Consider the following 115,343-nt stretch of genomic DNA (forward strand, 5'->3'; position numbering starts at 1 on the left):
TTTTTTTGTAAGGCGGCTTTATTGGTGACATAATCATAACCGGCTCGTTTGAATTCTTTTGTCAGATCACGATCCTTTCGGACAAAATCGACAAGTCCTCCGCCAAGCATGACATCGACTGTATGCTGTTTCCCGATTTTCTCATCGAAGAAATCATCAGCGATGGCTGCAGTGTTTTTCCTAGACACATCGTGAGCGGCGTACGCAGCAGGCGTAGCATTTGTTAATTCAGATGTCACGACAAGACCCGTCGATTTTCCTTTTCGTTTGGCTTCTTCTAAAACGGTTTTTAGTTTTTTGCCGTTTTTGTTTACACCAATGGCATTGTTGTATGTCTTTTTACCAGTGGCCATGGCTGTACCAGCTGCTGCTGAATCGGTAATGTTACTTTTAGAGTCGTCAGGGTATGTTTTATGCATGCCAGTGAGGTAAGGGTCAAACGCTGTTTGCTTTGAAAGGTCACCGTTGTGTTTAAATGAGCGGTAAGTTGAAAGATAAGGTGTTCCCATGCCATCTCCAATCAGCACGATCACATTTTGCACGTCATTTTTCGGTTTCTTTTTAGCCTCAGCTTTGTCAGCTTGTCCAAATTCAATCCCTGAAAAAATGCCAATCGATAGCACAGATGCTGCTGCCACTGCAGCGATTTTCGTTTTCGAGCTTTTCAACACACTCATTCATTTTGCCTCCTCATTGTTTATGTATCGCTCTTACGTTTACAATGGTAGAGCAGAAGTGTGGATTCCTCTTTACAGCACCGTAAAGTTCACTTTAAAATTGTAAAGGTCCACTTTACATAGAATGAACCAAAAAGAGAAATGAATGTATCATTTATCCATGACAAGATGCGATTATTTTGTCATGATTGTGTAATAAAAATGAAATAAAAAGAACCCTAAAAAAAAATAAATTTTGCCGAATTAATAAGCATAATGTCGTAGGAAGTCAAGACTATTTCTTCTGGTATTTGATCCTTATAATAGGGAGTAGATAAAAATTCGGATCAGATAGATACATACAGGAGGAACAAATGAAAAAACAATTGATCACAGCTGCAAGTGCAGTTCTACTTGGGACGACATTATTTGCCGGCGCTGCCTCAGCACAATCAGTAAAAGTTCAAAAAGGTGACTCTCTTTCTGTTCTAGCGAAAAGATACAAAACAAGCGTGAGCAAAATTAAATCAGACAATAAGCTGAAATCTAACGTGATTTATGTTGGACAAACCTTAAAAGTGAATGGCACTTCTTCTAAAAAAGCAGTGAAGACATCAAAAACAACAACAAAAGTAAAAACGGCTTCAGCAACTGCCACTCATAAAGTTGTCAAAGGTGATACATTATCTAAGATTGGCAAAAAATACGGGATGACTGTGAAAGAGTTGAAATCGTTAAATAAACTTAAAACAGACCTCATTAAAATCGGGCAAAAGCTAAAGGTGAAAAAGACGTCTAAAGTAAAGGCGAAACCTGTGAAAGAAAAAACAGTCTCTACTTCTTCCTTAAACACGTCTAAGCTCATAGCAGATGCTAAAGCGCAAAACGGTACTCCATATAGATGGGGTGGAACGACACCGAAGGGCTTTGATTGCAGCGGATTTATGTGGTATATCATTAACAAACAAAAAAAGATTTCAAGACAAACAACTGAAGGTTTTTGGGGATCGATGAAAAGTGTATCCAAACCAAAGGCTGGAGATTTTGTCTTCTTTACAACGTATAAATCGGGTCCATCTCACATGGGTGTCTACCTTGGGAACAATAAGTTTATCCATGCTGCTTCTGACGGTGTAACGATCAGTGATATGACATCAAGCTATTGGAAGCCTATTTATCTTGGAGCGAAAACATTTGTAAACTAATTCATTTTAAGAGACTGCTATGAAGCAGTCTCTTTTTTCATATATCATTTGTGCCGCAGAAATGGTCTTTTTCTCATAGATCACTATCGGTCTAAAGGCTTTAAAATAACATAATTGTGACCCCGCTTTTAAAAAAAGGGTCTTATTTTTGTTGAATAATAAGTATATGAAAAAAATATAATCTTCCATGTTGTATCATAAATAGAGGGAGACAAACTATCAATTGAATAAGGATTGAAGAAAATCTAACCGTTTTATTGACAATATTTTCGTTGATATATAAGAATTTTCACTCTATTTTTTAAAAAAGTGTTTTCATTTTTTAATTTTCATATATAATAATTTTACGCCACCAATTTATTGCGCTAAATTTAATCAAAATATTCAGAAAATATTGTGAATTATATGAATGTGGCGTCTTTAGACTGATACTAAGTTTTGGGAGTGATGGTATGAGCAATTCGTTGTTTAGAAAAAAGAGCATTTCAGAGCTCATTGCGGCAACACAAGGGGAAAAAGCATTAAAAAAGGAATTGGGTTCATTTGATTTAACCATGCTGGGCATTGGAGCCATAATCGGGACAGGGATATTTGTTCTAACAGGTACAGGAGCCGTCACTGCGGGGCCAGGACTTGTGCTATCATTTGTCATCGCAGGTCTTGCTTGTTTGTTTGCAGCACTGTCATATGCGGAATTTGCTTCCACAGTGCCTGTGTCAGGGTCTGTGTATACATTTACGTACGCATCAATGGGGGAATTTCTAGCATTCATCATTGGCTGGGATTTAATATTAGAATATATGCTGGCTGCTAGTGCCGTTTCAGCGGGCTGGTCAGGCTATTTTGTGTCTTTTTTAAATGGGATAGGGATTCATATACCAGTTGAGTTAACAGCAGCACCAGGTGGTTTAAAGGGGCACGTGACATATTTTAATCTTCCAGCATTTATTATTTTAATGGTCATCACCTTCCTGCTGTACTTTGGTATTAAAGAATCAAAACGAGTAAATAACATCATGGTTATTATGAAAATTGCTGTGATTCTGCTCTTTATTTTAGTCGCTGTGAAATATGTAAAACCTGAAAACTGGACACCATTCGTTCCATTTGGGACATCAGGGGTCTTAAGTGCAGCAGCCCTAGTATTCTTTGCATTTATCGGGTTTGATGCAGTTGCTTCTGCGGCAGAGGAGACAAAAAATCCATCACGCAACCTGCCTAGAGGAATTATTACTTCTTTATTGATTTGTACGCTGCTTTATGTCGTTGTCAGTGCGATTATGACGGGCATCGTTCCTTTTATGAATTTTGAAGGAGTATCACATCCAGTGTCTCTCGTTTTACAAGTAGCCGGACAAAACTGGGTGGCTGGTATTGTGGATGTCGGAGCGATTCTAGGGATGACAACCGTGATGCTTGTCATGCTGTACGGCCAGACACGCGTGATGTTTGCTATGTCTCGTGATGGCTTGGTGCCAAAGGTATTATCAAAAGTTCATCCAAAGCATAAAACTCCTTACATCAATACATTGTTCTTCGGTACATTGTCAGCATTAATGGGTGGATTTATTCCACTTGATGAGCTGGCAAGTTTAGTGAACATCGGGACACTTTCAGCATTCATTTTGATTTCAGTGGCGGTCATTGTGATGAGAAAAACGCAGCCGGACTTACCAAGAGCTTTCAGATGCCCAGCAGTTCCGCTTATTCCGATCTTAGCTATTCTATCTTGCGGATTGCTCATTTATAAGCTTGGTGCAATCACCTTTGTACGTTTCTTAATCTGGCTTGCCATTGGGCTGGTTGTGTATTTCTTATATTCAAGAAAGCATTCAGAATTGAATAAAAAATAAATGAAAAAAGCCCGTGCTGCTTGGCATTAGTCAAGTAACACGGGCTTTTGCTTTTGAGTGCTGATTAAAAACCTAATTGAAGATCGACATCGATTGATACGATGGCATAGACACAAACAATGACAAAGATATTCAGTACGACACCGAGGAAACCTGGACCCGTACGGCCTTTTTTAATGAACAGTTCAATAATGCCAAATGGAACTGCGGCCATTGCAAAAGGAAGCATTTGAAAAGAATAAAATGTCACGTTGCTGATAATGGCGAGGTTTAGCATGAGCAGGGATAATATCGCTGTGCCGACAGAAATCCAGCCAAATACATTATGCTCTTTAAAAATTCTTACCAATTCCATAATTCCACCTCGCTCACTTTTGCCGTTTTAATGCGTTTTGTCTTTACAAATTTCTCAATCTCTTTTGAAGGCCCAGTGACCACAGAGCCATAAATCGTGACGCCATTTTGATCGATATAGCGTATACGATTAGACAGGTCAAGATCAGGTCTGCCAGAGATCGTTGTTGCCCATGTCGGGTGCTGATTAACATAAGCAAGGGCATCTTTGAATTGATCTACCTCAGTTTTTGATGTGTGCTGAAGCTCTTTTAAAAATTCAGAGTCCTTCCCAGGAAAGCCGATTGGCCGCTGATTTCCACTTAATGAATCCTCTGTTTTAATCGCATTCCACAGCACTTTCATATCGTATTTTTTAGCAAAGGAATAAACATCCTTTGGTGTGTAAGCTCTGTCATAGGATACATACACTTCACTTACTGTTCCTTCAGGAAGCTTGTCTAACGTAGTGAGTGTTTGTTTTTTTGAGGCATCTGCCTGCGCCGAAGGATGGGTAAAGAAACCCTCCGTTTCGCGTGCGCTGTCACCATAATAAGAGATGGTAGGCTGCTTTAATTTATCGAAAAACATCTCGATTTGTTCGCTGCCAATAGCTTCTGTTTTATTGCCAATTTGCTTTTGCAGCTTCAATTCGGTGTTCATCCCAAAAAGTTTGACCTGACCTTTTAAATCCTTCATATCAATGGCCACGTTTGGTTTGGTTAAAGCGACGGTGACAGCTGCTGTTTCCATGAAGTGATTGCCTTTGCTCTCGGCGCCGCCAACGCCGTAGTATAAATAACTTCCTAATGTACAAAGCGGTAAAATAATGAGTGTCGATATGACAGCAAGTACGGAAATACGTAAATATGACTTTCTTTTTCCGTATTGTAAAATGGCTTTTTGCTTCTCAGGACTGATGGAAAAATCTGTCCAATCTGAGTCGTTCAGTTCCTGGCTTAAGCGTTTTTCGTTTTCTTCAAGTTCTTCTTCAAACGCTATCATTTCTTCCTCATTCATCTCACCATTATTATATTGTTCCCATCGCTTGTTAAACTCTTCATTCATCATTAACACCTCTGTTGTAAAGTGCTTTTAGGCGCTGCCTTGCACGAAATAAAACACTTTTAAAATTTGCTTCAGTAATATTCATGACCTTGGATGCTTCCTTGTAATTTAGCTCTTTTAAATAATACAATGTCAACGCTTCCTTGTAGTTATCTGGAAGCTGCTCCAAATACATGGTGAGAACTTCCTTTATTTCAACCTGTTCAGCAGGGCTTTGTACAGACGTTTGTAAAAGACCGCCAATGAGGTCATCCGATATGGTCACTTCTTTTTTATGTTTCCTGACATAATCAATAAAAGCATTTCGTGCCACCTGAAATAACCAAGGTTTCACTTTGCTATGGTCGTAGGAATGAATATGTATATACGCACGCATAAAGGTTTCCTGCAATAAGTCTTCTGCCAAATGTTTGTCTTTTGTCATGGAGAGCAGAAACCTGTAAACATCGTTCATATACATTTGATAAATTTCATCGATCGTCACTGATTTTTCTCCCCTCTATGTTATACACGCATAAGAAAGGCATAAAGTTGCACGAAACTTCTCATTACCGTACATTACTCATTTCTTTCGCCGAATCAAAATCATTTCTCCTTATCATAGCGAAATTTGCATCATTTATAAAGTATTTTCAATAGAACAAATCAGGAAAAAACATCGAAAAACGACAAAATTGGACACAATTCCTATTCTATTCTCCCCTAAAACCTTGTGCTTGAATACAGTCAGAACGTTCATTTTAAACGAAAAAAATAGGGAGGATTGGACTGCGTACAAATTTTTAGTACCAGGTAATAAAAAATTTGTTATAATAGAGACAAATCCTTCATTCTTCAAACAAAGGAAGTGCACTATGTATAAATTTTCAGGCTATACCGTCAAATTATTATTTGGTCTCCGAGGTGGAATCAAAGTATATCAAAAAGAGAATCTGCCAACTGATCGGGGTTTTGTCATTGCTTGTACACATGAGGGTTTTGTGGATGTTCTTGCATTAGGCGCAGGAATTCTTCCGTTTGAGATCCACTACATGGCGAAAAAAGAATTGTTTGCAAATAAATGGATCGGTGGATTTTTAAAAAAGATTCATGCCTTTCCAGTTGATCGAGAGAATCCTGGGCCAAGCAGTATTAAAACGCCCATTAAATTATTAAAAGAGGGAAAGATCGTTGGGATTTTTCCAAGCGGCACACGTACTACAGAGGATGTTCCTTTAAAAAGAGGAGCGGTTACCATTGCGCAGCTCGGTAAAGCGCCAATTGTTCCAGCCGCATACAAAGGACCTTCAAATGCGAAAAGCCTTTTCAAAAAAGGGAAAATGCGCTTAATCATCGGTGAACCGATTGAGCTGTCTGAATTTGACCATCTGCCGCCAAAAGAAAGATTAGGTGCCATGACAGAAGTATTAAACACAAGAATCAAAGAGCTAGAAGCTCAATTAATGGAAAAGGCATAAGAAAAACGACCGCTTGCTTAGGCAAGGGTCGTTTCAGCGTGTAGACAAACCCTCGCATTCGGTGTCAGTCCTGCGTGCCGGTGCTCACGAATGCTCAATTCGCTCCGCTCCGGTACTCGTCCTTCCTAGACTTCAAAGGTTTTCTATCACGCTGAAAAAGAAGACAAAGGGCTAAAATAAAAATCATTTTAGCCCTTTGTCCACAATGTGAAACGCCCACTTGCTTAAGCAAGTGGGCGTTTTTTGTTACGAAGCGCCTTCTTCAGCTGCTTCTAATAATTGTTCATTTAACTTTTTTACTTCGATGTATGCCACATGGTGTCCATCGACTTCATTAATAATAAATTCATAGCCTTGTTCACGAATGGCGTCATTTTTCTCTACTTCATATTTCTGAGTAAGGAACCAGCCGCCGATTGTGTCGACCTCTTCATTATCAAGCTGTATACCTAATAGCAGGTTGACTTGATCAACAAGAACCTTGCCATCAAAGATGTAATGGTCTTCTCCAAGTTTACGCACTTCGTTGATTTCATCAATGTCGAACTCATCACGAATTTCACCAACGATTTCTTCAAGGATGTCTTCAACAGTGACAAGACCTGCTGTACCGCCATATTCATCTGATAAAATGGCCATGTGTACACGTTCACGCTGCATTTTGAGCAGTAAATCATGAACAGGAACCGTTTCAATCACGTGAATAATTGGATTTACAAACTTTTCGATCGTATCGCTTGTAGAGCACTCACCGCTAATGCAGGCAGTGAGAACCTCTTTAATGTTAAGAACACCGATAATGTTGTCTTTGTCGCCATCTTCAATTGGATAACGTGTATATTTCTCTACCTTTGTTACCTTCAGCATTTCCTCAATGGTAATATCATATGGGAAGCTGACAACTTCGGTACGAGGAATCATAATTTCTTTCGCCAGACGGTCATCAAATTCGAAAATTTTATTTACATATTTGAATTCAGACTGGTTAATCTCGCCGCTCTTATAGCTCTCTGATAAAATAATCCGCAATTCTTCCTCAGAGTGCGCCATGTCATGCTCAGATACTTGCTGAAGACCGAACGCTTTCGTTAACAAACGAGCAGATCCATTTAATACCCAAATGAACGGGAACATCACTTTGTAAAAGATCATCAGTGGTCTAGCAAAAAGAAGGGATACTTGCTCAGCCTTTTGAATGGCGAGTGTTTTCGGTGCAAGTTCTCCAACGACAACGTGTAAAAACGTCATGATACTAAACGCAATAATAAAAGTGACAATAGAACTAGCTGATTGAGGAATGGACAGCTCTGCAAAGAGCGGCGCAAGCATATGCGCAATTGTTTCTTCCCCTAACCAACCAATACCAAGGGCGGTAATGGTAATACCAAGCTGACAGGCTGATAGGTACTCATCAAGATGAGTCGTTACATGCTTGACAGCAACTGCTGTTTTATTACCTTCTGCGATTAACTGATCAATTCTTGAGCTTCTTAAGCGAATGATCGCAAACTCTGATGCAACGAAAAACGCGGTTAAAGCTATAAGTAAAGCGACTATGAGTAAATTAACTATGTCCAATTAAGGCCTTCGTTCTGACTTTGAGAACGAAGGTAACACCTCCTGTTTAGTAAAAATTTTAACTTAACAGCAGTAAAAATGATTGGACAGCCGTCATTTTTTCAGGAGTAAGCTGCTCTTTTAGTTTTTCACGTTGTTCTGGCTGAAGCTGCTTACAACGTGCCAAAATGCGGTCCATATGCTCATTCATCCGATCGATATCAGAGGTTAAATGGACAAGTTCATCATGATCTTCCTTTTGAGAAGGGAATTGTTCATCTAATCTGGATTTGATGTCAGAAAGAGCCAATCTCTGCTGTTTGCAAAGAACGATTAATTGTAATCGTTTTAAAGCATATTCATCGTAATAACGATAATTTGAGCAAGATCTAACAGGCGCAAGCAAACCTAGATTTGTATAATAATCTACAGTTCGTTTCGTCACCTGTGCAATCTGTGCTAGTTCACCAATACGATACTTTTTCTCAGCCCCATCTGAACATCTCCTCCTAACCGTCACGTTATAGTTTATGAAAATAGTTTAATATAATTCTAGTCTGAAACACAAGTTAATTGTTCATATTTCCTGCCAATAAGAAGAAACAGAGGAGGATTTCCCTCAATTTAGTCAGTCATGTCAAAAACAGCATGATGATACAGGAATTTTCAGATTATTTATGGTAAGATAAAATGAATACCGTTTCATATATATGTAGAGAGGCGGAATTTTACGTGAACCGGAGGTGGTTAAGTGGGGCCCTCAATGTAGTCTTATTTAATCAGTTAACCGTTTTGCAAAACATAACATCATCAATCAGGAGGTGACTCCTTGTTCTTCTAAGAAAGAGCAAGGTTAAATGGACGATATTGTTAATCTGAGTATAGTCGGTGTTTTGATTGCTTTAACAGCTTTCTTTGTTGCATCTGAATTTGCCATAGTAAAGGTGAGAAGTTCAAGAATTAATCAGCTTGTTGCCGAAGGGTCCAAAAAGGCCATCATGGCGAAAAAGGTGACATCAAGGCTAGATGAATATTTGTCAGCCTGTCAGCTCGGTATTACAGTGACATCCCTTGGTTTAGGGTGGATTGGTAAGCCGGCTGTGAAAGAACTTTTGGTTCGAGGTTTTGGTTTGACAAACATTCCTGATTCAGCAATCAGCCTGATCTCAGCAACACTTGCGTTCTCTATTATTACCTTTTTGCATGTAGTTGTAGGTGAGCTAGCACCAAAAACGCTTGCCATTCAAAAGGCGGAAAAAATGACGCTATGGCTGTCAGGCCCGCTGCATGCATTTTATATCCTTATGTTCCCTTTCATTTATGTGTTAAACGGATCAGCCCGTTTGCTAACTAAAATGATGGGCATCGATATGGGGTCTGAAAAAGAACATTCCCATTCTGAAGAGGAATTGAAGATTTTATTATCTGAGAGCTTAAAAAATGGGGAAATCAACCCATCAGAATATAATTATATGAACAAGATTTTCGATTTCGATAATCGAATTGCCAGAGAGATCATGATACCGCGGAGAGAAATTTGTGCGATTCCAGAAGATATGCCGTTAGATGATATCCTCGCCATCATGACGCAGGAAAAGTATACACGTTTCCCTGTTTTTTCAGGAGATAAAGACCATGTCATCGGCATGCTGAACAAAAAGCAGCTCTTTGCAGATCTTGTGTATCAAGGAGAAAAAGATCAACTGAAAATTCAAGATTATATATATCCAGTGATTGAGGTCATCGACACGATTCCTATTCAAGAGCTTCTCGTTAAGATGCAGCGTGATAGAATGCATATGGCGATCTTAACTGACGAATATGGCGGAACGTCTGGACTTGTCACAACGGAAGATATTTTAGAAGAGATTGTCGGAGATATTCGAGATGAATTCGATGAAGATGAGCAGCCAGTTATTCAAAAAAGAGCCGATCATCATTATGTTTTAGATGGCAAAGTGAGATTAGATGAAGTTCAAGATTTGATCGAGATCTCTTATCATGATGAGGAAATTGATACAATCGGCGGACTCATCTTAAAAGAGAATATTGATATCAGAGAAGGACAATCCGTCTATCTTGATGATATTCGAATGAAAGTGCTGGAAATGGATGGACGCTACGTTAAAAAGATCGATTTGAAAAAAGGCGTCACATCGCCAGAAAAAGGCAGCGCACGCACTGGGCTTAATATAAAGGAGCCGCTTTTAGTAAACGAAATGACCTTGAGCGAAAAATAAGCTCAAGGTTTTTTTTAGGTATTTAGTCTCTTTTGAACGAATATATGTTCGGTATATAATAAGAACAAACGTTCGATAGAGGGGGATGGACATGCTTTGGTATGAAACAGCAAGTATCACGGAGAAAAAAACCTCAATGAAACGAATTGAGTTTCATTTAAAGAATTTCAAAAATTATCAAGCAGCGATCTTAAATATCGAAAGGCAGCTTGAAAAAAGAAGCCCGCATCATCTCGACCACATGACTCGGAAAAAGTTAGAAGAACAAAAAAGTCAGTATGAACTCATCGTTGCTTGTATTGAAACGGCATTAAAAGAGTTGGACGAAATAGAGCAGCAGCTCATCGATTACAAATATTTTCGAGATTGGCGGATGGCAAAGTGTGCAATGGAAATTGGCTATAGTGAAAAAACACTCTTTTTGATGAAGCGCCAGCTCATGGATCAGCTGCTCATCAGCTTAGCCGCCATTACCAATATTTAAAAAAGATGCTGTCCTATTTGATAAAACGCAGCAAAGAGACATAAAGACCCGATGATTGTGACCAGCAAGTAGACAGCAAGAAGTCCAATTTGCCGCTCATGCAGCATGGACGCAGCTTCTACACTAAATGTAGAGAATGTTGTAAAACCACCGAAAAACCCAGTACCAATGATCATAAGCAGCGGATCATTGTCAGACACTGCACCTGTCAGTAAACCTAAACCGGCAGCGCCGAGTAAGTTGATGAGAATAATACTATACGGAAAACGAGTATGAAACTTGGTTTTCTGAATCGATTGACTGAGGAAAAAACGAAGGGCACTGCCCATCCCGCCGGCAACAGCTGTATAAAATACAATCATTTATCTGCTTCCTTTCGGCTGCTCATTTTGTTGAAAGAGGCGCTGAGCGGTGATCAGTCCCCATAAGGCAGCGCCCACTCCAGCAATCACTGAGAGTAGAATGTACATGATACTTGATGTGAACAGTCCATCCTGTAATAAGAGAACCGTTTCTTTAGAAAAAGTGGACATTGTCGTAAAACCACCGCAAAATCCTGTTCCGATCAAAGCAGCAAGATATTTTTTTCCTTTCCGAAACATAAAATATCCTGTTGAAAAGCCAAGAAACAGACTGCCTGTCATGTTTTCAATCAGTGTTGCATAGGGGAATGTCTGGCTGACAACGGATTGGCTAAGTTCATATCTGCAAAGGGTACCAACCAATCCACCGATAAATACGGCGAGATATGCTTTCATTTAATCATTTCTCCTTTAGAAAAAATGGCGGGTGATCCGTCACCACTCCATCAATGAGGTATGTTTTCATCCTGTCGGCTGTTTTTTGATCTTTCACTGTCCATATAAAGACATCCATTCCAAATGAGTGGATGCGGTCAATCCACCATCTGTTGATCATCGTTTTCTTCATATTAAGGCAATTCGCAAAGGAGCTGTACTCCGCTAATTTCCTTTTCGTCAGTTTAAAGGCAGAGGGTTTTATAATAAAAGCTGTTCGAAGAGAAGGGGCGTAAGCTTTGACTCTTTGAAGTGCATTGGCATCAAAAGATTGAACCATGATATGACGGGAATAGGCAAACCGGTTGATGATGTCGACAACTGCCTTTTCAATCCCAATCTGCCGTTTTGGATGCTTGATCTCAATCAGTATCCCGACACGATGAGTGTACCTTTCAAGAATTTCCTGTAAGGTGGGAATTCGTTCGTTGGCGTACTGTGAATCAAACCAGCTTCCTGCATCCAGTTTCTTCAGCCGATCAAGTGTATAACTTTTCACTAAGCCGCTTCCGTTAGTTGTTCGATTAACGGTATCATCATGGATGACGGCTACGTGCTGATCCATTGTCAGCTGGACGTCTAACTCAATATAATCCGCACCTTGCTGAACAGCTAAATCAAATGCGGCGATTGTATTTTCTGGGGCAGCGCTTGAAGACCCTCTATGCGCGATAATATACACATGCTCCAGCTCCTGACATAAGTTCTGGTCTTATCATATCAAATTTTTGCTGTTTTTCCTTCTTTACTATATGGAACGATGGAGAGCTGTATGTAATGGAACATGGCGTGTGGTGAGAAAGCATCGTGTATAAAAGGTGAAAAGTTGCAGGAATATCCCAAGCTCTTATTGAGTAAATCTGAACTACATCATTTTTTCTTCGATCATTTTTGTCCAAATCGTCAGCGTTCGTCAAAATATTAGTGCTTTCGTCATGTTGACTGAAAATTCTGATGTTTTATAATGATGAAAAGGAGGCGAGATGATTGGGTAAAGGGAGAATTAGAGTGGAAGAACGTATTAAGGCTGAAACGGATGCTGAAATGTTTAAAGCGACTCTCCTTGATCAGGCTCAGAAGAAAAAGTAGTTTGCTGCCCGTCGATATGTCTCTAGCCAAAATTTCATATTTGAACTTCATGCCTCGGGATCAGTCCCGAGGCTTTTTATGTAGAGGTCAGACATTTAAGAGAGGACATGAACGAAGGTTATATTATAAACTAGAGAGGATTGTTTTAAAGGAGAGAGACAGACATGTTTACACAAAAATGGATGGATACATATTTTACAGTAGATATTGCGATCCAAATTGGTATTAGCCTTTGTATTTTATTGCTTTTTTTATTGCTTCGGAAAGTATTTACGAAGTATTTATTTCAGCTTCTGTTTAGGCTGACGAATCGGTCTAAAACGGAGGTCATTAACCAAATTGTTGTGGCATTTGAAAAACCAGCCAGGCTGTTTTTCGTGGCACTTGGTTTATATTTTGCGTTAAGACAGGCACCATACTTTGAGCATCATATGGATATCATCATTAAATTGTATAGATCTTCTATTATATTAATGCTGACGTGGGGGCTTTGTAATTTAACCGCTGCATCTTCTTTCTTGTTTCAAAAGGTCAATTCGAAATTTGAATTAGATATGGATGATATTTTAGCACCATTTTTATCAAAGGTACTTCGTTTCATTATTATTGCACTGAGTATTAGCGTCATTGCACAAGAATTTAATTATGACGTAAATGGACTTGTGGCAGGGCTTGGTCTAGGTGGTCTAGCATTTGCGCTCGCTGCTCAGGATACAGTGGCTAACTTTTTTGGAGGGATAGTCATCATTACGGAGAAGCCTTTTACGATGGGCGACTTTGTGGAGACACCAAGTGTACTTGGGACTGTGGAGGACATTACATTTCGAAGCACAAGGTTTCGAACACCTGCTGAAGCCGTCGTGACCGTTCCGAATTCTACGCTTTCTAAGGAGCCAATCACAAACTGGACAAGAATGAATAAACGTCAGATTACGTTCTCTGTTCGCGTTTCCTACAATACACCAAAGGAAAATATTGATCAGTGTATTAAGCGTCTCAAACAGATGCTTCACGAGCATGATGGGGTGCATAAAGAGACGATTATGGTAAATCTCGATGTACTGGCAGACAGCTATTTGAACTTGTTTTTCAACTTTTACACTAATACGACAGCTTGGTCTGAAAACCTTGATATTAAGCAGGATATTAACTATCGCATCATAGATATTTTCCACGAGGAAGGCGTAGAATTTGCTTTCCCTGGTCAGGCCATTTATATGAAACAAAAAGGTGAGAAGCAGCTGGGTGAATAAAGGAGGAATGGTGCGTGGATCAAACAAAAGTGGAAGCACTAAGAGAGAAATTATCACAGGCTTCACATATCACAGTACTCTCAGGTGCAGGTATGAGTACAGAATCGGGTATTCCTGATTTTAGATCAACGGGTGGTCTGTGGACAGAAGATACTTCCCGCATGGAGGCGATGAGCCGGTCCTACTTTTTATCAAACCCTCATCAATTCTGGCCGAAATTTAAGGATTTGTTTCAAATGAAAATGAGTGGAGAATACGAACCAAATAGCGGGCATACCTTTTTAGCCAGCCTTGAGCAACAAGGGAAGCATGTGGATATTTTTACCCAAAATATTGACGGTCTTCATAAAAAGGCGGGAAGCCAGCATGTATATGAACTCCATGGCTCCATTCAAACGGCTACTTGTCCATCGTGCCACGCGGTATATGATCTGCCTTATTTATTAAAAGAAGAGGTGCCGGTCTGTCAAAAGGTTTCCTCAGACGGCAGTACGTGTGGACGTGTGCTAAAAACAGATGTTGTCCTATTTGGCGATATGGTCAAACATTTAGACCAAGTGGAGACATCACTTCAGAAAACGGACATGCTCCTCGTCATGGGGACTTCCCTGGAGGTAGCGCCAGCAAGATATATTCCAGAAGATGCAGCTCATGATCCTTCCATCTTCATGGTGATGATGAATTTGAGTGAAACAGAATTCGATCCGCTTTTTGATCTTGTCTTTCATGAGCGAATTGGCGATCTCGTGAAAGCTTTATAAATCATTAAAAAACCCGCATCCTAAAGGTGCGGGTTTTACTTTATTGCTGCAGCGGCTTCATTGTTTCATCAAGGACTTCAAATGTATAGCCCTTTGCCTTTAGCTGCGTGATTAAGCTGCTTAAGTATTTTGCCGTCGCCGGCTGATCATGCATTAAGATGATTTTTGGTTCTTTTGGATATTTTGTCTCCAGCACTTGCAGCTGATTTAATACCTCTGGTACATATTTTGAGCTTTTATATTTCCAGTCAAGACTGTCAATGGTCCAGTCCCAGTAGACAAAGCCTTTTTGTTTTAAACGTGCTTTTTGCTGATCGGTTAAATTTGGGGTGCTGCCATAAGGTGTTCTTACAAGATGGGTATACTCACCTGTGACAGAAGCCAAAATGCGCTGATCTTCCTTCATCTCGTTAACAGGAGAATCACTTTTTTGATAAAAGCGTTTCACATCATGGGTAATACCATGAAGCCCTAATTGATGACCTTCTTGATGGAGTCTTTTCACTGCTGCCGGGTGTTCTTTAATCTGCGGTCCGAGCATAAAGAATGTGGCTTTCACTTGATGCGCTTTTAGCACATCTAACAGCTGATTTGAAGTCGCTGATGGACCATCATCAAAGGTTAAAAAGATCGTTTGATCCGTTATATGTTTATTTGAATGGATCTTAAAATGTGCATCTAATGTTTTCCGAGAAGCATCTTTTGCTTTCATACTAGTACTTGTGTCCCTAAATTGACTGCTCGCAGACAATTTCGCCGGCTGATCTGCTGCCTGCATATTGGTTTTGGACATATCCCAAATAAAAAAGAGGATTAGTGTCAGGATGACAAAACCAATCGCCTTTGAGAGCAGCATTGTGTTTGAAGGTGTCTGTTTTTTTTTAACCCGTTGCATTACAATCGCTCCAATAAATCAAAAATTTGTGTCGAATCATGTAGGGGATTCTGTCTTATTTCGCTGTTTTTTGTCGTGTTTATATGGAGTAAGTATACAGGAAAAAAGAGCCTATGAATATAGAAGATGCTAAAAAATTGGAATCTTTTTGGTTATCAAACTATATTTGTTACAATAGAAGGTTATCCATTTCATACGATGTGAAATAATTCTGAATAATCATTGAAACGAACCCATTTATCCGCTAAGATAGCATCAGATTCAACCATTATTGCAAAGCGAAGGGGAGATTCCATATGAAAATATTGTACAATGGAGATTTCATTGAAAAAAAGGATGCACATGTTGATATTGAGGACAGAGGCTATCAATTTGGTGACGGAGTCTATGAGGTCATCCGTGTATACAATGGTACTTTGTTTACGTTAAAGGAACATACAGAGCGTCTGTTCAAGAGTGCAAAGGAAATTGGCATTCATCTGCAAGGTACAGTATCAGATATGGAAGAAAAGTTACAACAGCTCGTCGCTCACAATCAATTAACAGATGGCGGTGTGTATATTCAAGTCACGCGGGGTGTCGCCCCTCGTAAACATCAATATAGTGATTCTCTTACTCCTCAAATCACAGCATATACGTTCCAGGTGAAAAAGCCTGTTCAAGAGCAGAAAGCTGGGGCAAAGGCCATTTTATCTGAGGATCTTCGCTGGTTAAGGTGTGATATCAAAAGCTTAAATCTTTTATATAACATCATGGAAAAGCAGAAAGCATCTGAAGCTGGTGCGTTTGAAGCAATCCTTGTGAGAAACGGTTTTGTGACCGAGGGAACCTCCTCGAATGTATATGCCGTGATTGATGGCGTGATTCGTACTCATCCTGCAAACAATCTCATTTTAAACGGCATTACTCGTAGAAAGCTGCTGGAGGTATGTGAGGAAGAAGGATGTACGGTTGAAGAAACTCGTATAAGCAAAGAAGAACTGCTGCGCGCTCAGGAAATCTTCATCAGCTCGACGACAGCTGAAGTTATTCCGATTGTTGAAATAGATGGCGAGCCCGTAGGGGAAGGCGTTCCAGGAGAGCTGACAAAGCGCGTACAGGAAGGCTTCCAGCAAAAAATTAAACATGAAAGTGAAGCATCCATCTCTTCATAAATAAAAAAGGCTGTAAACCAATGTTTACAGCCTTTTATGATGCATTTATTTCACAATAAGCACAGGTATATCTGATTTTGCTGATAACTTTTCACTCACACTGCCAAACAGCATTTTTTTCAATCTGCTTTGGTCACGTGCTCCCATGACGATGAGGTCTGCTGATATTTCCTCCGCATATTCGATAATCGCTTCTGCTGGTTCTCCTTCTACAATTTCAATGGCAGCCTCAAACTGCTCCTCATTTAATAGCATTCGTGCTTCCGCAACGACCTCTTCTGTATGGTCTTCAAAAATCAAGGGACTTTGCTGTTCATCGTGAGGTACATATACAGGGGGAGTTTGAAGATCTGCCGTACCGCCGCCGATATAAGCTCCGCCAGTCATTGGGCGCGGTGCATCAAACACCTGTCTGTCTGTTTTGCCATCATGTGCATAGGTAACGGTCAGCTTGGCATGTAAGGTTTTAGCTAAAGCGATTGCCTTTTTTAATGCTTTCTTACTGTCTTCATGTCCATCAAACGCTACGACCATCCGATCAGCTTGAAACAATGTCCTCATTCCTTTCAAAAGGAGTCTTTACACTCATGGTATACCCGTTAATAGAAAAAGATACACATGAAGGAGATTGATTTTTGTTAGAAAATTTCATTTATTGAAAAATATTTATTGACAAAATGGTGACAGCCGCTATAAGATAAAAAAAGATTCAAGAGCCAAAAGGAGGAAATGTCATGTGCAACATTGGAAGAATGAAACCAAACTGCATGAATGGGTTGATTCACGTGACAATTACACCTTCATTGGTCATTGAAAAGGAACTCGTCTGTTCCAATTGATCGGATGAATCAAGGCGTATGTTGCGTATTTGTCAACATGCGCCTTTTTACATGACGAAAAGAGGCGTACCAGCCAGCTGGTGGCCTCTTTTTTGTTGAATTCATTTCGCATTTCGAAATAAAGGGATGAAAAACAACAAGTAAATGAAGAGGAGTGAAAGCATGTGAACATGCCAAAATCAAGAAAAATGACAAAAGCTCAAAAAACGAAACAAGGTGACTTGCAGGAAAATTTAGAAAGCGGCTAGCTTGAAAAGGAGAGACAAACATGTTTTCAGTATTTGCGAAATTAGGCTGGTTCTTTAAACAAGAGTGGAGGCGTTATACGATTGCTATTACGCTCCTGCTCATTGTGAATGTGCTTGAAATGCTGCCGCCAAGATACCTAGGCCAGGCAGTTGATGACATTCGTTCTGGTCAATTTACAACATCCAGTATTGTGTTTTATGTGACCATTTTTTGCTTACTAGGTGTCGTCGTCTATACACTTACATATTTTTGGATGTATCAGTTATTTGGCGGCGCAAATGTCATGGAGCGTGTGATGCGCGGGAAACTGATGCGCCACTTGCTTAAGATGACGCCTACCTTTTATGAAAAGAAAAAAACAGGCAACTTAATGGCACTAGGTACAAACGACTTGAATGCTGTGGCCTTAACGACAGGTTTTGGCGTTCTGACCTTGGTTGATTCCACTGCTTATATGCTGATGATCTTCTTTACGATGGGGCTGACGATTAGCTGGAAATTAACCTTAATGGCGATTATCCCTATGCCGCTGATGGCGCTCTTGATTGCGTTTTATGGAAGCAAAATCCATGAGCGCTTTACAGTCGCTCAAGATGCATTTGGTGATATGAACGATCGCGTTCTTGAATCAGTGGCAGGTGTCCGGGTCATTCGCTCTTTTGTGCAGGAGAAACAAGATGTCGAACGCTTTCGCGAAATGACAGATGATGTATTTCAAAAAAACATGCGAGTGGCGATCATTGATTCTTTGTTTGAGCCGACAGTGAAATTACTTGTGGGGATCAGCTACTTAATCGGAATCGGCTACGGAGCATACCTCGTGTTCCAAAGTGATTTAACCATTGGGGAGCTTGTTGCATTTAACGTCTATCTTGGCATGATGATCTGGCCAATGTTTGCGATCGGCGAATTGATTAATATTATGCAAAGAGGAAATGCGTCGTTAGACCGGTTAAATCATACACTCGGCTACAAGCCGGACGTAACAGATGCTGCTCAGCCGAAAACGTTACAAGAGCCTGGAGATATTGAGTTTGATCATGTGACATTCAGGTATCCAACTTCATCTAAAGATAATCTCATTGATGTGTCCTTTACCGTTCGAAAAGGACAGACGATTGGGATTACAGGCAAAACAGGAAGCGGTAAAACGACCATTGTCAAACAGCTTCTGCGCCAGTACCCGGCAGGTGATGGGCAAATCTTGCTATCAGGTGTTCCAATCCAAAACATTGAATTAGATCAGTTATTTCAATGGATCGGATATGTACCGCAGGATCATATACTTTTCTCAAAAAGCGTGGAACAGAATATGCGCTTTGGTCATCGTGACGCGAAACAAGATGAGTTAGCACAAGCAATCAAAGATGCTTATTTTGAAAAGGATTTACGCCTTTTGCCAGAGGGTCTAGAAACCATGGTTGGGGAAAAAGGTGTGGCGCTGTCAGGCGGACAAAAACAGCGAATATCCATTGCACGTGCTTTATTAATTGATCCAGACATTTTAATTCTGGATGACTCATTATCTGCGGTAGATGCAAAAACAGAAACCGCTATTTTAGAAAATCTAAGACAAAACCGTCATGGCAAAACGACGTTTATTACAACTCATCGCCTATCAGCTGTTGAACATGCGGATCTCATTCTTGTCATGGAAGAAGGACGCATTGTCCAAAAGGGCACCCACAACGAGCTCATCCAGCAGGATGGGTGGTACAAGGAACAATTTTTGCGTCAGCAGCTAACAAATCAGCTGGAAGGAGGGGATGAGGCATGACAACAGGAAGAAGACTCCTTGCCTACGCACTCCTATATAAGAAAGTATTGTCTGTTGCCTTAATCTTTCTAATGATTGCAGTTGGTGCTGAGCTGACAGGACCGTTTATTGGGAAGAAAATGATTGATGATCATATTTTAGGTGTAGAAAAACCGTATGTCGAGGTCAATGAAAAGACAGACAAAACCGTTTATTACCAGGGAAATAACTATATACGAAGCGATCGATTAAATAATGGAATGGATTCTGGAAAGCAAATCAATGTAGTGCAAGTCGGGTTCGGTTACTATTTTGTGAATGAGCCGATTCGTTTTGATGGAAACAGAAAAATATCGGGAGATCAGCTCACCATTGATAATGGAAACGAGCGTGAGACCTATGAGGTACAGCGTTTATCAAAAGAGGAGATTTTCGCTTTTTATCAGCCAGAAATCAGTGGTTTGGTGCAGCTTGTTCTATTTTATCTAGGACTGCTCATCGTTGCGATTTTCTTTCAGTATGGGCAGCATTATTTGCTCCAGAGGATTGCAAATCGAATTATTCAAAAAATGAGGGTAGACGTATTTGAGCACATCCAAACACTGCCGATCCGATATTTTGATAATTTACCGGCTGGAAAGGTTGTCGCGAGAATCACAAATGACACGGAAACCATTCGTGATTTATATGTAACAGTCCTTGCTAATTTCGTGACGAGTGCCATTTACATGATTGGGATTTACATTGCCATGTTTTTGTTAAATGTAAAGCTGGCACTCATTTGTTTGGTCGCAGTACCGATTATTTTCCTATGGTCGATGACTTACAGAAAGTTTGCATCAGTGTACAATCACCGCATTCGTTCGATCATCAGTGAAATTAATGCCAAGCTAAATGAAGCCATTCAAGGGATGACAATCATTCAAGCGTTTCGTCATGAAAAAGCGACGCAAGAGGAATTTGATGAGCTGAACAACAATCACTTTCGATATCAGCGAAAGATGCTGCATTTAAATTCACTTCTTTCACATAATTTGGTTAACCTGCTGCGAAATTTAGCATATGTGGCACTCATTTGGTATTTTGGCGGTGCTTCGTTAAGTGCGACAGGCATTGTGTCCATTGGTGTGCTCTATGCGTTTGTCGATTATTTAAATCGATTGTTTCAGCCGATTACAGGCATTGTGAATCAATTCTCTAGGTTAGAATTAGCAAGGGTTTCATCGGAGAGGGTTTTCCGATTACTAGATGAACCAGGAACAGAAGTGGAAGAGCCTGTTCAGAAGAAGCTGGAGGGACACGTTCAGTTCAAAGATGTCACCTTTGCTTATAATGAAGGGAAAAATGTCTTAAAGAACATTACGTTTGAAGCAAAGAAAGGTCAAACGGTTGCACTTGTGGGGCATACTGGTTCTGGGAAAAGCTCGATCATGAACTTGCTGCTGCGTTTTTATGACATTCAGCAAGGAGACATTCTCATAGATGGCGAAAGCATTTATGATCAGTCGCGCCAAACGCTGCGTAAACAAATGGGCATTGTGCTGCAAGACCCGTATTTATTTTCTGGAACAATTGCTTCCAATGTAAGCTTAGGAAATGAAGACATCAAAAGAGAAACCATTGAATCTTCATTAAAGCAAGTAGGTGCAGCAGAGTTATTGAAGCACCTGCCAGAAGGTTTTGATGAACCAGTCGTTGAAAAGGGAAGCACCCTTTCCTCAGGGGAACGTCAGTTGATTTCATTTGCGCGCGCATTGGCGTACGATCCAGCGATTTTAATTTTAGATGAAGCCACAGCCAACATTGATACAGAAACAGAAGCGATCATTCAGCGGGCACTTGATGTAGTCAAAGAAGGAAGGACGACTTTTGTGATTGCTCACCGATTATCCACTATTAAGAAAGCCGATATGATCTTGGTGTTAGAAAAAGGTGAAATCGTCGAGCGTGGCAGTCATGAACAACTCATGCAGCAAGAAGGGCTGTATGCACAAATGTATGAACTGCAAAAAGGTGCTGTTGCCAACAGCTGATGAATAGTAGAAAAAAGAGCCTCTTCCAATTGAATGAGGCTCTTTTCCTTTGCATGAAAAAGTCGGAGATTCTGTTCTCGACTTTTATTGATTATATTGTTTGGACAGGCTGCATCATCAATAAGCGATGCCGACGCGTTGATGTACAAACTCCTTCGAATTTAACTGCTGATATAAAAAGTGTGCGGTATCTTCAACTGAAATTTTCTTTCCATCTATAGGGAGAAAATCTTTCTCATAGCGATATGACCGTGTCACTTCTCCATTTGGTAAATAGGTTGGACAAATAATGGTCCAATCTAGATCAGTCGATTGAAGGATTTCAAACGCTTTCGCATGCTCTTTAGCTGCTCGGGAAGTGGTCCGTCTTGATTCATTTGTTTCAAAACGGTAGAGCTCCGGCTGCTTTCTTGCTTTTAAAATACCTGCTGTACCAATTGTAATAATTCTAGATGTATTTGTTTGCTTCATGGCTTGTACGATATGCTCCATTGAAACAGATAATGTATCGTCACCATCTGTTGATAGACAGCTCACAACAATATCTGCTCCTTTGATTGTCTCAAGCACATCTTCCCGATTTCTTGAATTGCCGGTGACTTGAAACATACCCGCAAGCATTTCTTCTCGGTTTGTTCGAATCAATGAACGAACCATGTAACGATCATCTACTTGAACGAAACGAAGAAATGCTTGTCCTACACGTCCATGAGCACCGAAAAGAGCTATTTTCATCTGTTCGATCCCTCCACTACATACTATAAGTGAAAAGGGCACAAAATGGTACAACTTTTATGTGATGCTTTTTTTATATAGATGAAAGGATCGAATACTATGAGCATATTCACATAATAGAGAGATACCTACAAATTGTAAAAGTTCAAAGTTCATACCAGAAATAATGTCCATGAAGATCCGCTCCTTTCTACTACATGATATGAGCTGAAAGGAGTTTGGTGAGGGATAAAAACAAAAAAAGAAGACACCATAAGAGGTGCCTTCTATGATCCAAATATGAAATTAAGCTTTTGTTCCGCCAAGATTTTGTTGAGCGAAAGACACAAGACGTTTTGTAATTTCTCCACCAACTGAACCGTTAGCACGAGATGTTGTTTCTGCTCCAAGGTTTACACCAAATTCAGAAGCGATTTCGTATTTCATTTGATCGATCGCTTGCTCTGCTCCAGGAACTAGTAATTGGTTTGAACTATTAGAATTTGCCATGATGTGATTCTCCTTTTTGTATATGATTTGTTTTTTTGGTTGGGTTTGCTGGAATCGCACCAGCGAAATGATCAAGTCATTTGCCACTTGGCGAAACCCAATGCAGTAACTGCTTTGTACTAAGTATTATGGTTATTTCCGAAAAAAACATACGAGAAAAGAACATGGTAAATGTTGTGTTAACACACAAAAAACCATCACCCAATGATGAGTGATGGCGCTGCTTGTATATCTTCTTATTCTGCTGAGCGGATGCGCAGCTCCGTATCCGCATCAAAGAAATGGGCTTTGTTCATATTAATCGCAAGAGGGATAGACTGTCCGGCTTGTACATCGGTACGAGAATCAACACGTGCAATAAACGATTGACCATCGATAGAAGAATAAAGCATCGTTTCTGCTCCCATTAATTCAGCTACTTCTACGTCAGCATTAATTTTTGTGCCTTCAGACGCCTCTATAAATACTGGTTCATCGTGAAAATCTTCTGGTCTGATGCCTAAAATGACATCCTTTCCAATATAGCCTTGGCTGCGTAATACTTTCATTTTTCCTTCTGGTACACGAATATGTGTTTTTCCAACCGCAATGGCACCGTCAGAGAGCTTTCCTGTGAAAAAGTTCATCGCAGGTGAGCCGATAAATCCACCTACAAACACATTCTCTGGGTTTTCATATACATCTTTCGGCGCTCCAACCTGTTGAATAAATCCATCTTTCATGACAACAAGGCGGGTTGCCATTGTCATGGCTTCAGTCTGATCATGTGTCACATAGATAAATGTCGTTTGCAGACGCTGATGAAGCTTAGAAATTTCAGCACGCATCTGAACACGGAGTTTTGCATCTAAATTAGAAAGCGGCTCATCCAAAAGAAAAACCTTTGCATCACGTACAATTGCTCTGCCAAGTGCAACACGCTGCCTTTGACCGCCAGACAGTGCTTTTGGTTTCCTGTCTAAATATTGCTCAAGCCCTAATATTTTAGCGGCATTTCGAACCCGCTCATCAATTTCTGCTTTCGGAAACTTCCGAAGCTTTAATCCAAAAGCCATATTATCGTACACATTCATATGAGGATATAATGCATAGTTTTGGAAAACCATTGCGATATCCCGGTCTTTCGGTGCTACATCATTCATCCGTTTTCCATCTAACAGAAAGTCTCCTTGTGATATTTCTTCTAGACCTGCAATCATGCGAAGGGTTGTTGATTTTCCGCAGCCTGATGGACCAACAAACACAATAAATTCTTTATCTTCTATATGTAGATTAAAGTTGTCTACTGCTGTTACCTTGTTATCGTACACTTTATAAATTTGATTCAGCATCATTTCAGCCATTAGCTGTCAGCCTCCCCAGTCCCTCTTTTTTGAAAGCGCTTTACTAGTAAATAAAGTGTATAAAATGAGGAAGAGTCTGTAAATGGACAACGTGCACAACATCCTATTTTCATTTTTGGGCAGGGTGCTCATGTCTTCGTTCTTTATGAAAGATCGAGTAGAATCATCATCAAATAAGCAGCTGATGCTTCTGGAAAATGTCGTATATCTAGACCAGTGCGCTCAATAAATTTATCAATTCGATATTGAAGACTGTTTCTGTGAACATATAACGCTTTTGCTGCCTTGGATGCGTTTAAATTACATTGCATATAGGTCATGAGAGTGCGATAAACATCCCGGTCAAAGACCGCTTCTTTAAAAGCATCTGAAATAGCGTGAGAGAGTGCAGATGCATCATAACAAATGAACGATGGCAGGCATTGATAAAATGTGGCAGCCCCTGATCTAAGCTTTTCTCGCTGCAGATGGCATAAAAAGAGCTGTTGTTCATTTAATAACCTCATCTGTAAATGGTCATTAGGCAAATGCAGCTGTCCTTGCATAAAGACTGAGTCTGTTAAAAAATCACTTGTAATAGCCAGAGACAAATCATTTAACTGATCTAATTGACTGTTTTCTGATGTGGCGTTTGGTTGAATCAACATAGCTGTTTCAGGGCCTGTCCATATGAAATGAGTATGTTCGAGGCTGTTATTCACAGCCTCTTTTATTTGCTGTCTTTGTTCTTCTTGATGGATCATTTGAAAATAATAAACACGGACGGGATGTTGGACAGTTAGTGGTTTGTTTTCAAAAAGATAGCTGAACCATTTTTGTTCATCCTCGGTCTGCGCTTTTTGAAATAGATCAATTGGTGTAAGAAAAGAGTTGAGAAGAAGTGTTTCTCTTTCTGAAAGCTCCGATTTGTTTACTCCAAATATTTCACCTTCGTCTGTTTGATACCAAAGAATTTGTTTGTCATGAGTAGGTGTGCTGATGATATGGTTTCCGTAAACAAGTTTTAATTTTTCTAACATGGCGGGGCTCCTTAAACAGTTTAATCATAGACATGGAACAGCATTAATTCGTGGATTTCTTCTTTTAAAGTAGGTTCAACTTCATGGGGCGGAAGCTGAGAGCCCCATTCAATGTCACCTGTTTTGTGGTAGATGCCTTCATAGTGCGCACCGTTGTGGAAAAAGGATATTTTCCAGCCTGGCAATTGTGCTTTCTTAAAAAGGGGTTTCCATTGAAAATGAGAAATCATATCATCATTGCCTCCTTGCTTTTATTGATGAAACAATAAACAAACACGACAACACGGAAACAACCTTGAACTTGATTTTATTGTATCTCATCTCATGAAAAGAGCATAGAAAAAGCATAGATTCAAGAGCACTGACATGTGACAAAAAAGCGTCAGTAGACGTTCGCGTGATCTGAAGTTGTGAGTGCCGTTTTTGAAAGGTAAGATGCGTAATCCATGATATTTTTCCCAATCATCCATTCTGATTTTTTCAAAGAGACGTGCTGGAAAATCTCTCGGCCAGGGCGAGAATTAGCTTCGAACATCCAAATTGCACCTGTTTGATCAATGCCTAAGTCAAAACCGATTTCACCAATATGCCCGGACATTTTTTTATCTATCACCTGGCTGAGCATGATGGCAGTATGAGAAAGCTGCTGTAAAATCTGCAAACGTTTCTTTTCTTCTGGAAAGACAGCATAAAGTGTTTTCACCGTTCCCCCGTGTAACTGGTGAGTCGTGATGGTATGATCTCCAGAAACCTTTGCTGCAGCTGCTGTGACTGTCCAATCACCTTCTTTATTTTTATTCGTATGAACTCTGAAATCCATCGGTTGATTGTCTATTTGAAGAAGCTCAATGCCTTGTTGTGCAATAAAATCATGAATTGCATGATCCTTTCGCAGTCTTTGAACAAACTGATCTATTGAATCATATGGAATGGACTTTCCAAAATTTGAGAATACAGTGATTCCGTCGTTTTTCTTCTTTAACTGATAAATCCCGTCTCCATGACTTCCGTTTGTCGGTTTTAAGTATATAACTTGATGCAGGTGGAGAAGTGTTTCAATTTTACTTAGAGCGTCCACGGGATCTAATTGTACAGAATGTGGGAGAAAGGACCATGTTTTTTCATCTGTTAATAGCTGTTCATGAATCTCCCATTTATTAAAAAAGTAAGGATTGAACCAAGGGATATCATAGTCTTGGGTGAGTTTTCGCTTCGTTTCTTGAATGAATGCCGACTGAGCAGCTTTTCTATTTGGAAGCCGGTCATAAATGACTGACGGAAGGGGAAGCTGTTTTTTAACCCATGAATCTTGCTGGTACAACAGTCCTTCTACAATTCCTTTTTCCCAATCAATCGAATGTGACCCAAAAAGATAGGCAAAACCAGGATGCTGCCTGAAAGAGTGCAGCAGTTTGGTAAAAAATTCTGATCTCGTTCCTAATGGCTGTGTACTTTGCTCAAAACCCGCAGTGAAAATGCCCATCAACGGCCCTATAAAAAGTGTATGGTCAATGATGATCACATCAGCTTTTGATTGGTAAGGAATCAGTAATCCTCTGTATAGATCTTCAGATAATAAAATTTTATTTGGATGCAGATGATAGGAAATGTTGAAGCCATCTACTAAACGGGACCCTAGAGCAAGAGAATAGATGGCATCTTTCTGTTTATAATGGACGGGAAGATGAATTGTTTTTTCACTTGTGAGGTGTGGGGCGATGATGCAGCGCTTTCTGTTCATAAGAAACCTCCTTCGGTTGAGACTTTATCGATTGCGCATGTTCAAGAATGATACGAATCAATTCGTGTTCCTTCTCAGGATAAACTTTTAAAAAAGCGGACCGCCCTGGCTTTGATCTGATATTTGATATGAAAAGTCTGCCTTCATTTGAATGAAGTAAGTCTACTGCGAATTCAAAGCAAGGAGAGTAAGTTTTATCTATATAAGCTGGGATTGATGCCTGAATGGATGCAATATCATCTAAAAGGAGCTCCTTGATGTGTGGCTGCAATGTATTTAGATAGTGTTCAAAGCCTATCACAGGAGCTGATTTTTGTGTATGACTTAAAAGACTATTTTCTGCAGGTGATTTTGTGTGAATTCCCATGCGTTTCCATTGATTTTGTGAATCTTTCATAAGGAAAATCTTGATTTCATTGAATAAAATTTCTTTTTGATCATTCGTGTTGAAAAATTGAAGGAAATACCGGCCTGCATATTTTTTGCACCAGCGCTCCAGCTCTGACGTACGAGAAAATGTAATGGTTTGATTGGAACTTAGCTGAACGGTAAATGTTGATTTGCCATCAAAGGAAATGAAGTAAGTAGATGCTGCATGCTGATGGGAGAGAGGCTGCATTCTACAATAACCGCCAGCCCCGCACTCCCTTACCATATTGATTAGGTCTGAGGGCTCTTTTAATATAAAGCAGCCAGGTAAATATGGCTGTAAAGCAGAGCGGAGACGGAGCTGCTCAAATAGCACCATTTTATTTGAAATGCCGGTATTCAAAAAATTTGTTTTTGGATATTTTTTTAGCCATTCCATGATGGGTTTTGCTTTTTTAGATTGTGCGTCATGCCGGTAAAGACATCGGTCATAAATCAAGTCGGGAATCGGAAATTGTGCGTCGGCAAACCCTTGGCCATTCATATATGTTTGGCCTTGTATCAAATTTGAAGCCGGCTTTAAATCAAATGGTGTAAAACGAACAACCACTAAACGATAAGAAGAGGCAGCTTTGGCGAGCTGCCGTGTGAATGCCTCTTCATACTGCGGAGAAAGGCTCACAATACCTAATGTTGTCATTAAAAAACACCTTCTTTTCAACTTCTTTTTTTTACCATCACAAAAACATTTTTTTATGATTTTACATAAAGCTTGCGCTCCTTTATCATTACGACAGATCGCTTGATCATATGTCTCGCTGCATGCTTCATTTGCTTGGGAACTTGACAACAACTATAATACGTATAGATCAAAACAATAAACCTCGGGTGTTGTTTGAAAGGTAGATGACGACTTTGAATATATTCACAACGTTTATCTTTATGATTGTTATCGGCGCAGTCATAGGAGCAGCGACAAACCATCTTGCAATTAAAATGCTTTTTCGGCCTTATAAGCCATATTACTTATTCGGAAAACAGCTTCCATTTACACCAGGGCTTATCCCTAAAAGAAGAGACGAAGTAGCCAAGCAGGTTGGTGTCATGGTTATGGAGCATTTGCTCACGCCAGAAGGTATTCAAAAGCGATTTGAATCATCGGATGCAAAGCAGGAGATCCTGCGTACAGTCCATCAATATATTGACAAAGGCGCAAATATGGAGATCACCGTATTCTCCCTGCTAGAAAAATTCGGCGTTACAGAGGCTGATGTCAAAGCAGATAGATGGCTCCATCAGTGGTCTGACCAGAAGCTCGCTTCATTGCTTGAAACATATAACGAGCAAACTTTATCTGAATTGCTCCCGGTAGAAGTGGAAACCAAAATATCATCAAAAATTCCAGATGCAGCAGATTATATTTTAAAGAGAGGCATTCATTATTTTGAAAGTGATGAAGGCAAAGCCAGGCTTGGCAATATGATTGATGATTTCTTAAAAGAACGGGGAATGCTTGGCAGTATGGTCCAAATGTTTCTAGGGAATTCAAGCTTAATTGACCGTGTGCATCCAGAAATTATCAAGTTCTTAAGGAATGCAGAAACAAAAAGATTTTTATCAGATTTACTTGTTCAAGAATGGGACAAGGTGAAGCTATTTTCTCTTCATGAGCTTGATGAAAAATGGAATGTGAAGGAACTTATTTTTAGTGTGAAAAATCAATTGCTTTCTCATTTCTCTACAAAGCTGATATTAGACAAACCAGTTGGAACATATGTCAGTGCTGTAGCGGATGACCTTAAAACACATTTTGCGCCAGTGTTGATTGATAAGGGGATCGAAGCGGCTTCAAATACTTTAGAGAGTCTGCTTGCAAAGCTGCAATTTGAAGATATCATTCGTGAACAAATTGAACTTTTCCCGCTTGAAAAAATGGAAGAGCTTGTAGTCAGCATCTCTAATAAGGAGCTGAAGATGATAACATTTCTAGGCGGTCTTTTAGGCGGGATGATTGGTGCTATACAGGCTGTTTTTGTGGCGCTATTCTAAGTCAAGCTATAGAAATTTTAATGAATTCATTGTATATATGTGAAACGAAAGCCATAGTTTGTTATAGTGGAGTGGTGTCCGCCGATCATATCGGTGATAACGGATAGAAAGGAGACATAACATGTCTGTAAATCTTTATGATGTTGCATATGACCTTGAAAAAGCATTGCGTCATAGCGAAGAATATTCAACTTTAAGAAATCTTTATGATGAGGTAAACGCGGATGAGTCCTCTAAAAGAATGTTTGAGAACTTCCGTGACATTCAAGTAAACCTTCAACAAAAACAAATGACTGGTCAAGAGATCACACAAGAAGAAGTGGAGCAAGCTCAAAAAACAGTTGCTCTTGTTCAGCAGCACGATAAAATCTCTCAGTTGATGGAAGCAGAACAACGTGTGAGTGTTCTTATCGGTGAATTAAATAAAATTATCATGAAGCCACTTGAAGAGCTTTATGGGAATCCAGAAGAAAACTAATGGAAAGGGCGATGTCATTCGCCCTTTTTTGTTTTATCTTTTCTCCTCAATATCTTTTAAAAAAAGGTTGTCGAAGCACATAAATTCTGCGATAATACTTATATTGAAAGTGCTTTCAAAAGGCGCTCTCAAGGGACAATTGGGTGCGTTTCACTTGGGATTTATGGCGGTGAGCCAAACGAGAGAGAAGCGCTTCTGGGAGAAACGCAAAGCATCATAAGGGGATCTGATATAAGCAATGCTTTGGTGTGTAAATGATAAGGGGATCATGGGGAGCTTCATCACTCCATTGTAACGCATCCAAACCATACATAAAAAAAAGCCTAGGGGTAGGCTTTTTTTATTTATCCATCTATTCATAACCTGGGGCTCTTTCAACTGCATGTTCTAAAGCACCAAGCTAGGGCATATCCTCATCGTAAGTACAGTCATCAAGAAGGGGGATGCCTCAGTGTCAAAAAAACTACTTGCACTCAATATAGATGGGACGTTACTTCGTTCCAATGGTAAAATCCATTCTGCTACAAAAGAAGCTGTGGAATATGTAAAGAAAAAAGGGGTTTACGTGACGATTGTCACCAACCGGCATTTTCGTTCCGCTCAAAAAATTGCCAAGGCGTTGAAGATTCCAACATCAACCCTTGTGACGCATAGTGGTGCATTTATCGCCGATAAACTCGATGAGCCGCTTCATGTGAAAAAATTAACGGAAGAAAAGACATTTAATCTTGTGCAAATCCTTGAAAGCTTCGATTGTAATGTCCGCTTGCTGCATGAAAAATTCTCGATCGGCAACCGGAAAAAAACGCAGTCTCAGCTGATGGGAAAGACGCTTATTCATCCGTCTGATCCAATTTTCTATCCCGTTCAATTTGTTGAATCGTTAAGTGATATGCTGATGGATGAACCAGTCAGTACTCCAGTGATTGAAGTATATTCGACTGCGGAGCTTCAGCCTGAGATTCACAGGACCATTCAACAAGCATTCCCATCTGTTGATCTTATTAGGATCAGTGATGAGAAAATGAATATTGTATGCAAAGGGGTTTCGAAGGAAGCGGGACTTTCTCTTTTAACCTCTGCACTCGGTTTTACTTTAGAAGATACGGTTGTCATTGGTCATGGAACAGATGACATTCCAATGCTTGAATTGGCTGGTTTAGGTGTTGCTATGGGAAATGCCCCCAATGATGTCAAGCGTAAAGCCGATTGGGTGACGCGCTCGCATGATGAACAGGGTGTGGCTTATATGATCAAGGAATACTTTAGAATGCAGCAAAGAGAAGGATTTTTGCATCAATTCGATATTAAGAGATAATACAGTGAAGGCCCTGTCAATCAAGAAATGACAGGGCCTTTGTCTGTTCCCTTCATTGCTTTTCCTACATGAATTTTCTAAAATGAAACAAGTTTGAAGATAAAGGTGATATGATGCGAATTTTAATTAAAGGGCTGTCAGATGAACGATTTCATCGCCCGCTTGTCAATATAGCCAATTTATTTGAAGAAGATAGTGAAGTGATGTTTGATCCAAGTGAGTTGGATGATGGTTTGGTCATGGTATTTAACTGGAAGGAAGAAAATGGCATGGTGGAAGCATCTGGTCATATCGATGGATCAGACATCACCAGTCGTTTTTCGCGGGATGTCCCAGAGAGCTTGAACGATAAGGAGCGCTGGAAACAAATCAAAAACACAGTGCTGTCTGTTTATTTACACTTGCTTCAGGAGCACACAGGAATGACACAAAAGTGGGGCATTCTCACAGGAATACGTCCTACGAAATTGCTTCATAAGATGCTGAGAGAAGGCATGTCAAAGGAAGATGCACATGCGGCATTAAAGCGTGATTACTTGATTCATGATGAAAAAATTAATTTGATGCAGGAGATTGTCGATCGTCAGCTTCAAGCCATTCCAGATCTGTATGACCTTCAGCAGGAAGTGAGTATTTATATTGGTATTCCTTTCTGCCCCACAAAATGTGCTTATTGCACGTTCCCTGCTTACGCCATTAAAGGACAAGCTGGCAGAGTGGGAACGTTTTTGTTTGGTCTGCATTATGAAATGCAAAAAATGGGCGCATGGCTAAAAGAACACGGGATCAAAGTGACGACCGTTTACTTTGGCGGAGGCACGCCAACGAGCATCACAGCGGAAGAAATGGATTTGCTGTATGAAGAAATGTACCGCTCGTTCCCTGATGTGAAGCATATACGGGAAGTGACTGTCGAAGCAGGGCGTCCTGATACGATTTCGCCTGATAAGCTAGAGGTGCTAAACCGCTACAATATTGACCGGATTAGCATTAACCCGCAATCGTATGAGAATGAAACACTAAAGGCTATTGGCCGGCATCATAGTGTCGAAGAAACGATTGAAAAGTATCACTTATCAAGACAGTACGGCATGAATAATATCAATATGGACTTAATCATTGGATTGCCGGGAGAAGGGCTCAAAGAATTTCAGCACTCCTTGCAGCAGACTGAAGAGCTCAAGCCTGAATCTTTAACCGTGCATACACTCTCCTTTAAAAGAGCATCTGAAATGACGCGCAATAAGGAGAAATACCAAGTAGCAGACCGAGAAGAAATCACACGTATGATGGATGAAGCGATCACTTGGACGAAAGCACATCATTATCACCCATATTATTTATATAGACAAAAAAATATTTTGGGGAATCTTGAAAATGTCGGGTATTCATTAGATGGACAGGAAAGTTTGTATAATATTATTATCATGGAAGAAGTACAGACAATCATTGGCATTGGATGCGGTGCAGCAAGTAAATTCATTGATCCACGATCAGGAAAAATTACGCAGTATGCCAATCCAAAAGATCCAAAATCGTATAATGACCGCTATGAACACTATACAGAAGAGAAAATTCAATTCCTTGAATCATTATTTGTTTCTCACGTTTAAACACTGCGATGACGCAGTGTTTTTTTCATTTGTAAAAGGGTATATAAGTGATAAAAAGTTAAAGCAGGTGTACATATGATAGATGTGATCGGAATTGGGATTGGGCCCGCCAATTTAGGGTTGGCCGCTTTGTTAGAGGAGTATGAGGATGTCTCATGCTGTTTTTTTGAACAAGAGTCTGAGTTTGCCTGGCATCCTGGTATGCTGATCAAAGGAACGGATTTGCAAGTTTCCTTTTTAGCAGACCTTGTCACAATGGCGAATCCAAGGAGCAGGTATACATTTTTAAATTATTTACATGAAGCAAATAGACTTCACCGGTTCTATACATTTGAACAGTTTGATATCCCGCGGAGAGAATTCAATGAGTATTTATCATGGGTGGCAGGAGAATTAGACAGCTGTCAGTTCGGGATGAAGGTAGAAGAAGTGACGGACTGCCAAGAAGGCTACCTTGTGAAAGTCAGACGGCTGAACGATGGATCGCTTTCTGAATATCGTGTAAAGCATGTCGTGTTAGGCACAGGAAGCAAACCAATGATTCCAGTCGATGTGCCTGAAGCAGCATACCCATATGTGACCCATAGCAGCCGTTATTTAGATCAGCAGAAAGCACTTCATGAAGCTGAGTCGGTGGCGGTAATCGGCTCAGGGCAGAGTGCAGCTGAAATTTTCTTAGACCTGCTTCAGCATCAAAAGAAAGGACAGCAGCTTTCATGGTTTACGCGTTCTAGTGAATTTAGAGAGCTGGAGACGGCAGAACTTGGCCAAGAGCTTTTTACACCAAAGTATGTCGAGTATTTTCATTCGCTTCCTTATGAAGAACGTATGAACACATTGCCCAGACTGACAGGATTAAGAAATGGCATCGATGCATCAACGCTTTCGCGCATTTATCAGGAGTTGTATCATCGCTCCGTTTCAGGTGAAGAGCCATCTGTGCTCATTCAGCCAATGACCGAGCTTGAAGCGATTCAAAGAGGAGAGCATCAGCCTTTGGAGCTGCATCTCAAGCAGTGGCAGTTGAAGAAAGAAAAAAGCATAACTGTAGATCACGCTGTATTGGCTACAGGATACACACCGAATATTCCTGAATGGTTTAGCGCATATGAACCTTTGATTGAATGGGAAAGTGATGAGCATTTTAAAGTGACAGACGACTTCAGGCTTGTGTTCAAAGACAAGCGTTCAAATCATTTCTTTACATTCACGAATCTTGATCATTCTCATGGAACAGCGGCGACCAATTTGAAACTATCGATTTACCGCAACCAGAAAGTCATTCGAACCATTCGCGGTGTCAAGGAAGCGCCAGTCAAGCAAGAAACTGCATTTCAGCAATTTGAATAAAACATAGAAAAGGGCCCAAGCATAGGGCCCTTTTTCATTAGATCGTCGTTTCTTTTTTTACTTTTGGTTTTTCAGGTTTCCATTTGAAGATTTTGTTTAGGATTTGATAGATTTTTTTAGATTCTTTCGTTACGAGCGGTCCTAAGATCGCAAGGATTAAGACATACAATGCAGCAAAGGGCTTCAAAGTAGCGGCAAGTCCGCCGGCAATGCCAAGCTCGGCAACAATGATTGAAAACTCTCCTCTCGATACGATGGTTAATCCAATATTAGAAGAGGCTTTATGAGAAAAGCCAGCTCTCCGTCCAGCGAACATTCCGGCAGTGAAGTTCCCAATTAAGGTAAGAATCACAGCGCCGATCGCAAGCCAGAAGGCATCACCCAATGTAAACGGATCGATACTGAGACCAAAGCTGAAAAAGAACATCGCTCCAAAGAAATCTCTAAACGGAACCACGAGATGCTCGATGCGGTCTGAGTGCTCTGTTTCTGAGAAAACAAGACCAAGTAAGAGAGCTCCAATAGCCTCTGCTACATGAATTGTTTCTGAAAAGCCAGCGACAAAGAACAAAGCGGCAAAAATCACAATGATGAACACTTCGTTCGAACGGATATCAAACAACTTATTTAATAGTTTTGGCAGCTTCCGCGCAATGATAAAGAAAAGCATCATATAACCAAAAGCAATTAAAATTGATAATAAGGCACCGCCAACAGTAGTGGCATCTCCAAGGACAAGACCTGATACGACGGATAAATAAACGGCAAGGAAAATATCCTCAAACATAATTATCCCTAGAATTAACTCTGTTTCAGGATTTGCCGTCCGTTTCAAATCGACAAGGACCTTGGCCACAATGGCGCTGGATGAAATGGTGATCACCCCTGCCATAATGAGAACCTCAAGGAATCCAAACCCTGTGATAAAACCGTAGAGCAGTCCTAAGCTGAAGTTGATCAAAATATAAATAGATCCGCCGACTGCAATAGATTTACCCGATTTAATGAGTTTTCCGACAGAGAACTCAAGTCCAAGATAGAAAAGAAGGAACAGGACGCCCATTCTGCCAAAAAACGAAATAATCTCCGTGCTTTCGATAAATTTCAAATCAATGATCCCGATAGTTGGAGCATGCGGCCCAACAATCATTCCGAGGACAATGAGAAAAGGGATGATAGAAAATTTAATTTTATTGGCGATTAAGCTGGCGATGGCGATAAGAATTAGCGCCGTCCCAACTTCAAAGACTAAATGATCCATTCATCACTCTCCCCCTCTAGAAAGAAAATCACGTACCAATCGCTTTAAGTGTTTTCTTTCGCCCGAAATGACCATCGTATCATTTGCTTGAATAATCGAATCGGCACCAGGGTTGAGTAATTTTTCATTTGTATGTTTAATGATCGCAATCACGGTGACTTCATAATTTTGTCTCACATCTAAATCACCGAGTGTATGTCCAACCGCTTTTGCACCTTTTTCCACTTTAAACCATTCAATGATCAAGTCGTTGAAGGCCATTTCAATGGTTTCTAGTGCCTGCGGTTTATACACCATACCGCCGATAATAGCAGCGATTTGCCGGGATTCAGCATCATCGAGTGAAATGGTAGACAGCACTTCATCTGGATCATCATCGTCAAAACGATAAATTTCCCGTCTGCCATCATCATGAATCACAATCGTCATCTTTTCTCTATTTCTCGTTTCAATTTCAAATTTCTTTCCGATCCCAGGAAGATCATTTTCTTTAATGTTCATTTTATCCCTCCGAATTTGATAGGCTGTGTTTTTCAAATAGTAAATGCGGATGAAATAAAATGAATCAGTAGAGGTAATTAGATTGATACATAACGGGGATCGCACACTTCATTTCCAAAAAACATAGATCAATGGACAATGCAGCTGATGGGGCAGGCTTTGGCAGAAAAGTCTTGGCATCCGCCCTTGATAATCTGTCCTTCAACAGAATGGATGAAGCATGTTTTTTTGAAAACGAAGGTGTCTTCACAGCATTGATTTCTTCATCATAAATGGATGGAGAAATCAGGCTAGGTATACTCGCTTCTGCCTGTGAAGCAAAAACGACATTTGAAAAAGGAGAAAACATGACGATGAAGCTAACCAATATCATGATGGAACATCTGATCAATCATCCTCCTCCTTTCAAATTTATTTTCTTTCTTTTTTTACTATATAAAAATATATTTCTTGTTTCAATCATTATGCTTATTTTAGTATCAATTGATCTTGAAATTTTTTATTTAGAGAAAAAGGTTTTACATGATGAAAATGGAAGTAAGTGATGAGCTTTTAAAAGAAGAGGGGGATGGATGATGACATATATCAATTGTCAGTTAGACGGGGATGTTTTTGAAATCGTTTTCAATAGGCCTGAAGCTTATAATTCTTTTCATGTGGACATGTTTGCTGAATTCAAAGAAGCATGTGATGCAGCGGAGGAAAGCAGTGCAAAAGTCGTTGTCATCAAGGGAGCGGGAAAAGGATTCTCAGCAGGCGGAGATATTGGGATGATGCTCAAGCAGGAAAGTGAAGAAGATTTCCATCGTGTGATGGATTTGATCGAGGGAATTACACTTTCTCTAGCTAGCATGAAAAAAGTGACGATTGCGCTTGTTCACGGGTCAGCAGCAGGCCTCGCTTTTAGCTTTGCTCTAAGCTGTGACTACTTGTTTATGCATCAGGATGCAAAACTCGCCATGAATTTTAATGGAGTAGGATTAATTCCAGATGGCGGGGGGCATTTTTTCCTCACAAAAAGAGTGAGTGAGCAAACCGCTAAACAATTGATTTGGAGCGGACAAAAGCTGCCGGCTGAAGAAGCGTTAAAGCTGCGCCTTGCAGACGGGGTGTTTCAGGATGAGGTCGATACGTACCAAAAAGTGTGTGTGAAGCCATTTATGAACATGCCGCTTCAAGCCTTTATCGAAACAAAGATGATCTATTTCCACCAGTCAGAATCAAAGCTCTTAGCAGTTCTTCAAAAAGAGAGAGCAGCACAGGCAAGACTGAGAAAAAGTCATGATCACAAGGAAGGTATACAGGCCTTTTTAGAAAAAAGACGTCCTGTCTTTCAAAAAGCATAAATGAACATGAGGCCGGCGAAAGCCGGCTTTTTTAACGTTCAAATAAAAGCAGTTTTCCTGCTTGATCAACGAGTCGATGAGAATGCTTTGTGTATTGCTGTTCCATTAAGCGATGACGTCCTAATTCCTTTGCTTTCTCGTCACTATCCGCTGTGATTTTTTCATTTAATAAAGTCTCACCCGACCGGTCAAATACGGTTAAAAAGTATGTCTTCTCCATTCCTCATCTTCCTTTCCTCTGTTTTTAATGTAATTAAACATGGAATAAGACAAAACCTCTTTTTTAGCCCTTAAAAATGTGTTTTTTAGAATGAGAGTGATAGAACGTGCATTCGTAAAAATGGCATGATAAAATATGGACAATGACAGTATCGGACAAGGAGATAGACGTTTGACTAAGCTCACCTTTATTCATGCCGCAGATTTACATTTAGACAGTCCATTTGCAGGAATGTCGACTATACCTAGTTCCATATTTAAGCGGCTCAAAGAAAGTACATTTCAAAGCGCTAAGAACATCTTTGATCTCGCCATTGTGCGGGCAGTAGACTTTGTGCTGCTGAGCGGAGATTTATTTGATGAATCCAATCGCAGCTTAAAAGCACAGCTGTTTTTAAGAAATCAGTTTGTAAGACTGCAAACGCACGGGATTGAAGTCTTTATTATTTATGGGAATCATGATCATTTAGGCGGTGAATGGACACCGATTGAGTGGCCCGAGAATGTACATGTCTTTTCGAGCAGTACACCAAGTGAGCACTCCTATTATCGAGGGGATCAGCTTGTCGCGAGTATTTATGGGTTTAGCTACAAAGAGCGGGCTGTCTATGAAAATATGACATCTCATTATGTCAAAACAACAGATGCTGCCTATCACATTGCGATGCTTCACGGCACATTAGCCGGACAAGAAGGACATGATGCATATGCCCCATTTCAGCTGCAGCAGCTCATAGCGCGGGATTTTGATTATTGGGCGCTTGGACATATACATAAAAGAGCCCTTCTGCATGAAGACCCATATATAATTTACCCTGGTAACGTGCAGGGCAGACATATAAAAGAAACGGGAGAAAAAGGCTGTTACTTGATTCACCTCTCCGAAGATTCACGGGCAGCGGATTTTATCAGCTGTGCAGATATCATCTTTGAGAAACTGGCAATAGACATCACAGAAACAACTCATATGACGGATCTTGTCACACTTGTGGAAGGCAAAATCAATGAGCTGAAAGAGGAAGGTATTCCTCATTTTGTGAGAATTGAATTGACAGGTGATGCGCCTTCTTACTTTGAGCATACACAGCTTGAGGTCCTCGAAGAGCTGATGACTGTTTTTCATGAGCAGGAGGAAGATGAAGATGTGTTTGTTTGGGTGATGTCAATTGATTGCCGAACAAACGAGGATGTCATTTATCCAGAAGATTCCTTTTTGAAGGAACTAACGGCAGAAATTGCACAGTTTGAGTCATATGAAGAACTGCTTTCACCGATCAAGCGTCACCCAACCTACAGGAAGTCAGGAAAAGCGCTCACAAAAGAGGATGAAGTGGATATAAAAGAAGAGGCACAAAGGCTGTTGACGGAACAGCTGAAGCAATTATGAGAAAAGGAGAGGTATGATGAAAATACGTTCACTCCATATAGCGAATTTCGGGAAATTTTCAAATCGAACCTTTCACTTTTCTGATGACGGTTTTCAGCTAGTTTACGGCCTGAATGAATCGGGGAAAACGACATTGAAGGCATTTATTGAGTCGATGTTATTTGGTTTTTCAAAAAACAAGATATACAAGCCGAAACAAGGATCTTTCTATGGCGGCTCCCTCACTTGCTTAGATGAGGAGTTAGGTGTCATTCACATTGAGAGATCGTCCGATCGAGGCGGTCAAGCACAGGTGTTTTTACCGAATGGTGAAGTGAAAGATGAAGCATTTCTACTAACTCTTTTAAAGGGAACAGATCGCAGATTATTCCAATCAATCTATTCATTTGATGTGTTTGGACTGCAAAATGTCCAAGCCTTAAACGAAGATCAAATCGGTGAATTTCTCCTTTTCTCAAGTTTATTTGGCTCAGATGCTGCCTCCAAGATGGATAGCAGGCTGCTTAAGCAGCAGGAGCAGCTGTTTAAACCAAATGGACGCAAGCCGGAATTAAACCAGCAGCTTGATCGTTTAAAAGAGCTGGCTGCCCAGCTGAAACAAGCTAGATTGGCAGAAGGCCGTTATACAGAAAAAAAACGGGAGCATTCTGAATTAATAGAGAGTATCGCAGCGCTTCAAAAGGAAATGAAGCAGACAGAAGAACAGATTCAGCAGTTAAACGAACACATTCGACTTTATCCCATGATAGAGAAGAAGATGGAGTTAAAAAAAGAATTAGCCCGTTATCCAGAACGAGTCAAACGCTTTAGAGCAGAAACAGAGCATGAATTGGATAAATTAGAATCACACCTTCATCCGAAAAAGGCTCAAATGACTGCACTAAAGCAAAAATTAGATCATTTGCAAACCTCGCTGGCACAAGTTCAGCCGCTTTATGACAAGGATACATTACTGGAGATGAAGCGTGTCGTTGATGAATCTTCTCATGCTGAACGTGTCAAAAACCGCTTAGCAGAATGTAAAGCAGAACGTGATTCATTGAAACAAAAAATGGACGAAGCCGCAGCGAAGCTAAAGTGGCAGCGTTCAGTCAAGCTTGAGCAGATTGACGACTCCCTTGAATTTGAGTGGGAATTAAAGGAGGCTGTCAGCCACTACGTTCGTTTAATGGACAGAAAGGCACAGCTGGATGACCGGTTTGATCATGCAAGACATGAGCTGGAAGAAGCGGAAACCGCTTTAAAAGGATTAAAGGAACAGCAGGCCAAATCGCATAGTACAGTGGAAGCTGGGGAAACAAGAGCAAAAGAGAAACAGGTTCATTCCCGGGCGTGGTTATTCCCTGTGATGGTGATATTTGATGCTGCATTTCTGCTTGTCCTTTTCTTTTTAACAGAGTGGTGGGTTACTTTCTTATTTGCAGGGTTTTCTGTTTTTGTCTTCTTTGCTATTTACCCATTTTTGAAATCGACACAGGTGAAACAGGGAAGCGGCGGGGGAACATTCGATTCCTTCCAAGTACAGGCAGCTTCAGCTGAAACGCTTGTGAGGCAGAAGGAGCTTTTGTACGAAAGGATCATCCGGCAATATGAAGACTGGGAGCAGGAGCTGGAACCTGTCCAGCAGCAAGTAGAGGAAAAGAAAAGACAGCTGGGCTTGTCCTCAGAGCTTTCTTTCCTAGTAGAAGCCTTCCTTATCCTGAAGCAGTTAAAAACGAATACAGCGGGATATGAGGAGCTTAGCCGGGAAATAGACGAGCTTGCCGGCCAGCAGTCCAATTATGAGCAAAGGGTGGAAGCGTTAAGCAGTCTTCTGCAACGAAAGGAAGGCACCATTCAAGAGAACATCTCGGCCTTTCAAGAGATATTGAAAGATGAGGCGAAAAGAGAAAAAGAACGTCAGACATTGGATGTATCGATTCAACATGTGAAACAGCAGATCACGACACTGGAAGGGGAAATTGACTATTACGAAAAACAAATGGACGTGCTTTTTCGTCAAGTAGAGGCAGAGTCCAAAAAAGATTACCAAATTCTTTCCCATCTATCGAAAGAATATCGGGAACGGCTTTCCCATTTGCAGCAGCTGAATCAAGAGCTGCATAGATGCGGCTGCTTTGATGAGGAAGAATCGATTGTTCGTAAAGGATTGCGCCTTCTTGAAGAAGAGTGTGCGGAAGCAAAGCAGCATCTGAATAACATACAATCGAATGCGGCGAATATGGAAAAACGTCTGGCAGAACGAGCAGTGGAAATCCGGCAAATAGAAGCTTCAGGTACGGTGTCTGATTTGACTCATCAGCTTTCAGCTGAGCAGGAGCATGCAAAACACCTTGCGAAAAAATGGGCGGCGATTCAGCTTGTCCGCTCCGTCATTCGAGAAAAATTGAATGAACATAAAGAAAAAAGGCTGCCAGCACTGCTGCAAACAGCTTCCCGCTTTATTCAGCCGTTAACGAATGATCGATATGAAGCCATTTTATTTTCACCCGAGGATGACCGGCTGATCGTGAAAAGGATGGACGGACGAATATTCCGACCAGAAGAGCTCTCGCAAGCAACATGTGAACAAGTCTATCTGGCCATTCGTTTTGCACTCGCCTTGTCTCATCAGCAGGAATGTCAGCTTCCGTTTATGATGGATGACAGCTTCGTTCATTTTGATCATGTTCGTCTAGGAAGAGTACTGGAGTTGATGAATGAACTCACGCGTTATGAAACACAGCTGTTTTATTTTACCTGTCATCAGCATATGATGCAGGCAGCTGAAGATGGACAGATTACGAGTTTAGCAGTTGAATGATTGACAAATAATGACTTATGTTATACTTATATGAGCAGAAACATGGAAGGAGCTTTTATTGAATGGCTAAAGGGATCATGACCTATGATGTCGGCGAACAAGTTGACCTGCATTTATTAATTAAATCATCTACTAAAGGAATTGCAAGTAATGGCAAACCATTTTTAACGCTCATTCTTCAAGATCAAAGTGGAGATATTGAGGCGAAACTATGGGATGCAAAGCAGAATGATGAAATCACCTATGGACCGCAAACCATCGTGAAGGTAGTAGGCGACATTCATCATTATCGCGGGAGGAATCAGCTGAAGCTTAGGAATATACGCCCTGTTGCTGAAAACGAGCAAATTCGAATTGATGACTTTCTCGAAACAGCTCCTATTCCAAAACACGATATGATGGATACGATTATGCAATATATCTTTGATATGAAAAACCCTAATATTCAGCGTGTTACAAGGCATTTGCTGAAGAAATATGGACAGGAATTTGCTGATTATCCAGCAGCGACAAAAAATCATCACGAATTTGTCTCTGGACTCGCCTACCACGTCGTGTCTATGCTGCATTTAGCAAAATCCATTGTTGACCTATATCCATCACTAGATCGAGATCTTTTATATTCAGGCATCATTCTTCATGATTTAGGGAAAGTCAAAGAGCTTTCGGGTCCAGTCTCCACGACATATACTGTGGAAGGGAATTTAATTGGCCACATTTCCATTATGGTGACAGAGATTGCGAAAGCTGCGGAAGAGCTTAGCATTGATTCAGAGGAAATTCTTATTTTACAGCACTTAGTCCTGAGTCATCATGGAAAAGGAGAATGGGGCAGCCCGAAACCACCAATGGTAAAAGAAGCTGAAATTCTCCACTATATTGATAATTTAGATGCGAAAATGAACATGATGGATCGTGCGCTTGAGCATGTGAAACCAGGAGAATATACAGAACGTATTTTTGCACTTGAGAATCGTTCGTTTTATAAACCAACCTTCCATCACGAATAATCATGTCAAAACGTCCGTTTATGCGGGCGTTTTTTTTCATAACTTGTCTTCTTTTCGCATAAGCATGTAACACAAAGGAAGAGAGGAATTTCCTTAAGAAAAGGAGGCGATGAAAAAATGTTGTTTTTTCCGTGGTGGGTGTATGCATGTATTATCGGCATTATTTTCTGTGCGTATAAATTAATGACAACAGCCAAAGAGGAGCAAGAAATTGATCAATCCTTTATTGAAAAGGAAGGAGAAATATTTATCGAGCGAATGGAACAGGAAAGAGAGCGCAGACGCCAGAATCAGCAGGTGAAAAGATCACAGGATACTGCGGCACATGAAGATCATTCAATTGCTTAATCTCGTCATACAAAAACCCCTCTGCGCGATTACGGCAGAGGGGTTTTTTGTGATTACTGGTTCTGTTGTGTCTGCTGATTTTGTGCAGGCTGTTCAGATTTTTCTTTGAACGTTTTTTGAAGCTCTTTATCTTTTACTTTCACATCAGCATCTTTTACTAATTTGTTTAAGATGTTTTGGATTTCATTTGTGTCTGCTTGTTTTTGGTCAAGCAGTTCTTTTTTCAAGTCTGCTTTCATGTCATCATATTTACCGCGTTCTTCAGTCTTTTTAATGATATGGTAGCCGAATTGGGATTTTACTGGCTTGCTGATTTCATTTACTTTTAGTTTGAAAGCAGCTTTGCTGAAGTTCTCGTCCATTTGGCCTTCTTTTGCGAACCAGCCTACATCTCCGCCTTGTGCTGCTGAAGCAGTATCAGTTGAATATTCAGAGACAAGGGAATCCCATTTTTCACCTTTATCTAATTTCTTTTCCACTTCGTCAGCTGTTTTCTTATCAGCTACTAAAATGTGGCTTGCACGGATTTTTCCTTTAAGGTCATCGTAATACGATTTTACTTCTTTATCAGTGATTTTGATGTTAGCTTTGGCAGCCTTTTGAGTCAGCAGCTCATATTTCACTTGATCTTTGATGTAATCTTTACCGAATTCATCTTGAAGCTGTTTTAAACGATCTTCACCAAGTGTCTTTTTATATTCTTCCAATTTCTTATCAATTTCTTTATCAGATACTTTGTATTTGTCAGCAAGAACCTTTTGTTGAACAAGTAGGTTTAGAGCATCTCCACCTGCTTGTTTCTTAAGAGTTGTATAAAGTTCTCCTTTTGTGACATCTCCTGATTTCGTTGTGGCGATCACATCTTTATCACCGCTACTGCATGCGCCAAGAGTTAAAACACTTACTGCTGTTACAGCTGCTAAAGCCATTTTTTTCATTCAAAAAACACTCCTAATCTTTCCAATTTATTTATCATTGCTTGTATCATAACATATTGTGACACGCTGTAAAAAGAAATGCAAATGGAAGGGCATTCGTCTAGTCAAAAAATTGCGCGCGACATACACATATAGTGATCACAAAAAGGAGGCTGAATTATATGGGAGCAGGATATTCTAATGGGTTTGCTTTATTGGTCGTGCTATTCATTTTGCTGATCATCGTTGGTGCAGCATATCTTTACTAATTAAATCGCTGTGACAGAAGGGAGCCGTCCTGCCGTGCGTGAGGGCGGTTCTTTTTTCAAACGATGACAGGTGCCTAAACGTTTTTAATTTTTCTGCATACACTGAGCTTAGAACAGAGGAAGAACTGGCAGGAGGTGTTTTCACATGGGAGGAGAAGTCTTTGCTGGCGGTTTTGCACTAGTCGTCGTATTATTCATTTTATTGATCATCATCGGTGCATCTTGGATTTGCTAATTAAAATATACACAAAAAGCTGCCCTCAAACTGGCAGCTTTTGCTTTGATCTTAAATGGAAATGGTAATTTCAACAAATGATGAGATAAGTAAGATCAGTATCGATACATTGATAAAGCGAAACACCTTATCTTGCCGTTCTTCAGGAATCTCTCTGACAAGGCATAATGTATTAGTAAGCCTGTTTATTGAATACACAATAAACGCGGCAAAGACGATGAAGTAAAATAAAACTATCGGAGATCCCCCCTCTCTATGCTATTCCCATACTACATTACCAAATTTTTTATGAAAAAGATAGAAGTTGGCTTTAAAAACCTCATGATGAGGAAGTTTGGTCAACTAAAATATCAAACTCGTCTTGAGCTTGATCGATGATGCAGGATCTAGGTGCTTTGAGCAGCTTCCATGCAAATAAAAAGTCAGGCAAACAATAGCCTGCATGTATACTTGCGATGATGATAAAATAGTGTGCGTACATAGGAAACGCCACGCCTAACACAAAGTAAACCGGTGAGATGACACAAAACGGGCTGAGAAGTGAAAAAAGCATCACTTTCTTAGGCACGCGCTGCCAGCAATTTCGTTTCATTAATAGCGTCATTTTTTTCTTATTTTTCATCACTGGGATCAAGTGAACCACACGGTGGACAAGCAATGTCACAAGTAAGAGCACGGCAAAAAGCGGTGCGTTATGGCTGCTTAGCCTCGTTTCAGGATGAGTCAGTTGAAAACATAAAAATGCCATAATGAAAAAAAGGATAGCAAGACTTATGGCAGAAATCATCATTCTCGTATAACCATAATCCTTTTCAAGATTAATGGTCTTCCAACAATTCATTTTTCATCCTTCCAATCTAAAAATCGAATTGAATATCTCAAGATAATTTACTCTTCCTGAGGATAAAAATCAATGGTTTTGATGAAAAAAAATAAAATGGTGCCTTCATATGGAATAAAGAGAGGAAACTTTGGGTTTTTCAAGAAAAAAGAACAGAAGGGGGAGGTTCGTCTCTTTCGTCAATGAGTAATTTCGGCTAAAATAGAAGGACTAAGAGAAAGAGGGAACGTACATGAGTATTGAGGAACGAATGAGCCAGCTTGAATATTACATGGAACTTTTATTGACGGCAGCCGATATGAGCCGTTATCCATATTATGCGTTATTGATCAGGCAGCGTGTATCGAAAGAAGAGGCAGAGGAAATTGAGCGTATTTGTGCTGAGCTTTCAGAGGAAATGGATAAGCAAAAAGCACAAGGCTACGTCATGTTTGACGATCTCCTTGCGCTCTTTGCGGGACAGTTAATTGAAAAGCTGGATGTTCATGAGACGATATTTGCTTTGCATGATCAGGGGCTGTTTCAGCCGCTAATGAATGAATTTATAAAGATCATTAAACAATTTGATTTGTTTTAGCCGCTTTTTCTGCTGCCTCAGCTGAGTTTTCAAGTTCCTCAGTCTTTTTTGTGACTTTTCCTCGCTCATTCAAAAAGTCCTTCTCAATGTTTGAAAACGATTTCTCAAAAATCTCCATGAAATCCTCACCATAAATGTTTCGGATAATACACATCATTTCTAAAATCTCAGGGAACTTTCCGTAAATGTCATGAAGCGGCTGTGCGCCTTTGACAATACCAGTTCGTGCCGGGTCATAATCTTCGAGTAGTTTATGGAATGTCTCTTCGCCTTTTGGCGTTAGCTCAATATACGTATTGCGTTTATCGTTTAACTTTTTAGAAAATTTTAAAAATCCTCGTTCCTCCAGTTTCTTGGAGAAGTTAAACGCCGTTGATACATGCATGACGCCAAACTTTGCAATTTCTGATATTGAAGCTCCTTTTAATTGATACGCAATCCACAAAATATGATGTTCATTGATATTTAGGTTATACGGTTTGATCCACTGCTGCCAGTCCTTTTCAATGGATTTCCAAAGAGCTTTGCTCAATTGGGCCATTCTTTGACTGAATAAAAGTGCTTCTTTTACATCGAAAGGCTGTTCCGAATGATTCATCCATTTCACCTACTTCTCTTTTTCTTGTAATTCTATTATGCCAATAAAATAAAGATTAATAAAGCTGAAAATTCAAGAATTTTTAAAAGTCATGAAAAACATTGTCAAAATAACCTTTTTTCAACAAAAAAAGTGCGGGATACGCACCCCGCACACTTTTGTAAACGAATATTTTTTTGTGAGTATATTAGTTTTGTAAGGTTTTCTCCAGTTGTTTGAGCTTTTCTTCAATTTCCTGAATTTCCTTTTGTAAGTCCTGCTGATGAGGTTTGATTTCTTCGCGCCATTGCTGAATCGATGTTTGCAATTCAGACCCGACTTCTTTAATCACCTCTGCGCTTTCTTTTGCTGTTTCCACAATTTGTTCTTTTAAAGCTTGTCCGTCTCTTTTTAATTTTGTCAGCGTATCTTCGAATTTGTCATAGCCGTCTTTCACTTTTCCGCGCACATCTCTGCCAGAAGAGGGAGTCGTCAGGAGCACTGCCGCACCTCCGAGGAGACCGCCTACAAATAATCCTGTTAATAAAGAACGTCCACTAGCCATTCAAATCACCTCTAGTCAAATTTTACACATTCGCATGTTCTCTCTGAGCTGACGATCAGCTTCATTGAACTTCCATACATAGCTTGCTTTATTTTAGCATACTTTTGAAGAAAAGGGAGGGGAGAAGGTTGTCTGTCTTTCTGTTCGTTTTTATGTGTATCGTCATCGTTTTTACAGGTGGTTCTATTCATTATGCAAGACAGCTTGGGTATGCAGGGTCTTATCCGCCAAAACATGTATTAAAGCAAAAAGCACTTGTGTGTGCGGCTGGTGCAGGAATTTCGCTCCTCATTTTGCTGCTGACCCTTTTTCTTTTATAAAAGCATGAAAAAAACCTCTTCATCTATCATGAAGAGGTTCCAGCGTGTAGACAAACCCTCGCATTCTTTGTCAGTCCTGCGTGCTGGTGCTCACGAATATCAAATTCGCTCCGCGCCAGTACTCGTCCTTCCTAGACTTCAAAGGTTTTCTATCACGCTGAAAAGAAGACAAAGGGCTAAAATCAAGATCATTTTAGCCTTTATCAACAATCTGAAACCTCTTCATCTATCATGAAGAGGTTCGGTTATTCGTTAAGCAACTTCTATCATTCTTGCACGTCTCAAAATGGACTGAGCAATTGGGAAGACAAATACCATAGCAATGGTATTAATCACGGCTGCTGGCAGGACCACGCCCACAAGAAGTGCCGGTAATGCAGCTGGCAGTCCAGTGATCAGTAAAGCGGCAGATAGGAAAATCACACCGGATACGATGGTTCCAATCGCAGTTAACACAGCGGTCAGCACCACTTTGTTCTTTATCTTCAAGCAAGATAAGAAAAGGGCTAGGAAGATAAAGGCTGTCACTGGTTTATCAATCATATTCGGAATTTGTCCGCCTGGGAATCCCGTTGTTAATGCAGAAATCACGCCAGTCACTAGCGCAATCACGACAACATGCTGAACCTTTGGGAAAAGGATGATGCTTAAAAACATCATGACCAGCATCATATCAGGTTTCATTCCGAAAAAGATGGGCGGGAAAATCGTATGCAAAACAGCTCCCATTGCTGCAAGCAATGACATAATCACTAATTCTTTTGTTTTCATTTCTATGCTCTCCTCTGCTAAGCTCTTATAGGACTCTCCAATAATATGGCTCATCATTTATTGCAAGAGTCATGACTTTATATTTCTCGTTATTATAACAAATTTATTTCCCTATAGAAAAGCCTTTTTACTCATTTTCTTGCTGGAACTTTTTCATAAAGTCCGCAAGCTTTTGGCAGTCTTCTATTGAGACCGCATTGTAAATAGATGCTCTGCATCCGCCGACAGAACGGTGGCCGGCAAGTCCAACCATTTGCTCTTGCTTTGCTTTTTCCACAAAGGAAGAAGTAAGTGCATCATCACGAAGAGTAAAGGTGACGTTCATATGAGAACGGCTGTCAGCACGCGCATGTCCTTGATAAAAACCGCCGCTTTGATCAATGGTATCATAGAGAATGCCTGCTTTTTGTTCATTGCGTTTTTCCGCTGCTTCTACACCGCCAGCATGTTTGACATGCTCAAGGACAAGTGACAGCATATAAATCGCAAAAGTCGGTGGTGTATGATAAAGAGAATTGGCTTTTGCGTGTGTTGAATATTTTAATATTTTTGGCGTGCTGCTTTTCTCTTTCTCTAATAAACGTTTGCTCGCAATCACAATCGTGATACCTGAAGGCCCTAGGTTTTTTTGTGCCCCGGCATAGATGAGATCAAATGAAGAAACGTCTATTTTTTTGCTGAGAATATCACTGGACATATCCGCAATGAGCGGGAGTGACGTGTTCGGGAACGTTTTCCACTGAGTGCCGAAGATCGTATTGTTCGATGTGATATGTAAGTAAGCGCCATCTGTTAAACCGGATGCATCTACTTCTGGAATATACGAGTAGTTGTCATCTTCACTTGAAGCAAGCACAGATGTCTGCCCAAACCCTTTTGCTTCTGACAATGCTTTTTCTGACCAAGCGCCTGTTTGAATGAAATGAGCTGTTTCGCCTTCATGTAAGAAGTTCATTGGAATCATCGCAAATTGAAGACTAGCTCCGCCTTGTAAAAAGAGGACTTCATAATCTTCTGGAATGTCCATCAGTTCCACTAAAAGCGCTTTTGCTTTATTGTGGACTGCTTCATATTCACCGCTGCGATGAGAAAGCTCCATCACAGACATCCCAGTTTGTTTAAAATCAACAAGTTCTTCCTGTGCTTTTTGAAGCACTTCTAGCGGCAATGCCGCCGGACCAGCATTAAAATTCGTCGTTCGCTTCATCACAATCTCTCCCTATTTCTCGCGTTAATGGATCAAAAGATAAAACCATCCTATCACAAATTTGAAGCATTTGGACAAAAAAATTGAATCGTTCAAAATATCTTACTATTAAAAGGCGGAAGCGATGAAAAGGGGTGAAAATAAGAAAAACCTCATCTGTTAAGATGAGGTAAGCCGCGTGTGGATGGCAGAAGAAATGTCTTTTAAATCCTCTGACGTGTATTGATCTTGATGTGATTTCCATACGGCACCAAAGCCATCACCTTTTCCGTAGCGCGGAATGATGTGCATATGGTAATGGAATACCGATTGTCCGGCTTTTTCACCGTTGTTGTTCAGGAGGTTTAACCCGATTGGTTCAAATTCCTGTTTGATCGCCCTTGCAATTTTCGGAATCGCTTGGAAGTAGTGGTTAGACACTTCTGGTGTCATCTCATAGATGTTTTCTTTATGTATTTTCGGGATTACAAGGGTATGTCCTTTTGTTACTTGGCTGATATCAAGAAAAGCCAATACATGCTCGTCTTCATATACTTTTGCACATGGAATGTCTCCATCAATGATCTTGCAAAAAATGCAGTCGCTCACGCCATGTCACTCCTCATTATTTTTCCTTTATCGTATCACAAAAAGAAGCAAAAAAGAAAACAGGACAAGCGAACTCCTTTGGTCGCTCATCCTGCTCCTGCAGAAGAAATGCTGATGCTTTCATTCGAATGCCTTTTGAATTCTTTATTTACTGAAATAAAGAATTCATATGCCTGCTATTTCTGCCGTAAACACCTCATTTGACGTTTTGGTTTGTCGTATACATATTGTATAGGACACAAAAATCAAGAATCAGTGAAGCAAAACAGAAGCTAAGGTTTTTAGATGAAAAACCAACTTGTCATGCGGTTCTTTGCCTTTAACAAACACCTCATTTACTTATTGGTCATCAAGTTCATTTCTTCTACATACATTATGATGACCAAAGCGCCTATTTTTTATTCATGACTCGTCTATAGGTAAACATTTCAAATTATCATTCGTTTTTGTTACTATAAAGGAAAAAAGAAAGAAAGGAACGAATTCATGTCCCTTCTCACTGTAAAAGATGTAACGGGTGGATATACGAAGAATCCCGTTCTAAAAAATATTTCATTTGAATTAGAAAGAAATCAAATCGTCGGTCTCATTGGCTTAAACGGGGCGGGGAAAAGTACAACCATCCGCCATATTATCGGGCTCATGAAACCGCATAAAGGTGTCATTGAATTGAATGGACGAACCCTTCAAGACGACCAAGAGGCGTATCGTTCACAATTTACATTTATTCCTGAAACACCTGTTTTATATGAAGAATTAACGTTAAAAGAACATTTAGAGCTGACAGCGATGGCTTACGGTCTATCAAAGGAACAATTAGACGAACGCCTGCCATCATTGCTGAAAGAATTTCGAATGGAGAAACGGCTGAAATGGTTCCCTGCTCATTTTTCAAAAGGAATGAAGCAGAAGGTCATGATTATGTGTGCATTCCTTGTGGAACCAGAGCTGTATATCATCGATGAACCGTTTTTAGGGCTTGATCCTCTTGCGATCAATGCACTGCTTGAACGGATGAATGCTGCGAAGAAAAATGGCGCTAGTGTCCTGATGTCAACGCATATTTTGGCGACAGCTGAACGCTATTGTGATTCCTTTATTATTTTGCACGAAGGGGAAATCAGAGCGAAAGGAACGCTGGCAGAGCTGAGAGAACAGTTCAATATGAGAGATGCGACACTCGATGATCTTTATTTGGAATTAACAAAGGAAGAAAGCTATGAGTAAAACAACACAAACCATTTGGAAATCAAGACTAGAGGAACACGTACAAGAAACAAGAAAATACTTAAAATACATGTTCAACGATCATCTTGTCATTGTGCTCATTTTTTTCCTTGCAGGCGGAGCAAGCTGGTACAGCAGCTGGCTTAAACATATTCCGGCTCACTTCCCATCTTACTGGGTGATGGCAGTTGTTTTCTCATTGGTACTTACAAGCTCATACGTACGTACGTTGATTAAAGAAGCCGATCTCGTGTTTTTGCTTCCTTTGGAAGGGAAGATGGAGCCTTACCTAAAACAAGCGTTTAACTTTAGCTTCATTTCTCAGCTGTTTCCTCTCATTGCTGTATCCATTGTCGCACTTCCGCTTTATTCGGCGGTGTCTTCAGGAGGCATCACGGGATATGTGCTGATACTGGCGCAAATGATTTTAATAAAGGGCCTGAATACAGCCATTCAATGGAGAATCACATATTTTCAAGGAAAACACGTGAGAAGGCTCGATGCAGCTCTTCGTTTTCTATTAAATGTGATGTTGATCTACACCGTCTTACAGGAAGCCTATGCGATTGCAATCGTTTTTTATCTTATCTATGGTGTATATCTCGTCTACTTAACAAATGCAGTGAAAAAACAGCCCTTTCAATGGGAAATGCATATATCTGATGAATTAAAACGGAAGCAGCGCTTTTATCGTTTGGCAAACTTATTTACAGATGTGCCTCACTTAAAGAAACAGGTGAAAAGAAGAGCATACATGGATTGGCTTATGATGTTTGTTCCTTACGATCAGCGTAAAACTTTTTCTTATATGTATGTGAGGGCGTTTGTACGCTCAAATGATTATTTTGGTCTGGTGTTTAGATTAACGGCCGTGTTTGTCCTGATTATTTTGTATACAGGTGCAGCAGGCTGGGTGGGTGCGTTACTAGTCTTGTTCACAGTATTTATCACAGGTGTACAGCTTGTGCCGTTAACGAAGCACTTTGCTCATCTTTCATTACAGGCACTTTATCCAGTTTCTCAAAAAGAAAAGGATCGAAGCTTTTTTGTTCTCGTCCGTAATGTGCTGATCATCCAATCAATCTTGCTGAGCTGTGCGGTACTTCCAGCGGGAGGCTGGCAGGGAAGCGGACTGGCCTTTCTCATTTCTTTAGCATTTGTGCTTGTCCTCTTTAAGCCTTACGTACAAAGCAGGTTAAAAAAGATGAGATAAGTGGAGATTACAGCGAGCGTATGATGACATCAAGGAGGGGACCGGATGAATGCAGCTGAACGGGAGTTGTATGAAGAAGCCATTCTTTTTCAAACACGTTTTTTAAGAAAACCTTCAAAGATCGAACGGTTTTCAAAAGGAGTTCAGCAGCATGTGAACCGCCGAATTCCTGCGAGGTTTCATCAAGTCATCACAAGTGCAGTCAAAACAATGGTTGAATCCACCGTATCAGGATCACACTTTACTTCATTTTCAGTGATTGATGAACAATTATCTATTGTAGAACGAAATGAACTGGCAAAGGATAAAGTGAAGTATTACCAAAAGGCGGCTGCTATCGAAGGGGTTGGAACAGGTGCAGGCGGTTTATTCCTCGGAATGGCAGACTTTCCGCTGCTGTTAAGCATAAAGATGAAATGCCTTTATGAGCTGGCGTGTATTTATGGCTTTGATTTATCTCAAAAGGAGGAAAGACTCTTTTTGCTCTGTATATTTCAGCTCGCCTTTTCCAGCAGTGCCCATCGTCAAAAAATGATGAAGATCATAGATGATTGGGAAACGAGCCGCGAGGAAATGGATTGGTACAGCTTTCAGCAGGAGTATCGAGATTACATTGATCTTGTAAAGCTGTTTCAATTAATGCCGGTCGTCGGAGCCGCTGTTGGCGGGGTGGCGAATCATCAGCTGACAGGACAGCTCGGAGAGGTCGCACGCCATGTGTTTCACTTGCGAATATTGAAAGAAATGATATAGAAAAGCCGCTGATGACAGCGGCTTTTTTTATTCATTGTAGGAAAGAACGGCGTTCGCGAGTACCTTTGCTGCAATAGGCATTGCTTTTTCGTTGATATCAAACTTTGGATGATGATGTGGATACACGTCCTGGCTGTTTTCCGGCATGGCGCCTGTGTAGAAGAAGGTACCAGGGACATGCTGAAGGTAGTAAGCAAAGTCTTCTCCGCCCATTTGGGTTTCCGCTTCTTTTACTTCTGTGACACCTTCTGTCTGGTTTGCGATGCCAGCAATATATTCCGTCGGCTTTGGATGGTTTTTGACAGCAGGGTATCCTCTGACGTACTCATATGTGTAGGCAGCATCATGCATCTGGCATACCCCTTTTACCACCTGTTCAATTTCTCGTTCGATAATATGCCGTGCACTTTCTTCAAAGGATCGTGCAGTACCAGTTAAAACAGCTGAATCTGCAATAACGTTAAAGGCATTCTCTGCTACAAAACCTCCAACAGAAACAACAGCAGAATCAATCGGATTGACTTTACGTGCAACGACTTGCTGCAGGTTTGCGACGATTTGTGAACCGATGAGTACGGCATCTTTTGTTAAATGAGGCTGAGCGCCGTGTCCGCCTTTCCCTTGGACTTGAATGGAGAAACGATCGGCCGCTGCCATAAAGTTCCCGCTTTTATAAAGAATCGTGCCACAAGGCTCTGAAGACCAAAGGTGCGTACCGAATATCACATCGACACCGTCTAAACAGCCGTCTTCAATCATTGGTTTTGCACCGCCGGGAGCATATTCCTCCGCATGCTGATGAATGAGGACGATCTTTCCTTTTAATTGATTACGATGCGTATGCAAGACTTTTGCTAATACAAGAAGTGTCGCAGTATGCCCATCGTGACCGCACGCATGCATCACACCAGGCTTTGTTGATTTGTAAGGTACATCTTTTTCATCGTGGATGGGAAGTGCATCAAAATCAGCTCTGAGGGCAATGGTTGGTCCCGGAGAAGCTCCTTCAATAAAAGCGAGTACGCCATGACCGCCCACCTTGGTGCGCGTAGGTATTTGTAATGTATCATAGTAGCTGGCGATGAAAGCGGCTGTTTCTTCTTCCTGAAAAGAAAGTTCAGGATTCATATGGAGATGGCGTCTAATTTCAACCATTTCCTCATAATGTTCATCAAGACGTTCATTGATGCTTTTTTGTAAAGTGGATATTGTCATTGAATCGAAAACCTCCTTCATGCTCTTTTACTGATTGTATGGTAATTGTTAGAATCTTTCAACAGAAGAGGATTTCGTGGTCAGTAGCAAAAGGTCATTTTACATAAAAGTCGAAGTTGATATGAAGCAGGGAAAGGGAGGAGTAGCGTTGGGAAGCTGTCCAAATTGTTCAAAAACATTTTCTTTCGTCGAAAAATTTCATTTATCACATACGAAAATGATGATGTGTCCAAGCTGCCGGCATCAAATTAAAGAAACATTTCTCTCAAAAATGAGTTTTTTCATGATCTGCTTGATTCCACTATTGGTGCTGCTGATTCAATTGAAAGGTGCTTCACCTATGTTGAAGTGGCCGGTCTTATTAGGTTGGATATTGCTGAATTTCTATGTGCTTCAGCCGATCATTCATCGGTACGAGCTGAAATCAAGCTCATAAAATGAAGAGCCCATCGACTGGGCTTTTTTTGATGAAAAAAAGAAGTGCTGAGAGCAGCACTTCCTTAATTGTCTGTGACGGCATGGTAGGATGTGAGGTAAGCTGGACGAGAGAAAATGGATCCTGTATCCTCGTGTGGCTGAAAGAATGCTTCTGATTCTTGAAAGTCTTGAAATAAGTCCTCTGATTCCCAAAGTGTCAAAATCAAATAAACTTCTTCATCTTTTTGCGGTCTTAAAACGCGAATAGCCTGGAAGCCGCGCTGATGTTCTGAGATGTTCGTCTTTTTCTGAAAGGTGGATTCAAACAGTGCTCTGCTTTCAAGCTTAACAGGGATATGATTCAAGGTGACGAAACCAGATTGGACAAGCTCGCCTTTCGAATAAATCACATCATAGGCATGAGGGGCTTTAAATACAGTCTCACCCTCCGTTTCATGAAAAAGAGCTGCTTGTTCTTTTCCGACCATATAAAGCAGATTTTCCAGATGGTGTTTCTTTGCGATTTTATGCAAAAAATCTGCTGTTCCATATGTAATATAGAAATTCATCTAAACCGCCTCCTGCTTGATAGTATAACAAAAGAATGATATATAATTCTTTGGCAGTCAATCCATAAAACATATTATGAAGCAATACATCCCATACTATCCGTATAAAGGAATGAGGTGACCTAATTTGAAGAAAAAGAAGATAATCATTCCATTAGTCATTGCAGGAAGTACAATCGTACTCTCATTTATTGGCTATCTGACGATTTTATTTTTAGGACATTATGTCATAGATGAAAAGAAGCTTGTTTTTCACGCTTCCTCCAAAATCATTGATCAGAATGGAAAAGAACTCACAAGCATGTATTCAGAAAATCGGGACCCTGTGTCATTAAAAGAGGTGCCTGATAAAGTAGCAAAAGCTTTTGTGGCTGTTGAGGACAAGCGTTTTTATGAGCATCACGGCATTGATGCACAGTCTATTTCAAGGGCGGTTTATCGAGATATATTAGCAGGAGGGAAGGTAGAGGGCGGCAGTACAATCACCCAGCAGCTCGCAAAAAATATTTTTCTCACAAATGACAAAACCTTTCTTCGAAAAACAAAAGAAGTCATTATTGCCATTAACTTAGAAAGAGATTATTCAAAGGATAAGCTGCTTGAGATGTATTTGAATCAGCTATACTTTGGCCATGGTGTTTATGGTATTCAGGCAGCAGCCAATTATTACTTTAGTAAGGATGTCAAAGATTTAACGGTCAGCGAAGGTGCCACACTCGCTGCGATGCCAAAGGCACCATCTTCTTACTCGCCTGTTTTACACCCTGATAAAAATAAACAAAGGCGGGACACCATCCTGAATTTAATGAACGAACAAGGATATTTGTCTTCAACAGAAACAGTAGAAGCAAAAGGGAGAACACTAGGCATTCATTTGAAAAAGAAATCAGAAACGCCTTGGGTGGACAGCTATGTTGATCTCATCATTAAAGAAGCAGAATCAGAGTATGCCATTTCACATGAACAATTGCTTCAAGGCGGCTATACCATTACAGTTCCGATTGATATGAATCTGCAAAAAACCGCATATGATGTGATGAAGAACAACCGTTATTTCCCGGGAAAAAGCGGTTCTCCGGAAAGCAGCGCCGTATTTATTGATAACGAGTCTGGTGGAGTGAAAGCAGCCATTGGAGGACGAGAATATCAGGCGAGAGGCTATAACAGGGTGACGGCTGTTAGGCAGCCTGGATCTGTTTTTAAGCCGATCGCGGTCTACGGTCCGGCAATGCAGGAGAAAAAATTCAGACCTTATTCATTGCTTGAAGACAAAGAAAAAAGCTATGACGGCTATTCACCAAAAAATTACGATGGGCAGTATGAAGGAAGGGTCACAATGGTGGATGCCCTCATGAAAAGTAAAAATACCGCTGCTGTGTGGACATTAAGCCAGCTGGGCATTGATATGTCGAAATCATATCTCGAGAAAATGGGGATAGATATCTCGGATAAAGGCTTAGCTATTGCGCTTGGCGGTTTAGAAAAAGGAGTTTCTCCATTACAGATCGCTGGAGCCTTCCATACATTTGCAAATGAAGGCGTATATAAAAAGCCTTTCTTCATTCAGAAAATCACCAATGATGAAGGAGAAACTGTAGAAAAGAATCGCGGTAAGCAAGAACGAGTGTTTAGCGTGCAGAATGCTTGGAATATGACAAGAATGCTTCAGCAAGTCGTCAAAGGCGGGACAGCCCAGAGTGGTTCATACGCTGGAGATTTAGCAGGTAAGACAGGTACGACCACATATTCAGGTGTGAAAGGTGCAACAAAGGATGCCTGGTTTGCCGGCTATACGCCTAGTACAACGGGTGCGATTTGGATGGGGTATGACAAAACCGATAACAGTCACTATTTAACCGGCGGCAGTCAATTCCCGGTGCAGCTGTTTAAAGATATTTTAACAGCAGCTCGAATCACCAATGAAACGTTTGAAAAACCAGAGGGGATAAAAGAGCTCGAGTCGCCTATCCATTTAGAGGGACTATCAGGATTTGAAGCCCGCTATGCGTTTAAAATCAAAGGATTGTTTACATTAGAGCTGTCTTGGGACAATCAAGAGGATAAACGCGTTGAATACCGCATTTATGAAAAGAGAAATGGAAGCGAGACGCTGATCGACACAATGACAGGCGTGGGCAGCTATACAATGCCGTATGCCAATGTATTTTCAAATGCAGAGTATAAGGTTGTTCCATATAATACCCAAACGCAAGAAGAAGGCGAAGGCAGTCCATATGTCAAGCCAGAGGCTTTTGGACGTTAATATTCGGCGATTTTTTGAACATTGAGCCGCTTTAGTATACCGTGCCTTGAAAAAACGGTATAGTAAAAGCAGGTTTGAGCCTTGTACAAAAAGAGAGTATAAGGCGAAAGGTGGAATGAAAGGTAATGGGAAAAACGAAGGTTTTTAATGACACGTTCTTAAAGGCGTGTAAAGGGGAAAAAACAGACCATGTACCAGTTTGGTATATGAGACAGGCAGGACGCTCACAGCCTGAATATCGTGCCCTTAAAGAAAAATACGGGCTATTTGAAATTACGCATCAGCCAGAGTTATGTGCTTATGTAACAAGACTTCCTGTAGAACAATATGGTGTAGATGCCGCTATTTTATATAAAGATATTATGACCCCGCTTCCGGCTATTGGAGTGGACGTAGAAATTAAAAATGGAATTGGACCTGTGATTGATGCACCGATTCGATCTAAAGCAGATATCGAACGTCTTGGGGAACTTCATCCTGAAGAAGACCTGCCATATGTGCTTGATACCATTCAGCTTTTAACGAAGGAGCAGCTGAATGTTCCGCTTATCGGTTTTGCTGGCGCACCATTTACGATGGCAAGCTATATGATTGAAGGCGGCCCATCTAAAAATTATCATAAAACAAAGGCACTGATGTACAGTGATCCTGAGGCGTGGATGCTGCTTATGAACAAGTTAGCTGATATGACGATTACGTACATACGCGCGCAGGTAAAAGCCGGGGTCAGTGCATTTCAAATTTTCGACTCATGGGTTGGTGCTTTAAATGCAGCAGATTACCGGACATTCATTAAGCCTGTCATGCAGCGAATTTTCACAGAGCTGAAGTCTGAAAACGTCCCAATGATCATGTATGGAGTTGGAGCAAGCCATTTAGCGAAAGACTGGCATGACCTGCCGCTTGATGTGGTTGGACTGGATTGGCGTATGAGTGTAGACGAAGCAAGAAAAGAAGGGTTCACAAAAACGTTACAGGGGAACCTTGATCCAACCATTTTACTTGCTCCTTGGGAAGTCATTGAAGAGAGAGCAAAAGATATTTTAGATCAAGGAATGAAATCAGATAACTTTATCTTTAACTTAGGTCATGGGGTATTTCCAGATGTTTCACCAGATACGTTAAAGAAGCTGACAGATTTTATTCACGATTATTCAGCGAAACATAAAAAATCATCCATCTAAACTATTTCAAATGATCTGAAGGAGTGTTGGTTGTGGAGAAAAAGAAAATGGGACTTCTTGTCATGGCATATGGCACCCCATATAAAGAAGAAGATATTGAGCGTTATTATACACATATCCGCAGAGGCAGAAAGCCGGAGCCAGAGATGCTGCAAGATTTGAAGGATCGCTACAAGGCAATCGGCGGTATTTCTCCTTTATCAAAAATTACCGAACAGCAGGCAAATGGTTTGTGTGATCATTTGAACGACATCCAAGACGACATTGAATTTCATGTCTACATTGGCTTAAAGCATATTGAGCCGTTCATTGAGGATGCAGTTGCAGAGATGCACAAGGACGGCATCACAGAAGCAGTGAGTATTGTTCTTGCGCCGCATTTTTCAACCTTTAGCGTGAAATCATATAACAAGCGTGCACAAGATGAGGCAGACAAGCTTGGCAATCTGAAGATTACGTCTGTGGAAAGCTGGTACGATGAGCCGAAGTTTGTGGACTATTGGGTGAAACAAGTGAAGGATACGTATGCATCGATGAGTGAAGAGGAAAGGGAATCAGCCGTACTCATTGTGTCTGCACACAGCCTTCCTGAAAAGATTATTGCAGCAGGAGATCCATATCCTGATCAGCTCGCACAATCTGCCAAAATGATTGCAGAAGGTGCAGGAATTGAACATTATGAAATTGGCTGGCAAAGTGAAGGCAACACGCCTGATCCATGGCTTGGACCAGACGTTCAAGACTTAACACGGGACCTATTCGAACAAAAAGGCTATAAAACGTTCGTATATGTGCCTGTTGGATTTGTCGCTGACCATCTTGAAGTGTTATACGACAACGATTATGAATGTAAAGTCGTGACAGATGAAATCGGTGCAGCCTACTATCGTCCAGAAATGCCAAATGCGAAACCAGCATTTATTGATGCTCTCGCAACTGTCGTATTAAAGAAGCTTGACGAAAGCAAGTAATTATATAAAAGAAGGCGATCCTATGCATGACAATCAAAAACACCTTGTCATCATTGGCGGTGGCATCACTGGTTTAGCCGCCGCCTTCTATTTGGAAAAGGAAGTCGAAGAAAAAGGTCTTCCCATTCAAATATCTCTTATTGAAGCGAGCCCTAGGCTAGGTGGAAAAATACAAACATTATATAAAGACGGCTACATCATTGAACGTGGACCTGATTCATTTTTAGAAAGAAAGGTCAGTGGACCGCAGCTGGCGAAGGATGTGGGTCTCGCAGATCAGCTCGTCAATAATGAAACAGGGCAGGCATATGTACTAGTCAATGAAACTCTTCACCCGATGCCAAAAGGCGCTGTCATGGGTATTCCAACTCAAATCAGCCCATTCATCACAACCGGTCTTTTTTCAGTTGCAGGAAAAGCGAGAGCCGCAATGGATTTCGTCTTGCCAAAAAGCAAGCAAACAGAAGATCAGTCGCTCGGTGAATTTTTTAGAAGACGTGTCGGTGATGAAGTAGTTGAGAATTTAATCGAACCTCTTCTATCAGGCATTTATGCAGGTGACATTGACCGTCTCAGCTTAATGTCCACCTTCCCGCAGTTTTATCAAACAGAACAAAAGCATCGCAGTTTGATTCTTGGGATGAAAAAATCACAGCAGCATGCGAAAGCGCAGCAAGTGACAGCGAAAAGACAAGGGCAGTTCCAAACGATCAATCAAGGACTGCAAGCGCTTGTTGAAGCAGTAGAAAGCAAGCTCAAGCTGACAACGATTTATAAAGGGACAAAAGTGAAGCAGATTGAAAAAACAGATGGGGGCTACGGTGTGCAGTTAGACAGCGGTCAAACGCTTTTTGCTGATTCAGCCATTGTGACAACTCCGCATCAATCGATCTATTCCATGTTTCCAAAAGAAGCAGGGCTTGAGTACTTGCATGATATGACATCAACTTCTGTTGCAACGGTGGCACTCGGTTTTAAAGAAGAGGATGTTCATAATGAATATGACGGTACTGGTTTTGTCATCTCAAGAAACAGTGATTTCTCTATTACAGCCTGTACGTGGACGAACAAAAAATGGCCGCATACAGCTCCTAAAGGAAAAACGCTATTGCGTGCCTATGTAGGGAAAGCTGGCGACGAATCAATTGTCGAGCAGTCAGACCATCAAATCGTCAGCATCGTGCTGGAGGATTTGAAAAAAATCATGGATATAAAAGCAGATCCAGAACTGACGACAGTGACTCGCTGGAAGACGAGCATGCCGCAATATCACGTCGGTCATCAAAAAGCTATTTCGAACATGCGAGAAACGTTTAAGCAATCATATCCTGGTGTTTATATCACAGGTGCTGCTTTTGAAGGTGTCGGAATCCCTGATTGTATTGATCAAGGAAAAGCTGCTATTTCAGAAGCTTTATCTTACCTATTTTCATAAAAAAACAACTCCCTTTTCTGTCATGGAAAGGGAGTTTTTCATGTTCGAATCAATCGAAAAGAGTTGGGAATCATAAATGTGAACAAAGTTGTTGCATCCGGGGAAAAGGGTGTGGTATATTACTTTCTGTACTTAATGACCAAAACGTTCAAATAGTCATTTTGGGAGTGAGATCATGAGTGTTGATAGGAGACAAATGATTTTAGACGGGGCTACGAAGGCATTTACTCAATTCGGGTATAAAGCCACCACAATGGACCTTGTGGCGAAGCTTGCCAACGTCGGAAAAGGAACTATTTATACCTTTTTCAAAAACAAAGAAGAGCTGTTCGATGAAATTTTCACATCCCTTTTAATGGAGATGAGGAAAATTGCGGATGAAGCAATGGATGAGGAAAAAAGTTTCTCTGAAAACCTTCACTTAGCACTCTTTGCAATATTGGAATTTCGAAAAAACCACCAGCTCACAATCAAAATCTTTCAGGAAAGTGCGGAGCTTGGCACGTCAGCGGTCAAGGAAATGATTGAGAAGATGGAGCAAATGATCATTCGCTATATCAAAACGAAAGTAAAAGAAGCGATTGATAAAGGCGACATTAAGCCATGTGATCCTGAATTGACTGCATTTGTGATGGTGAAACTATATATTGCACTTATTTTTGATTGGGAAAAGCGATACGAGCCTTTAACAAAAGAAGAGGTGGCCGAGTCGCTGGAACTTTATGTACTCAAAGGACTTTTAGCAGCACCATAATTTTTTTTTAGTTCAAATGACCAAATTCTAAATTTAGTCATTCATCTATGGGAGGAAAACAGCAATGAATTTAATTCGGAATCAATGGAAAGACATTGTGACGAGCAAAAAACTACTGATCCCGATTTTAGCTGTCTTATTTATTCCGCTGATTTACAGCGGTGTATTTTTAAAAGCGTACTGGGATCCATATGGTACAGTCGATCAGTTGCCTGTAGCGGTTGTCAACTTGGATGAAGGCAGTCATTATGACGGGAAGACACTGCATGTCGGCGATGATTTAGTGAAGGAATTAAAGAAAAACGATAATTTCAAATGGAACTTTGTCGATAGTGAAGAAAAGGCAGTGAAGGGATTAAATAATGAGGATTATTATCTCGTCGTGGAAATACCAAAGGATTTCTCGAAAAATGCAAGTACAGTCCTTGATAAGCATCCAAAAAAATCGAATCTGAAATATTATACGAATCCAGGCGCCAACTATGCGGCGTCACAAATTGCGAATAATGCCATTATCAAATTAAAAGATTCGGTTTCAAAGGAAGTCACAAAAAATTATGCAGAGGTCATTTTTGATAACTTCAAAACGATTGCAAAAGGCTTAGATCAAGCAAGCGATGGTGCGAAGAAAATTGATGACGGAACAAAAAATGCAAAAGATGGCAGTAACAAGTTAAAGGACAATTTAGCAAAATTGGCTGAAGGAACGTTAACCTATAGCGAAGGTGTTCATCAGTTTGCTGGTAAAATGGGTGAACTGAACACAGGGATACAATCTCTTGACAGCGGACTTGGCCAGCTCTTAACAGGCTATCAAACCATCGATCAGAAATTTGGAGAGCTTGGTACAGGAATTGATACATTGACTGAAGGGTTAAACACAAGCCGTGAAGGTCATCAGCAGCTCGCTTCTAAAATGCCGCAATTCACAGCGGGTATTGAGCAGCTAAACAACAAAGCACAATCTTTTTCAGAAAAAATTGAAGCAGTAGAAAAAGTCTTGTCGTCACCAGAATTAGCGAACCTTGAAAAGATGGCGCCTAAACTCGATCAGGTGAAAAAAGACGCAAAAACGTTTCGTACAAAACTTGCTTCATTAAAAGAAGCGCTATCGAATCGAGATGCTAAAGTAAAAAGCATCATCCAAAACAGCTCAATGACAGATGAAGAGAAAAAGGCGGCAATGGATCAGCTTGACAGTCTGCCTAAAATCGAACTGCCAGATCTGTCTGGACTTGAACAAAGCTTAGCGGCCTTGCAGGAACTGCCTGATGCAAGTGAGGTTCAATCTGCGGTTGCTTCTGCAAAAGCTCAGCTGCAGCAAGTCAAACAGCTGCCAAAGAAAACGGAACAGCTGTACACATCTACAGTCGCGATACAAAATGCGATTGATCAAATGACATCTGGAACGAATAAATTGTATCAAGGTGCACTTAAGCTCCAAACAGGTCAAGGCCAATTACAAGATGGTCTGCAAACAGCAAATGGAAAGCTGGATACAGCGAAAAGCGGTGCAGATAAGCTTGCGAATGGTTCAAGCCAGCTGAGTGCAGCGTTAAATAAGCTGGAAAGTGGTTCAACGAATATCCAAAGCAACACATCTAAGCTTGCTGAAGGCTCAAAATCACTCGATAAAGGATTGGGAGATTTAAAGAGCGGTACAGGTAAGCTGTCCGATAAATTAAAAAGTGCCGCTGATGAAACAGGAGAAATTGATGCGGGTCAAGACAATTACAATATGATTGCGAGTCCCGTGAAAACAGAAAATGATACAGCGAAAAAGATCGATAATTATGGTACAGGGCTCACACCTTATATTTTATCGATGGGACTCTTTGTAGGGGCTCTCATGCTCACCGTTGTATTCCCAATGAAAGACCCTGCTGGACGCCCTAGAAACGCGTTTGAATGGTTTTTCAGCAAATATAGCGTACTCCTCTTTGTCGGTATCCTGCAAGCAGTCATTGCAAGCTCCATGCTCATCTTTGGGCTTGGTCTTGAGGTGGAAAGCCTCTGGCGCTTCTATCTCTTTGCGATTATCGTCAGTCTGACATTCTTAGCGATCATTCAGCTACTGGCGACAACTATGGGGAACCCAGGACGCTTCATTGCCGTTATTATCTTGGTTCTTCAGCTCGCAGCAAGTGCTGGTACATTCCCGCTTGAGCTTGTGCCGAAATTCTTCCAAGTCATTCATAGTCTGCTTCCAATGACGTATACAATCAACGGATTTAGAACGATCATTGCAAGTGGTGATGACAGCTATTTATGGCACCAAGCAGCGATCCTTGGAACAGTTGCGATCATCATGATGGCGGCAACAACAGCATACTTTGCTTGGAACGTAAGAAAAATGAAACAGGACGAAGCTTAATTCATGAATCCTTTCTCTTTATAGAGGAAGGATTTTTCATTTGAAATTAGACATCTCGAACCTGAAGCGATATATTTTAAGAAGAGATGCTGAAAAAGGCATACATGGAAGGAATTGCTTTCAGACAAAGGAGGAAATGCCGAATGACAACTGAAGTAAACGAAACCGTTCAGCTGATTCAAAAGCTCGTATCAATCCCAAGTCCATCAGGAAATACGGAAAAAGTGATCGGCTTTGTTGAACGTTTTTTACAAGATTTAAATATTGAGACAAAACGAAATCGAAAAGGCGGATTAATTGCCACAATCAAAGGAACAGATGACAAGGAACACCGCATGCTGACAGCGCATGTCGATACGCTCGGTGCGATGGTTAAGGAAATTAAATCAAATGGACGGCTTCGTCTTGCACTTATTGGAGGCTTTCAATATAACTCAATTGAAGGCGAATATTGTGAAATTGAAACAGCATCAGGCCATACATACACAGGGACCATTCTTATGCATCAAACATCCGTTCATGTTTATGCGGATGCTGGAAAAGCGAAACGAAACCAAGAAAATATGGAGATTCGTCTCGATGAAAAGGTGAAAAATGCAGACGATGTCAAAGCACTTGGCATTCAAGTAGGGGACTTTATTTCATTTGATCCGAGAGTGGAAGTGACGTCTTCAGGGTTTATTAAATCAAGACATCTTGATGATAAGGCAAGTGTTGCGCTGCTTTTGCGGCTCATCCAGCGGATTCAAAAGGAAAACATCATATTGCCGCATACAACGCATTTTTTAATTTCCAATAATGAAGAGATTGGCTACGGCGGAAACTCGAATATTCCAGAAGAAACAGTGGAATATCTCGCTGTAGATATGGGTGCCATCGGTGACGGTCAATCAACAGATGAATATAGTGTATCGATTTGTGTAAAGGATTCGAGCGGCCCTTATCACTATGGATTACGCAAGCATTTAGCTGCATTAGCAGAAGAGAACAACATTGATTACCGCCTTGATATTTACCCTTATTATGGCTCTGATGCATCAGCAGCCATTAGAGCAGGGCATGATATCATTCATGGACTGATTGGTCCTGGTATAGATTCCTCGCATGCTTTTGAAAGAACACATGAAGATTCACTTGTCCATACAGCGGATCTCCTTTACTACTATGTTCAATCACCATTAATCACAGCATAAAAAAAGAACCCCTGATAGATGGGGTTCTTTTTGGTTAGCTTGAAAGCTGTGTTGGCTCAGGTGCCTCTTGTCCAGTCATCACACGATGTCCTTTTTCAGGGTCATACTGCCCTTCCCATTTAGACATGACAACAGCTGCAAGTGCATTTCCTGTTAAGTTGACAACAGTCCGCGCCATATCCATGATACGGTCCACACCTGCAATAAATGCAAGACCTTCAGCAGGTACACCGATCGTTCCTAATGTCGCGAGTAATACAACAAATGAAGTACCAGGAACGGCAGCCATTCCTTTAGATGTTACCATCAGCACAAGAACTAGTGTAAGCTGCTGGACGATCGTGAGGTCAATGCCATATACCTGTGCAAGGAAAAGCGCAGCAATGGCTTGATACAAGACGGAGCCGTCCAGATTAAACGTATAACCGATTGGGATAACGAACGAAACAATTCCTTTTGGACATCCGATGCGCTCCATTTTATCCATGACTCTTGGTAAAACTGTTTCAGAGCTGGATGTACTAAAGGCAAGAAGCATTTCGTCTTTCATGTAAGCAAGAAATCTGAAAATATTGACGCCAATCATCTTTCCGATAATTCCGAATACAACGATAAGGAAGAGAGCGAGCGCAAAATAAACAAGACCTACAAGCTTACCTAATGAAATGAGAGATTCAAGACCAAATTTTGATACGGTTACACCAATGAGTGCAAATACACCAAATGGTGCAGCTTTCATCACAACATTGACGACATGGAACATGGCATGTGATACACCCTCGAAGAAGGCGAGCACTGGTTTACCGCGTTCGCCAATCGCTGAAACGCCAAGTGCAAATAGCACAGTGAAGAAAATAATCGCAAGCAAATCACCTTCCGCCAATGATTGGAAGAAGTTCGTTGGAACGATATGAAGGAACGTATCAGCAACTGATTTGCTGCTTTGCTCTTTTTCCGTTTCAACATACTGGCTAATATCTTGCTTTTCCGTATTTCCAAAGTCAACGCCTGCACCAGGCTGTACAAAGTTTGCAAGCACAAGACCAAGGACAATCGCAAATGTTGTGATAATTTCAAAATAAAGAATGGTTCTAAAACCTAGTTTCCCTACTTTTTTACCATCACCCGCACCTGCAACACCTAAAATTAAGCTGGATACGACAATTGGTATGACAATCATCTTGATGAGCCTTAAGAAGAAGTCTCCAATTGGTTTTAAGTATGTCTCGACACCTGGGTTACCGAAAAAGATTGCCCCAACAACAACACCGAGAATAAGACCGATTAGGATTTGAGTAGCCAATCCAAATTTTAATTTTTTCATAGATTTCCTCCCTAACATATTCATTAAAGGAATATTCCCACCATATTAAGTTTTAATATATGAATTAAAGTATAACTAAATTTAAAGAGGTTCGTCCACGATTAAATTATATTAAGAAAATACAAAATTATTAGAAAAAATAGACATTTAGAACCCCCTCCATTGTTTCGAGTCAATAAAAAGTGTCTTCAGAACTAAAAGTCATCATATGAAAATACTAAAAAACCCTTTTGTGACGAGGGTTTTACCTTTTTACCTATTTTTCAGAAAAAATAAAAAGCACCTTTGACTCCAACTGATGACGGAGGAAAAAAGTGCTTTTTCATTCAATTTATTTCCTTATTTAAGATAACTTACTTGTGAGCATTCCTCACATTCATTACCGTAACACTCGTGCTGTTCCATTAAATCATTTCCACATTTTGTGCATTTCTTTGAGGGCAAATTTCTAAAAAACTCTGTGATTTTTCCCAGCATTTGTCATCCTCCAATACGATTTGTTGCTATTATTGTATTATAACAGATTAATAATTGTCAATCTGTTTTGTAACAATAGGCAGGAAGAATGCTTTTTCCTTGAAAAATGGGTATATTGTAAGAAGGGGATTTTTAGAAAAGGAGGGAAAAATGACGTTGAACTTAACCGTGATTGGATGCTATGGAGGGTTTCCGGCAGCTGGTGAAGCGACATCAGGCTACCTTTTTGAATCAAATGGCTTTCGTCTTCTTGTAGACTGCGGAAGCGGTGTTCTTTCAAAGCTGCAGCAATACATTGATATAGAAGAACTAGATGCTGTTCTCCTTTCTCATTATCACCACGATCATATTGCTGATATCGGACCACTCCAATATGCAAAGCTAGTGGGATATCATTTAGGAAAAAGCAGCGGCCCGCTTCCGATCTATGGACATACTGGTGATCAAGAAGCATTTGGGCGGCTTTCTGATGATGTACATACAAAGGCAAAGCCTTACCAGCCAGAAGAAGGGATTGAACTCGGACCCTTTCAAATTGATTTTTTGAAAACGATTCATCCGGCAGAATGCTATGCTATGAGAATTCAGGCAGAAGATGCTGTGGTCGTGTATACAGCAGACTCAAGCTATCAGGAGGCATTTATTCCATTTAGCAAGGGGGCAGATCTGCTCATTGCCGAAAGCAATTTTTACGCTGGACAAGATGGATCAGGTGCCGGACATATGAACAGTACGGAAGTAGGGAAGATTGCAAAGGAAGCAAATGTTGGGGAACTCATCATCACCCATCTGCCCCATTTTGGCCGTCATAAAGACCTAGTCAATGAAGCACAGGCGTTATATACTGGCAGTATACAGCTTGCCCATTCAGGGCTTAGATGGAACAAGGAAGGAAGATAGAGATGCTGTTTATCGATAACGAACAACATTATGATCCAATGATTAATTTGGCAATTGAAGAATATTGCTTAAAATATTTAGATCCAGAAGAAACATATTTGCTGTTTTACATCAATCAGCCGTCGATCATTATTGGAAAGAACCAAAATACAATAGAAGAAATCAACACAAAGTATGTGGAAGACAATGGAATCAAAGTCGTGCGCCGCTTATCCGGCGGTGGTGCAGTTTACCATGACAAAGGGAACTTAAACTTCAGCTTTATCACAAAAGATGATGGAGACAGCTTTCATAACTTTAAAAAGTTCACAGAGCCAGTTATCAAAGCGCTTGAAAAGCTAGGCGTTAAAGCTGAATTGAGCGGCAGAAATGACATCATGGCAGATGGACGTAAAATTTCTGGAAATGCCCAGTTCGCAACAAGAGGACGTATTTTCAGCCACGGCACACTGCTATTTGATTCAGAAATTGAACATGTCGTTTCGGCTTTAAATGTGAAAAAAGAAAAGATTGAATCAAAAGGCATTAAATCAATTAGAAGCAGGGTTGCCAATATTAGTGAACTGATGGATCAAAAAATGACAACAGAAGAGTTTAGAAAAATTCTTTTAAGCTACATTTTTGATACAAATGGGGACGTGCCTCAATATCGCCTGACTGAAAAGGATTGGGAAAAGATTCACGAGATTTCCCGAGATCGCTATCAAAAATGGGAATGGAACTATGGCCGTTCACCGAAATTTAATTTGCAGCATTCTAAGAGATTCCCTGCAGGCTCCATTGATTTGCGATTAGAAGTGAAAAAAGGGATGATCCAGGATTGCAAAATCTTTGGTGATTTCTTTGGCGTAGGAGATATTGCCGATATTGAGAAGCGGCTCATTGGCCAGCAATATGATCGTAAAACGATCAGTGACGTCTTAGAAAATATGGACATGCGTCACTATTTCGGTAACGTATCAAAAGAGGATTTTCTTGATTTGATTTATTAATCGCGGGAAAGCACTGCTAGGCATAGCAGTGCTTTTTTGATTGAAGGAAATGAAAGCGATTTACATTTGATCTTGTGGATTTTTTCGATTGTCGATTATAATAGAAAGGAGGAATGTTCGGCCATAAAATGAATGGCCATTCATTCATTGATGACATGTAAGGGGTGGGAGAATGGATTTGATCAAAAATCTTCAGCAGACGGCGATGACGAAGGGAGAAAATATCGCATTGATCTTTGAAGGAAAGAAGTGGACCTATCGAGAGCTGATGACAAGTATCGAGCGTTTTGCAGATGGATTAGTGAGCGAAGGGTTTCAAGCCGGGGATCATATCGCGCTTATTTTAGGAAATTCACCGCATTTTGTCATTTCTTTTTTTGGCGCATTAAAGGCAGGGCTTGTCGTTGTGCCTATTAACCCAACATACACACCTAGTGAAATTGGATATATGCTCATCACAGGTGATGTTAAAGGGATTGTTGCGCCTGAACAGCTTCTGCCAGTGTACGAGCAGGTGTATGAGCAGCTTCCTTCCATTGAAAGAGTCATTATTTGTGCAGAAAATGAAGCGGCGTGCAGATCAAGCTTCAAGGAAGTATCTGATCGGCTTGTTTTCTTTGGAAAGCTTGTGACAGGTGCTGCGAATGAAAACGTACACCCTTCCATTCAGCCAGATGATACCGCTGTTATTTTATTTACATCTGGCACGACAGGAAAACCAAAAGGTGCCATGCTGACTCATTTCAACCTTTATTCAAATGCCAGAGATGTCGCTGAGTATTTATCGATTGATAAAAAGGACAAGGTCATTGCCGCTTTGCCAATGTTCCATGTATTTTGTTTAACAGTCTGTATGAATGCGCCGTTGATTCATGGTGCGACGATTTATGTCTTGCCGCTTTTCAGCCCGTCAGAGCTTTTGCGCATGATGGAAAAAGAGAAGCCAACGCTATTTGTTGGTGTGCCCACCATGTATAACTATTTGTACCGACAGGAGGGGCATAATGAAGCGATGTCATCTGTGAGGATCTGTATATCAGGCGGTGCCTCAATGCCTGTTGCCTTACTGCATGGCTTTGAGAAAAAGTTCGGAGTTACGGTCCTTGAGGGCTATGGGTTATCAGAGGCATCTCCAGTGACTGCATTCAATCCTCTTGACGGAAAAAGAAAACCGGGTTCTGTCGGAACTGACATTATGAATGTGAAGAATAAAATTGTGAATGAACTTGGAGAAGAAGTCGGTCCTAATGAAGTCGGAGAGCTGATAGCAAAAGGGCCAAACATCATGAAAGGCTATTATCAAATGCCAGAAGATACGGAAGCTGCACTAAGAGACGGCTGGCTGTATACTGGCGATTTGGCGAGAAGAGATGAAGACGGATATATTTACATTGTCGATCGGAAAAAGGATATGATTCTTGTTGGCGGTTATAATGTTTATCCAAGAGAAGTAGAAGAAGTACTATATCAACATGAAGGTGTAGCAGAAGCCGTTGTCATCGGTGTGCCAGACCCAAACACAGGAGAGGCAGTCGTCTGTTACATTTCCCCTAAGAAACATGCTCACATCAATCAAGAAGACATCATCACACATTGTTCACGCTATTTAGCAAAATATAAGCAGCCCCAAACGATCCATTTCATAGATGATATTCCTAAAAACACAACAGGTAAAATTTTAAGAAGAGCGCTAAGAGAAAAGTATCAAGCAGAAGAAAGTAAATAAAAAAAGGGAGTCTCTGATGAGGAGGCTCCCTTAGCATGTAGACAAATCCCCGCAATTCAAGGTTTTCTCTCAAAGACATTTTAGCTCTTTTGAATGGCTTCTTTTAACTGTCTCTGAAAAGAATTCGACTGTTTTTGATTCAGTTCATAAAACGTTCCATCAACTAAAAAAACGACCTGTGATCGGTTGGTCCAAAGCTGGAAGGTGGTGCCGTTTGTTCGTCCGAACATCACCTTGGCGATATAATCAGGCTTTTTTAAATTTTTCTTGAGATGATTGCTTGTTTGTTTGCCTTTATTTAATTCTTCAATTAAATCTTCTGCTGTGTCCTTATCATCTATTTCATAAGAGATTGATTCATTCGCAGGTGAGAGCAGCAATTTTTCTGCTCGATTCTCATCAAAGATTTCGCTCGTCCGGCTGAACACATAAAAGAAAGTGATTAATAAAAGTCCAAAAATCACAACTCCTGCAAGGATTTTCTTCATTTTGATCCTCCAACTTACTGTTTTACATGTAGCTTCTCCGATTTTTGAGCCGCATAATCATTTTTTTCGCGAAAGCTTTTTCAGATGGGGCATGCTATGATGGAGCCACATGAGACAGGTTCTAAACGAAAAAATGCGCGACTAGAATAGAGAGAGGGATGGAAAGGAGGCTGACCTGTGCGAGTACGTAAATGGATAGCTCTTGTAACGGTAGCATACATATTGTACGGTCTTTTTATTTATTCGTATTTGTTTCTAATGGGGGATTCATCGGTACCTGAAAGTATAAAAGAGACAAGTGCAGATCCGCATACTTTTATGACAAGCCATGAGCTTGTGATCAGTGAGAATTTCTCGAACATACGGAACCTGCTGTATTTCATAACCATCCCATTAGATTGGTATGTCTTTTTTCTTTTGCTCATTTCAGGGTTTTCACGGAAAATAGCAGACTGGAGCTTGGCAGCAGCCCGTTTCAAGTTTTTAAGCAAACTTGTGTATGTGTTTGTGCTGTCACTTTTAACAATGATCATTTCATTCCCAATTAAATGGATTGGCTATCAGCTGTCTTTACACTACGGAGTATCTTCACAAAGTACGGCAAGCTGGTTGAAAGATCAAACACTGGATTTTTGGATTCAATATCCGCTCCTTGCCCTTTGTGCTATTGTGTTCTTTTGGCTGATTCAAAAGAGAAGAAAGCGCTGGTGGCTGTATGCGTGGTGTTTGACAGTCCCAGTTACGCTGTTTCTCTTCTTTATACAGCCGGTCGTCATTGATCCGTTATATAACAATTTTTATCCACTAAAGGATCAAGCCCTAGAGAAGAAGATATTAACGCTGGCAGACAAAGCGCATATTCCGGCAGATCATGTATACGAGGTCAATATGTCTGAAAAAACGAATACGATGAACGCATATGTCACCGGAATAGGTGAAAATAAGCGTATTGTTTTATGGGATACAACACTTCAAAAGCTGAAAGACCGCGAAATTTTATTTATCATGGCGCATGAGATGGGACATTACGTGATGAAGCATGTGTATATCGGTCTAGCAGGATATTTAGTGCTGTCACTGGCCGGATTTTTTGTAATCGACCGTCTTTATTTTTATCTTTATCAAAAAGGAGCAGCCTCATTTCGACTCAAGGTGTCTAACGACATCGCTGCTCTTCCGCTTCTTTTAATCATCGTATCCATGCTGTCATTTGCAGCTTCACCTTTTACAAATGCAGTGTCAAGGCATCAAGAACGGGCAGCCGACGAATATGCGGTGAACATGACAAAAGACGGGAATGCAGGCGTAACGTCTTTTCAAAAGCTTGCAAAATCAGGGCTCTCCCAGGTGAATCCACCATTTCTAGTGAAGATTTTCCGCTATGGACACCCGACCATGATGGAAAGAATTATGGATATGGAAAAAGCAGCGGAAAAAGAGAAAACGCCGAAAAAGCAGGAATAAATAAAATCCGGCTGGATCAGCCGGATTTTTATTATCACATTTGGATTAGTTAGAAGCCGCTTGAACGTTGATTAACCCTTTTCCGTAATAGAATGAGTCACCAAGCGGTGTTGCCGTGTTTTCTAAGCGCTGGCGAACCTGAGAAGTTGATAGATTCGGATACTTAGAAAGGATAAGCGCTGCTGCTCCTGCTACATGAGGAGACGCCATAGATGTTCCAGTATAAGAAGTGTATCCACTGCTTGGCACTGTACTTAAAATAGAAGTACCAGGTGCAGAAACATCTAATTCAGGACCTGCGCTAGAAGATGAGTTTCTGACATTGTTACTGTTTACATTGGCAACAGCAATTGTAGAATCGTATTTTGCTGGATAGCCAACGGTGCTAGTAGAGCCAAATGAACCTGAATTTCCTGCTGCGGCAACGACAACTACTCCGCGGTTATTCGCTGTGTCAACAGCATTTTTAAGCGCTGTGGAGCCGTTTGGTCCGCCTAAGCTCATATTGATGACATCCATGTTATTCGCTACAGCCCATTCAATACCGCTAATAATCCAGCTGTATTGTCCGTCGCCATTACGGTCTAATACTTTCACAGCATATAGGGAAGCGCTTGGAGCGACCCCAAGAACACCAATTGTGTTATCAAGGGCAGCAATGGTTCCAGCTACGTGAGTTCCATGTGATTGAAAGTCTTGGGTGGCATTTGGCTCTGAAGGGACGAAGCTCGCACCGCCTGCAACATTTAAGTCAGGGTGTGCAGCGTGGATTCCAGTATCAAGGACAGCTACTTTGACATTAGCACCTTTATAACCTTGAGCGTGTACAGCTGGAGCTTTGATTTGAGGGATTCCATAAGGGACGGTTTGTGCATATGCTTCTGCTTTATGGTCTTCTTCTACGTAAGCAATGCTAGGGTCATGTTCAAGTTTCTTGGCGGCTTGTTCGGACATTTTCACTTGTGCAGCATTAATGAGGCGGTATTGTTTTTCTAGTTTTCCACCATTTTGAACGACAGCTTGTTTCTTAGAGCTGTTTGTGGTGGCAGAGGCTTTAAAACCAACAATATAGCTTTTTTCACTATCTGTTTTGGAGACCGTTTCGGCATTTGCCATGGATCCTCCAAACCCTGCTGAAAACAGAAGAGGGACAGCCAATAAAACACTTGTCATCACATTTTTCTTTTTCACGCACATTCCACATCCCTTTTTTCTTATTTCAGAATAATCATCCGTAGTCTATAAGAATGAACCGTTTGATTATTCTGTATATTCAGTTTAAGGGAAGTAGGCAAATAAGAGTAGACCCGAATTTTTGTGAAAGTCCTAGCGAAAATTGGGGAATTAAGTCACTTGGAACTGGTGGTAAAATATGTTTATTCTATCATTTCAGCGATGTTCTATTAAAAAGGGAGTGTGCTTTTTTTCTCATGATCCATTTCCGGTTAAATATTCGATACCCGAAAAGCCATAAAATAGGTAGAATCGTCTAGCATCTATTTCGAATTTCGATATAAAAAAATATTATTTTATCATTGTTTTTGCCATAAAAAAGAACCTGCTCAGATAACAGGCTCTTTAAGAAGGGGCGGATTGAGTTAAATGGCTGACCACGTTGTAATCACGGACCTTCCATTTACCATCTGACCATTCCACATAATTTAAGCAAGCATTAACAAGTCTCGTGTTCTGTAGACCCATATGTTCATCTGCCAAAGTGGTGAGTAAAGCATGGATAGCAGCTCCGTGAGCCACGATCAGGACATGTTGATCTGGATAGGCGGCTCTGACTTTCTCAATACCTTCTAGCATTCGGTTTTGAATCGTCTCAATTGGTTCCATATTTGGATACTGTTTATCTGGAAACAGCTTTTGCCGCTCCTCAAACGACATGCCTTCAGCGTCACCATAATCTCGTTCTATAAAATCATCCATGATGACAAGTGGAGCATGGACATGATTTAAAATCAAGTGTGCCGTTTCTTTTGCCCTTGTTAGTGGACTGGAAATGACAACATCCCAATGGACATCCTTTAAGTAAAGTCCAGTTTGTTCAGCCTGCCATTTACCTGTGTCGTTTAAAGGGATATCTGTTCGTCCTTGAATTCGTTTCGCTGCATTCCAATCTGTTTCCCCGTGTCTGACTAGGCAAATTGTTGTCAATCAAATCCCGCCTTTTCTATCTTTTCTTCTATTATACTAAAGCAGAAGAAAAAAGACTGTATTAGCGATTTGTCAGGCTTGTTAAGGATTCGACGGAGCTTGCAACTTGAGACACCGTTTGTTTGACTTCCTTCAATTCGTTAAGGAAAGTCTGAAGGTCAATTTCAATTTTTCCGTTTTGGTTTTTGCTTAAGTTCATGCTGCTGACGATATCGTCGAAGAGTGAATTGATTTGTGTCATTTTTTCTTTACTGTCTGTCACAAGTAAATTCACGTCCGCAATGTGCTGAGAGACAATGGCGATTTGTGAATTGGTATTGTTGACAAGTTCAGATACAGTTGAAACCGTTTTCTTTGTGTCCTCTGATAATTTGCGCACCTCGTTTGCAACGACAGCAAAGCCTTTTCCATGTTCTCCTGCTCGTGCAGATTCGATTGAAGCATTTAAAGATAACAAGTTCGTCTGCTCTGCAATGCCTGTGACAATCCCAAAGATTTGTTCAATTTGTTTGGCGATTTCCTCAAGACGCTTAATTTCTGTTTCAATCTTCGTCATGCTGCCATCAATCTGATTCATTTGTGTTTGCTGAATTTCTAATTCTTTTTTACCGCCGATTGATTTTTCTTCGACCTGTGCTGAAATTTGGGTTCCAGCTTGTGACATGTCCGCCATCTCATCCGATTTTGAGACAAGCTTGTCGACCGCACTTGTTGTGTTTGAGAAGAGCGAAGCAAGCGAATTTGAAGTCTCTGTGATTTTTGTATGAAGCTCCTGCTGCTGCTCTTCTGCTTCATCACGAATTTTAGAATATTCATTTTGGAATGTATCTAGAACAAGCTGCTGCTCTAAATTTAAAATTTTCGTCGTCGCTTTGACCGCTGTCTGATATTCTTTGAAATCTTGGATATGGTTAGCGAATAAATCCATAATTGATAGCAGAAGGTCTTGGAATGCTGCCATGTACCATTTAGGCTGGAGTCCAATCCGTAAATGAACTTGCGCAATTTTAATGCGTTTTGCCACATAGGCTTCGTCAATCACGCCTGCAAACATTTCGCTAATATGAATGCGGAGTGTTTTTTTCAAACGATCGACAGAACTATTGTCTTGAATGATATGCATCAAGGAAGACTCGACTTCTAAATTTTTATAAAACTTATCAACAATATGTGCAATATCATCCTGAACAATTGGATTGAGCTGCTTTAATATCAATAGGTCATGCTGCGTCAGGTCAATCATTTTGATTTGTTTGGCGATGTCCGTATTGTTCGAGAAGTTGATTCGTTTTATCCCATCATCCTGCTGTGTGAAAAAAGCAGTGTTTTTTCTTTTCGGTTCTTTTTTAAATAACAATGTGTTTGTCCCCCCATAATCATCAAAAATATCAGACTTTATGTTTTTTATCGGATAATATTGGATTTTTTAAAGGGGGGGACGAGTGAAATTTTACTGTTCTTTATATGACCTTTTTAGTGGTTTTTTAGCAGGGCCTTCTACTACTTCTCCAGTAATGGAAAAACGTGAACCGTGACACGGACAGTCCCAAGTGCGGTCACTATTATTCCAAGCCACTTCACAGCCTAGGTGAGTACATGTTGTATCGACTAGAAAGACATTCCCATCCTCTGATTTATAGGCGCCGCACTTTTTATGTTCATACGAGATAATGCCGCCCTCACCTGGTTTTAAATCATCGATTGTTTGATCAGTTCGTTTGAATTTACCACTGATCAGCTTGGCAGCGACATTGGCATTTTCTTTAACGAAATCTTTGACGAAAGAGTCAGTAACAGGTCTTGATGGCGTAAAGATTGATTCGTATGGATTCGATTTACCTTCAATTAAATCACCGATAAGAGTGGCAGCGACGTGGCTTGTAGTCATGCCCCATTTTCTAAAGCCGGTTGCTACAAAGATATTCTGGTGGTGTTTGGTCAGGCGGCCAATGTAAGGGATTTGATCCATTGTGACCATATCGTGGGTTGACCAGCGATACAGCACTTCTTCTATTCCGAGGGTGGCATCTCCAAACGTTTCTAGTCCTTCATAGTGAGCGGATTCATCTCCGCCTTGTCCTGTTTTATGGCCTTCTCCTCCGATGAGGACTACTTCTTCTCCGTCCCATTCTGCCGTTCTTAAAGAGTGAGCAGGCTGGTCAATTCCTAGGTACATTCCGTCTGTGAGTGGTTTGGTTGTTTTAGCTGCTACGACATAGGATTGCTCTGGATGAATACGGGTGAAATAAAGTCCTTTTCCATCATAAAAAGGAAAGTGTGAGCATGAAATGACATAGCGCCCTGTCAGATGATATCCGCTTTTTGTGACGACAGCAGGGCGGTTCCCTTCTTTTACATCAACAGCGGTTGTTTGTTCAAAGATACGTACACCTCGCTCTAGGAGCTTGTCGATTAGCGCATTGAGATAATGAAGGGGATGAAACTGTGCCTGATTGGTCATCGCAAGGGCTGCTTTAATGTCAGCGTCAAAAGGAAGCTTTGTTTTCCATTCCCGGTCAATACCAAGCTGTTTGTAGGCATCTAATTCCTTCTTTAACTTTTTTACACCGCTTTCTTCCTTTGTATAAAGGTAAGCATCTTTTATCTCTAGCTGACAATCGATGTCGTGCTCTTTGATACGAGCTTGAATGAGGTCTTTTGCTTTCTCATTTGCTTCTACATACAAACGTGCTTTTGGCATCCCAATTTGTTGAATCAGCTCATAATAGTACACATCATGCTGTGAGGTGATTTTAGCCGTTGTGTGTCCGGTCGTGCCTTGCAGCAATTGTTCGGCATCAATGATGATCACATCTAGTCCTCGCTCTGTCATTTCAAACGCCGCAGCGATACCGGTAATACCGCCGCCGACAATGATCACATCTGCTGTGAGATCTTCACTGACAGCAGGAAAAGAATGCTTCTGACTATCCGCCAGCCATAACGATTTTGCCTGTTCCATTCCTTTATGTTCTTGTTCCATGTTGTCGCCTCCAATGATTTGTTGTGTATAATTTTTCCACAATGCTGAAAATCATACATCTGAAAGGAAACAGGGGCGTCATACATAAAAAAGCAGCCAGCACATAAAAATAAACAAGATAAAAGGAAGGAGTGGACTAACGTGTCAACAAAGCAGCCGAAGAAAACATTACCGCCTCAGCACCAAAATGAACGTCCGGGTCTTGAATATAAAATGAACCCTAGACCTGTCTTTGATCGTGAGGTGCAGAATAAAAAGTTAGCAGGAAAAACAGCCATTATGACAGGTGGAGACAGCGGGATTGGAAGAGCAGTCTCTGTTTTATTTGCGAAGGAAGGTGCCAATGTCGCCATTGTTTACTTAAGTGAACATCGTGATGCCGAGGAGACGAAGGACTATATTGAGAAAGCGGGAGGCCGTGTCATCTTAATTGCAGGTGATTTAGGGGATGAGGCTTTTTCTAATGAGGTCGTCAAAAAAACAAAAGATGCCTTCGGTTCCATTGATATTTTGGTGAATAACGCCGGGGAACAGCATCCACAAAAAAGCATTGAGCAAATTACCTCGCATCAGCTTCTTCGGACGTTTCAAACGAATATTTTTGCCATGTTTTATTTAACAAAGGCTGTTCTTCCTCATTTAAAAAAAGGAAGCAGTATCATTAATACAGCCTCTGTCACCGCCTATAAAGGGCATGAAACATTGATCGATTATTCATCCACAAAAGGGGCGGTCGTCACCTTTACGAGATCATTATCTTTATCGCTCATTAAACAAGGGATTAGAGTGAATGGAGTAGCTCCCGGTCCTATTTGGACACCGCTGATTCCCTCAACCTTTACGGAAAAAGAAGTCTCTGAATTTGGCGGAGATGTCCCAATGGAACGTCCTGGTGAGCCAGTAGAGCTTGCGCCAAGTTATTTATTTTTAGCGAGCGAAGACTCATCTTATATGAATGGACAAATGCTGCATGTGAATGGCGGGACCATTTTAAATGGATAAACAAAAAACTTGCGGTAAAGAGACGAGTTACTGTCTCTCTGCCGCAAGTAAAATCATCATGATTGATGTAAGCAGTGTTCTGCATATTGAGCTGACAAGTCATTGAATCGCTTTTCATCACGCTGATCCAGTGCCTTATCAATCTCTTCTCTTAGGAAGGTTAAGCGCTGTTTATAAAGCGCCTCATCTAAAACCATTTGAATATAGATGTCTAAAATGGTGACGCCGTTTTCTTCGGTTTTTTGGGTGTTGCGGGACTTCATGAGCTCAGCATACGTTTTTTTCTCTTTCATAAAGAATCCCCCCGATGCCTTTTTTATAGTATATGGATTGGCGGAGAAAAAATCAACAAAAATTTATAATTTTTAGACAATTTATTTTTGAGCAGAATCGACACCTCTTGTCCAATCGACAGGATGTGATATATCTTTAAAAATGGCTTTTCGATAGATCGAATGGACTAAAAAATATGATAAAAAGATGATTTTTAATAAATTTTGAAAAAATCCTGTCGTTTCTTATATGTTGGTGATAGATTAATAGTATCTCAAATAACCAAATATTAACACAGGAGGAAATGAAGTGTCAGGAATTAGTGAAACACCTTTAGATTCATACGTCATTAATCAAACAACAATGGCGGTCCTTCCAGTTGAAGAAGGAAAAAGAGTATATTCAAAAGTTATAGAAAGAGAGACAAGCTTTTACGTTGAATTAAAACCCCTGCAAATTATTGAACGCAGCTGCAGATTCTTCGGCTCAAGCTATGCAGGCAGAAAGGCGGGAACATACGAAGTAACAGGAATTTCTCACAAACCCCCAATTGTGATTGACTCATCCAATCATCTGTATTTTTTCCCAACCTATTCATCCAACCGTCCTCAGTGCGGCTGGATCTCCCACAAATACATTCATACCTTCCAAGAATCATCCCTCGGAGACACGGTGGTCACCTTTACAAACGAGCAAGCCGTCAAACTTGATGTCTCATATAAATCATTTGAGAGTCAGGTGCACCGGACAGCATATCTCCGAACGAAATTTCAAGATCGTCTCGATGGAGGTCTTCCGAAGAAACAAGAATTTATGCTGTATCCAAAAGAACAGCAGCTCAATCTCGTATACGATTTTATATTAAGGGAGCTTCGAAACAAATATTAGTCAAAAGCCAGCGGCAGAGCAGCCGCTGGACCTCTTATCCAGCATGAATGAAATGCAAAAAGGCGCCGCTACATCATAAAGAAGAATTCATTGAAACCAAATACGTATGTCTCATCGTCTATTGGTTGTTTGGGAAATGACAGGGAAATGTGAATCCTTAGACATATTTTCATTCATTTATCCATAAATCACAGAAGAGACACGAGCTTGTCTGTTACAATAAAAGAAATCTTATGTGGTAAAGGATGCTTATATTTGACCGATATGAACGAATGGGATAAAGAAATGGAGGCTCTGTATGAAAAAACAATCACATTTGGTGCTGCTATTTATCCTAACTTTGACATTACTAGCAGCCTGTCAGCAAGCAGGTCAGCCGCCTTCAAAGCAAGACACAAAAGAAGCTGCTTATGAACAATGGGTGCAGTCTTATATGGATGAGTTAAATAAAGCATATGAAAATATGACCGGTCAGTTTATCTCAGATGGACATGGAAAGATCCAAACAAATAAAAAATTGACAGAAGCGACGAAAGCATTTGATCGTGTGATTCAAAAAGGGCTTGATCATCAAGAAGTTCCAGCTGCTTACCAAAAGGCCGATCAACAATTAAAGACAGGCCTTGCTTCATTTGAAAAAGGGATCAGTAAGGTGGAAAAGCTCTTGAAGCATCCCGATCAAGAAAAGCTGTTTATTTCCGCTACCCATCATTTTCAGGATGGCTTGCAGCAGACATCCGCATTTATTGAAGAAGTAGGTCAGATTCAGCAATCATCCTAAAAAAGCCTGGAAGTAAACCTTCCAGACTTTTTTAGATGTGAAGGATTTTCTTTAAACGGCGTACGCCCTATTGAATCATGCTTTCGTCCGTACAGGCGAATTCTACCAGTAATCCCTTTCGAAACAATAAGGACTTAATGGATAAATGCCAACGCAAGCTTCTTTTGCTGCCTTTCTCATTTTGTTGATCTCAGGTGTCGGGCAGAAACAAAAGTAAGATGTCCATCTTTCTCTTTCTCTTCCAATTCGTTTAAAATATAGAGAGGAGAGGGGAAGATGAACATGAAAAAAGTGCAGCTTGATGGCGCAGCGTGCAGGTCGCAAGAAGAGCTTCATGACCAGCTAAAAACAGTTTTACACTTTCCTGACTATTATGGGAAAAACCTTGATGCCCTTTGGGACTGTTTGACAGGAGAGGTGACTCTTCCAGTAGAACTGACATGGGTGAATTTTCAAACGAGCAAAGACGCTCTTGGTGATTATGCTGAGAGCTTGCGTCAGTTATTTCAAGAAGCAGAAGAAGAACTGAATGGACAATTTCAATTGAATATTCAATAAGAGAAAAAGCAGCCGCTGCCGCAGGCTGTTTTTTTGAATTTTCGGTTCTTGAATGTTTCATTAGATTATAAATAGGTGAGCCCTCAGCTGTTTAAATAATTTTTTATTGTGGATTCATAAAAATATGTTGCGTGCAGGAAACTTTCATCAAAATATGTTATAGTGGAACCTACATTGATAGACTAAGATAGAGTGAGGGTTCGGAAAGGATGAAGGAAAAAAGATCAAAAAGAAGACTAAGGCCTTGGGTAAAAGCCGTGCTGTTTATCATGGCATTTGTCATGGTGATGGCAGTGTCCGTGACTGGATACGCATACTATAAAATTTCAAAAGCGTCGAATAAGGCGCAAGTATCATTAGAAAGAGGAGACACCTCGCAAAAGCGTGTGAAAGCTTTTGATCCAGGAAAGGACAGCTTTTCGGTGCTGCTGCTTGGAATTGACAGCCGTCCAGGTGAAACGGTAGATGAAGCAAGAAGTGATGCGGTCTTACTGGCGGCGGTGAACCGAACAGACAAAACCATTAAGCTTCTCAGTATTCCTCGTGATTCTTATGTAGATATACCGGGAAGAGGATATGATAAAATTGCTCACGCCCATGCGTTTGGGAGTGCAGATTTGTCAGTCAAAACGGTCGAAAACTTGTTGAACATTCCTGTAGACTATGTGATTTCAGGGAACTTTAAGGCGTTTCAAGACATTGTGGATGAGCTAAATGGAATTGACGTAACGATTGAAGATGAAAGCATCGCAAAACAGATGGAAAAGGATTCAAAGGGAAAAGTTCAAGTGCAAACAGGCACTCATAGACTGAATGGCGAAGAAGCTTTAGCCTTTGTGAGAACGAGAAAGGCTGATAGTGATCTCATGCGCGGAAAGCGCCAAATGGAAGCACTTCAAGCCATCTTTGAAAAATCTAAATCGATTTCTTCGATCCCGTCATACGACAACATCATTGATACGCTTGGTGATAATGTCTCAACCAACCTTTCCATGAAACAGTTCATCGGTCTTTTTCCATTACTGAGCTCATTGAAATCAGTGGATACGATTCAGCTAAAGGGCCATGATTATCAGCCTGGGAATGTGTATTACTTTGAGTTAGATGGACCAGGATTAGAAGAAGTTAGAACAGAGCTGAGAAAACAGCTTGAATTATCATAAATAAGAAGGAGCCTGCCGCCGCGGCAGGCTTTTTTTGCATGGGTACCGCGCCGCATTTCAGCAAGAAGTTAATTTGCTTGATGCAGAAAATATGCAGTCAGCAGTTCCTCTACCCGGTGACGTATACGCGGATTAAAGTATTTATGCTTTTCTTCATAGCCATTTATGATAAATAGATACGTTGTAAATCCTTCATCGTGTTCAATTTGCTGTACTTTCATATTTTCTTTACGTAAATGCTGCTTCAGTTCGTAAAGTGCTTTCTGTGCTTCCTTTAACACAGAGGTCACAAGCTGAATGTATGGTTCATTTAGTTTAAATGTTTGATGTTGTTTTAAGTGTGTCAGGTCACGATTGAGGATGGAGATGACCATTGGAAGAAAGATGGCCTGTTCCATCATCTGAAGCTGTATTCTTGATAGTCTTGTCATGTCCAAGCCTGCTTTCTTTATGAATAGAACAAATGTTCTTGTTTATTATATCGAATGAGTCAAACAATCTCAAGGGGGCGAGTGGGATTCATTTGTATATTTTTATGTTTTCTATGTAAAATGAAATGTAGACAAACCTTGAAGGAGTCAAACAAGTTGACATCATTTCTTTCTCTATTTACTCATGAAAATATCACATCATTTTTTGAAAGCTACAAGGCTTTTGGACCAATTGTCGCTATATTGCTTCCTCTGATTGAAGCATTTCTTCCGTTTTTACCACTTGTGGCGTTTGCGGTGGCCAATGCAAATGCATTCGGCCTTTGGGAAGGCTTTTTATTAACCTGGATCGGTGCAAGTGCAGGGTCTATTCTTGTCTTTTTACTGATCAGAAAATTTGGACAGATGAGAATGCTGAACTTTATCAGCAGACACCCTTCCATTAAGAAATTGATGCTTTGGGTAGAGAAGCGGGGATTTGGTCCGTTATTTATTTTACTCTGCTTTCCTTTTACACCTTCTGCGGCTGTCAATGTTGTCGCAGGCTTATCAAGAATTAGCATGTGGCAATTTTCATTAGCTGCTTTAGCTGGTAAGTGTGTCATGCTCTTTATCATTAGTTTTATCGGTTATGATCTTTCTGCTTTAGTAAAGAATCCGTTAAGAAGTGTTTTTGCGGTTCTAGTTATCGTTTTATTATGGTATGTTGGAAAGAGAGTAGAAAATAGGTTGAATATTCGAATGAGCAAGCGTGAGGACAAAGGAGGCTCTTAATGAAAAAGAAGCCATTGCTATGGTTGATGATTATTACATGCATCGTCTTATTGTTCCAGGTAAAGAATTTCATGTTTGTGAAGTATAAAGTAGAAGGGGTTAGTATGGACCCTACATTTACAGATGGAACAGAATTATTAATCAACAAGTTCTCGCCAAAACTCACGAAAATTAGCCGGTTTGATTATGTATTATTTCACGGACCCAAAAATCAAATTTTGATCAAACGGGTCATTGGGCTCCCAGGAGAATCGATCAAGTATGTAGATGATCAGTTATTTGTCGATGGGGAAAAATGGAAAGAACCCTATTTAAAAGAGCAGAAAAAACATAAAATGGGGAATGTCCTGACAGGAGATTTTCAGCTGAAAGCTATCACAGGACAAGATAAAATCAAAAAAAACCATTACTTCGTGATCGGAGATAACCGAATACATAGCTTCGACAGCCGGCATTTTGGAACGATTTCAAAGGATCAAGTAGTTGGTGTCAAAAGAAATCAGAATGAATAAAAGAAGAGGCGCTCTGCACATGCAAAGCGCCTCTTTTTTTATTTTGCGGCTTTATATTCAGGATGTCTTTTTGCCCAGACATGATGTAAGAATCGAAAAAACGGTGGCAGCATCGCAATGACAAGAATGATTCTAACGACTTGTACAGCTACTACAAAGGTTGAGTCCTCATGGAGTGTGACTGCTGTTGTTGCCATTTCTGCAATACCGCCAGGCGAAAAGGCAAGAATGGCTGTAATGACAGAAATGCCTGTGACCTCTGCAATGGCAATTGAACTGAGAACCGTTGCAGCAATCAGTCCAGCTGAGCTGACGACGGCCACAATTAACGTGTTTTTTAGCCCGACAAACATCTGTTTATTCATTTTTGAACCGATGGTTGCACCTAGAAATACCTGTGACGCGATATTCGCTTGTGCTGGCCAGTAAGGAATCAAATCATGACCTATGAGCGCACCTGCACCTACTTGAAGAGCTGCAACTCCTAACATACTGCCAATCAGCCAAGGGGCAGGGAAATGAAGACGAACCGCGAGGCGTGACATAAGCCAGGCACCTAAAATAAGTGCGATACTCCACGAGATATTTGACAGGGTGAAAACGCCGGATGAAAAGGCGCTCCCTTGCACGGTTGCAGCTGCATCCGCTGGATTTTTTGTATTTAAATAGAACACCGTAAATGGGATGGTGAGTACCACCATTAATACACGTGTTGTTTGTACGAGACTGACAACGGCTGTATTTGCTCCAACCTCTTGGGCAATCCCTGGCATAGCAGATAAACCGCCTGGTGCTGTTCCGACAAAGCTGGTCAGCATATCTGTTTTACTCAGCTTCCATAAGGCAAAGCCAGAGAGCATCGCCAGTAGAATAGAAAAAACGAGCATGAAACTCACAGGGAGCCAATGTTCAGTGAAAATATGAAGAACTTTCATGTTCATTTTCTGTCCGAGTTCGATTCCGAGAATAAATTGACCAAGGAGTAGCCATCTGCTGTGGATACGCAAGGTGTTGTTTCCTTTACGCTGAAACAGGGCGGGACGTCGCATGGCAATAAATGCAGCCGTGATTAATGTTCCGATCATCCAGCCAATAGACATTCCTGTTAAAGACAAAAGAAATCCACCTAAACCGCTTATCGCGATCAAAATGAGATCGGTTCGAAGGCTGTTTCCTTGTTTCATCACATGTAAACCTTCTTCCTATAAATTTGTTCAGTAAGTGAAATGTTGTTATCTTCACTATAATACAAAAGTCTCTATAAATAAAATACGAATTTTTTTACCAATTTCATAAGATTATCTTATCGAGAATCAGATTGCTTATTGATATAAATAGGTTCGTAATTTTTACCAAGAAGCAAGGTAATATGCAACGATTTTCCCCTATTTTGGTTATCTGTTGACTATCATTTTCAATTACACTACAATCCTTAGTGTGAGGTGATGACATGAAAATTCCTTCTTTTAAATATAATGAAAAGGGTTTGAATCGCTTTTTCGGTCCTTTAGAGGGAAGGATTATGGAGATCCTTTATCAAGGTGAGGGTATGCCGATTAAAGAAGTGCAGCAGAAGCTGTCAGATGAGAAGCCGATTAATTTCAACACGGTGATGACTGTGCTGAACCGCTTAACCGAAAAGGGAATTGTCGAGAAGAAAACAAAAGGGCGTTCATCTATTTATAATCCCATTTTAACAAAAGAAGAATTTCTAAATGAGCAGACAAAATGGATTACCCAAGGGCTGATGGACGATTTTGGTCCACTGGCAGTGAATCATATGGTGGATGCAATTGAAAGTGCTGACCCTGAATTACTCAAAGTGCTTGAAGCAAGGCTGGCATCCAAAAAAGAGGAGCAGCAAAATGAATAAAATGAAATCGAGCCTGCTGTTTTTAGGCGGTATATTGATTGGTTTAACGATTTTTTATCAGATGGGTTATTACGTGCTTTCAAGCTTTTTTGGCTGGAATCAAGCATATAATCTTATTCATGTATGCCAGTCTGTTCTCGAATTCTATGGATTCACTCCTTTGAAATATTTTCTAGATGCTTTAGTCCTCTACACACTGGGATTTGCGATTTTCTATATGACGAAGCAAATCAAAACGTACATTCAATTCAAGCAAAATCTGATGCTTGCAGTCGATTACCACTCGACCGAATCTTTATCTGAGAAATATGCAAATGACATCATTGTGTTTCATTGTCATGAACCGCTTGCTTTTGCCATGGGGATGCTTCACCCAAAGGTTTACTTATCAACGTCTCTCATGGACATGCTGGATGAAGAGGAGATTGACGCTGTTGTTTATCATGAATTACACCACAAATACAGCTATGATCCTTTAAAGGCTTTCACATTCTCAATGCTCACAAAAGTCATTTGGTACATTCCAGTGTTAAAGCATATGAGACAAAGCTATTCCGTTTTTCGTGAAGTGATCGCAGATGACTATGCGATTCGGCAGACAGGCACTGAGCTTGGAGTAGGGCAAGCCCTTTTGAAGCTGATTAAAAAGAGAACGCAGTTTCAAAAACAAACGAAGTTTGCGGTATCCTTTGGAGATCGGGCATTGAATTTAAGAATACAGAAGATCTTAAATCCAACATACAATATTCCTTTCAATGTACCCATCATTCCCATTGTCACATCAACCATTCTCATGGTGGCCTTAATGATTATGCTTAACCTAAATTACTAATTTTTTTTACTTATTAACATTACATTATGTAGTGTAAAAACAGGAGGAAATCACTATATGAAAACGAATCAAGAAATAGGAACACTTTTTGTACGTGTTATTTTAGGTATTATCTTCTTTCTACACGGACTTCAGGCATATCAAGGAGGTCTGGGAGGAACAGCGGCATTCTTTGGACAAATCGGTGTACCGGAATTTATGGCCTATATTGTAAAGACAATTGAGCTGGTCGGTGGTATCGCCTTGATTTTAGGTCTAGGAACACGTATTTTCGCAGCATTATTTGTACCAATTATGGCTGTGGCGATTATTACGGTTGGTTTTTCTAAAGGATTTGTTGGTGGTTATGAATTTGAACTATCGCTGCTTGTCATGGCCCTTTATTTAACACTCAGCGGCAGTAAGATGCTGTCCATTGATGGGTTGCTAAAACATCAGCAGCAAAGCAATGAAGCAAAATTTCATTAAACGATCATGAAAAAAACTCCTTCTGCTATTTGTGGCAGAGGAGTTTTTTTATTTATCAAATTGTCGTTTTCACGTTTGAAAAAGTGAAAGAGATGAGGGATTTATTGAGAATAGTATTTTATTTGATAGATTGAATGAACAAAAAGCCGATTTCATTTTTTGACGGAACATACGATCTCCTATTAAAATAGGACTATCTAAGACACATGGTGCGTTAAAAGATATAAAAACCATACAGCATGCTGCTGTTCATCTTGAGCGATACGTTTCATCAGCTCTTTTGTTCCTTGATCCCGGACATAATCTGATATCGTTAAGTAAAAATCAACCGTTCTTTGTTCATCTTTAAATGCGAAAAGAAGCCCTTCTCTAAATTGATCTGGACAAGGTTCTGTTACGCTTGGTTTGTGATTTTTACCTGTTAAAGAATAATACAGCTTTGAAAATAGTTGATAGTGTCTGACTTCATCCTGGCGTATTTCTTGAATGATTTTTTTTGCCTCAGGAGTTTTTGCTCTTTGAGCAAGTTTTTCGTAGCATTGGATCGCAGAATATTCACCATTGATTGCTTTTTCAAGGTCTGAAATGATTCTTGTGTTTTGGCGCATGTCATATGGCGGGTAGTCGTAATAACCGTAATACATGATATTGCCAGCCTCCTTTGAGTTCATGATGGTTTATGATATGAGATGAGTAAGGAAAGGTGCCTATATCTTTTTAGGAAGGAGAAGGGGAAAATAGCTATTTACTTTTATTTTCGCTAGAATATGAGTACATAAGAAAGGTGTTGTGGAGCGTGGAGATTCAGTTTTTAGCAGGCAGATCGGGGAGTGGAAAAACGACTGCAATCTTAGAGGAAATCAAAGAACAGCTTCGGCTTGATCCGTTGGGTCCGCCAATCATTTTTTTAGTCCCGGATCAAATGACATTCTTAATGGAATACGAGCTTGCAAAAACGTCTGAAGCTGGCGGGATGATCAGGGCCAAAGTATTTAGTTTCACGCGTCTTGCTTGGTCTATTTTACAGCAGACTGGCGGAGCGAACCGGCAATTTGTGACAAGCACAGGAATTCAAATGCTTTTAAGAAAAGTGATTGAAGAGGAGAAAGAAAAGTTTAAGGTATTCAAAAAAGCGAGTGATAAGCCGGGGTTTGTCGAGCAAATCGAAAAGACGATGGCTGAGTTCAAGAGATACTGCATGCTGCCTGAGGATATTGAAAAAATTTCATTATCGAGCATGCATTCAGAGTATACAGAAGAAAGACGGGCAGCCGAGAAATTGCATGATCTGCATGTTCTTTATCAGCAGATGGAGCAGCATTTACAAGATGAATATGTGCACTCAGAAGACTATTTGACGCTTCTCACGGAGCAAATTCCTTTATCTGAAGAAATAAAAGGAGCACACATTTATATAGATGGTTTTTATCAATTTACACCGCAGCAGCTTCTCGTCATTGAACAGCTTTTGCTGCATGCTGAGAAAATAACGGCTGCTTTCACAGTGGATCGTTCCTATCAAGATAAACAGCCAAATGAACTTGATTTATTTCGTATGACAGGTAAAACGTATTTCCAGCTCTATCAGCTTGCTAAAGAGTGCGGCGCGTCCATTTCTGAGCACATTTTGGAGAAAAATAACCGTCATCTTCATACGCCGGATCTTGCTTATTTAGAACGGCAATATGAGCAGAGACCGTTGAAGCCATATCAGGAAATAACCCCTCATCTCACAGTGTCTAAAAGTGCGAGTAAACGAGCTGAAATTGAGGGAGTAGCGAGAGAAATTCTTCATTTAGTGAGAGAAGAAGGACTTAGACTGCGAGATATTTCGATTGTAGCGCGGCATGTAGACGACTATAAAGATACGTTAAAAGAGGTTTTTCGAGATTACGATATTCCATTTTTTATTGATGGAAATGAATCGATGCAGTATCATCCGCTCATTGAATTAATTCGTTCAAGCTTGGATGTCATAAAAGGAAACTGGCGTTATGAGGCCGTGTTTCGCTGCGTGAAGACAGAGTTCTTATTTCCGCTCGAACTTGCCAAAAACAAAGCGAGAGAACAGGCAGACCAGCTTGAAAACTACTGTATTGCTTATGGTGTAAAAGGAGAACGCTGGACAAACGGTTCCCGTTTCCATTACAGGCGATTCCAATCCTTAGATGAGGATTTTGGACAAACAGATCAAGAAATTGAAATGGAACAGATGCTGAATGATGTAAAGGAATGGATCGCACCGCCGCTTTTCCAATTGCAAAAAAGGCTGAAAAAAGCGCAAAAGGTAAAAGACATGGTAGAGGCAGTTTATGTCTTCTTAGAGGAAATACAAGTGCCGGATAAACTTGAAAAGGCTAGGCTGGAAGCTGAAGAAGCAGGTAGATTAGCTGAAGCCATGCAGCATGGACAAGTATGGGATGCTGTTATTCAATTAATGGATGAATTTGTTGAAATGCTCGGTGAGGAGGAGCTCTCATTTCCTTTATTCCAACAGATGATGGATACAGGATTGGCCTCTTTAAAATTCGCTTTAATTCCGCCTTCACTCGACCAAGTATTTATCGGAAGTATGGATTTATCGAGAATGTATCAAGTGAAGTGTATGTTTATCATTGGGGTAAATGATGGCGTTATTCCCGCACGTCCTTCTGACGAAAGTGTTTTGTCTGAGGATGACCGGGAGTGGTTAAAACGAGCAGGAGCAGAACTCGCAGAGACAGGAAAAGAACGGCTGCTAGATGAGCAATTTTTAATTTACCAGGCGCTGTCGAGTCCATCTCATCATTTGTATCTGTCTTATTCAGTGTCAGATGAAGAGGGGCGCTCTCTATTGCCTTCGCCTCTTATCAAGTATTGTCAGGAGCTTATGCCAAATCATGAGCATGCTTTGTATGTGTTAGACCCGGAACAGCTGGATGACAAGGAGCAATTAAAATTTGTAGCGAATGAGCATGTCTCGTTATCGTATACTGTCTCGCAGCTGCAGCAATGGCTCAACCAATACCCCATCAGTGGTGTATGGTGGAGTGTCTATAATTATTTGATGACGTCATCTCATCGGGATGTATCAAAAAACATCTTGTCGAGTTTGTTTTTTACAAATCGAGCGAAGCGCTTAAAACCAAACGTCACAAAAGAACTTTATGGTGATCACATTCAAGGCAGTGTTTCAAGAATGGAGAAATTCAATGCGTGTGCATTTTCTCACTTTGCTTCCCACGGGTTAAAACTAAAGGACCGGCAATTTTATAAATTGGAAGCACCCGATATCGGCCAGCTGTTTCACTCGGCCTTAAAGCATATTTCAGATACGCTTGTTGAACAAAAAAAGGATTGGAAAAACCTAACGAAGGATGACTGTGTCAACTATTCAAGACATGCAATCGAACAGCTTGCACCGCGTCTTCAAAAGGAAATCCTATTAAGCTCTAACCGGCATGCTTATATTAAAGAAAAGCTCCAGAAAATCTTGATTCGAGTCTCTTCTATATTAAGTGAGCATGCAAGAGTGAGTGGATTTTCTCCCGTTGGGCTTGAGTTAGGCTTTGGCGGCCAAGGGCCACTTCCGCCGTTTACTTTTCAATTGAAAAATGGCTGCACGATGGAGCTTGTCGGAAGAATTGACCGGGTGGATAAAGCAGAAGGTTCAAAAGGGCTGCTGTTGAGAATCGTCGACTACAAATCGAGTGAGAAAGGTCTTGATCTAGCAGAAGTATACTATGGGCTGGCCTTGCAAATGCTCACATACTTAGACCTGACGATTACGTATTCAAAGGAGTGGCTCGGTGTAGAAGCAACGCCAGCTGGCATTTTATATTTCCATATTCATGATCCGCTCATTCAAGCACCGATTCCGCTTGCAGAGGATGAAATTGAGCAGGAAATATTCAAGAAATTTAAAATGAAAGGTCTTTTGCTTGAAGATGTAGAAGTGGTAAAGCTAATGGATCAAACGCTTGAATCAGGAAGATCACAAGTCATTCAAGCTGGCTTGAAAAAGGATGGGTCTTTCCGTTCTGACTCTGCTGTTTTAAGTGAAGATCATTTCCATATACTCACACAGCATGTTCGGCGCACGTTTGAAGAGGCAGGCGAAAGAATTACAAATGGCGAGGTAGCCATTAATCCATATAAATTGAAGGATCAAACACCATGCCGCTTTTGTTCATTTAAGTCTATTTGCCAATTTGATGAATCGATAGAGGATAATGAATTTAGAGTGCTTTCATCTGAAAAGGATGATGTTGTGATAGACCGGATCAAAAAAGAAGGGGATCAGTATGCAAATACCAAAACCGAATAACAGTACTTGGACGGATGACCAGTGGGAAGCCATCGTTTCAGAAGGACAAGATATCCTTGTTGCGGCGGCGGCAGGGTCAGGTAAAACAGCTGTTTTGGTTGAACGGCTGATTCGAAAAATGACCCGTCCTGAAGATCCAGTTGATGTGGATCGTCTGCTCGTTGTGACTTTCACAAATGCATCTGCGGCAGAGATGAAGCATCGGATCACAGAAGCACTTGAAAAGGAATTAGCTAAGAACCCCGGGTCCCTTCATATGAGAAGACAGCTGTCGCTCATGAATCGTGCCAATATTTCCACCCTGCATTCCTTTTGTTTGCAGGTTTTGCGCACCTTTTACTATGAGATTGACCTTGATCCAGGCTTTCGTTTGGCTGATCAAACAGAAGGAGAATTATTAGGAGATGAAGTGTTAGATGAACTGTTTGAGGATGAATATAAGGCTGGAAAGCCAGCGTTCTTTGAACTGGTTGATCGTTACACTTCTGACCGTCATGATTTAGATTTGCAATGGCTTGTGAAGAGAATTTATGAATTTTCTAGATCTCATCCTTCACCTGAACAATGGATGAGGGCATTCCTTTCTCTTTATGATGTAGATGCTCAAACAAAAGTAGAACAATTACCGTTTTACCCATATATCAAAGAGGACCTTTCTCTCGTTTTTCGAAGCTGTCTTGAACTGCTCGAACGAGCTCTCGCCCTATCAAAAGAACCGGGTGGCCCCGCGCCGAGAGCAGAAAATTTTATAGATGATTTAGAGCAGATCAATGAATTAATCAGGCACCAAGATGATTTTGAGAAGCTTTACGAGCTTTTGCCAAACATCAATTTTAAAAGGCTCAAAACATGTAAAGGGGACGAATATGACCCTGTGCTGTTAGAAAAAGCCACAGATGCACGCAATCAAGCAAAAAAACAACTAGAAAAGCTCAAAGATGAATACTTTATGCGCAGTCCCGCCCAGCATTTGAAAAGCTTAGCTGAAATGAAGCCGGTGGTCGAAACACTTGTGGAGCTTGTCATCCAATTTGGACAGCGTTTCGAAAGAGCGAAGCAAGAAAAATCAATCGTGGATTTTTCGGATTTAGAGCATTATTGCTTACGCATTTTAGCAGAGCAGGACGCGGAAGGAAATTTGATTGAAACAGAAGCGGCCAAGTACTATCAACAGCAGTTTGAAGAAGTGCTCGTTGATGAATACCAGGATACAAACCTTGTACAGGAAACGATTTTAAGGCTTGTATCTAAAGGGGAACATGCTGCAGAGGGCAACCTGTTTATGGTTGGTGATGTAAAGCAGTCCATTTATCGTTTTAGACTGGCTGAGCCTATGCTCTTTTTAAACAAATATAAACAATTTACACCAGACGGCGAAGAAACAGGGAAAAGAATTGATTTAAATAAAAACTTCCGCAGCCGTTCAGATGTGTTAGACAGTACGAACTTTTTGTTCAAACAGCTGATGGGGGAAACAGTTGGAGAAATTGATTACGATGAACAAGCTGAATTAAAGCTTGGAGCTAGTTATCCAGAAAGCGAAGATACAACGACAGAAATGCTTCTTGTACATTTAGATCAACAGGAAGCAGAAACTGACGAAGAGCGAGAAGATCTAGAGACCGTACAACTAGAAGCGAGAGTCATTGCTAAAAAAATAAGAGAATTGGTGGAGCAGCCATTTCAAGTGTACGATGCAAAACAGCAAATGACCCGTAACTTGCAGTATCGGGACATTGTGATTTTACTTCGCTCCATGCCTTGGGCCCCGCAAATGATGGAGGAATTGAAGAAGCAGGGAATCCCTGTGTATGCGAATCTTTCCTCCGGTTATTTTGAAGCAACAGAGGTGTCTGTGATTCTTTCTCTGTTAAAAGTCATCGATAATCCATATCAGGATATCCCGCTTGCAGCTGTATTAAGATCACCAATTGTTCATTTAGACGAAAATGAAATGGCACTAATTCGCACGAGTGATAAAAAAGGCACTTATTATGATGCTGTGAAGGCATTTATGAGTGTGACTCATTCAGATCACCCTACATGCAAAAAACTAGAACGGTTTTTCAGGTTGCTGCGTAAGTGGCGTGATTTCTCCATGAATCATTCAGTAGCGGAATTGATTTGGGAAGTATACCGCGATACGCAGTATCTAGATTACGTTGGCGGGATGCCTGGAGGCAAGCAGAGACAGGCGAACCTCCGTGCTCTTTATGATCGAGCGAAGCAGTATGAAAAAGCTGCCTTTAGAGGGCTGTTCCGTTTTCTTCGTTTTATCGAAAGAATGCAGGAGCGTGGAGATGATCTTGGTGCGGCAAAAACGTTCAGTGAAACAGAGGACGTTGTTCGCATGATGACGATCCACAGCAGTAAAGGATTAGAATTTCCAGTCGTCTTTACCGCAGGACTCGGCAGAAACTTTAATATGATGGACTTAAACCAGTCCTACTTGCTTGATAAAGAATTAGGATTTGGAAGCAAATATATTCATCCAGAGCTGAGAATTAGCTATGCAACATTACCGCTTGTGGCAATGAAAAAAAAGATGAGGAAAGAGTTATTATCTGAAGAGCTGAGAGTTCTATATGTAGCGCTCACAAGGGCTAAGGAAAAATTATTTCTTGTCGGCTCTGTCAAAAATCAGGTGAAGGCATTAAGCAAATGGCAAAATGCTGCAACTGGAGAGGACTGGCTCCTCCCTGATTTTGAACGTTATCAATCGAAAACATACTTAGATTTTATTGGTCCTGCTCTCATCCGTCACCAAGCAATGTCATCTATTTTAGAAGAAACAGGTGATGTTGTTCTGTCGCACCCATCAGCATTCACGATCTCATTTACTCAAGCTTCCGATCTTCTAAAAGAAGATATGTCACTTGAAAAGAATCAGCAGGACGAGGTGGTACAAGCTTTGATGGAAGGTCTGCCTGTTGAAGAATATGGTGATGCTGATGAGAAAGTAGCAGAGAGACTTTCATGGAGATACCCATACCTAGCGGCCTCACAAGTCGGCACAAAGCAGTCAGTTTCCGAGATAAAAAGAATGAAAGAAATACAGGATGAGTACAGTGTTCCTTCTTCTCTTCGAAAAGCCCGTGCCACGATGTATGACCGGCCGGCTTTCATGAAGAAAAAAACACTCACTGCCGCAGAGCAAGGCACCGCAATGCATACAGTCATGCAGCATATTGCGCTTCCTTCTGACGAGCCCTTTGATGAAATCCGTATACATCAGCTGCTCGATTCCTTACAGCAGCGAGACTTGCTAACAAATGAACAAGTCCAGTCAATTGATCAAGAAGGAATTGCAGCTTTCTTCTCTACTTCTATTGGTCAAAAGCTGCTGAAAGCGGACTGGGTGAAACGAGAAGTGTCATTTAGTATGGTGTTACCTGTTAAAGAGGTATACAGCCATATTGATGCAGAGGGGGAGCCTGTCCTTATTCAAGGGATGATTGACTGTTTATTTGAATCGGATGGAAAACTATATTTACTAGATTATAAAACAGATAGAGTGCAAGGCAGATATACAGGCGGTCTTGAAGCAGCTGTACCTATATTGAAAAAGCGCTATGAAACTCAAATAGCGTTATATGCAAAAGTAGTAGAACGTTTAACAAACAGAACATTAGAGGAGAAAATTCTTTATTTCTTTGATGGTAATTTAGAAATTTCATTATAAATGTATCGGAATGAGAGGTGAATCACATGAGGATTCTGCATACGGCAGATTGGCATTTAGGAAAAACCCTTGAAGGCCGGAGCCGGCTTGATGAGCAAGCACAGTTTTTAGATGAGCTGTATCAAATCGTAAAAGACGAACACATTGATGTCATTGTCATGGCTGGAGACGCCTTTGATACAGTGAATCCGCCTGCTAGAGCAGAACAGCTTTTTTATGAAAGTCTATCCGCCTTATCTGATAAAGGAAAACGTCAGGTCGTGGTCATCTCAGGCAACCATGATAATCCGGATCGACTATCTGCCGCATCTCCTTTAACTAATGATCAGGGGATTCATTTAATTGGTTATCCGACAAATGACATCATCCGCGTCGATGTTCCCTCTTCAAGTGAACGTTTATCCATTGCAGCACTCGCTTATCCGTCTGAAGCGAGACTAAACGAGGTGCTGGCTGAAACATTTGAAGAGAAATTGCTTCGCGATCATTACAATTTAAAAATACAGCAAGCGTTCCAACATTTAAGCACTCAATTTCAAGCCGATACGGTCAATATCGCAACGAGCCATATTTATGTGGCAGGAGGAAGTCAAACAGATTCAGAAAGACCGATTGAAGTAGGCGGTGCATATACCGTTGCGGCAGAAAGCCTGCCAGAAGCAGCCTGCTATGTGGCCCTTGGTCATTTGCACCGCCCGCAAACCATCAAGCGTGCCAAAACGATTGCCCGCTATTCCGGGTCACCTCTTGCTTACAGCTTTTCTGAATCAGGATATGCCAAATCAGTCACAATTGTAGAGGCAAAACCTAATGAAAAAGCAAGCTGGAAAGAAGTGTTGTTATCAAGCGGAAAACCACTTGTGAAATGGAAGGCAACTGAGGGACTGAGTCAAGTGCACGAGTGGCTGGATGAAAAACGGGATCTTCAGGCATGGATTGATTTAGAGATTCATTTAACAGATCAGCTCTCCATAGAAGAGATCCATCAGCTCCGAAAGCAGCATAGCGGGTTTGTCCATATTAGACCGAAATTTAAAGAACTTCAGCAAATGGAAGAACAAAAGCAAGCCGAAAAGCTCTCAATCGAGGAGCGGTTCGTGAAATTTTATGAGCGCCAGACAGGCGGCGGTCTTCCTGATGAAAAAACAGTCAAGCTGTTTTTGGAGCTCGCCAATGAAATGCAAGAGGAGGAAGCGACTTGAAGCCGATTACGCTAACCATTAAAGGACTTCATAGCTTCAGAGAAGAACAAACAATTGACTTTAGCTCATTATGTGATGCAGGTGTGTTTGGCATTTTTGGACCGACAGGAAGCGGAAAGTCGTCCATATTAGACGCCATGACCCTGGCACTTTATGGCAAAGTGGAACGTGCGTTAAATAATACACATGGTATTTTGAACCAAGCGGAAGAGAAGCTGTCAGTTTCCTTTACGTTCGCTTTACAAAAGGAACACCACATTTCTTATAAAGTCGAACGTGCTTTCAAGCGGGCAGATGAAATGAAAGTCAGAACGACACTATGCCGTCTGATTGAAATTGGGGATACACAGACAGTTCTTGCAGATAAAGCGAGTGAGGTCAATCGTAAAATAGAAGAATTACTCGGGTTAACCATTGATGATTTTACGCGAGCGGTTGTCCTGCCTCAAGGGAAGTTTGCAGAATTCCTTTCCCTAAAAGGAGCCGATAGACGACAAATGCTACAGCGTTTGTTTAACCTGGAAAAATATGGGGATCAGCTCGTTAAACGTTTGCGCGCAAAAGCGCAGAATCAGTATGGACAAAAAAATGAACTGCTTGCTGAGCTGAATGGCTTAGGAGAAGCTGGCCCAGAGGCGCTCGCAAAGGCAAAGGAAGCGGCTGAGCAGGCAAAGGCTATTTTTCATGAGAAAAAACAAGCGCGGGATGAAGCGTTCACTGCTTTTACAAAGGCGCAAACAATTTGGCAGTATCAAAAGGAACGAGAAGCTTATGAGACGGAACTAAACCATCTGAATCAACTGGCACCATCAATGGAAGAGAAAAAGGCCAAGCTTCATATTGCTGAGCAGGCAGAGGCATTAAAGCCTTATGCGGATGCATTAACAAAGGCTGAAAATCAGCTTTCTCAAGCATTAAAAGAGAAGCAGGAAGCAGAAAATCAGCTACTGCATCAACGAACGATCTATGATCAAATGACACAGAACTATGAGCAAGCAAGGCAAAAGAAAATAGAAACTGAGCCAGAACTTCTTCAAAAGAAAGAGCAGCTGCTTCAGCTAAAGGAAATTGAACGGAAAAAAGAGGCGGCTCTTCAGGAAAAGACGGCAATCGAACAGCGAAAAAACGATACAGCGCAGCAATTATTACAAAAAAAAGAAGAAGCAGACAATCTCCAATCTTTGTTAGAACGTGCACTGGCAAAACAAACACAGCTGAAGCGTGAGCTGGAGCAATTACAAGTCTCTGTAAAAGAACGAAAAAGTGTACAGGATGCTTTGCGTTTAAGCGAAAATGTTCAAAGAATACACCAAAGCATACACAAGGAAGAACAAAAGATGGAGAAGCTCAAAAAGCGATCAACACAGACCGCAGCAGCATATGAAAAGCTTCAAAAACAGCAAAAAGACCATCATGAAAAAATAGACCAATCGTTTCAAGCGATTGAACAGCTCTATTTCTATGTATGTGAATTCGAACGGGCTTTTACAGAATGGAGTAAAAGAGAACAAAGTCAGAAGCTCACAAAATTAAAACAGCGTGATGCTGTTAGGGCTGCAGAATTAAGAAAAGAATTAGCGGCAGAGCTCGTAGATGGTGAGCCATGTCCTGTTTGTGGATCGATTCATCATGACCCAAAGGCATTGGAAAACAATGACCATGAAGAAACAGTGGCACAAATCGATGAAGTGATTCAACGGATGGACACAGAGCTCAAGCAGGCAGAGGAATATACAAGAGACATGTATGCCGCCAAGCAGTTATTGGAAACGCACGCCAATCAATTAGTAAAGCAGTTTGCCTTTTTATCTCAGAAAGCTCCAGGTGCGGAAGTTGCAGCAGCAGTAGAAGCAGTGCAAAAGCCGGAGTCCTTGCAGTATCTCATGCAAGAATGGAAAGGCTTGAAACAAGATATTCAAGAAGTTGAACGTAAACGAGCTCGTTTAATGGATGAAACATACGATCAAGCAGCAGAGATAAGCAAGACGAAAGATCAAATGACATTTGATCAGCAGCGTATCGAAGAATTAGACGGGCTGATCAAGGAGCTTCAATCTGAGCTTTCAGAGCAAACGTCTCAATTTGAACAGACCTTCCCGCACTTTACATTGCACCAAGTACAAGAGATGCAAAAGCAGATCGACGAAAAGGACCAGCAAGCGGAAGGCTATAAAGAGCGTATTGAGAAAAGTATTTCATTTTTGGAAGAAAAACAGCAGGCAAAAGAACAGCTGCAAACAGCCATATATGATGTAGAGAAGGAACTTGATAAACTAGCGCATCAGCTAGAAAGCCAGCAGCAGCTCATTTATCAATATGAAACAGATTTAGGGAGATATCCATTGAAAGCTGTCTCTATTTCTGATGAACTAATCGAAGTTGAACACACGCTTGCTCGTCTCAATGAAATGGAACAGCAATCGTACAAGCAATTACAGCACGCACAGGAGCTCTTTAGTGAAGCACAAAGTCATTTTTCAAGCTGTGAGCGTCAGCTTCAAGAGGCTGACCGGAGAAAACAAGAAGCAAGTGCAGCATGGGCTAAAGAATCGGAGTCTTCTCCTTTTGATAAGCCTCAAGAGATTGAATCTGCTTTTATGAATCAGGCAGTACGTCACTCGGTTAAACAGGAAATTGACGAATTTGAGGATAAAAGAAAGCAATGTGCCGCAAACTTAAAGCGAATTTCTGAGCTGCTGAAAGATGAGTCACTAGATGAAAAGCAGTGGACTGATATTCAACTGAGGAAAGAAGCGGCAGAGAAGGCATTGGAAGAAGCAACAGTGATGAGCGGCTCTGCATATGAACATCTGCGTGTAATGGAAGAGAATCACCAGCGATTTGCAAGTATTCATGAACGCTTGGCGGAGCTGCAGCAAGAAATTGATCGGCTCGATAAGCTGCAAACCGTGTTTAAAGGAAATACATTTGTTGAGTTCTTAGCAGAAGAACAGCTGGAAAGTGTCAGTCGTGATGCATCTGCCCGTCTTGGTATTTTGACAAGACAAAGGTATGCGATTGAAGTTGATTCAGAAGGCGGCTTTGTCATGCGTGATGATGCGAATGGCGGTGTCAGACGTCCAGTGTCCAGCTTGTCCGGCGGGGAAACCTTCCTGACGTCGCTTGCGCTTGCACTAGCTCTTTCAGCGCAGATTCAGCTGAGAGGTGAGTTCCCGCTGCAATTCTTTTTCCTTGATGAAGGCTTTGGTACCCTTGATCAAGACTTGCTCGATACAGTGATTACCGCATTAGAGAAATTACAGTCTCAAAACTTAGCTGTTGGTGTCATCAGCCATGTGGAAGAATTGAAAATGCGGCTGCCGAAAAAACTGATTGTCCATCCAGCAGATCCAAGCGGGAAAGGGACAACAGTCTCAATGGAATTAATGTAAATATTGAGGTGATGACACGGTGGCAAAGCAAACAATTGGATTATGTGAGATGTGCGGAAGACAAGATGTCCTGCTCACAGAACATCACTTAACGCCAAGAGAAGAGGGCGGGGCTTTTTTACCGACTGCCTTCCTATGCATCCCTTGTCATAAACAAGTACATGCCCTCTTTACAAACCAGGAGCTTGCCGCACGTTTGAATACAATTGATGCGCTGAGGCAGGATGAAAAGCTTGCTTCGTACATCAAATGGATTCGGAAACAGCCGGCAAGCAAGCTGGTCAAAACGAAAAAATCGAGACAGCGCAGAAAAAAATAAGCATAAAAAAGCGCTCCTCTATTTGAAATGGGTGTAGAGGAGCTGCTTTATGCATTGCCTACCATATTCTGATCATTTAAGTCAGGATCCACATAGTTGGTGGCGCTAATGCCATTATTTAATATCAAGAAATCTCCGGTATTCCCCGCTCCAGAGCCTAAAGCAGATTTTGACGAACTTTTAGGCGACAGGTAGAATGAGTCACCGACGTTTACGACGCCTCCAGAAATAGAGTTAATGTAAATGGGTCCGACAATTGCTGGCATAATCGACATCCTTTATTCGAAGTCATATCAACATCATATGCGCAGGTAGGTCCATTTGTGAGTTTTGCGGACTTTCATCATTGCTAAACAGCTCTCTAATATGCTTCACTCGCGCAACGCCATTCATTCTACAAGTAGAGCCGATTTGATAGACAGAGGACGATGATACCCCTTCTACATGGATTGAAGACACTTTAATCACAGGCTTTTCATGGTAAAATGCCGTTCTCACTGATCGTTCTGGCAGCATCAATGGAATGGGCTCATAATACACTTCAAATTCTTTCGCATCTAAATTTTCTGCTTCATAGCCATAAAACAAACTAATGGTTCGTTGAACAGCTAATACCTTGACTTTCGGGCACAGCTCTTGTGTATCACCAATTTGAACCACACTCGAAATCCCGACAGAATTCACCTTTGAGAACTTCACTTTAGATGTGCGCTTGATCATTATCGAGGTGCCAGAGGAACAAACGGGCCAATAATCAGTGATTCTGGCGGTGTATCGAAAATCGAGGATAATTGTACATGGTCTGTGTCCCCGATGATAAACAGGGAAGAGGACGAAACCCCGACTACTTTAATGCTTCCGGTCTCGATGTTGCGGTTGACAACTGTGAAATTCATCCGTTTTCCTCTCCTTTCGTTTCACTTGGAATATGGGCTAAAAAGTGCTCAATCGCCCGCTTTACATCATGCTTCACATATTCAGCAATTTGCTCTGAACGCTGCAGCGGTGTCATTTCTTCCCGGTGTGGCAGCTGTCCCGCATAGTATTTGATCCTGCTGTCAATTTGCTTGCGAATATCCTCAATGATATGGAGTTTGTTGCTTTCATCGAGGGACCCTTCATATCGCTGTTCTAGTTCTTCAAGAAGTTCTGGAGCTTCTTCATTTAAAAATGCATCGACAAGCTGCCGTGTTTGATTGAAAAATTGATCAGCCATTTCTTGCTGCATCATTCCAATTCCCGGGGTTGTTGTTTGGCCCACTTCAAAGTTTTGAACACTGTTTGGATCAGATGGATTGAGGCCGATATTCAGCGTTCCTTCCAGCCGTTCGATTTTCAGTTGATCAAATTGATAATCAATCCGTTCAATATTCGTTGTCGGTTTATCTTTGATCATTTGTATTTCCTGCTGAAGCTCGTTAAGCCTTTTTTCAAGCATCATGATTTGTTGCGAGTGTTTTTGAATGATGCCATATACCTGTGAAGCGTTGCTCTGATAATCATACATTTACATACACCTCCGGGGATTGCAGATGACTTAAGTTGTTGGTGACTGAAGCGGTACAAAAGGTGCTGTGCTTGCGCCTTGAGATTCTTCAATTCCTTGTGTACCTGCTGCGGCAGGCGCTGCTTCTACGTAGCTTCCCGTGTTATACAGGTTGGAAAGGGCCTTGATGGATCCAGCACTCCCAATTTGCAGAACAGAGGAGTTACTTACAGACTCTACACGTAAATAATTAATTTGTATCGCTTGATTAATATAGAAGTTCAACGGATCCTCACTCCTTACAAGTTACCAACAAGCGGTTGATCAATGACATCACTGTCGTACGTATTTGTCACACTTTTGTAGTTGCTAATTCGCAATTGATCACCAGTATTAAAACTGCCTGCGCCAGCAAACGTTTTAACCTGACTATTTGGAGAAATAGTGATGCAGTCTCCAACATGAACGACTCCGCTCGTTCCGACGGCATTTACTTTAAAGGCTCCCACAATAGCCGGCATAGCGGTGCACATCCTTTATAAAATTAGGGCACTTGTTTTGGGCGTTTCACCATAGCTTATGATGGGTCTTTTAATGTGTGATTGTCTTTTTGAAAGCTTTTGATGAGAGGAATTAGATGTATGGTTTACCCTTTTTTTGAGCAATCTTTAGAGGTGGATTTGATGCCTTTATTTAAGAGTGTGTCAAGCTCTTGACTGCACCTGATCGTTTCTTCGGCATTCATCCCGAATTTTTTTGCAGTCTCAATTAAATGTAATCTTTTTTGTTCAATTTCATAATTGATCATAACGGACGCCAACTCTCACATTTTTTATCAAATAGAAGGATATGGTTAGTATACCCTATTTTTCTATAAAAAAAGCTGTTTCGTCAATATGAGTAATAAAGTGACAAAATTCGAAAGTGTTCTTACGTACCAAAAATCTCTTTTTTGATCTCAGTCTGTAAATAACGTCGTCTTTTGTTGATATATTGCCGGATTAAGTCTCTTTCAGACTGCAAGATGTCTTTTCGGCCTTTCGTATATGGATCATCTCCAATTCGATCCTCAATCGATTCATGCCATTTCTCTATGATTGGGCAGAGCCGGTCTTCTACAAAATGTGTATCGAGTACATGCTGGAAAAGTGTGTAATAGGCTCTTTTAAACGAAGGGATATCTAGTAATCTAGCAGTTAATGTATTAAACCCGTTTACTGGGATATAATCAAACGGCATTTCTTCTCCATGAATGTCACGACCCCATGTTGCATCATAATCCCAAGGAAGTACTTGAAACCTCCCTTGTTCATTTACATAAAGAGCGTAGTTATGAACAAAACCATCAAAGTTTTGTGTGCATACCACACCGATGAGCCAGCGGAAATACTGTGTCACATCTAGGTATTGTTCAATTTTTTCTGCAAAAGTGTCATCTTTCGCTGTGTTGAGAAAGTAAATAAATTCGCTCAGCCGCTGATCATGTTGAGAAGTCCCCGTTTTTTTCTCATATCCGAGAAGAAGGTGCTTTTTTGGTTTTTTATCAAAAGAACTCAAAAGGGAGAAGTTCGCGTCATCATCAACCGCATAATAAATGCCGCCTCCTGAAAGCTGCCGTTTTTGAAGAAAGAACTCATCGACAGATTCTATTTTCAAATAAATCCCTTCTTTTCTTCCATTTATGGTGAGAAACACATGAGAAGCGGCTGGGCTGTGCACCCCCATCTGCTCAAAGAAATAAAAGGACAGCCTGTTTCGGATAAACGACGGATCATTGTACTCTGCATTTAAATGAAAGATGGATTCGCCTTGTCTTTGTTTTGGCTTTCGGTATTCAATTTGATAGGACTTTTTCTTAAGCTTTCTAATGTGCGATCCGCGGTATGAAGCATAAATATGTGATTTGGTTTGGCCGTTTTTTAGAATAGCTTCAACAGGTTCATCGTTCCAAATGTCTTTTTTTAATTCAATCAGGTCCTTTGGATGAATCCACATATCAAGTTGTTTTAAAGGTTCTGTGTTCATATGTTCATCAGCCTCCTATATGCTCTTCTTTACGATATGAAAGTGAAGGAATGTCCTGTACCGGCTGGTAGGTATTCATGGAGTTTTCAAGGAAAGAGGCATTCGTCACGAACACTTGTCTACCGAGTCTCGTAACATAAAGCAGAGAAGATAAACAGCTTTGTCTGTTTGTTTTGTCGAAGATAGACTGGGAGGGGAATTGTTCGTGAGTACATTTGATCATTCACACATTGAACATGCAGTAGCTTCACTTCGAAGTGAGGGACGTGATCATCACTTAGATCGTGAACCAGAATCGAGACGTTCGCATAAGTCAGCTCGTTCTCGTCATTCAAGTCGCGGTCATTGGTTCTTTGGCGGTGGTGGACGCCGTAAATCACGCCGCAGTAAAAAAAGCTACAGAAGCTATCGTTCAAAGAAAAGTTATCGCTCTAAGAAAAGCTATCGTTCGAAGAAAAGCATGAAGAGTAAAAAGTCATATAAAAGCAAAAAATCTTACAGAAGCAAAAAGAGCGAACCGAAAAAGTCACATCGCAGCAAATGCAGATCTCATCATAAGAAGAGCTGCCGCAAGTCACACCGCAGCAAATGCAGATCGCACCATAAGAAGAGCTGCCGCAAGTCGCGCCGCAGCAAATGCAGATCTCATCATAAGAAGAGCTGCCGCAAGTCACATCGCAGCAAGCACAGATCCCACAATAAGAAGAGCCGAAAGTCGCGCCGCAGCCATCGATCTAAACGTTCTCATCACCATAAACGCAGCCGCTCTTGCCGAAGATGTGGAAAGAAGTCGCATCGTTCCAGAAATAGAATAAATGTTGAGCGTAAATGGGATCAAGGGAACATGTGGGAGTACCGCCGTTTCCGCTAAGCATTCAATCATCATTTTTGAAACCCTTTTTAAAAGAGAGTATGATAAAAAAGGGTTTTTTTTATTTCGTAGAGAAATAAAATGAGACATCATAACTTAGCGAAATGAAGATTGTGAGGGGAAGACATGAAGTTTTTTACAGGTGAGATACATAGCAGCATGTTTATTGGGGTAGTCATTGATGATGAATGGGTGATGGACGTCAAAAAGGCAGAAGCCAAATTATTTGAGCTTGAGACACTGCCAAACTCTTTATCTGAGTGTATCAAAATGGGGGACAAGTTTGTTGAACATGTAGGACAGCTTCTTGATTGGGCTGAGAAAAAAGAAGAAGACCGCGGTTCTTATGTATATCCGCTTTCGGACGTGAAACTCCATGCGCCGATTCCAAAGCCGTCTAAAAACATCATGTGTGTCGGAAAGAATTATCAAGACCATGTCATGGAGATGGGAAGTGCGGCGGATATTCCTAAAGACGTGATGATTTTTACAAAGGCACCTACTTCTGTCATTGGACACGAAGCGGACATTCTTCTTCATGAAGGTGTGACCAGTGAACTGGATTATGAAGGAGAGCTTGCCATTGTGATGGGCAAATCAGGGAAAAACATTGCTCCTGAAGAGGTCCAAGATTATATATTCGGTTACACCATTTTAAATGATGTGACGGCAAGAGATTTGCAGAAAAAACATAAACAATTTTTCATTGGCAAGAGCTTAGATGCTACCTGTCCGATAGGACCTTATATCGTTCATAAGTCAATGATCGAGGACCATGGTGCGCTCCATGTGGAAACAAAGGTAAACGGAGAGGTTCGTCAGTCTGCCAGTACGGAATTAATGATCTTCACAATTGAAGACATTGTCTCCACTCTTTCAAAAGGGATGACATTAGAAGCGGGTGACATCATTGCAACAGGTACACCTTCTGGGGTAGGGAAGGGCTTTGAACCGCCTAAGTTTTTAGCTTCTGGAGATCGAATTGACATCACAATTGAACCGATTGGAACGCTGACAAATCACGTCAAATAAAGCGCGTGATGACACAGGATTGTCGCTTTGTGTTCGACTTATTTCGTGGTACGATGAGAAGGTACTTGTTCTGATAAAGGGGGAAATCACAAATGGGAACACATTTACATATCACAGCATGGGTGCTGGGGATTATTTTATTCTTCGTAGCCTTTGCTCTTGCAGGTAAAAACGACAAAGGCGCTAAAATTGTGCACATGATCGTTCGCTTATTCTACTTGATCATTATCGCAACAGGCGTAGAATTGTATGTTCGCACAGGAATGAAAATTCCAGGTTTCGGGGGCGAGTATATTGGAAAAATGATTCTCGGTATCCTCGTGATCGGTTTCATGGAAATGGTCCTAGTGCGCAAGAAAAAAGGAAAATCGGTGACTGGTGTGTTGATTGGGTTTATCGTATTTGCGATTGTGACCATTCTTCTCGGTTTACGTCTGCCGATCGGTTTCCATATCTTTTAATATAAAAAGGGCATTGCTTATACGAAGCAGTGTCCTTTTTATGTGGCATCAAATTGTGAAACGATCCGTTGTCCGTCTGAAGTGGTCCATTCAAAATGAATGTGGCTGGCTGCAGGCTCATAGTGACATTGAAGTGCAAGTGATTGCGTATCTGTCGAAAACTGAAAGAAAGAGACGCGCTGCATTGAATGAAAGGAAGAGAAAACACAATCATAGACGGAAAAACCAAGCTGCTCTATCTGGTCAAGGATGTGATCAAAAACGTTTTCCGGTACGAACATGAGAAGATCAAGCCATCCTTTGGCAAGGGACGCCGTATATTGAATGTTTTCTCCTCCCTGTACTTCTATTAGCTGCCCGTTTTCATGAAGAATCATAGAACCGAGCAATTCCCCTTTTGTCCATTGGTCATTTTCCTTCAAACAGATCATTGTGCTTTGAAGACTTTCTGGCAGCATGATCTCTCCTTCTTCATCTTCAATCAGACAATGCCCGTTTTCAATGAGCAAATACCCGTTACACCATCTTCGGCTGCAGCGTTCAAGCTGCTTCATTCGATTTTCCATTTGCAAAAGCTCCTTTCTTCTTTCTTTTCTTACCAAATCAAGCTTGTCCTATACGCCGGGAAAAAAGGACAAATCAACTATCAAGGAAACGATGCATAAACTAAGAAAGGCTGAATGAGAACACTTGAGGAAAAACGGATGGGAGCTGATGATGATGTGTGGAATTACAGGCTGGGCAGACTTTAAAAAGCAGCTCATCCAACAGGATCATGTAATCAATCAAATGACAGATACATTATCTAAAAGAGGGCCAGATGATACAAATACGTGGAAAAGTGAGCACGTTCTTTTCGGGCATAAAAGGTTAGCGGTGGTAGATGTAGAAGGCGGAAAGCAGCCGATGACATATACACATCAAAACCATGCTTATACGATTGTATACAATGGAGAGCTCTATAACACGGAGGATATAAGAAAAGAATTATTAAAAAGGGGGCACCGCTTTCTTGGGCATTCTGATACAGAAGTTCTTCTTCATGCCTATACAGAATGGAAGGAAGAGTGTGTCTCCCATTTTAATGGCATTTTTGCATTTGTGATCTGGGATAGTGAGCGTGAATTGTTATTTGCAGGGAGAGACCGGCTAGGCGTCAAGCCATTTTTCTATACAGAACGTCATCATTCCTTCTTATTTGGTTCAGAGATCAAAGCACTTCTTGCTCACCCTGATATCAAAGCAAAAGTCGATTATGAAGGGCTGTCGGAGATCTTTGGCTTAGGACCGTCAAGAACACCAGGTCAAGGAGTGTTTAAAGGGATAAAAGAGCTGAGACCTGCACATGCCTTGACCTTTTCAAAAGACGGACTGCGCGTGTGGAGATATTGGAATGTCAAAAGCAAGGAGCATACCGACTCACTTGATGACACCGCACAGCACATTAAGCATCTCTTTACAGATGCCGTGACAAGACAGCTCGTCTCTGATGTGCCTGTATGTACATTTTTATCTGGTGGCGTCGATTCTAGTGCCATTACTGCCATTGCCGCTAAGCACTTTGAGAAAATAAGGGAAGCACCGCTTCATACGTATTCCATTGACTACGAAGGAAACGATCAATTCTTTGAGGCAAATCAATTCCAGCCGAATGCTGACGGCCCATGGATTGATCAAATGACAAAAGCGTTTCAAACGAATCATCACAGCTGTATCATTGGACAAAAAGAGCTCGCTTCCTATTTGAAGGAAGCCGTTGAGGTTCGAGACTTACCGGGTATGGCAGATATTGATTCTTCCTTGCTTTGGTTTTGCCGAGAAATTAAAAAGGACTTCGTTGTTGGCTTGTCAGGTGAATGTGCTGATGAAATCTTTGGCGGCTACCCTTGGTTCCATATGGAAAATGAAACGAATGGTTTTCCTTGGATGAGATCGACTGAAGCGAGAACTCAGCTCCTGCAAGACTCGTGGCAAAAAAAGCTGTCACTTAAGGAATACGCGCAAAGCAAATATGAAGAAACGGTGGCAGAAACGCCTCTTTTAGATGGAGAAACTGGCGTTGATAAAGCCCGTAGAGAACTTTTTTACTTAAATATGATCTGGTTTATGACAACACTGCTTGATCGAAAAGATCGAATGAGTATGGGAGCTAGTCTTGAGGTACGTGTGCCATTTGCAGATCATCGTCTTGTCGAATATGTGTGGAATATTCCTTGGGAAATGAAAATGCATGGAAATCGTGAAAAAGGGGTTTTACGAAAAGCATTAGAGGGAATTTTACCGAATGAAGTGCTTTATCGAAAGAAGAGTCCTTATCCGAAAACACATCATCCAGCCTATACTCAGGCTGTGAAAGAGATGTTAACAGACTGCCTCGCGCAAAAAGACTCTGTACTTCACGAATTTTTAGACCCACATCAATTAAAGCAGCTGATTGAAACGGAAGGAGCATCTTTTCATGTGCCATGGTATGGCCAGCTCATGAAGGGCCCGCAGTTGATTGCCCATCTTGCACAGATTCATCATTGGTTTGAAACGTATCGAATTGATATAGAAGCGTAATAAGGGGTCGGCTTTCTTGCACTTGTTGAAAGGAAGCCGGCTTTTTTGATACATAACATGAGACTTTTTGAGCACATCAAAAGTTGATCTAATCTTTCTAATTTGTATAATTAACTTAAAGTGAATTAATTTGGAGGAAAAAGGATAATGAAAATCATTGTGATCGGAGCGGGACCAGGGGGCCTTGCAGCAGCTATGATGCTTCAAAGCAAAGGACATGATGTTCATGTATACGAAAAACAGCCCTTTGTTGGCGGGCGTAACGCTAAGTTTCAACTTGGTGATTTCACGTTTGATACAGGTCCTACCTTTCTCAGCATGATTTATATTGCAGAGGAGCTGTTCACCTTTGCTGGTAAAAATCTTTATGACTATATTGATGTGATTGAATTAAAAGAGATGTATAGATTAATATTTCAAGACAATCAGCTCGATATGATTCGGGATCGCGATGAAATGTACAAACGATTAGAAGCCTTTGCACCTGGTGAGGGCGAAGGGTATCTAAGATTTATGAAGGATACAAAGCGCAAAATGGATCGTTTGACACCAATTCTACAAAGTAAAATGGACCGCTTTCATCATTACCTTCGCCTGAAGGTGATCAAAGCACTTCCACAGCTTTCACTAAATAAAAGTTTGTATGATGTGCTGTCAGACTATTTTTCGAATGAATCAGTGAAATATGCTTTTACATTTCAATCAAAGTACTTAGGAATGTCCCCGTGGGAATGCCCTGGTGCGTTCTCGATCCTTTCGTTTATGGAACATGACACAGGTGTATTTCATCCGAAGGGCGGTGTCAATCAGCTGTCAGAATCGATGGCAAAGGCCGCGCTTGAAGCTGGAGCAGAGATTCATCTGTCAGCTGGCGTTGAAAAGCTGCTCACGGAGGGAAGGAAAGTAAAAGGCATTCGTTTAGAATCTGGGGAAGAAATACAAGCAGATGAGGTTGTCGTCAATGGAGACTTTGCACATGTGATGACAAAGCTTGTCGAGCCAGGACTCTTAAAGAAATACAGCGAGAAGAAATTAAAAAAGAAAAAATTCTCTTGCTCTACCTTTATGCTTTATTTAGGACTGGATACCATATATGATGAGCCGCATCATACCATCGTTTTTTCCGATGATTATGCTAGATTTGTCAAAGGCATTACGAAGACATATGAGCTGCCAGATGACCCGTCTATTTATATTCAAAATGCAAGTGTAACCGATGACTCACTTGCTCCAAAAGGAAAATCAGCTCTTTATGTGCTGGCTCCAGTTGCCAATAACCAAAGCGGTATTGATTGGGAGGCGCATCAAGATGAATTTAGAGAGCTTGTGCTGGATACATTGGAGCGGAAAACAGGCTTTCAGAATGTGAGACAGCATATAGAAGTCGAGCGGATGATCACACCGAAGCAATGGGAGGAAGACCTTTACGTATATGAAGGAGCTACATTTAACCTCGGCCACCAGCTGACGCAGATGATGGTCCTAAGGCCGCACAATGAATTTGATGAATTAAAGCACTGCTGGCTCGTTGGAGGAGGAACACATCCAGGAAGCGGACTGCCAACCATTTTAGAATCAGCACGTATCACGACAAATGCCATTCTTAAAAAAGAGAAACATTCACACAAAACAATGCCGCATCAAGAAAAGGGGAGCGCCTCATGAAAAAACATATATTAATTGCAGGCGGCGGTATTGGCGGAATGATCTCAGCGCTTTATTTAAAAAAAGCGGGACATGATGTCACCCTTGTCGAAAAAAATGAACGGCTTGGCGGGAGACTTGCTTTTGTACGTGAGAAAGGATATAAAGTAGATGAAGGTCCGACCATTGTCCTACTTCCTGACATGTTAAAAGGCATTTTACATGAGGTAGGAATTGACGATTCATCTCTTGATCTGCTGCAGCTTGATCCGCTGTACACAATTCAATATCAAGATGGAACCTCCTATACGAAATACTCTGATGCACTTCGTCAGCTAGATGAAATCAGACGTGTATTTCCAAAGGAAGATCAAGGGTTCCTGAGGTTTATGGAAGAAATGACAGACCGGTTTCAAGAAGGGCAGCAAGCCTTTCTAGAAAAATCATTTCACGAAAAACGTACATTTTTTACAAAAGCGAATATGAAGATTTTAATGAAATTAAAGGCGTATCGAACGGTACAAAGTGCTCTGAAAAAATATTTCTCAGACGAACGCCTGCGAGATGCATACGCACTTCAAACCCTCTATGTTGGGGGAAACCCGTATGAAGCATCGGCTATTTATTCGCTTGTGTCCTATAGTGAGCACGCGCATGGAATCTACTATTTAAAAGGCGGCTATGCGAGTTTAGTAGATATATTGGAAGGGCAGCTCATCAAAATGGGTGTGCATGTAAGAAAAAATGAAGAAGTCACGCAATTGGTGTTTGAGGGGAAACGGGCAGTCAAAGCTAAAGTAAATGATGAATATGAAACCGCTGATGCATTTGTGATCAATGGAGATTATCCAGCTGCGTTAAAACAGCTTGGTTTAGACGAACAAGATCGCCGGAAATACGTGCCGTCCTCTGGCTGTGTGATGGTGTATCTCGGGTTAAACAAGATGTATCATGAAGCACCTGTTCATCAATTTTTTATGGGAGAACACTTTGATCAGCATATGAAAGAAGTTTTTCAAACGAAAACGATTCCTCAAGACCCGTCGTTTTATACATTTAATCCATCGATCATTGATCCATCTCTTGCCCCAGAAGGTTGCAGTGTTCTATACATGCTCGTTCCCGTTCCTTCAGGAGATCATATCAACTGGGAAGAGGAGACAGAGTTTGTCGAGAAGATGGTGGATGTCCTTGAGAAAAGAGGCTTTCCGAGATTGCGAGAGTCGATTGTCTGGAAAAAGGTCAGAACACCAAATGATTCCTTGCGAGAAGGATTGTTTGAAGGCGGCAGCTTTGGACTTGCGCCTAATTTGTTTCAATCAGGTGTCTTCCGCCCGCAAGTGAAGGTCAGTGAGACAGATAATCTTTATGCGGCAGGTGCTTCCATCCATCCGGGCGGCGGGGTGCCGATCGTGATGCAAAGTGCGAAGCTTATGGCTTCTGTACTACTAAAAGATTTGAATGATAGAAAGGAAGTGAAGCTAAGTGGTTGATGTACAAACAGCATTAAAAGTGTGTGAGGAAACCATTCAAACCCATTCAAAAACGTTTTACCGGGCCTTTTCCATGCTGCCTAAAAAGAAAAGACAGGCCGTCTGGGCGGTATATTCCTTTTGCCGTAGAGCAGATGACATTGTAGATGAATCCCCTTCGCCAAAAGAGGACCTTGCATCCTTTCGGGTTTCGTTTGATCGATTTTTACAAGGTGAGGTAGACCGGAATGATCCAATATGGGTGGCGCTAGAGCATACATTTCAAGAGTTTCGGATGGATGAAGCCCCGTTCCGTGACCTGCTCCAAGGACAGGAGATGGATTTAGAGCAGCAGCGATACGAAACGTTGGATGAACTGCTCATCTATTCCTATCATGTTGCTAGTACAGTTGGGCTTATGCTCCTTCCCATTATTGCACCGCGTAAAAAAGAGCAGCTAAAAGAAGCAGCCATTTCGTTAGGGATTGCTATGCAGCTAACCAACATCCTTCGAGATATCGGCGAAGATCAGGCTGAAAGAGACCGCATTTATTTGCCAAAGCAAGTGATGGATCAATTCGGGTACACAGAGCAAGAATTGCAGGAAGGGATTGTGAATCAAGCCTTCCAGCACGTCTGGGAGTACATTGCCTTTGAGGCAGAGGCATACTACGAGGAGTTTTTTGACCATCTTCATGAATTCCCGCTCTATTCACGAATACCGGTGAAAGCAGCAGCCTACTTTTATAAAGCCATTTTAGATAAAACAAGAGAAAACGAATACCGCGTCTTTACAGAGCGAGCATTTATTTCAAAACAGGAAAAAGCACTTATTTTAGAAGATATTACGTAAAAAAGGACTGCACCGCAGTCCTTTTTATGTGGAAGAAAAACGATACTCCGTCCATACTCTGGAACGCCAGCGCCTATACATGAAGATACCTCTTACCCATTCATCCACAATAAAAGAAATCCAAACCCCGATGAGCCCCATTTCAAACTGAATGCCTAACAAATAAGCGATCGGAAGCCCAATTCCCCACATTGAAATCATCGCCATATACACTGGAAACTTCGCGTCACCAGCAGCCCGCAATGAATTAATAATGACCATATTAAAAGAGCGTCCCGGCTCTAAAATGATCGTCAATAGGAGAAGTGCGGCGGCGATTTCAATGATTTCACGATTGCTAGTGAAAAAGGTAAGCAAATGCGTCGATGATAAAGATAAAGCAGTGGAAGAAAGAAGAGAGATCCCAATGGCCCAGTATAAGCTTTTCATACATCTGCGGTAGGCAGCATCAAATTCTTTCGCTCCAATATGGCGCCCGATTAAAATCTGTGTCCCTTGGCTAATCGCTGCACCAAACAACATAATAAACATCATCAAATTTTGAGTGTAGACCTTTGCGGCTAAAGCCTGCGTTCCCATAAATGTAATAAACAGTGTAATAATCATTTGAGAGCCGTTATAAGAAAGCTGCTCTCCAGCAGAAGGAATGCCAATTTTCAGCAGCTTTTTTAAATGCGTCCGCTGGATGTGAAACATACTCTTCAGTGAAAAGCGCAATCCAATTCGGCGGCGGACAATGAGGATCATCGCCATCAATCCGATCAAACGAGCCAGCGAGGTTGAAAAGGCAACACCCATGACACCTAATACAGGAAAGCCAAACGGACCAAAAATGACCAAATAATTGCCGGCAACGTTTAGCAAATTCATTCCGATGGTGACATACATCGTGTCTCTTGTATATCCGTAGCTTTTTAAAATAGCACTATACGTCATAATGAGTGCTTGAATAAAAGAAAGCAGGCCGACAATTTGTAAAAAGACCACCGCATCCGGCATGAGTTCACTTGATAAGCCCATCATGTGCAGGATTGGAACAGCTAACACAAACATGAGGAGACTAATGACAAAGCTGATCAAGAAGTTGGTTCCTAGTGAGACATAGGCGACTTGAGTCGCTTCCTTCTTGCGGTCAGCTCCTAAAAGCTGCGCAATCACAATGGTCGTTCCTGTTGTAATGAAGCTGAACATGACAATTAATAAATTCAGGAGCTGGTTGCTTACACCTACTGCGGCCACACTGTTATCGGAGTATTGGCTGAGCATAAGTGTATCAGCGCTACCCATGAGCATATATAAAGAGATTTCGATAAAAATAGGCCAAGTTAATGCAAATAATGAAGGGTGTGTTTTCTCATCTTTGGCTTGAACCTTTTCATATGACAGGGTTTGAGATTTCATCACATAGCCTCCTTTCGTATAAATCCGATTTATAGTGTACCGTGCATCGACTATAATAAGAAGAGATGAAACCGAAACTTATTGGAGAAATCCGACTTCATAAGGGGATGAATATGGATCGATTTATTACATTTACTGTACCGCCGTTTCCTATTTATATTGCTTCAGGTAAAGGGGGATTTCATCAAGGAGAAAGACATATCTCAAGAACCTTCACTGTATTTGATCTTCTCTATATCACAAAAGGTGAACTATGGATGACAGATGGCGAGGAGGCTTTTCATGTAAAAGAAGGTGAATATATGATTCTCTCACCGGGCCTGTCTCATGGTGGACATCTGCCGTGTGAAGAGGAAACCCACTATGAGTGGCTGCATTTCTCAATTGACCGATTTGAGCTGACGAACCGGCCGAGAGAACACTGGATTGATATGAAACAAAATCAAGCGACCTTCGAAAAGCCGGCAACCTATGAATTTAGTCTGCCCCGTTTAGGAAAAGTGAAAGGGCGAAGTGTGTTAAAAAAACACCTTTCAGCGATGAGAGCACTAAATCATGATGCATCTGAACTTCCGCTGAAAAAACAGCTATTATTTGAGGAAATGCTCATTCACCTGCAAAAGGAAGCATTCCATATTCCAAGTGCAAAGGAGACTGTCGCATCAGAAGTGGTTCATTATCTTGAGCATCACTTTATGGAGAAATTACACATGGAGCAGCTTGCAGAGAAACTGCACTATCATCCTGATTACATGACAAGATGTATGCAGACGGTGTATGGATTGACGCCAAACCAGTACAGCCATCGTCTCAAAATCGAAAAAGCCAAAAGTATGCTGGCCTCAACGAATGAAAAAATCGCTGCCATTGCAGATCATGTAGGTATTGACGACCCTACTTATTTTTCTAAGCTGTTTCGGCAAAATGAAGGCATGACGCCGATTGAATACCGTCATTTAGCAAAAAGAACAACAAAGTAAAGGAAGGTGAACAGATGAAAAAAGAAAAGGAAGAGCTTGTGAACATACGTCCATTAACCGAAACGGACTTAGAGACGGTGTGGCATTTAA

At 41.0% G+C, this 115,343-nt stretch carries 116 protein-coding genes (2 of these 116 running past the window's edge); 63 read left to right on the forward strand and 53 right to left on the reverse strand.

Annotation, left to right across the window (positions count from 1 at the left end):
* Nucleotides 1–677: the beginning of an alkaline phosphatase gene (locus tag MHB69_RS04655; RefSeq protein WP_268480436.1), read on the reverse strand. The gene continues 685 nt to the left of window position 1, outside the view; only the first 677 of its 1,362 coding nucleotides appear in the window; it begins with the start codon at nt 675–677; its stop codon lies off the left edge, out of view.
* 353 nt (nt 678–1,030) lie between these two features.
* Here MHB69_RS04655 and MHB69_RS04660 point away from each other — a divergent pair, with 353 nt between their 5' ends.
* Together MHB69_RS04660 and MHB69_RS04665 are read left to right on the forward strand one after the other, a co-directional pair.
* Nucleotides 1,031–1,861 carry a C40 family peptidase gene (locus MHB69_RS04660; RefSeq protein WP_041116968.1) on the forward strand — a complete coding sequence of 277 codons (831 nt, stop codon included), beginning with the start codon at nt 1,031–1,033 and terminating at the stop codon, nt 1,859–1,861.
* A 452-nt stretch (nt 1,862–2,313) separates the two neighbouring features.
* Nucleotides 2,314–3,714, forward strand: a complete 1,401-nt coding sequence (locus tag MHB69_RS04665) for an amino acid permease (RefSeq protein ID WP_034282247.1) — start codon at nt 2,314–2,316, stop codon at nt 3,712–3,714.
* 64 nt (nt 3,715–3,778) lie between these two features.
* Here MHB69_RS04665 and MHB69_RS04670 read toward each other — a convergent pair whose 3' ends face one another.
* Genes MHB69_RS04670 through MHB69_RS04680 form a run of 3 tightly spaced genes read right to left on the reverse strand, consistent with a single transcriptional unit; the run spans nt 3,779 to nt 5,599 of the window.
* Entirely contained in the window at nt 3,779–4,069 is a 291-nt protein-coding gene (locus MHB69_RS04670) for a hypothetical protein (RefSeq protein WP_024425288.1), read from the reverse strand.
* Complete coding sequence (locus MHB69_RS04675; protein WP_061109612.1) at nt 4,057–5,115, reverse strand: anti-sigma factor; 1,059 nt, start codon at nt 5,113–5,115, stop codon at nt 4,057–4,059. Before MHB69_RS04675 ends, MHB69_RS04670 begins: the two co-directional genes overlap by 13 nt.
* On the reverse strand, nt 5,108–5,599 hold the full coding sequence (locus tag MHB69_RS04680) for a sigma-70 family RNA polymerase sigma factor (RefSeq protein ID WP_024425287.1): 492 nt from the start codon (nt 5,597–5,599) through the stop codon (nt 5,108–5,110). Before MHB69_RS04680 ends, MHB69_RS04675 begins: the two co-directional genes overlap by 8 nt.
* Nucleotides 5,600–5,969: 370 nt before the next feature.
* On the opposite strand from MHB69_RS04680, the gene MHB69_RS04685 reads away from it, so the two are divergent.
* The gene (locus tag MHB69_RS04685; protein ID WP_024425286.1) at nt 5,970–6,572 is read left to right on the forward strand and encodes a 1-acyl-sn-glycerol-3-phosphate acyltransferase; all 603 of its coding nucleotides are present in this window, start codon (nt 5,970–5,972) and stop codon (nt 6,570–6,572) included.
* Between the two features lie 246 nt (nt 6,573–6,818).
* On the opposite strand, the gene MHB69_RS04690 is transcribed toward MHB69_RS04685, so the two are convergent.
* Both MHB69_RS04690 and MHB69_RS04695 read right to left on the reverse strand, forming a co-directional pair.
* Complete coding sequence (locus MHB69_RS04690) at nt 6,819–8,150, reverse strand: hemolysin family protein (RefSeq protein WP_034282244.1); 1,332 nt, start codon at nt 8,148–8,150, stop codon at nt 6,819–6,821.
* 58 nt (nt 8,151–8,208) lie between these two features.
* Nucleotides 8,209–8,649, reverse strand: coding sequence for a MerR family transcriptional regulator (locus MHB69_RS04695; protein WP_034667702.1), 441 nt, complete (start codon nt 8,647–8,649; stop codon nt 8,209–8,211).
* A gap of 337 nt (nt 8,650–8,986) precedes the next feature.
* Between MHB69_RS04695 and MHB69_RS04700 the strand changes: the two genes are divergently transcribed.
* Nucleotides 8,987–10,369: a hemolysin family protein gene (locus MHB69_RS04700; protein WP_342496048.1), complete on the forward strand. Its 1,383-nt coding sequence runs from the start codon at nt 8,987–8,989 to the stop codon at nt 10,367–10,369.
* A 91-nt stretch (nt 10,370–10,460) separates the two neighbouring features.
* Nucleotides 10,461–10,853, forward strand: coding sequence for a hypothetical protein (locus MHB69_RS04705; RefSeq protein ID WP_034282242.1), 393 nt, complete (start codon nt 10,461–10,463; stop codon nt 10,851–10,853).
* On the opposite strand, the gene crcB is transcribed toward MHB69_RS04705, so the two are convergent.
* Genes crcB through MHB69_RS04720 form a run of 3 tightly spaced genes read right to left on the reverse strand, consistent with a single transcriptional unit; the run spans nt 10,850 to nt 12,332 of the window.
* Nucleotides 10,850–11,215 carry a fluoride efflux transporter CrcB gene (gene crcB / locus MHB69_RS04710; protein WP_034282241.1) on the reverse strand — a complete coding sequence of 122 codons (366 nt, stop codon included), beginning with the start codon at nt 11,213–11,215 and terminating at the stop codon, nt 10,850–10,852. The two genes, MHB69_RS04705 and crcB, sit on opposite strands and share 4 nt — an antisense overlap.
* Nucleotides 11,216–11,611: a CrcB family protein gene (locus MHB69_RS04715; RefSeq protein ID WP_342496049.1), complete on the reverse strand. Its 396-nt coding sequence runs from the start codon at nt 11,609–11,611 to the stop codon at nt 11,216–11,218.
* Nucleotides 11,612–11,615: 4 nt separating this feature from the next.
* Entirely contained in the window at nt 11,616–12,332 is a 717-nt protein-coding gene (locus MHB69_RS04720; RefSeq protein WP_034282238.1) for a glycerophosphodiester phosphodiesterase family protein, read from the reverse strand.
* A 305-nt stretch (nt 12,333–12,637) separates the two neighbouring features.
* Here MHB69_RS04720 and MHB69_RS04725 point away from each other — a divergent pair, with 305 nt between their 5' ends.
* The 3 genes from MHB69_RS04725 to MHB69_RS04735 all read left to right on the forward strand — a co-directional run bounded on the left by MHB69_RS04725 (nt 12,638) and on the right by MHB69_RS04735 (nt 14,753).
* On the forward strand, nt 12,638–12,739 hold the full coding sequence (locus MHB69_RS04725; RefSeq protein ID WP_017360338.1) for a YhdX family protein: 102 nt from the start codon (nt 12,638–12,640) through the stop codon (nt 12,737–12,739).
* Nucleotides 12,740–12,903: 164 nt separating this feature from the next.
* Nucleotides 12,904–13,992, forward strand: a complete 1,089-nt coding sequence (locus MHB69_RS04730; RefSeq protein WP_041116978.1) for a mechanosensitive ion channel family protein — start codon at nt 12,904–12,906, stop codon at nt 13,990–13,992.
* Between the two features lie 14 nt (nt 13,993–14,006).
* Nucleotides 14,007–14,753: an NAD-dependent protein deacylase gene (locus MHB69_RS04735; RefSeq protein WP_111927060.1), complete on the forward strand. Its 747-nt coding sequence runs from the start codon at nt 14,007–14,009 to the stop codon at nt 14,751–14,753.
* A 40-nt stretch (nt 14,754–14,793) separates the two neighbouring features.
* On the opposite strand, the gene MHB69_RS04740 is transcribed toward MHB69_RS04735, so the two are convergent.
* Nucleotides 14,794–15,648 (reverse strand): polysaccharide deacetylase family protein, encoded by an 855-nt coding sequence (locus tag MHB69_RS04740; RefSeq protein ID WP_046310400.1) that lies wholly within the window; start codon nt 15,646–15,648, stop codon nt 14,794–14,796.
* Nucleotides 15,649–15,944: 296 nt separating this feature from the next.
* On the opposite strand from MHB69_RS04740, the gene dat reads away from it, so the two are divergent.
* Nucleotides 15,945–16,802, forward strand: a complete 858-nt coding sequence (gene dat / locus MHB69_RS04745) for a D-amino-acid transaminase (protein WP_340892186.1) — start codon at nt 15,945–15,947, stop codon at nt 16,800–16,802.
* A gap of 45 nt (nt 16,803–16,847) precedes the next feature.
* On the opposite strand, the gene MHB69_RS04750 is transcribed toward dat, so the two are convergent.
* Nucleotides 16,848–17,354, reverse strand: a complete 507-nt coding sequence (locus MHB69_RS04750) for a universal stress protein (RefSeq protein ID WP_034282233.1) — start codon at nt 17,352–17,354, stop codon at nt 16,848–16,850.
* Nucleotides 17,355–17,909: 555 nt separating this feature from the next.
* Here MHB69_RS04750 and MHB69_RS04755 point away from each other — a divergent pair.
* Complete coding sequence (locus MHB69_RS04755) at nt 17,910–19,667, forward strand: ABC transporter transmembrane domain-containing protein (protein ID WP_065214180.1); 1,758 nt, start codon at nt 17,910–17,912, stop codon at nt 19,665–19,667.
* The gene (locus MHB69_RS04760; RefSeq protein WP_111927066.1) at nt 19,664–21,679 is read left to right on the forward strand and encodes an ABC transporter ATP-binding protein; all 2,016 of its coding nucleotides are present in this window, start codon (nt 19,664–19,666) and stop codon (nt 21,677–21,679) included. Before MHB69_RS04755 ends, MHB69_RS04760 begins: the two co-directional genes overlap by 4 nt.
* Before the next feature lie 117 nt (nt 21,680–21,796).
* On the opposite strand, the gene MHB69_RS04765 is transcribed toward MHB69_RS04760, so the two are convergent.
* The 7 genes from MHB69_RS04765 to MHB69_RS04795 all read right to left on the reverse strand — a co-directional run bounded on the left by MHB69_RS04765 (nt 21,797) and on the right by MHB69_RS04795 (nt 28,075).
* The gene (locus MHB69_RS04765; protein WP_041109935.1) at nt 21,797–22,414 is read right to left on the reverse strand and encodes an NAD(P)H-binding protein; all 618 of its coding nucleotides are present in this window, start codon (nt 22,412–22,414) and stop codon (nt 21,797–21,799) included.
* Between the two features lie 285 nt (nt 22,415–22,699).
* Nucleotides 22,700–22,903, reverse strand: coding sequence for an alpha/beta-type small acid-soluble spore protein (locus MHB69_RS04770; RefSeq protein ID WP_024425744.1), 204 nt, complete (start codon nt 22,901–22,903; stop codon nt 22,700–22,702).
* 236 nt (nt 22,904–23,139) lie between these two features.
* Complete coding sequence (gene ugpC / locus MHB69_RS04775; RefSeq protein WP_034282227.1) at nt 23,140–24,246, reverse strand: sn-glycerol-3-phosphate ABC transporter ATP-binding protein UgpC; 1,107 nt, start codon at nt 24,244–24,246, stop codon at nt 23,140–23,142.
* A gap of 143 nt (nt 24,247–24,389) precedes the next feature.
* Nucleotides 24,390–25,265 carry a helix-turn-helix domain-containing protein gene (locus tag MHB69_RS04780; RefSeq protein ID WP_065214181.1) on the reverse strand — a complete coding sequence of 292 codons (876 nt, stop codon included), beginning with the start codon at nt 25,263–25,265 and terminating at the stop codon, nt 24,390–24,392.
* 20 nt (nt 25,266–25,285) lie between these two features.
* The gene (locus MHB69_RS04785; protein WP_003211787.1) at nt 25,286–25,495 is read right to left on the reverse strand and encodes a YheE family protein; all 210 of its coding nucleotides are present in this window, start codon (nt 25,493–25,495) and stop codon (nt 25,286–25,288) included.
* A gap of 152 nt (nt 25,496–25,647) precedes the next feature.
* Nucleotides 25,648–27,006 carry a YheC/YheD family protein gene (locus MHB69_RS04790; protein ID WP_342496050.1) on the reverse strand — a complete coding sequence of 453 codons (1,359 nt, stop codon included), beginning with the start codon at nt 27,004–27,006 and terminating at the stop codon, nt 25,648–25,650.
* Nucleotides 26,963–28,075, reverse strand: a complete 1,113-nt coding sequence (locus tag MHB69_RS04795) for a YheC/YheD family protein (RefSeq protein ID WP_342496051.1) — start codon at nt 28,073–28,075, stop codon at nt 26,963–26,965. Before MHB69_RS04795 ends, MHB69_RS04790 begins: the two co-directional genes overlap by 44 nt.
* A gap of 215 nt (nt 28,076–28,290) precedes the next feature.
* On the opposite strand from MHB69_RS04795, the gene MHB69_RS04800 reads away from it, so the two are divergent.
* The 5 genes from MHB69_RS04800 to MHB69_RS04820 all read left to right on the forward strand — a co-directional run bounded on the left by MHB69_RS04800 (nt 28,291) and on the right by MHB69_RS04820 (nt 34,183).
* Entirely contained in the window at nt 28,291–29,424 is a 1,134-nt protein-coding gene (locus MHB69_RS04800) for a DUF445 family protein (protein WP_342496052.1), read from the forward strand.
* A 121-nt stretch (nt 29,425–29,545) separates the two neighbouring features.
* Entirely contained in the window at nt 29,546–29,902 is a 357-nt protein-coding gene (locus MHB69_RS04805) for a YlbF family regulator (RefSeq protein ID WP_024425750.1), read from the forward strand.
* Nucleotides 29,903–30,353: 451 nt separating this feature from the next.
* Nucleotides 30,354–31,220, forward strand: a complete 867-nt coding sequence (locus tag MHB69_RS04810) for a Cof-type HAD-IIB family hydrolase (protein ID WP_039177545.1) — start codon at nt 30,354–30,356, stop codon at nt 31,218–31,220.
* Between the two features lie 113 nt (nt 31,221–31,333).
* A complete protein-coding gene (locus MHB69_RS04815) occupies nt 31,334–32,833 on the forward strand; it encodes a coproporphyrinogen III oxidase (RefSeq protein WP_046310416.1) in 1,500 nt (499 codons plus the stop codon).
* A 75-nt stretch (nt 32,834–32,908) separates the two neighbouring features.
* Nucleotides 32,909–34,183 (forward strand): SidA/IucD/PvdA family monooxygenase, encoded by a 1,275-nt coding sequence (locus tag MHB69_RS04820; RefSeq protein ID WP_342496053.1) that lies wholly within the window; start codon nt 32,909–32,911, stop codon nt 34,181–34,183.
* A gap of 37 nt (nt 34,184–34,220) precedes the next feature.
* Here the strand turns inward: MHB69_RS04820 and MHB69_RS04825 are convergent, their stop codons facing one another.
* The 3 genes from MHB69_RS04825 to MHB69_RS04835 form a co-directional block, all read right to left on the reverse strand.
* Complete coding sequence (locus MHB69_RS04825; RefSeq protein WP_034282218.1) at nt 34,221–35,444, reverse strand: cation:proton antiporter; 1,224 nt, start codon at nt 35,442–35,444, stop codon at nt 34,221–34,223.
* Between the two features lie 3 nt (nt 35,445–35,447).
* Nucleotides 35,448–35,945: a cation:proton antiporter regulatory subunit gene (locus tag MHB69_RS04830; RefSeq protein WP_024425442.1), complete on the reverse strand. Its 498-nt coding sequence runs from the start codon at nt 35,943–35,945 to the stop codon at nt 35,448–35,450.
* Between the two features lie 64 nt (nt 35,946–36,009).
* Nucleotides 36,010–36,336: a potassium:proton antiporter gene (locus MHB69_RS04835; RefSeq protein ID WP_235362175.1), complete on the reverse strand. Its 327-nt coding sequence runs from the start codon at nt 36,334–36,336 to the stop codon at nt 36,010–36,012.
* A 181-nt stretch (nt 36,337–36,517) separates the two neighbouring features.
* On the opposite strand from MHB69_RS04835, the gene MHB69_RS04840 reads away from it, so the two are divergent.
* A complete protein-coding gene (locus MHB69_RS04840) occupies nt 36,518–37,291 on the forward strand; it encodes an enoyl-CoA hydratase (protein ID WP_081124168.1) in 774 nt (257 codons plus the stop codon).
* 31 nt (nt 37,292–37,322) lie between these two features.
* Here MHB69_RS04840 and MHB69_RS04845 read toward each other — a convergent pair whose 3' ends face one another.
* Nucleotides 37,323–37,511: a YhzD family protein gene (locus MHB69_RS04845; RefSeq protein WP_041117003.1), complete on the reverse strand. Its 189-nt coding sequence runs from the start codon at nt 37,509–37,511 to the stop codon at nt 37,323–37,325.
* A 171-nt stretch (nt 37,512–37,682) separates the two neighbouring features.
* Between MHB69_RS04845 and MHB69_RS04850 the strand changes: the two genes are divergently transcribed.
* The 4 genes from MHB69_RS04850 (at nt 37,683) to MHB69_RS04865 (ending at nt 43,058) form a co-directional block, all read left to right on the forward strand.
* Complete coding sequence (locus MHB69_RS04850) at nt 37,683–38,897, forward strand: DNA repair exonuclease (RefSeq protein ID WP_081124169.1); 1,215 nt, start codon at nt 37,683–37,685, stop codon at nt 38,895–38,897.
* Between the two features lie 16 nt (nt 38,898–38,913).
* Nucleotides 38,914–41,700, forward strand: coding sequence for an AAA family ATPase (locus tag MHB69_RS04855; RefSeq protein WP_342496054.1), 2,787 nt, complete (start codon nt 38,914–38,916; stop codon nt 41,698–41,700).
* Between the two features lie 62 nt (nt 41,701–41,762).
* On the forward strand, nt 41,763–42,710 hold the full coding sequence (yhaM, locus tag MHB69_RS04860) for a 3'-5' exoribonuclease YhaM (RefSeq protein ID WP_024425447.1): 948 nt from the start codon (nt 41,763–41,765) through the stop codon (nt 42,708–42,710).
* 117 nt (nt 42,711–42,827) lie between these two features.
* On the forward strand, nt 42,828–43,058 hold the full coding sequence (locus MHB69_RS04865; protein WP_024425448.1) for a sporulation YhaL family protein: 231 nt from the start codon (nt 42,828–42,830) through the stop codon (nt 43,056–43,058).
* A 53-nt stretch (nt 43,059–43,111) separates the two neighbouring features.
* Here the strand turns inward: MHB69_RS04865 and MHB69_RS04870 are convergent, their stop codons facing one another.
* Entirely contained in the window at nt 43,112–43,996 is an 885-nt protein-coding gene (locus tag MHB69_RS04870; protein WP_024425449.1) for a peptidylprolyl isomerase, read from the reverse strand.
* Nucleotides 43,997–44,157: 161 nt separating this feature from the next.
* Here MHB69_RS04870 and MHB69_RS04875 point away from each other — a divergent pair, with 161 nt between their 5' ends.
* Nucleotides 44,158–44,244: a YjcZ family sporulation protein gene (locus MHB69_RS04875; RefSeq protein WP_008361129.1), complete on the forward strand. Its 87-nt coding sequence runs from the start codon at nt 44,158–44,160 to the stop codon at nt 44,242–44,244.
* A gap of 145 nt (nt 44,245–44,389) precedes the next feature.
* Nucleotides 44,390–44,479, forward strand: a complete 90-nt coding sequence (locus tag MHB69_RS04880) for a YjcZ family sporulation protein (protein WP_017360317.1) — start codon at nt 44,390–44,392, stop codon at nt 44,477–44,479.
* A gap of 51 nt (nt 44,480–44,530) precedes the next feature.
* Here MHB69_RS04880 and MHB69_RS04885 read toward each other — a convergent pair whose 3' ends face one another.
* A complete protein-coding gene (locus tag MHB69_RS04885; RefSeq protein ID WP_072368131.1) occupies nt 44,531–44,716 on the reverse strand; it encodes a hypothetical protein in 186 nt (61 codons plus the stop codon).
* Between the two features lie 82 nt (nt 44,717–44,798).
* The gene (locus MHB69_RS04890; protein WP_024426567.1) at nt 44,799–45,320 is read right to left on the reverse strand and encodes a DUF3267 domain-containing protein; all 522 of its coding nucleotides are present in this window, start codon (nt 45,318–45,320) and stop codon (nt 44,799–44,801) included.
* Nucleotides 45,321–45,552: 232 nt separating this feature from the next.
* Here MHB69_RS04890 and MHB69_RS04895 point away from each other — a divergent pair, with 232 nt between their 5' ends.
* Nucleotides 45,553–45,897 carry a YhaI family protein gene (locus MHB69_RS04895; protein ID WP_024426566.1) on the forward strand — a complete coding sequence of 115 codons (345 nt, stop codon included), beginning with the start codon at nt 45,553–45,555 and terminating at the stop codon, nt 45,895–45,897.
* On the opposite strand, the gene MHB69_RS04900 is transcribed toward MHB69_RS04895, so the two are convergent.
* Entirely contained in the window at nt 45,875–46,495 is a 621-nt protein-coding gene (locus MHB69_RS04900) for an HTH-type transcriptional regulator Hpr (protein ID WP_034282207.1), read from the reverse strand. The genes MHB69_RS04895 and MHB69_RS04900 overlap by 23 nt on opposite strands.
* A gap of 187 nt (nt 46,496–46,682) precedes the next feature.
* A complete protein-coding gene (locus tag MHB69_RS04905) occupies nt 46,683–47,039 on the reverse strand; it encodes a YtxH domain-containing protein (protein ID WP_024425453.1) in 357 nt (118 codons plus the stop codon).
* Nucleotides 47,040–47,167: 128 nt separating this feature from the next.
* On the opposite strand from MHB69_RS04905, the gene MHB69_RS04910 reads away from it, so the two are divergent.
* Complete coding sequence (locus tag MHB69_RS04910; protein ID WP_024425454.1) at nt 47,168–47,359, forward strand: hypothetical protein; 192 nt, start codon at nt 47,168–47,170, stop codon at nt 47,357–47,359.
* Between the two features lie 252 nt (nt 47,360–47,611).
* On the opposite strand, the gene MHB69_RS04915 is transcribed toward MHB69_RS04910, so the two are convergent.
* The 3 genes from MHB69_RS04915 to MHB69_RS04925 form a co-directional block, all read right to left on the reverse strand.
* The gene (locus MHB69_RS04915) at nt 47,612–48,130 is read right to left on the reverse strand and encodes a tryptophan transporter (protein ID WP_024425455.1); all 519 of its coding nucleotides are present in this window, start codon (nt 48,128–48,130) and stop codon (nt 47,612–47,614) included.
* A gap of 127 nt (nt 48,131–48,257) precedes the next feature.
* Nucleotides 48,258–49,337, reverse strand: a complete 1,080-nt coding sequence (gene serC / locus MHB69_RS04920; RefSeq protein ID WP_342496055.1) for a 3-phosphoserine/phosphohydroxythreonine transaminase — start codon at nt 49,335–49,337, stop codon at nt 48,258–48,260.
* Between the two features lie 159 nt (nt 49,338–49,496).
* Complete coding sequence (locus MHB69_RS04925) at nt 49,497–49,925, reverse strand: HIT family protein (protein WP_024425457.1); 429 nt, start codon at nt 49,923–49,925, stop codon at nt 49,497–49,499.
* A 486-nt stretch (nt 49,926–50,411) separates the two neighbouring features.
* On the opposite strand from MHB69_RS04925, the gene MHB69_RS04930 reads away from it, so the two are divergent.
* Genes MHB69_RS04930 through MHB69_RS04940 form a run of 3 tightly spaced genes read left to right on the forward strand, consistent with a single transcriptional unit; the run spans nt 50,412 to nt 53,118 of the window.
* Nucleotides 50,412–51,152 (forward strand): ABC transporter ATP-binding protein, encoded by a 741-nt coding sequence (locus MHB69_RS04930; protein WP_046310435.1) that lies wholly within the window; start codon nt 50,412–50,414, stop codon nt 51,150–51,152.
* Entirely contained in the window at nt 51,145–52,365 is a 1,221-nt protein-coding gene (locus tag MHB69_RS04935; protein ID WP_317222121.1) for an ABC transporter permease, read from the forward strand. Before MHB69_RS04930 ends, MHB69_RS04935 begins: the two co-directional genes overlap by 8 nt.
* Nucleotides 52,366–52,410: 45 nt before the next feature.
* Complete coding sequence (locus MHB69_RS04940; protein WP_034282199.1) at nt 52,411–53,118, forward strand: EcsC family protein; 708 nt, start codon at nt 52,411–52,413, stop codon at nt 53,116–53,118.
* A 27-nt stretch (nt 53,119–53,145) separates the two neighbouring features.
* Here the strand turns inward: MHB69_RS04940 and MHB69_RS04945 are convergent, their stop codons facing one another.
* Nucleotides 53,146–54,333 (reverse strand): M20 family metallopeptidase, encoded by a 1,188-nt coding sequence (locus MHB69_RS04945; protein ID WP_176967538.1) that lies wholly within the window; start codon nt 54,331–54,333, stop codon nt 53,146–53,148.
* A 283-nt stretch (nt 54,334–54,616) separates the two neighbouring features.
* On the opposite strand from MHB69_RS04945, the gene MHB69_RS04950 reads away from it, so the two are divergent.
* A complete protein-coding gene (locus MHB69_RS04950) occupies nt 54,617–54,769 on the forward strand; it encodes a hypothetical protein (protein WP_224426392.1) in 153 nt (50 codons plus the stop codon).
* Between the two features lie 64 nt (nt 54,770–54,833).
* On the opposite strand, the gene MHB69_RS04955 is transcribed toward MHB69_RS04950, so the two are convergent.
* A complete protein-coding gene (locus tag MHB69_RS04955; RefSeq protein WP_342496056.1) occupies nt 54,834–55,319 on the reverse strand; it encodes an antibiotic biosynthesis monooxygenase in 486 nt (161 codons plus the stop codon).
* Between the two features lie 127 nt (nt 55,320–55,446).
* Here MHB69_RS04955 and MHB69_RS04960 point away from each other — a divergent pair, with 127 nt between their 5' ends.
* From MHB69_RS04960 to MHB69_RS04990, 7 genes are all read left to right on the forward strand, one after another.
* On the forward strand, nt 55,447–57,582 hold the full coding sequence (locus tag MHB69_RS04960; protein WP_342496057.1) for a PBP1A family penicillin-binding protein: 2,136 nt from the start codon (nt 55,447–55,449) through the stop codon (nt 57,580–57,582).
* A gap of 125 nt (nt 57,583–57,707) precedes the next feature.
* Nucleotides 57,708–58,766, forward strand: a complete 1,059-nt coding sequence (hemE, locus tag MHB69_RS04965) for a uroporphyrinogen decarboxylase (protein ID WP_101677398.1) — start codon at nt 57,708–57,710, stop codon at nt 58,764–58,766.
* A gap of 32 nt (nt 58,767–58,798) precedes the next feature.
* Entirely contained in the window at nt 58,799–59,737 is a 939-nt protein-coding gene (gene hemH, locus MHB69_RS04970) for a ferrochelatase (RefSeq protein ID WP_024426557.1), read from the forward strand.
* A gap of 22 nt (nt 59,738–59,759) precedes the next feature.
* Nucleotides 59,760–61,172, forward strand: a complete 1,413-nt coding sequence (hemY, locus tag MHB69_RS04975) for a protoporphyrinogen oxidase (protein WP_211042960.1) — start codon at nt 59,760–59,762, stop codon at nt 61,170–61,172.
* 175 nt (nt 61,173–61,347) lie between these two features.
* Complete coding sequence (locus tag MHB69_RS04980; protein ID WP_041117030.1) at nt 61,348–61,926, forward strand: TetR/AcrR family transcriptional regulator; 579 nt, start codon at nt 61,348–61,350, stop codon at nt 61,924–61,926.
* A 64-nt stretch (nt 61,927–61,990) separates the two neighbouring features.
* Nucleotides 61,991–64,300, forward strand: coding sequence for a YhgE/Pip domain-containing protein (locus MHB69_RS04985; protein WP_342496058.1), 2,310 nt, complete (start codon nt 61,991–61,993; stop codon nt 64,298–64,300).
* 143 nt (nt 64,301–64,443) lie between these two features.
* On the forward strand, nt 64,444–65,493 hold the full coding sequence (locus MHB69_RS04990; RefSeq protein ID WP_342496059.1) for a M42 family metallopeptidase: 1,050 nt from the start codon (nt 64,444–64,446) through the stop codon (nt 65,491–65,493).
* A gap of 34 nt (nt 65,494–65,527) precedes the next feature.
* Here the strand turns inward: MHB69_RS04990 and MHB69_RS04995 are convergent, their stop codons facing one another.
* Complete coding sequence (locus MHB69_RS04995; RefSeq protein ID WP_034282190.1) at nt 65,528–66,817, reverse strand: cation:dicarboxylase symporter family transporter; 1,290 nt, start codon at nt 66,815–66,817, stop codon at nt 65,528–65,530.
* A gap of 339 nt (nt 66,818–67,156) precedes the next feature.
* A complete protein-coding gene (gene yhfH, locus MHB69_RS05000) occupies nt 67,157–67,294 on the reverse strand; it encodes a protein YhfH (RefSeq protein WP_008359029.1) in 138 nt (45 codons plus the stop codon).
* 156 nt (nt 67,295–67,450) lie between these two features.
* Between yhfH and MHB69_RS05005 the strand changes: the two genes are divergently transcribed.
* From MHB69_RS05005 to MHB69_RS05015, 3 genes are all read left to right on the forward strand, one after another.
* On the forward strand, nt 67,451–68,194 hold the full coding sequence (locus tag MHB69_RS05005; RefSeq protein ID WP_342490026.1) for an MBL fold metallo-hydrolase: 744 nt from the start codon (nt 67,451–67,453) through the stop codon (nt 68,192–68,194).
* Between the two features lie 2 nt (nt 68,195–68,196).
* Nucleotides 68,197–69,186, forward strand: coding sequence for a lipoate--protein ligase (locus MHB69_RS05010; protein ID WP_098676786.1), 990 nt, complete (start codon nt 68,197–68,199; stop codon nt 69,184–69,186).
* Between the two features lie 172 nt (nt 69,187–69,358).
* Nucleotides 69,359–70,912, forward strand: a complete 1,554-nt coding sequence (locus MHB69_RS05015; RefSeq protein ID WP_342496060.1) for a fatty acid--CoA ligase family protein — start codon at nt 69,359–69,361, stop codon at nt 70,910–70,912.
* 80 nt (nt 70,913–70,992) lie between these two features.
* Here the strand turns inward: MHB69_RS05015 and MHB69_RS05020 are convergent, their stop codons facing one another.
* Nucleotides 70,993–71,400 carry a hypothetical protein gene (locus tag MHB69_RS05020; protein WP_034282188.1) on the reverse strand — a complete coding sequence of 136 codons (408 nt, stop codon included), beginning with the start codon at nt 71,398–71,400 and terminating at the stop codon, nt 70,993–70,995.
* Between the two features lie 177 nt (nt 71,401–71,577).
* On the opposite strand from MHB69_RS05020, the gene MHB69_RS05025 reads away from it, so the two are divergent.
* Nucleotides 71,578–72,864 (forward strand): M48 family metallopeptidase, encoded by a 1,287-nt coding sequence (locus tag MHB69_RS05025; RefSeq protein WP_034282187.1) that lies wholly within the window; start codon nt 71,578–71,580, stop codon nt 72,862–72,864.
* A gap of 45 nt (nt 72,865–72,909) precedes the next feature.
* Here the strand turns inward: MHB69_RS05025 and MHB69_RS05030 are convergent, their stop codons facing one another.
* The 4 genes from MHB69_RS05030 to MHB69_RS05045 all read right to left on the reverse strand — a co-directional run bounded on the left by MHB69_RS05030 (nt 72,910) and on the right by MHB69_RS05045 (nt 78,010).
* Entirely contained in the window at nt 72,910–74,055 is a 1,146-nt protein-coding gene (locus tag MHB69_RS05030; RefSeq protein ID WP_041117216.1) for a S8 family peptidase, read from the reverse strand.
* Between the two features lie 387 nt (nt 74,056–74,442).
* Nucleotides 74,443–75,027 (reverse strand): histidine phosphatase family protein, encoded by a 585-nt coding sequence (locus tag MHB69_RS05035; RefSeq protein ID WP_024426547.1) that lies wholly within the window; start codon nt 75,025–75,027, stop codon nt 74,443–74,445.
* Nucleotides 75,028–75,088: 61 nt separating this feature from the next.
* On the reverse strand, nt 75,089–76,384 hold the full coding sequence (locus MHB69_RS05040; protein WP_024426546.1) for a globin-coupled sensor protein: 1,296 nt from the start codon (nt 76,382–76,384) through the stop codon (nt 75,089–75,091).
* Between the two features lie 93 nt (nt 76,385–76,477).
* Nucleotides 76,478–78,010 (reverse strand): FAD-dependent oxidoreductase, encoded by a 1,533-nt coding sequence (locus tag MHB69_RS05045; RefSeq protein ID WP_041117038.1) that lies wholly within the window; start codon nt 78,008–78,010, stop codon nt 76,478–76,480.
* Nucleotides 78,011–78,151: 141 nt separating this feature from the next.
* Between MHB69_RS05045 and MHB69_RS05050 the strand changes: the two genes are divergently transcribed.
* Complete coding sequence (locus tag MHB69_RS05050) at nt 78,152–79,012, forward strand: SDR family oxidoreductase (protein WP_342496061.1); 861 nt, start codon at nt 78,152–78,154, stop codon at nt 79,010–79,012.
* Between the two features lie 56 nt (nt 79,013–79,068).
* Here MHB69_RS05050 and MHB69_RS05055 read toward each other — a convergent pair whose 3' ends face one another.
* Entirely contained in the window at nt 79,069–79,305 is a 237-nt protein-coding gene (locus MHB69_RS05055; protein WP_008348804.1) for an IDEAL domain-containing protein, read from the reverse strand.
* A gap of 289 nt (nt 79,306–79,594) precedes the next feature.
* Between MHB69_RS05055 and MHB69_RS05060 the strand changes: the two genes are divergently transcribed.
* The 4 genes from MHB69_RS05060 (at nt 79,595) to MHB69_RS05075 (ending at nt 82,675) form a co-directional block, all read left to right on the forward strand.
* The gene (locus MHB69_RS05060) at nt 79,595–80,173 is read left to right on the forward strand and encodes a competence protein ComK (RefSeq protein ID WP_041117040.1); all 579 of its coding nucleotides are present in this window, start codon (nt 79,595–79,597) and stop codon (nt 80,171–80,173) included.
* A 298-nt stretch (nt 80,174–80,471) separates the two neighbouring features.
* Nucleotides 80,472–80,954: a hypothetical protein gene (locus MHB69_RS05065; protein WP_070325675.1), complete on the forward strand. Its 483-nt coding sequence runs from the start codon at nt 80,472–80,474 to the stop codon at nt 80,952–80,954.
* 282 nt (nt 80,955–81,236) lie between these two features.
* On the forward strand, nt 81,237–81,512 hold the full coding sequence (locus tag MHB69_RS05070; protein WP_340900249.1) for a barstar family protein: 276 nt from the start codon (nt 81,237–81,239) through the stop codon (nt 81,510–81,512).
* 209 nt (nt 81,513–81,721) lie between these two features.
* Nucleotides 81,722–82,675 carry an LCP family protein gene (locus tag MHB69_RS05075; protein ID WP_034282168.1) on the forward strand — a complete coding sequence of 318 codons (954 nt, stop codon included), beginning with the start codon at nt 81,722–81,724 and terminating at the stop codon, nt 82,673–82,675.
* A 68-nt stretch (nt 82,676–82,743) separates the two neighbouring features.
* Here MHB69_RS05075 and MHB69_RS05080 read toward each other — a convergent pair whose 3' ends face one another.
* Nucleotides 82,744–83,106, reverse strand: a complete 363-nt coding sequence (locus MHB69_RS05080; RefSeq protein WP_034282166.1) for a hypothetical protein — start codon at nt 83,104–83,106, stop codon at nt 82,744–82,746.
* A 156-nt stretch (nt 83,107–83,262) separates the two neighbouring features.
* Between MHB69_RS05080 and MHB69_RS05085 the strand changes: the two genes are divergently transcribed.
* Together MHB69_RS05085 and lepB are read left to right on the forward strand one after the other, a co-directional pair.
* Nucleotides 83,263–83,880, forward strand: coding sequence for a TVP38/TMEM64 family protein (locus MHB69_RS05085; RefSeq protein WP_024425492.1), 618 nt, complete (start codon nt 83,263–83,265; stop codon nt 83,878–83,880).
* Entirely contained in the window at nt 83,880–84,392 is a 513-nt protein-coding gene (gene lepB / locus MHB69_RS05090; protein ID WP_034282162.1) for a signal peptidase I, read from the forward strand. The genes MHB69_RS05085 and lepB overlap by 1 nt, the downstream gene beginning before the upstream one ends.
* Before the next feature lie 38 nt (nt 84,393–84,430).
* Here the strand turns inward: lepB and MHB69_RS05095 are convergent, their stop codons facing one another.
* On the reverse strand, nt 84,431–85,576 hold the full coding sequence (locus tag MHB69_RS05095; RefSeq protein WP_034282161.1) for an AbrB family transcriptional regulator: 1,146 nt from the start codon (nt 85,574–85,576) through the stop codon (nt 84,431–84,433).
* A gap of 266 nt (nt 85,577–85,842) precedes the next feature.
* On the opposite strand from MHB69_RS05095, the gene MHB69_RS05100 reads away from it, so the two are divergent.
* Genes MHB69_RS05100 through MHB69_RS05110 form a run of 3 tightly spaced genes read left to right on the forward strand, consistent with a single transcriptional unit; the run spans nt 85,843 to nt 87,565 of the window.
* The gene (locus MHB69_RS05100) at nt 85,843–86,265 is read left to right on the forward strand and encodes a BlaI/MecI/CopY family transcriptional regulator (RefSeq protein WP_034282159.1); all 423 of its coding nucleotides are present in this window, start codon (nt 85,843–85,845) and stop codon (nt 86,263–86,265) included.
* Nucleotides 86,258–87,097 carry a M56 family metallopeptidase gene (locus tag MHB69_RS05105; RefSeq protein WP_034282157.1) on the forward strand — a complete coding sequence of 280 codons (840 nt, stop codon included), beginning with the start codon at nt 86,258–86,260 and terminating at the stop codon, nt 87,095–87,097. The genes MHB69_RS05100 and MHB69_RS05105 overlap by 8 nt, the downstream gene beginning before the upstream one ends.
* 57 nt (nt 87,098–87,154) lie before the next feature.
* Entirely contained in the window at nt 87,155–87,565 is a 411-nt protein-coding gene (locus tag MHB69_RS05110) for a DoxX family protein (protein WP_034282155.1), read from the forward strand.
* A 197-nt stretch (nt 87,566–87,762) separates the two neighbouring features.
* On the opposite strand, the gene MHB69_RS05115 is transcribed toward MHB69_RS05110, so the two are convergent.
* Complete coding sequence (locus MHB69_RS05115; protein WP_034282153.1) at nt 87,763–88,209, reverse strand: ferritin-like domain-containing protein; 447 nt, start codon at nt 88,207–88,209, stop codon at nt 87,763–87,765.
* Between the two features lie 152 nt (nt 88,210–88,361).
* On the opposite strand from MHB69_RS05115, the gene addB reads away from it, so the two are divergent.
* Genes addB through MHB69_RS05140 form a run of 5 tightly spaced genes read left to right on the forward strand, consistent with a single transcriptional unit; the run spans nt 88,362 to nt 100,466 of the window.
* Nucleotides 88,362–91,871 carry a helicase-exonuclease AddAB subunit AddB gene (gene addB, locus MHB69_RS05120; RefSeq protein WP_342496062.1) on the forward strand — a complete coding sequence of 1,170 codons (3,510 nt, stop codon included), beginning with the start codon at nt 88,362–88,364 and terminating at the stop codon, nt 91,869–91,871.
* Entirely contained in the window at nt 91,849–95,553 is a 3,705-nt protein-coding gene (gene addA / locus MHB69_RS05125) for a helicase-exonuclease AddAB subunit AddA (RefSeq protein ID WP_340899042.1), read from the forward strand. The genes addB and addA overlap by 23 nt, the downstream gene beginning before the upstream one ends.
* Before the next feature lie 26 nt (nt 95,554–95,579).
* Nucleotides 95,580–96,755, forward strand: coding sequence for an exonuclease subunit SbcD (gene sbcD, locus MHB69_RS05130; protein WP_070325681.1), 1,176 nt, complete (start codon nt 95,580–95,582; stop codon nt 96,753–96,755).
* Entirely contained in the window at nt 96,752–100,147 is a 3,396-nt protein-coding gene (locus tag MHB69_RS05135) for an SMC family ATPase (protein ID WP_340899041.1), read from the forward strand. The genes sbcD and MHB69_RS05135 overlap by 4 nt, the downstream gene beginning before the upstream one ends.
* A 19-nt stretch (nt 100,148–100,166) precedes the next feature.
* Nucleotides 100,167–100,466, forward strand: coding sequence for a hypothetical protein (locus MHB69_RS05140; protein ID WP_034282144.1), 300 nt, complete (start codon nt 100,167–100,169; stop codon nt 100,464–100,466).
* A gap of 47 nt (nt 100,467–100,513) precedes the next feature.
* Here the strand turns inward: MHB69_RS05140 and MHB69_RS05145 are convergent, their stop codons facing one another.
* The 8 genes from MHB69_RS05145 to MHB69_RS05180 form a co-directional block, all read right to left on the reverse strand.
* A complete protein-coding gene (locus MHB69_RS05145; protein ID WP_003211468.1) occupies nt 100,514–100,732 on the reverse strand; it encodes a spore germination protein in 219 nt (72 codons plus the stop codon).
* 22 nt (nt 100,733–100,754) lie between these two features.
* Complete coding sequence (locus tag MHB69_RS05150) at nt 100,755–101,186, reverse strand: spore germination protein GerPE (RefSeq protein ID WP_070325683.1); 432 nt, start codon at nt 101,184–101,186, stop codon at nt 100,755–100,757.
* Nucleotides 101,186–101,362, reverse strand: a complete 177-nt coding sequence (locus MHB69_RS05155; protein ID WP_003210893.1) for a germination protein GerPD — start codon at nt 101,360–101,362, stop codon at nt 101,186–101,188. Before MHB69_RS05155 ends, MHB69_RS05150 begins: the two co-directional genes overlap by 1 nt.
* A complete protein-coding gene (gene gerPC / locus MHB69_RS05160; protein WP_340899040.1) occupies nt 101,359–101,973 on the reverse strand; it encodes a spore germination protein GerPC in 615 nt (204 codons plus the stop codon). Before gerPC ends, MHB69_RS05155 begins: the two co-directional genes overlap by 4 nt.
* Nucleotides 101,974–102,003: 30 nt before the next feature.
* Nucleotides 102,004–102,237 (reverse strand): spore germination protein GerPB, encoded by a 234-nt coding sequence (locus tag MHB69_RS05165; protein ID WP_003210877.1) that lies wholly within the window; start codon nt 102,235–102,237, stop codon nt 102,004–102,006.
* A gap of 14 nt (nt 102,238–102,251) precedes the next feature.
* Nucleotides 102,252–102,473, reverse strand: coding sequence for a spore germination protein (locus MHB69_RS05170; RefSeq protein WP_003211745.1), 222 nt, complete (start codon nt 102,471–102,473; stop codon nt 102,252–102,254).
* A gap of 125 nt (nt 102,474–102,598) precedes the next feature.
* On the reverse strand, nt 102,599–102,760 hold the full coding sequence (locus MHB69_RS05175) for an aspartyl-phosphate phosphatase Spo0E family protein (protein ID WP_029707539.1): 162 nt from the start codon (nt 102,758–102,760) through the stop codon (nt 102,599–102,601).
* A gap of 122 nt (nt 102,761–102,882) precedes the next feature.
* Nucleotides 102,883–103,977, reverse strand: coding sequence for a CotH kinase family protein (locus MHB69_RS05180; RefSeq protein ID WP_340899038.1), 1,095 nt, complete (start codon nt 103,975–103,977; stop codon nt 102,883–102,885).
* A 997-nt stretch (nt 103,978–104,974) separates the two neighbouring features.
* Here MHB69_RS05180 and MHB69_RS05185 point away from each other — a divergent pair.
* Nucleotides 104,975–105,880: a fumarylacetoacetate hydrolase family protein gene (locus tag MHB69_RS05185; RefSeq protein ID WP_070325686.1), complete on the forward strand. Its 906-nt coding sequence runs from the start codon at nt 104,975–104,977 to the stop codon at nt 105,878–105,880.
* A gap of 92 nt (nt 105,881–105,972) precedes the next feature.
* Entirely contained in the window at nt 105,973–106,341 is a 369-nt protein-coding gene (locus tag MHB69_RS05190) for a YisL family protein (RefSeq protein ID WP_034282135.1), read from the forward strand.
* Nucleotides 106,342–106,379: 38 nt separating this feature from the next.
* On the opposite strand, the gene MHB69_RS05195 is transcribed toward MHB69_RS05190, so the two are convergent.
* Entirely contained in the window at nt 106,380–106,907 is a 528-nt protein-coding gene (locus MHB69_RS05195) for a DUF2777 family protein (protein ID WP_340899033.1), read from the reverse strand.
* A gap of 154 nt (nt 106,908–107,061) precedes the next feature.
* Here MHB69_RS05195 and asnB point away from each other — a divergent pair, with 154 nt between their 5' ends.
* The 4 genes from asnB to MHB69_RS05215 all read left to right on the forward strand — a co-directional run bounded on the left by asnB (nt 107,062) and on the right by MHB69_RS05215 (nt 112,872).
* Nucleotides 107,062–108,903 carry an asparagine synthase (glutamine-hydrolyzing) gene (gene asnB / locus MHB69_RS05200; RefSeq protein ID WP_340899032.1) on the forward strand — a complete coding sequence of 614 codons (1,842 nt, stop codon included), beginning with the start codon at nt 107,062–107,064 and terminating at the stop codon, nt 108,901–108,903.
* Nucleotides 108,904–109,050: 147 nt separating this feature from the next.
* Nucleotides 109,051–110,568, forward strand: a complete 1,518-nt coding sequence (gene crtI, locus MHB69_RS05205; protein WP_340899030.1) for a phytoene desaturase family protein — start codon at nt 109,051–109,053, stop codon at nt 110,566–110,568.
* Entirely contained in the window at nt 110,565–112,040 is a 1,476-nt protein-coding gene (crtI, locus tag MHB69_RS05210; protein ID WP_034282128.1) for a phytoene desaturase family protein, read from the forward strand. Before crtI (MHB69_RS05205) ends, crtI (MHB69_RS05210) begins: the two co-directional genes overlap by 4 nt.
* On the forward strand, nt 112,033–112,872 hold the full coding sequence (locus MHB69_RS05215; RefSeq protein WP_046310493.1) for a phytoene/squalene synthase family protein: 840 nt from the start codon (nt 112,033–112,035) through the stop codon (nt 112,870–112,872). The genes crtI (MHB69_RS05210) and MHB69_RS05215 overlap by 8 nt, the downstream gene beginning before the upstream one ends.
* 24 nt (nt 112,873–112,896) lie before the next feature.
* Here MHB69_RS05215 and MHB69_RS05220 read toward each other — a convergent pair whose 3' ends face one another.
* On the reverse strand, nt 112,897–114,273 hold the full coding sequence (locus MHB69_RS05220; protein WP_340899027.1) for an MATE family efflux transporter: 1,377 nt from the start codon (nt 114,271–114,273) through the stop codon (nt 112,897–112,899).
* A 113-nt stretch (nt 114,274–114,386) separates the two neighbouring features.
* Here MHB69_RS05220 and MHB69_RS05225 point away from each other — a divergent pair, with 113 nt between their 5' ends.
* Nucleotides 114,387–115,253, forward strand: coding sequence for an AraC family transcriptional regulator (locus MHB69_RS05225; RefSeq protein ID WP_340899025.1), 867 nt, complete (start codon nt 114,387–114,389; stop codon nt 115,251–115,253).
* 14 nt (nt 115,254–115,267) lie between these two features.
* Nucleotides 115,268–115,343, forward strand: the 5' end (the start) of a protein-coding gene (locus MHB69_RS05230; protein ID WP_340899023.1) for a GNAT family protein. The gene runs 482 nt beyond the window's last position; the window shows 76 of its 558 coding nt (coding positions 1–76); its start codon is at nt 115,268–115,270; its stop codon lies off the right edge, out of view.

The sequence above is a fragment of the Bacillus sp. FSL K6-0994 genome, from assembly GCF_038630815.1.
Taxonomy (GTDB): domain Bacteria; phylum Bacillota; class Bacilli; order Bacillales; family Bacillaceae; genus Bacillus; species Bacillus safensis.

What these genes read in the sequence shown, in the direction of transcription:
- MHB69_RS04660 (WP_041116968.1), top strand. Translation starts at nt 1,031, where the DNA reads ATGAAAAAACAATTGATCACAGCTGCAAGTGCAGTTCTACTTGGGACG.
- MHB69_RS04665 (WP_034282247.1), top strand. Translation starts at nt 2,314, where the DNA reads ATGAGCAATTCGTTGTTTAGAAAAAAGAGCATTTCAGAGCTCATTGCG.
- MHB69_RS04670 (WP_024425288.1), bottom strand. Translation starts at nt 4,069, where the DNA reads ATGGAATTGGTAAGAATTTTTAAAGAGCATAATGTATTTGGCTGGATT.
- MHB69_RS04675 (WP_061109612.1), bottom strand. Translation starts at nt 5,115, where the DNA reads ATGAATGAAGAGTTTAACAAGCGATGGGAACAATATAATAATGGTGAG.
- MHB69_RS04685 (WP_024425286.1), top strand. Translation starts at nt 5,970, where the DNA reads ATGTATAAATTTTCAGGCTATACCGTCAAATTATTATTTGGTCTCCGA.
- MHB69_RS04700 (WP_342496048.1), top strand. Translation starts at nt 8,987, where the DNA reads ATGGACGATATTGTTAATCTGAGTATAGTCGGTGTTTTGATTGCTTTA.
- MHB69_RS04705 (WP_034282242.1), top strand. Translation starts at nt 10,461, where the DNA reads ATGCTTTGGTATGAAACAGCAAGTATCACGGAGAAAAAAACCTCAATG.
- crcB (WP_034282241.1), bottom strand. Translation starts at nt 11,215, where the DNA reads ATGATTGTATTTTATACAGCTGTTGCCGGCGGGATGGGCAGTGCCCTT.
- MHB69_RS04715 (WP_342496049.1), bottom strand. Translation starts at nt 11,611, where the DNA reads ATGAAAGCATATCTCGCCGTATTTATCGGTGGATTGGTTGGTACCCTT.
- MHB69_RS04730 (WP_041116978.1), top strand. Translation starts at nt 12,904, where the DNA reads ATGTTTACACAAAAATGGATGGATACATATTTTACAGTAGATATTGCG.
- MHB69_RS04740 (WP_046310400.1), bottom strand. Translation starts at nt 15,648, where the DNA reads ATGCAACGGGTTAAAAAAAAACAGACACCTTCAAACACAATGCTGCTC.
- dat (WP_340892186.1), top strand. Translation starts at nt 15,945, where the DNA reads ATGAAAATATTGTACAATGGAGATTTCATTGAAAAAAAGGATGCACAT.
- MHB69_RS04755 (WP_065214180.1), top strand. Translation starts at nt 17,910, where the DNA reads ATGTTTTCAGTATTTGCGAAATTAGGCTGGTTCTTTAAACAAGAGTGG.
- MHB69_RS04760 (WP_111927066.1), top strand. Translation starts at nt 19,664, where the DNA reads ATGACAACAGGAAGAAGACTCCTTGCCTACGCACTCCTATATAAGAAA.
- MHB69_RS04765 (WP_041109935.1), bottom strand. Translation starts at nt 22,414, where the DNA reads ATGAAAATAGCTCTTTTCGGTGCTCATGGACGTGTAGGACAAGCATTT.
- MHB69_RS04770 (WP_024425744.1), bottom strand. Translation starts at nt 22,903, where the DNA reads ATGGCAAATTCTAATAGTTCAAACCAATTACTAGTTCCTGGAGCAGAG.
- ugpC (WP_034282227.1), bottom strand. Translation starts at nt 24,246, where the DNA reads ATGGCTGAAATGATGCTGAATCAAATTTATAAAGTGTACGATAACAAG.
- MHB69_RS04780 (WP_065214181.1), bottom strand. Translation starts at nt 25,265, where the DNA reads ATGTTAGAAAAATTAAAACTTGTTTACGGAAACCATATCATCAGCACA.
- MHB69_RS04785 (WP_003211787.1), bottom strand. Translation starts at nt 25,495, where the DNA reads ATGATTTCTCATTTTCAATGGAAACCCCTTTTTAAGAAAGCACAATTG.
- MHB69_RS04790 (WP_342496050.1), bottom strand. Translation starts at nt 27,006, where the DNA reads ATGAACAGAAAGCGCTGCATCATCGCCCCACACCTCACAAGTGAAAAA.
- MHB69_RS04795 (WP_342496051.1), bottom strand. Translation starts at nt 28,075, where the DNA reads ATGACAACATTAGGTATTGTGAGCCTTTCTCCGCAGTATGAAGAGGCA.
- MHB69_RS04805 (WP_024425750.1), top strand. Translation starts at nt 29,546, where the DNA reads ATGTCTGTAAATCTTTATGATGTTGCATATGACCTTGAAAAAGCATTG.
- MHB69_RS04815 (WP_046310416.1), top strand. Translation starts at nt 31,334, where the DNA reads ATGCGAATTTTAATTAAAGGGCTGTCAGATGAACGATTTCATCGCCCG.
- MHB69_RS04820 (WP_342496053.1), top strand. Translation starts at nt 32,909, where the DNA reads ATGATAGATGTGATCGGAATTGGGATTGGGCCCGCCAATTTAGGGTTG.
- MHB69_RS04825 (WP_034282218.1), bottom strand. Translation starts at nt 35,444, where the DNA reads ATGGATCATTTAGTCTTTGAAGTTGGGACGGCGCTAATTCTTATCGCC.
- MHB69_RS04830 (WP_024425442.1), bottom strand. Translation starts at nt 35,945, where the DNA reads ATGAACATTAAAGAAAATGATCTTCCTGGGATCGGAAAGAAATTTGAA.
- MHB69_RS04840 (WP_081124168.1), top strand. Translation starts at nt 36,518, where the DNA reads ATGATGACATATATCAATTGTCAGTTAGACGGGGATGTTTTTGAAATC.
- MHB69_RS04845 (WP_041117003.1), bottom strand. Translation starts at nt 37,511, where the DNA reads ATGGAGAAGACATACTTTTTAACCGTATTTGACCGGTCGGGTGAGACT.
- MHB69_RS04855 (WP_342496054.1), top strand. Translation starts at nt 38,914, where the DNA reads ATGAAAATACGTTCACTCCATATAGCGAATTTCGGGAAATTTTCAAAT.
- yhaM (WP_024425447.1), top strand. Translation starts at nt 41,763, where the DNA reads ATGGCTAAAGGGATCATGACCTATGATGTCGGCGAACAAGTTGACCTG.
- MHB69_RS04865 (WP_024425448.1), top strand. Translation starts at nt 42,828, where the DNA reads ATGTTGTTTTTTCCGTGGTGGGTGTATGCATGTATTATCGGCATTATT.
- MHB69_RS04870 (WP_024425449.1), bottom strand. Translation starts at nt 43,996, where the DNA reads ATGAAAAAAATGGCTTTAGCAGCTGTAACAGCAGTAAGTGTTTTAACT.
- MHB69_RS04875 (WP_008361129.1), top strand. Translation starts at nt 44,158, where the DNA reads ATGGGAGCAGGATATTCTAATGGGTTTGCTTTATTGGTCGTGCTATTC.
- MHB69_RS04880 (WP_017360317.1), top strand. Translation starts at nt 44,390, where the DNA reads ATGGGAGGAGAAGTCTTTGCTGGCGGTTTTGCACTAGTCGTCGTATTA.
- MHB69_RS04890 (WP_024426567.1), bottom strand. Translation starts at nt 45,320, where the DNA reads ATGAATTGTTGGAAGACCATTAATCTTGAAAAGGATTATGGTTATACG.
- MHB69_RS04895 (WP_024426566.1), top strand. Translation starts at nt 45,553, where the DNA reads ATGAGTATTGAGGAACGAATGAGCCAGCTTGAATATTACATGGAACTT.
- MHB69_RS04900 (WP_034282207.1), bottom strand. Translation starts at nt 46,495, where the DNA reads ATGAATCATTCGGAACAGCCTTTCGATGTAAAAGAAGCACTTTTATTC.
- MHB69_RS04905 (WP_024425453.1), bottom strand. Translation starts at nt 47,039, where the DNA reads ATGGCTAGTGGACGTTCTTTATTAACAGGATTATTTGTAGGCGGTCTC.
- MHB69_RS04915 (WP_024425455.1), bottom strand. Translation starts at nt 48,130, where the DNA reads ATGAAAACAAAAGAATTAGTGATTATGTCATTGCTTGCAGCAATGGGA.
- serC (WP_342496055.1), bottom strand. Translation starts at nt 49,337, where the DNA reads ATGAAGCGAACGACGAATTTTAATGCTGGTCCGGCGGCATTGCCGCTA.
- MHB69_RS04930 (WP_046310435.1), top strand. Translation starts at nt 50,412, where the DNA reads ATGTCCCTTCTCACTGTAAAAGATGTAACGGGTGGATATACGAAGAAT.
- MHB69_RS04935 (WP_317222121.1), top strand. Translation starts at nt 51,145, where the DNA reads ATGAGTAAAACAACACAAACCATTTGGAAATCAAGACTAGAGGAACAC.
- MHB69_RS04940 (WP_034282199.1), top strand. Translation starts at nt 52,411, where the DNA reads ATGAATGCAGCTGAACGGGAGTTGTATGAAGAAGCCATTCTTTTTCAA.
- MHB69_RS04945 (WP_176967538.1), bottom strand. Translation starts at nt 54,333, where the DNA reads ATGACAATATCCACTTTACAAAAAAGCATCAATGAACGTCTTGATGAA.
- MHB69_RS04950 (WP_224426392.1), top strand. Translation starts at nt 54,617, where the DNA reads ATGATCTGCTTGATTCCACTATTGGTGCTGCTGATTCAATTGAAAGGT.
- MHB69_RS04955 (WP_342496056.1), bottom strand. Translation starts at nt 55,319, where the DNA reads ATGAATTTCTATATTACATATGGAACAGCAGATTTTTTGCATAAAATC.
- hemE (WP_101677398.1), top strand. Translation starts at nt 57,708, where the DNA reads ATGGGAAAAACGAAGGTTTTTAATGACACGTTCTTAAAGGCGTGTAAA.
- hemY (WP_211042960.1), top strand. Translation starts at nt 59,760, where the DNA reads ATGCATGACAATCAAAAACACCTTGTCATCATTGGCGGTGGCATCACT.
- MHB69_RS04980 (WP_041117030.1), top strand. Translation starts at nt 61,348, where the DNA reads ATGAGTGTTGATAGGAGACAAATGATTTTAGACGGGGCTACGAAGGCA.
- MHB69_RS04985 (WP_342496058.1), top strand. Translation starts at nt 61,991, where the DNA reads ATGAATTTAATTCGGAATCAATGGAAAGACATTGTGACGAGCAAAAAA.
- MHB69_RS04990 (WP_342496059.1), top strand. Translation starts at nt 64,444, where the DNA reads ATGACAACTGAAGTAAACGAAACCGTTCAGCTGATTCAAAAGCTCGTA.
- MHB69_RS04995 (WP_034282190.1), bottom strand. Translation starts at nt 66,817, where the DNA reads ATGAAAAAATTAAAATTTGGATTGGCTACTCAAATCCTAATCGGTCTT.
- yhfH (WP_008359029.1), bottom strand. Translation starts at nt 67,294, where the DNA reads ATGCTGGGAAAAATCACAGAGTTTTTTAGAAATTTGCCCTCAAAGAAA.
- MHB69_RS05010 (WP_098676786.1), top strand. Translation starts at nt 68,197, where the DNA reads ATGCTGTTTATCGATAACGAACAACATTATGATCCAATGATTAATTTG.
- MHB69_RS05015 (WP_342496060.1), top strand. Translation starts at nt 69,359, where the DNA reads ATGGATTTGATCAAAAATCTTCAGCAGACGGCGATGACGAAGGGAGAA.
- MHB69_RS05020 (WP_034282188.1), bottom strand. Translation starts at nt 71,400, where the DNA reads ATGAAGAAAATCCTTGCAGGAGTTGTGATTTTTGGACTTTTATTAATC.
- MHB69_RS05045 (WP_041117038.1), bottom strand. Translation starts at nt 78,010, where the DNA reads ATGGAACAAGAACATAAAGGAATGGAACAGGCAAAATCGTTATGGCTG.
- MHB69_RS05055 (WP_008348804.1), bottom strand. Translation starts at nt 79,305, where the DNA reads ATGAAAGAGAAAAAAACGTATGCTGAGCTCATGAAGTCCCGCAACACC.
- MHB69_RS05065 (WP_070325675.1), top strand. Translation starts at nt 80,472, where the DNA reads ATGAAAAAACAATCACATTTGGTGCTGCTATTTATCCTAACTTTGACA.
- MHB69_RS05070 (WP_340900249.1), top strand. Translation starts at nt 81,237, where the DNA reads ATGAAAAAAGTGCAGCTTGATGGCGCAGCGTGCAGGTCGCAAGAAGAG.
- MHB69_RS05075 (WP_034282168.1), top strand. Translation starts at nt 81,722, where the DNA reads ATGAAGGAAAAAAGATCAAAAAGAAGACTAAGGCCTTGGGTAAAAGCC.
- MHB69_RS05080 (WP_034282166.1), bottom strand. Translation starts at nt 83,106, where the DNA reads ATGACAAGACTATCAAGAATACAGCTTCAGATGATGGAACAGGCCATC.
- lepB (WP_034282162.1), top strand. Translation starts at nt 83,880, where the DNA reads ATGAAAAAGAAGCCATTGCTATGGTTGATGATTATTACATGCATCGTC.
- MHB69_RS05095 (WP_034282161.1), bottom strand. Translation starts at nt 85,576, where the DNA reads ATGAAACAAGGAAACAGCCTTCGAACCGATCTCATTTTGATCGCGATA.
- MHB69_RS05100 (WP_034282159.1), top strand. Translation starts at nt 85,843, where the DNA reads ATGAAAATTCCTTCTTTTAAATATAATGAAAAGGGTTTGAATCGCTTT.
- MHB69_RS05105 (WP_034282157.1), top strand. Translation starts at nt 86,258, where the DNA reads ATGAATAAAATGAAATCGAGCCTGCTGTTTTTAGGCGGTATATTGATT.
- MHB69_RS05110 (WP_034282155.1), top strand. Translation starts at nt 87,155, where the DNA reads ATGAAAACGAATCAAGAAATAGGAACACTTTTTGTACGTGTTATTTTA.
- MHB69_RS05115 (WP_034282153.1), bottom strand. Translation starts at nt 88,209, where the DNA reads ATGTATTACGGTTATTACGACTACCCGCCATATGACATGCGCCAAAAC.
- addA (WP_340899042.1), top strand. Translation starts at nt 91,849, where the DNA reads ATGCAAATACCAAAACCGAATAACAGTACTTGGACGGATGACCAGTGG.
- sbcD (WP_070325681.1), top strand. Translation starts at nt 95,580, where the DNA reads ATGAGGATTCTGCATACGGCAGATTGGCATTTAGGAAAAACCCTTGAA.
- MHB69_RS05145 (WP_003211468.1), bottom strand. Translation starts at nt 100,732, where the DNA reads ATGCCAGCAATTGTCGGACCCATTTACATTAACTCTATTTCTGGAGGC.
- MHB69_RS05150 (WP_070325683.1), bottom strand. Translation starts at nt 101,186, where the DNA reads ATGATCAAGCGCACATCTAAAGTGAAGTTCTCAAAGGTGAATTCTGTC.
- MHB69_RS05155 (WP_003210893.1), bottom strand. Translation starts at nt 101,362, where the DNA reads ATGAATTTCACAGTTGTCAACCGCAACATCGAGACCGGAAGCATTAAA.
- gerPC (WP_340899040.1), bottom strand. Translation starts at nt 101,973, where the DNA reads ATGTATGATTATCAGAGCAACGCTTCACAGGTATATGGCATCATTCAA.
- MHB69_RS05170 (WP_003211745.1), bottom strand. Translation starts at nt 102,473, where the DNA reads ATGCCGGCTATTGTGGGAGCCTTTAAAGTAAATGCCGTCGGAACGAGC.
- MHB69_RS05175 (WP_029707539.1), bottom strand. Translation starts at nt 102,760, where the DNA reads ATGATCAATTATGAAATTGAACAAAAAAGATTACATTTAATTGAGACT.
- MHB69_RS05180 (WP_340899038.1), bottom strand. Translation starts at nt 103,977, where the DNA reads ATGAACACAGAACCTTTAAAACAACTTGATATGTGGATTCATCCAAAG.
- MHB69_RS05185 (WP_070325686.1), top strand. Translation starts at nt 104,975, where the DNA reads ATGAAGTTTTTTACAGGTGAGATACATAGCAGCATGTTTATTGGGGTA.
- MHB69_RS05190 (WP_034282135.1), top strand. Translation starts at nt 105,973, where the DNA reads ATGGGAACACATTTACATATCACAGCATGGGTGCTGGGGATTATTTTA.
- MHB69_RS05195 (WP_340899033.1), bottom strand. Translation starts at nt 106,907, where the DNA reads ATGGAAAATCGAATGAAGCAGCTTGAACGCTGCAGCCGAAGATGGTGT.
- asnB (WP_340899032.1), top strand. Translation starts at nt 107,062, where the DNA reads ATGTGTGGAATTACAGGCTGGGCAGACTTTAAAAAGCAGCTCATCCAA.
- crtI (WP_340899030.1), top strand. Translation starts at nt 109,051, where the DNA reads ATGAAAATCATTGTGATCGGAGCGGGACCAGGGGGCCTTGCAGCAGCT.
- crtI (WP_034282128.1), top strand. Translation starts at nt 110,565, where the DNA reads ATGAAAAAACATATATTAATTGCAGGCGGCGGTATTGGCGGAATGATC.
- MHB69_RS05220 (WP_340899027.1), bottom strand. Translation starts at nt 114,273, where the DNA reads ATGAAATCTCAAACCCTGTCATATGAAAAGGTTCAAGCCAAAGATGAG.
- MHB69_RS05225 (WP_340899025.1), top strand. Translation starts at nt 114,387, where the DNA reads ATGGATCGATTTATTACATTTACTGTACCGCCGTTTCCTATTTATATT.